Origin of the sequence: Arthrobacter sp. cf158 (assembly GCF_900106835.1) — a bacterium.
Lineage (GTDB): Bacteria > Actinomycetota > Actinomycetes > Actinomycetales > Micrococcaceae > Arthrobacter.
The window spans coordinates 152,525-264,955 of record NZ_FNNR01000001.1 but is presented as its reverse complement, the minus strand read 5'-3'; the positions used below and the strand labels follow the sequence as shown (position 1 = coordinate 264,955).

Annotated in this window: 114 protein-coding genes (2 of these 114 only partly in view); 61 read left to right on the top strand and 53 right to left on the bottom strand. The window is 62.6% G+C overall.

Annotation, left to right across the window (positions count from 1 at the left end):
• Both murQ and BLW08_RS01265 read left to right on the top strand, forming a co-directional pair.
• Positions 1–293: the 3' end of an N-acetylmuramic acid 6-phosphate etherase gene (gene murQ / locus BLW08_RS01270; protein WP_091322937.1), read on the top strand. Its footprint begins 658 nt before the window's first position; the window shows 293 of its 951 coding nt (coding positions 659–951); its start codon lies beyond the left edge, outside the window; the stop codon is at positions 291–293.
• Between the two features lie 51 nt (positions 294–344).
• Complete coding sequence (locus tag BLW08_RS01265; RefSeq protein WP_090820090.1) at positions 345–1,697, top strand: MFS transporter; 1,353 nt, start codon at positions 345–347, stop codon at positions 1,695–1,697.
• Positions 1,698–1,701: 4 nt separating this feature from the next.
• On the opposite strand, the gene purN is transcribed toward BLW08_RS01265, so the two are convergent.
• Positions 1,702–2,271 carry a phosphoribosylglycinamide formyltransferase gene (purN, locus tag BLW08_RS01260; RefSeq protein WP_090820092.1) on the bottom strand — a complete coding sequence of 190 codons (570 nt, stop codon included), beginning with the start codon at positions 2,269–2,271 and terminating at the stop codon, positions 1,702–1,704.
• Between the two features lie 11 nt (positions 2,272–2,282).
• On the opposite strand from purN, the gene BLW08_RS01255 reads away from it, so the two are divergent.
• Positions 2,283–2,732: a hypothetical protein gene (locus BLW08_RS01255; protein WP_091322934.1), complete on the top strand. Its 450-nt coding sequence runs from the start codon at positions 2,283–2,285 to the stop codon at positions 2,730–2,732.
• 25 nt (positions 2,733–2,757) lie between these two features.
• Here BLW08_RS01255 and BLW08_RS01250 read toward each other — a convergent pair whose 3' ends face one another.
• From BLW08_RS01250 to BLW08_RS01230, 5 genes are all read right to left on the bottom strand, one after another.
• Positions 2,758–4,089 carry a cell division protein PerM gene (locus BLW08_RS01250; RefSeq protein WP_090820098.1) on the bottom strand — a complete coding sequence of 444 codons (1,332 nt, stop codon included), beginning with the start codon at positions 4,087–4,089 and terminating at the stop codon, positions 2,758–2,760.
• A 324-nt stretch (positions 4,090–4,413) separates the two neighbouring features.
• Positions 4,414–5,244, bottom strand: a complete 831-nt coding sequence (locus BLW08_RS01245; RefSeq protein ID WP_091322932.1) for a VOC family protein — start codon at positions 5,242–5,244, stop codon at positions 4,414–4,416.
• Between the two features lie 156 nt (positions 5,245–5,400).
• On the bottom strand, positions 5,401–5,778 hold the full coding sequence (locus tag BLW08_RS01240; protein ID WP_090820108.1) for a hypothetical protein: 378 nt from the start codon (positions 5,776–5,778) through the stop codon (positions 5,401–5,403).
• The gene (locus BLW08_RS01235) at positions 5,775–6,164 is read right to left on the bottom strand and encodes a J domain-containing protein (RefSeq protein ID WP_091322930.1); all 390 of its coding nucleotides are present in this window, start codon (positions 6,162–6,164) and stop codon (positions 5,775–5,777) included. Before BLW08_RS01235 ends, BLW08_RS01240 begins: the two co-directional genes overlap by 4 nt.
• 228 nt (positions 6,165–6,392) lie before the next feature.
• Positions 6,393–6,815 carry an Hsp20/alpha crystallin family protein gene (locus tag BLW08_RS01230; RefSeq protein WP_026005349.1) on the bottom strand — a complete coding sequence of 141 codons (423 nt, stop codon included), beginning with the start codon at positions 6,813–6,815 and terminating at the stop codon, positions 6,393–6,395.
• Between the two features lie 135 nt (positions 6,816–6,950).
• Between BLW08_RS01230 and BLW08_RS01225 the strand changes: the two genes are divergently transcribed.
• The gene (locus BLW08_RS01225; RefSeq protein ID WP_091322928.1) at positions 6,951–7,439 is read left to right on the top strand and encodes a MerR family transcriptional regulator; all 489 of its coding nucleotides are present in this window, start codon (positions 6,951–6,953) and stop codon (positions 7,437–7,439) included.
• A gap of 37 nt (positions 7,440–7,476) precedes the next feature.
• Here BLW08_RS01225 and BLW08_RS01220 read toward each other — a convergent pair whose 3' ends face one another.
• Together BLW08_RS01220 and BLW08_RS23600 are read right to left on the bottom strand one after the other, a co-directional pair.
• Positions 7,477–8,685, bottom strand: coding sequence for a reverse transcriptase domain-containing protein (locus BLW08_RS01220; protein WP_254779641.1), 1,209 nt, complete (start codon positions 8,683–8,685; stop codon positions 7,477–7,479).
• A gap of 169 nt (positions 8,686–8,854) precedes the next feature.
• Positions 8,855–9,418, bottom strand: coding sequence for an SLATT domain-containing protein (locus BLW08_RS23600; protein WP_139244848.1), 564 nt, complete (start codon positions 9,416–9,418; stop codon positions 8,855–8,857).
• A 507-nt stretch (positions 9,419–9,925) separates the two neighbouring features.
• Here BLW08_RS23600 and BLW08_RS01215 point away from each other — a divergent pair.
• On the top strand, positions 9,926–11,095 hold the full coding sequence (locus BLW08_RS01215) for a glycosyltransferase family 4 protein (RefSeq protein WP_091322925.1): 1,170 nt from the start codon (positions 9,926–9,928) through the stop codon (positions 11,093–11,095).
• Entirely contained in the window at positions 11,092–12,495 is a 1,404-nt protein-coding gene (locus BLW08_RS01210; protein WP_254779611.1) for a UDP-glucose dehydrogenase family protein, read from the top strand. The genes BLW08_RS01215 and BLW08_RS01210 overlap by 4 nt, the downstream gene beginning before the upstream one ends.
• Before the next feature lie 12 nt (positions 12,496–12,507).
• Here BLW08_RS01210 and BLW08_RS01205 read toward each other — a convergent pair whose 3' ends face one another.
• Positions 12,508–13,191 carry a nucleoside/nucleotide kinase family protein gene (locus BLW08_RS01205; RefSeq protein WP_091322923.1) on the bottom strand — a complete coding sequence of 228 codons (684 nt, stop codon included), beginning with the start codon at positions 13,189–13,191 and terminating at the stop codon, positions 12,508–12,510.
• Between the two features lie 350 nt (positions 13,192–13,541).
• Between BLW08_RS01205 and BLW08_RS01200 the strand changes: the two genes are divergently transcribed.
• Positions 13,542–14,828 carry an MFS transporter gene (locus BLW08_RS01200; protein WP_091322921.1) on the top strand — a complete coding sequence of 429 codons (1,287 nt, stop codon included), beginning with the start codon at positions 13,542–13,544 and terminating at the stop codon, positions 14,826–14,828.
• A 38-nt stretch (positions 14,829–14,866) separates the two neighbouring features.
• On the opposite strand, the gene BLW08_RS01195 is transcribed toward BLW08_RS01200, so the two are convergent.
• The 4 genes from BLW08_RS01195 to BLW08_RS01180 all read right to left on the bottom strand — a co-directional run bounded on the left by BLW08_RS01195 (position 14,867) and on the right by BLW08_RS01180 (position 19,961).
• Positions 14,867–16,120 (bottom strand): APC family permease, encoded by a 1,254-nt coding sequence (locus BLW08_RS01195; protein WP_091322919.1) that lies wholly within the window; start codon positions 16,118–16,120, stop codon positions 14,867–14,869.
• An 81-nt stretch (positions 16,121–16,201) separates the two neighbouring features.
• Positions 16,202–18,754: a helix-turn-helix transcriptional regulator gene (locus tag BLW08_RS01190; RefSeq protein ID WP_254779610.1), complete on the bottom strand. Its 2,553-nt coding sequence runs from the start codon at positions 18,752–18,754 to the stop codon at positions 16,202–16,204.
• 403 nt (positions 18,755–19,157) lie between these two features.
• Positions 19,158–19,361, bottom strand: a complete 204-nt coding sequence (locus BLW08_RS01185) for a transcription antiterminator/RNA stability regulator CspE (protein ID WP_011773907.1) — start codon at positions 19,359–19,361, stop codon at positions 19,158–19,160.
• Between the two features lie 399 nt (positions 19,362–19,760).
• Positions 19,761–19,961: a hypothetical protein gene (locus BLW08_RS01180; RefSeq protein ID WP_091322916.1), complete on the bottom strand. Its 201-nt coding sequence runs from the start codon at positions 19,959–19,961 to the stop codon at positions 19,761–19,763.
• 138 nt (positions 19,962–20,099) lie between these two features.
• On the opposite strand from BLW08_RS01180, the gene BLW08_RS23780 reads away from it, so the two are divergent.
• Genes BLW08_RS23780 through BLW08_RS01170 form a run of 3 tightly spaced genes read left to right on the top strand, consistent with a single transcriptional unit; the run spans position 20,100 to position 21,965 of the window.
• On the top strand, positions 20,100–20,255 hold the full coding sequence (locus BLW08_RS23780) for a hypothetical protein (protein WP_175538537.1): 156 nt from the start codon (positions 20,100–20,102) through the stop codon (positions 20,253–20,255).
• Positions 20,256–20,309: 54 nt separating this feature from the next.
• Positions 20,310–21,554: a flavin-containing monooxygenase gene (locus BLW08_RS01175; protein WP_091322914.1), complete on the top strand. Its 1,245-nt coding sequence runs from the start codon at positions 20,310–20,312 to the stop codon at positions 21,552–21,554.
• A 45-nt stretch (positions 21,555–21,599) separates the two neighbouring features.
• Complete coding sequence (locus BLW08_RS01170; protein ID WP_091322912.1) at positions 21,600–21,965, top strand: TfoX/Sxy family protein; 366 nt, start codon at positions 21,600–21,602, stop codon at positions 21,963–21,965.
• 222 nt (positions 21,966–22,187) lie between these two features.
• On the opposite strand, the gene BLW08_RS23775 is transcribed toward BLW08_RS01170, so the two are convergent.
• A complete protein-coding gene (locus BLW08_RS23775) occupies positions 22,188–22,742 on the bottom strand; it encodes a dihydrofolate reductase family protein (protein WP_175538536.1) in 555 nt (184 codons plus the stop codon).
• A 338-nt stretch (positions 22,743–23,080) separates the two neighbouring features.
• Here BLW08_RS23775 and BLW08_RS01160 point away from each other — a divergent pair, with 338 nt between their 5' ends.
• A complete protein-coding gene (locus BLW08_RS01160; RefSeq protein ID WP_175538535.1) occupies positions 23,081–24,115 on the top strand; it encodes a YDG/SRA domain-containing protein in 1,035 nt (344 codons plus the stop codon).
• A 142-nt stretch (positions 24,116–24,257) separates the two neighbouring features.
• Here BLW08_RS01160 and BLW08_RS01155 read toward each other — a convergent pair whose 3' ends face one another.
• Complete coding sequence (locus BLW08_RS01155) at positions 24,258–25,181, bottom strand: EamA family transporter (protein ID WP_254779609.1); 924 nt, start codon at positions 25,179–25,181, stop codon at positions 24,258–24,260.
• Between the two features lie 87 nt (positions 25,182–25,268).
• Between BLW08_RS01155 and BLW08_RS01150 the strand changes: the two genes are divergently transcribed.
• On the top strand, positions 25,269–25,772 hold the full coding sequence (locus BLW08_RS01150) for a MarR family winged helix-turn-helix transcriptional regulator (RefSeq protein ID WP_091322909.1): 504 nt from the start codon (positions 25,269–25,271) through the stop codon (positions 25,770–25,772).
• Between the two features lie 181 nt (positions 25,773–25,953).
• On the opposite strand, the gene BLW08_RS01145 is transcribed toward BLW08_RS01150, so the two are convergent.
• Positions 25,954–27,084, bottom strand: coding sequence for a serine hydrolase domain-containing protein (locus BLW08_RS01145; RefSeq protein ID WP_254779639.1), 1,131 nt, complete (start codon positions 27,082–27,084; stop codon positions 25,954–25,956).
• A gap of 352 nt (positions 27,085–27,436) precedes the next feature.
• On the opposite strand from BLW08_RS01145, the gene BLW08_RS01140 reads away from it, so the two are divergent.
• Positions 27,437–28,027, top strand: coding sequence for a hypothetical protein (locus tag BLW08_RS01140; protein WP_091322905.1), 591 nt, complete (start codon positions 27,437–27,439; stop codon positions 28,025–28,027).
• Positions 28,028–28,066: 39 nt separating this feature from the next.
• Here BLW08_RS01140 and BLW08_RS01135 read toward each other — a convergent pair whose 3' ends face one another.
• Together BLW08_RS01135 and BLW08_RS01125 are read right to left on the bottom strand one after the other, a co-directional pair.
• Complete coding sequence (locus tag BLW08_RS01135; protein ID WP_090820160.1) at positions 28,067–28,273, bottom strand: hypothetical protein; 207 nt, start codon at positions 28,271–28,273, stop codon at positions 28,067–28,069.
• A gap of 426 nt (positions 28,274–28,699) precedes the next feature.
• On the bottom strand, positions 28,700–29,215 hold the full coding sequence (locus tag BLW08_RS01125) for a hypothetical protein (protein WP_139244847.1): 516 nt from the start codon (positions 29,213–29,215) through the stop codon (positions 28,700–28,702).
• Between the two features lie 558 nt (positions 29,216–29,773).
• Between BLW08_RS01125 and BLW08_RS01120 the strand changes: the two genes are divergently transcribed.
• The 6 genes from BLW08_RS01120 (at position 29,774) to BLW08_RS01100 (ending at position 34,002) form a co-directional block, all read left to right on the top strand.
• Positions 29,774–30,013: a PLDc N-terminal domain-containing protein gene (locus BLW08_RS01120; RefSeq protein ID WP_091322903.1), complete on the top strand. Its 240-nt coding sequence runs from the start codon at positions 29,774–29,776 to the stop codon at positions 30,011–30,013.
• Positions 30,014–30,527: 514 nt separating this feature from the next.
• A complete protein-coding gene (locus tag BLW08_RS01115; protein WP_091322902.1) occupies positions 30,528–30,875 on the top strand; it encodes a hypothetical protein in 348 nt (115 codons plus the stop codon).
• Positions 30,876–31,310: 435 nt separating this feature from the next.
• Positions 31,311–32,162: an FG-GAP repeat domain-containing protein gene (locus BLW08_RS01110; RefSeq protein ID WP_091322900.1), complete on the top strand. Its 852-nt coding sequence runs from the start codon at positions 31,311–31,313 to the stop codon at positions 32,160–32,162.
• Between the two features lie 86 nt (positions 32,163–32,248).
• Entirely contained in the window at positions 32,249–32,398 is a 150-nt protein-coding gene (locus BLW08_RS23770) for a hypothetical protein (RefSeq protein ID WP_175538533.1), read from the top strand.
• A 54-nt stretch (positions 32,399–32,452) separates the two neighbouring features.
• Positions 32,453–32,632, top strand: coding sequence for a hypothetical protein (locus BLW08_RS01105; protein ID WP_139244846.1), 180 nt, complete (start codon positions 32,453–32,455; stop codon positions 32,630–32,632).
• 182 nt (positions 32,633–32,814) lie between these two features.
• Positions 32,815–34,002, top strand: coding sequence for a TerC family protein (locus BLW08_RS01100; RefSeq protein ID WP_091322896.1), 1,188 nt, complete (start codon positions 32,815–32,817; stop codon positions 34,000–34,002).
• Between the two features lie 123 nt (positions 34,003–34,125).
• Here BLW08_RS01100 and BLW08_RS01095 read toward each other — a convergent pair whose 3' ends face one another.
• Positions 34,126–35,490, bottom strand: coding sequence for an MFS transporter (locus BLW08_RS01095; protein WP_091322894.1), 1,365 nt, complete (start codon positions 35,488–35,490; stop codon positions 34,126–34,128).
• 183 nt (positions 35,491–35,673) lie between these two features.
• On the opposite strand from BLW08_RS01095, the gene phnD reads away from it, so the two are divergent.
• From phnD to BLW08_RS01070, 5 genes are read left to right on the top strand one after another with little or no spacing between them, the layout of a single operon-like run.
• Positions 35,674–36,588, top strand: coding sequence for a phosphate/phosphite/phosphonate ABC transporter substrate-binding protein (gene phnD / locus BLW08_RS01090; protein WP_175538532.1), 915 nt, complete (start codon positions 35,674–35,676; stop codon positions 36,586–36,588).
• On the top strand, positions 36,585–37,394 hold the full coding sequence (gene phnC, locus BLW08_RS01085; protein ID WP_091322890.1) for a phosphonate ABC transporter ATP-binding protein: 810 nt from the start codon (positions 36,585–36,587) through the stop codon (positions 37,392–37,394). The genes phnD and phnC overlap by 4 nt, the downstream gene beginning before the upstream one ends.
• Positions 37,363–38,232: a phosphonate ABC transporter, permease protein PhnE gene (gene phnE, locus BLW08_RS01080; protein ID WP_091322889.1), complete on the top strand. Its 870-nt coding sequence runs from the start codon at positions 37,363–37,365 to the stop codon at positions 38,230–38,232. The genes phnC and phnE overlap by 32 nt, the downstream gene beginning before the upstream one ends.
• A 10-nt stretch (positions 38,233–38,242) precedes the next feature.
• Positions 38,243–39,010: a tyrosine-protein phosphatase gene (locus BLW08_RS01075; protein ID WP_175538531.1), complete on the top strand. Its 768-nt coding sequence runs from the start codon at positions 38,243–38,245 to the stop codon at positions 39,008–39,010.
• Positions 39,003–39,620: a TetR/AcrR family transcriptional regulator gene (locus BLW08_RS01070; protein WP_091322886.1), complete on the top strand. Its 618-nt coding sequence runs from the start codon at positions 39,003–39,005 to the stop codon at positions 39,618–39,620. The genes BLW08_RS01075 and BLW08_RS01070 overlap by 8 nt, the downstream gene beginning before the upstream one ends.
• Positions 39,621–39,628: 8 nt before the next feature.
• Here BLW08_RS01070 and BLW08_RS01065 read toward each other — a convergent pair whose 3' ends face one another.
• Complete coding sequence (locus BLW08_RS01065; protein ID WP_090820194.1) at positions 39,629–40,366, bottom strand: GAF and ANTAR domain-containing protein; 738 nt, start codon at positions 40,364–40,366, stop codon at positions 39,629–39,631.
• 220 nt (positions 40,367–40,586) lie between these two features.
• Positions 40,587–41,564: a nitrilase family protein gene (locus BLW08_RS01060; RefSeq protein WP_217639208.1), complete on the bottom strand. Its 978-nt coding sequence runs from the start codon at positions 41,562–41,564 to the stop codon at positions 40,587–40,589.
• Between the two features lie 112 nt (positions 41,565–41,676).
• Here BLW08_RS01060 and BLW08_RS01055 point away from each other — a divergent pair, with 112 nt between their 5' ends.
• Positions 41,677–42,576, top strand: a complete 900-nt coding sequence (locus BLW08_RS01055) for a LysR family transcriptional regulator (protein ID WP_091322884.1) — start codon at positions 41,677–41,679, stop codon at positions 42,574–42,576.
• 76 nt (positions 42,577–42,652) lie between these two features.
• Positions 42,653–43,165 (top strand): GNAT family N-acetyltransferase, encoded by a 513-nt coding sequence (locus BLW08_RS01050; protein ID WP_091322882.1) that lies wholly within the window; start codon positions 42,653–42,655, stop codon positions 43,163–43,165.
• A gap of 112 nt (positions 43,166–43,277) precedes the next feature.
• Here the strand turns inward: BLW08_RS01050 and BLW08_RS01045 are convergent, their stop codons facing one another.
• Positions 43,278–43,979 carry a hypothetical protein gene (locus BLW08_RS01045; RefSeq protein ID WP_090820200.1) on the bottom strand — a complete coding sequence of 234 codons (702 nt, stop codon included), beginning with the start codon at positions 43,977–43,979 and terminating at the stop codon, positions 43,278–43,280.
• A 124-nt stretch (positions 43,980–44,103) separates the two neighbouring features.
• Here BLW08_RS01045 and BLW08_RS01040 point away from each other — a divergent pair, with 124 nt between their 5' ends.
• The 4 genes from BLW08_RS01040 to BLW08_RS01025 all read left to right on the top strand — a co-directional run bounded on the left by BLW08_RS01040 (position 44,104) and on the right by BLW08_RS01025 (position 47,445).
• Entirely contained in the window at positions 44,104–44,535 is a 432-nt protein-coding gene (locus tag BLW08_RS01040) for a VOC family protein (RefSeq protein ID WP_090820202.1), read from the top strand.
• On the top strand, positions 44,532–45,035 hold the full coding sequence (locus tag BLW08_RS01035) for a DinB family protein (RefSeq protein WP_091322880.1): 504 nt from the start codon (positions 44,532–44,534) through the stop codon (positions 45,033–45,035). Before BLW08_RS01040 ends, BLW08_RS01035 begins: the two co-directional genes overlap by 4 nt.
• A gap of 145 nt (positions 45,036–45,180) precedes the next feature.
• On the top strand, positions 45,181–46,518 hold the full coding sequence (locus tag BLW08_RS01030; RefSeq protein ID WP_091322878.1) for an amidohydrolase family protein: 1,338 nt from the start codon (positions 45,181–45,183) through the stop codon (positions 46,516–46,518).
• A 174-nt stretch (positions 46,519–46,692) separates the two neighbouring features.
• Positions 46,693–47,445 carry an ArsR/SmtB family transcription factor gene (locus BLW08_RS01025; RefSeq protein ID WP_091322876.1) on the top strand — a complete coding sequence of 251 codons (753 nt, stop codon included), beginning with the start codon at positions 46,693–46,695 and terminating at the stop codon, positions 47,443–47,445.
• Between the two features lie 70 nt (positions 47,446–47,515).
• On the opposite strand, the gene BLW08_RS01020 is transcribed toward BLW08_RS01025, so the two are convergent.
• Together BLW08_RS01020 and BLW08_RS01015 are read right to left on the bottom strand one after the other, a co-directional pair.
• Complete coding sequence (locus BLW08_RS01020; RefSeq protein ID WP_090820210.1) at positions 47,516–48,508, bottom strand: nucleoside hydrolase; 993 nt, start codon at positions 48,506–48,508, stop codon at positions 47,516–47,518.
• A gap of 93 nt (positions 48,509–48,601) precedes the next feature.
• Complete coding sequence (locus BLW08_RS01015) at positions 48,602–50,053, bottom strand: MFS transporter (RefSeq protein ID WP_091322874.1); 1,452 nt, start codon at positions 50,051–50,053, stop codon at positions 48,602–48,604.
• 135 nt (positions 50,054–50,188) lie between these two features.
• Between BLW08_RS01015 and BLW08_RS01010 the strand changes: the two genes are divergently transcribed.
• From BLW08_RS01010 to BLW08_RS00995, 4 genes are read left to right on the top strand one after another with little or no spacing between them, the layout of a single operon-like run.
• Positions 50,189–50,962 carry a GntR family transcriptional regulator gene (locus BLW08_RS01010; RefSeq protein WP_091322873.1) on the top strand — a complete coding sequence of 258 codons (774 nt, stop codon included), beginning with the start codon at positions 50,189–50,191 and terminating at the stop codon, positions 50,960–50,962.
• A gap of 37 nt (positions 50,963–50,999) precedes the next feature.
• A complete protein-coding gene (locus tag BLW08_RS01005) occupies positions 51,000–51,893 on the top strand; it encodes a ribokinase (protein ID WP_091322871.1) in 894 nt (297 codons plus the stop codon).
• A 57-nt stretch (positions 51,894–51,950) separates the two neighbouring features.
• Entirely contained in the window at positions 51,951–52,217 is a 267-nt protein-coding gene (locus tag BLW08_RS01000) for a type II toxin-antitoxin system Phd/YefM family antitoxin (protein WP_091322870.1), read from the top strand.
• Complete coding sequence (locus BLW08_RS00995; protein ID WP_091322868.1) at positions 52,214–52,606, top strand: type II toxin-antitoxin system VapC family toxin; 393 nt, start codon at positions 52,214–52,216, stop codon at positions 52,604–52,606. Before BLW08_RS01000 ends, BLW08_RS00995 begins: the two co-directional genes overlap by 4 nt.
• A gap of 14 nt (positions 52,607–52,620) precedes the next feature.
• On the opposite strand, the gene BLW08_RS00990 is transcribed toward BLW08_RS00995, so the two are convergent.
• The 3 genes from BLW08_RS00990 to BLW08_RS00980 all read right to left on the bottom strand — a co-directional run bounded on the left by BLW08_RS00990 (position 52,621) and on the right by BLW08_RS00980 (position 55,080).
• Positions 52,621–52,905 carry an acylphosphatase gene (locus BLW08_RS00990; RefSeq protein WP_091322866.1) on the bottom strand — a complete coding sequence of 95 codons (285 nt, stop codon included), beginning with the start codon at positions 52,903–52,905 and terminating at the stop codon, positions 52,621–52,623.
• Positions 52,906–52,997: 92 nt separating this feature from the next.
• Positions 52,998–53,903, bottom strand: a complete 906-nt coding sequence (locus tag BLW08_RS00985) for a pullulanase X25 domain-containing protein (RefSeq protein ID WP_091322865.1) — start codon at positions 53,901–53,903, stop codon at positions 52,998–53,000.
• A gap of 145 nt (positions 53,904–54,048) precedes the next feature.
• Positions 54,049–55,080: an adenosine deaminase gene (locus BLW08_RS00980; protein ID WP_091322863.1), complete on the bottom strand. Its 1,032-nt coding sequence runs from the start codon at positions 55,078–55,080 to the stop codon at positions 54,049–54,051.
• 83 nt (positions 55,081–55,163) lie between these two features.
• On the opposite strand from BLW08_RS00980, the gene BLW08_RS00975 reads away from it, so the two are divergent.
• Complete coding sequence (locus BLW08_RS00975; RefSeq protein ID WP_091322861.1) at positions 55,164–56,075, top strand: MSMEG_6728 family protein; 912 nt, start codon at positions 55,164–55,166, stop codon at positions 56,073–56,075.
• A gap of 106 nt (positions 56,076–56,181) precedes the next feature.
• Here BLW08_RS00975 and BLW08_RS00970 read toward each other — a convergent pair whose 3' ends face one another.
• On the bottom strand, positions 56,182–57,513 hold the full coding sequence (locus BLW08_RS00970) for a purine-cytosine permease family protein (protein WP_254779608.1): 1,332 nt from the start codon (positions 57,511–57,513) through the stop codon (positions 56,182–56,184).
• A gap of 191 nt (positions 57,514–57,704) precedes the next feature.
• A complete protein-coding gene (locus BLW08_RS00965) occupies positions 57,705–59,150 on the bottom strand; it encodes a PucR family transcriptional regulator (protein WP_091322858.1) in 1,446 nt (481 codons plus the stop codon).
• Between the two features lie 121 nt (positions 59,151–59,271).
• Here BLW08_RS00965 and pxpA point away from each other — a divergent pair, with 121 nt between their 5' ends.
• From pxpA to BLW08_RS00930, 7 genes are all read left to right on the top strand, one after another.
• Positions 59,272–60,066: a 5-oxoprolinase subunit PxpA gene (pxpA, locus tag BLW08_RS00960; RefSeq protein ID WP_091322857.1), complete on the top strand. Its 795-nt coding sequence runs from the start codon at positions 59,272–59,274 to the stop codon at positions 60,064–60,066.
• 48 nt (positions 60,067–60,114) lie between these two features.
• Positions 60,115–60,354, top strand: coding sequence for an acetyl-CoA carboxylase (locus BLW08_RS00955; RefSeq protein ID WP_090820234.1), 240 nt, complete (start codon positions 60,115–60,117; stop codon positions 60,352–60,354).
• A 9-nt stretch (positions 60,355–60,363) separates the two neighbouring features.
• Positions 60,364–61,716: an acetyl-CoA carboxylase biotin carboxylase subunit gene (locus BLW08_RS00950; protein WP_091322854.1), complete on the top strand. Its 1,353-nt coding sequence runs from the start codon at positions 60,364–60,366 to the stop codon at positions 61,714–61,716.
• The gene (locus tag BLW08_RS00945) at positions 61,713–62,618 is read left to right on the top strand and encodes a 5-oxoprolinase subunit B family protein (RefSeq protein ID WP_091322852.1); all 906 of its coding nucleotides are present in this window, start codon (positions 61,713–61,715) and stop codon (positions 62,616–62,618) included. Before BLW08_RS00950 ends, BLW08_RS00945 begins: the two co-directional genes overlap by 4 nt.
• On the top strand, positions 62,608–63,588 hold the full coding sequence (locus BLW08_RS00940; RefSeq protein WP_091322850.1) for a 5-oxoprolinase subunit C family protein: 981 nt from the start codon (positions 62,608–62,610) through the stop codon (positions 63,586–63,588). The genes BLW08_RS00945 and BLW08_RS00940 overlap by 11 nt, the downstream gene beginning before the upstream one ends.
• Positions 63,589–63,701: 113 nt before the next feature.
• Positions 63,702–64,094 carry a DUF1622 domain-containing protein gene (locus tag BLW08_RS00935; protein WP_090820241.1) on the top strand — a complete coding sequence of 131 codons (393 nt, stop codon included), beginning with the start codon at positions 63,702–63,704 and terminating at the stop codon, positions 64,092–64,094.
• Entirely contained in the window at positions 64,091–65,107 is a 1,017-nt protein-coding gene (locus BLW08_RS00930) for an alpha/beta hydrolase (RefSeq protein ID WP_091322847.1), read from the top strand. Before BLW08_RS00935 ends, BLW08_RS00930 begins: the two co-directional genes overlap by 4 nt.
• Before the next feature lie 3 nt (positions 65,108–65,110).
• Here BLW08_RS00930 and BLW08_RS00925 read toward each other — a convergent pair whose 3' ends face one another.
• The gene (locus BLW08_RS00925) at positions 65,111–67,549 is read right to left on the bottom strand and encodes a Tex family protein (RefSeq protein WP_091322845.1); all 2,439 of its coding nucleotides are present in this window, start codon (positions 67,547–67,549) and stop codon (positions 65,111–65,113) included.
• Positions 67,550–67,636: 87 nt separating this feature from the next.
• Here BLW08_RS00925 and BLW08_RS00920 point away from each other — a divergent pair, with 87 nt between their 5' ends.
• The gene (locus BLW08_RS00920) at positions 67,637–67,933 is read left to right on the top strand and encodes a hypothetical protein (RefSeq protein ID WP_090820247.1); all 297 of its coding nucleotides are present in this window, start codon (positions 67,637–67,639) and stop codon (positions 67,931–67,933) included.
• A gap of 43 nt (positions 67,934–67,976) precedes the next feature.
• On the opposite strand, the gene BLW08_RS00915 is transcribed toward BLW08_RS00920, so the two are convergent.
• Positions 67,977–68,411: a CBS domain-containing protein gene (locus tag BLW08_RS00915; protein ID WP_090820248.1), complete on the bottom strand. Its 435-nt coding sequence runs from the start codon at positions 68,409–68,411 to the stop codon at positions 67,977–67,979.
• Between the two features lie 347 nt (positions 68,412–68,758).
• Here BLW08_RS00915 and BLW08_RS00910 point away from each other — a divergent pair, with 347 nt between their 5' ends.
• Entirely contained in the window at positions 68,759–70,984 is a 2,226-nt protein-coding gene (locus BLW08_RS00910) for a hypothetical protein (RefSeq protein ID WP_091322842.1), read from the top strand.
• Positions 70,985–71,080: 96 nt separating this feature from the next.
• Here the strand turns inward: BLW08_RS00910 and BLW08_RS00905 are convergent, their stop codons facing one another.
• Entirely contained in the window at positions 71,081–71,533 is a 453-nt protein-coding gene (locus BLW08_RS00905; protein WP_091322839.1) for a nucleoside deaminase, read from the bottom strand.
• A 97-nt stretch (positions 71,534–71,630) separates the two neighbouring features.
• Between BLW08_RS00905 and BLW08_RS00900 the strand changes: the two genes are divergently transcribed.
• Positions 71,631–75,263 carry a TM0106 family RecB-like putative nuclease gene (locus tag BLW08_RS00900; protein ID WP_091322838.1) on the top strand — a complete coding sequence of 1,211 codons (3,633 nt, stop codon included), beginning with the start codon at positions 71,631–71,633 and terminating at the stop codon, positions 75,261–75,263.
• Here the strand turns inward: BLW08_RS00900 and BLW08_RS00895 are convergent.
• The 12 genes from BLW08_RS00895 to BLW08_RS00840 all read right to left on the bottom strand — a co-directional run bounded on the left by BLW08_RS00895 (position 75,238) and on the right by BLW08_RS00840 (position 86,593).
• Complete coding sequence (locus BLW08_RS00895; protein WP_091322836.1) at positions 75,238–76,035, bottom strand: triose-phosphate isomerase family protein; 798 nt, start codon at positions 76,033–76,035, stop codon at positions 75,238–75,240. The genes BLW08_RS00900 and BLW08_RS00895 overlap by 26 nt on opposite strands.
• 6 nt (positions 76,036–76,041) lie before the next feature.
• Complete coding sequence (locus BLW08_RS00890) at positions 76,042–77,391, bottom strand: MFS transporter (protein ID WP_091322834.1); 1,350 nt, start codon at positions 77,389–77,391, stop codon at positions 76,042–76,044.
• Between the two features lie 172 nt (positions 77,392–77,563).
• Entirely contained in the window at positions 77,564–78,328 is a 765-nt protein-coding gene (locus BLW08_RS00885) for an SDR family NAD(P)-dependent oxidoreductase (protein ID WP_091322832.1), read from the bottom strand.
• 21 nt (positions 78,329–78,349) lie between these two features.
• The gene (locus BLW08_RS00880) at positions 78,350–79,330 is read right to left on the bottom strand and encodes a 3-hydroxyacyl-CoA dehydrogenase family protein (RefSeq protein WP_090820262.1); all 981 of its coding nucleotides are present in this window, start codon (positions 79,328–79,330) and stop codon (positions 78,350–78,352) included.
• 2 nt (positions 79,331–79,332) lie between these two features.
• Positions 79,333–79,815, bottom strand: a complete 483-nt coding sequence (locus BLW08_RS00875) for a ribose-5-phosphate isomerase (RefSeq protein WP_090820264.1) — start codon at positions 79,813–79,815, stop codon at positions 79,333–79,335.
• A complete protein-coding gene (gene dhaL / locus BLW08_RS00870; RefSeq protein ID WP_091322829.1) occupies positions 79,812–81,584 on the bottom strand; it encodes a dihydroxyacetone kinase subunit DhaL in 1,773 nt (590 codons plus the stop codon). Before dhaL ends, BLW08_RS00875 begins: the two co-directional genes overlap by 4 nt.
• Positions 81,585–81,587: 3 nt before the next feature.
• Positions 81,588–82,589, bottom strand: a complete 1,002-nt coding sequence (locus BLW08_RS00865; RefSeq protein ID WP_091323287.1) for a sugar phosphate isomerase/epimerase family protein — start codon at positions 82,587–82,589, stop codon at positions 81,588–81,590.
• 211 nt (positions 82,590–82,800) lie between these two features.
• On the bottom strand, positions 82,801–83,499 hold the full coding sequence (locus BLW08_RS00860; protein WP_091322828.1) for a GntR family transcriptional regulator: 699 nt from the start codon (positions 83,497–83,499) through the stop codon (positions 82,801–82,803).
• A 197-nt stretch (positions 83,500–83,696) separates the two neighbouring features.
• Positions 83,697–84,767, bottom strand: a complete 1,071-nt coding sequence (locus tag BLW08_RS00855) for an alkene reductase (RefSeq protein ID WP_091322826.1) — start codon at positions 84,765–84,767, stop codon at positions 83,697–83,699.
• A 103-nt stretch (positions 84,768–84,870) separates the two neighbouring features.
• On the bottom strand, positions 84,871–85,494 hold the full coding sequence (locus BLW08_RS00850) for an SIS domain-containing protein (RefSeq protein WP_254779607.1): 624 nt from the start codon (positions 85,492–85,494) through the stop codon (positions 84,871–84,873).
• Between the two features lie 26 nt (positions 85,495–85,520).
• Entirely contained in the window at positions 85,521–86,060 is a 540-nt protein-coding gene (locus BLW08_RS00845) for a hypothetical protein (RefSeq protein WP_091323284.1), read from the bottom strand.
• Between the two features lie 110 nt (positions 86,061–86,170).
• On the bottom strand, positions 86,171–86,593 hold the full coding sequence (locus tag BLW08_RS00840; RefSeq protein WP_090820272.1) for a hypothetical protein: 423 nt from the start codon (positions 86,591–86,593) through the stop codon (positions 86,171–86,173).
• A 209-nt stretch (positions 86,594–86,802) separates the two neighbouring features.
• Between BLW08_RS00840 and BLW08_RS00835 the strand changes: the two genes are divergently transcribed.
• Complete coding sequence (locus tag BLW08_RS00835; protein ID WP_091322823.1) at positions 86,803–87,978, top strand: zinc-dependent alcohol dehydrogenase; 1,176 nt, start codon at positions 86,803–86,805, stop codon at positions 87,976–87,978.
• 17 nt (positions 87,979–87,995) lie between these two features.
• Here BLW08_RS00835 and BLW08_RS00830 read toward each other — a convergent pair whose 3' ends face one another.
• Positions 87,996–88,985, bottom strand: a complete 990-nt coding sequence (locus BLW08_RS00830) for an SDR family oxidoreductase (RefSeq protein ID WP_091322821.1) — start codon at positions 88,983–88,985, stop codon at positions 87,996–87,998.
• A gap of 122 nt (positions 88,986–89,107) precedes the next feature.
• Between BLW08_RS00830 and BLW08_RS00825 the strand changes: the two genes are divergently transcribed.
• On the top strand, positions 89,108–89,293 hold the full coding sequence (locus BLW08_RS00825) for a CsbD family protein (protein WP_091322819.1): 186 nt from the start codon (positions 89,108–89,110) through the stop codon (positions 89,291–89,293).
• Positions 89,294–89,437: 144 nt separating this feature from the next.
• Here the strand turns inward: BLW08_RS00825 and BLW08_RS00820 are convergent, their stop codons facing one another.
• Complete coding sequence (locus BLW08_RS00820; protein WP_091322817.1) at positions 89,438–91,162, bottom strand: purine-cytosine permease family protein; 1,725 nt, start codon at positions 91,160–91,162, stop codon at positions 89,438–89,440.
• A 195-nt stretch (positions 91,163–91,357) separates the two neighbouring features.
• On the opposite strand from BLW08_RS00820, the gene bioB reads away from it, so the two are divergent.
• Positions 91,358–92,392, top strand: a complete 1,035-nt coding sequence (bioB, locus tag BLW08_RS00815; RefSeq protein WP_091322815.1) for a biotin synthase BioB — start codon at positions 91,358–91,360, stop codon at positions 92,390–92,392.
• Between the two features lie 286 nt (positions 92,393–92,678).
• Positions 92,679–93,158, top strand: coding sequence for a very short patch repair endonuclease (locus BLW08_RS00805; RefSeq protein WP_091322811.1), 480 nt, complete (start codon positions 92,679–92,681; stop codon positions 93,156–93,158).
• Here the strand turns inward: BLW08_RS00805 and BLW08_RS24020 are convergent.
• The gene (locus tag BLW08_RS24020; protein ID WP_177179863.1) at positions 93,116–93,289 is read right to left on the bottom strand and encodes a hypothetical protein; all 174 of its coding nucleotides are present in this window, start codon (positions 93,287–93,289) and stop codon (positions 93,116–93,118) included. The genes BLW08_RS00805 and BLW08_RS24020 overlap by 43 nt on opposite strands.
• A 205-nt stretch (positions 93,290–93,494) precedes the next feature.
• On the opposite strand from BLW08_RS24020, the gene BLW08_RS00800 reads away from it, so the two are divergent.
• The 10 genes from BLW08_RS00800 (at position 93,495) to fdxA (ending at position 103,192) form a co-directional block, all read left to right on the top strand.
• Entirely contained in the window at positions 93,495–93,875 is a 381-nt protein-coding gene (locus BLW08_RS00800; RefSeq protein WP_090820284.1) for an Hpt domain-containing protein, read from the top strand.
• Positions 93,876–93,965: 90 nt separating this feature from the next.
• On the top strand, positions 93,966–94,565 hold the full coding sequence (locus tag BLW08_RS00795; protein WP_090820286.1) for a helix-turn-helix domain-containing protein: 600 nt from the start codon (positions 93,966–93,968) through the stop codon (positions 94,563–94,565).
• A 163-nt stretch (positions 94,566–94,728) separates the two neighbouring features.
• The gene (locus BLW08_RS00790) at positions 94,729–96,069 is read left to right on the top strand and encodes an MFS transporter (RefSeq protein WP_091322809.1); all 1,341 of its coding nucleotides are present in this window, start codon (positions 94,729–94,731) and stop codon (positions 96,067–96,069) included.
• Between the two features lie 10 nt (positions 96,070–96,079).
• On the top strand, positions 96,080–97,462 hold the full coding sequence (locus BLW08_RS00785; protein ID WP_090820291.1) for an FAD-dependent oxidoreductase: 1,383 nt from the start codon (positions 96,080–96,082) through the stop codon (positions 97,460–97,462).
• A complete protein-coding gene (locus tag BLW08_RS00780; RefSeq protein WP_091322807.1) occupies positions 97,459–98,739 on the top strand; it encodes a CaiB/BaiF CoA transferase family protein in 1,281 nt (426 codons plus the stop codon). The genes BLW08_RS00785 and BLW08_RS00780 overlap by 4 nt, the downstream gene beginning before the upstream one ends.
• Positions 98,736–99,542, top strand: a complete 807-nt coding sequence (locus BLW08_RS00775; RefSeq protein WP_091322806.1) for an enoyl-CoA hydratase-related protein — start codon at positions 98,736–98,738, stop codon at positions 99,540–99,542. Before BLW08_RS00780 ends, BLW08_RS00775 begins: the two co-directional genes overlap by 4 nt.
• A 63-nt stretch (positions 99,543–99,605) precedes the next feature.
• Positions 99,606–100,550: a dihydrodipicolinate synthase family protein gene (locus BLW08_RS00770; RefSeq protein WP_091322805.1), complete on the top strand. Its 945-nt coding sequence runs from the start codon at positions 99,606–99,608 to the stop codon at positions 100,548–100,550.
• Positions 100,550–101,362: an SDR family oxidoreductase gene (locus BLW08_RS00765; protein ID WP_091322804.1), complete on the top strand. Its 813-nt coding sequence runs from the start codon at positions 100,550–100,552 to the stop codon at positions 101,360–101,362. Before BLW08_RS00770 ends, BLW08_RS00765 begins: the two co-directional genes overlap by 1 nt.
• Before the next feature lie 27 nt (positions 101,363–101,389).
• Positions 101,390–102,865 (top strand): aldehyde dehydrogenase family protein, encoded by a 1,476-nt coding sequence (locus BLW08_RS00760; RefSeq protein ID WP_091322802.1) that lies wholly within the window; start codon positions 101,390–101,392, stop codon positions 102,863–102,865.
• A 6-nt stretch (positions 102,866–102,871) separates the two neighbouring features.
• Entirely contained in the window at positions 102,872–103,192 is a 321-nt protein-coding gene (fdxA, locus tag BLW08_RS00755) for a ferredoxin (RefSeq protein WP_091322800.1), read from the top strand.
• On the opposite strand, the gene BLW08_RS00750 is transcribed toward fdxA, so the two are convergent.
• Complete coding sequence (locus BLW08_RS00750) at positions 103,189–103,932, bottom strand: response regulator transcription factor (protein WP_091322798.1); 744 nt, start codon at positions 103,930–103,932, stop codon at positions 103,189–103,191. The two genes, fdxA and BLW08_RS00750, sit on opposite strands and share 4 nt — an antisense overlap.
• Positions 103,933–104,031: 99 nt before the next feature.
• Between BLW08_RS00750 and BLW08_RS00745 the strand changes: the two genes are divergently transcribed.
• Positions 104,032–105,702 (top strand): sensor histidine kinase, encoded by a 1,671-nt coding sequence (locus tag BLW08_RS00745; RefSeq protein ID WP_091322797.1) that lies wholly within the window; start codon positions 104,032–104,034, stop codon positions 105,700–105,702.
• Positions 105,703–105,734: 32 nt separating this feature from the next.
• On the opposite strand, the gene BLW08_RS00740 is transcribed toward BLW08_RS00745, so the two are convergent.
• From BLW08_RS00740 to BLW08_RS00730, 3 genes are all read right to left on the bottom strand, one after another.
• Entirely contained in the window at positions 105,735–105,980 is a 246-nt protein-coding gene (locus BLW08_RS00740) for a PLDc N-terminal domain-containing protein (protein ID WP_090820309.1), read from the bottom strand.
• A gap of 35 nt (positions 105,981–106,015) precedes the next feature.
• Positions 106,016–107,224: a 5-methylcytosine restriction system specificity protein McrC gene (locus tag BLW08_RS00735; protein ID WP_091322795.1), complete on the bottom strand. Its 1,209-nt coding sequence runs from the start codon at positions 107,222–107,224 to the stop codon at positions 106,016–106,018.
• Between the two features lie 73 nt (positions 107,225–107,297).
• The gene (locus BLW08_RS00730; RefSeq protein WP_091322793.1) at positions 107,298–109,532 is read right to left on the bottom strand and encodes an McrB family protein; all 2,235 of its coding nucleotides are present in this window, start codon (positions 109,530–109,532) and stop codon (positions 107,298–107,300) included.
• A 67-nt stretch (positions 109,533–109,599) separates the two neighbouring features.
• Between BLW08_RS00730 and BLW08_RS00725 the strand changes: the two genes are divergently transcribed.
• A complete protein-coding gene (locus BLW08_RS00725) occupies positions 109,600–109,887 on the top strand; it encodes a chorismate mutase (protein WP_090820315.1) in 288 nt (95 codons plus the stop codon).
• Positions 109,888–109,926: 39 nt separating this feature from the next.
• Here BLW08_RS00725 and BLW08_RS00720 read toward each other — a convergent pair whose 3' ends face one another.
• Positions 109,927–110,529, bottom strand: coding sequence for a DUF1349 domain-containing protein (locus BLW08_RS00720; RefSeq protein WP_091322792.1), 603 nt, complete (start codon positions 110,527–110,529; stop codon positions 109,927–109,929).
• An 88-nt stretch (positions 110,530–110,617) separates the two neighbouring features.
• Positions 110,618–112,431, bottom strand: partial view of a DUF5107 domain-containing protein gene (locus BLW08_RS00715; RefSeq protein ID WP_254779606.1) — the 3' portion only. The gene runs 124 nt beyond the window's last position; 1,814 of the gene's 1,938 nt are visible here — the last part of the coding sequence; the start codon falls outside the window, past its right edge; it ends in the stop codon at positions 110,618–110,620.

The following is a 112,431-nucleotide window of genomic DNA, read 5'->3' as shown; positions in this document are numbered from 1 at the left end:
TTGTCCTCAACATGATCAGCACCTTGGTGATGGTGAAGCTCGGCAAGACCTACGGGAACCTCATGGTGGATCTACGGGCCACGAATGAGAAGCTGCTGGCCCGCTCGCAGCGGACGGTTCAGCACGCAACCGGTGTGTCGGCCCAGGAAGCCGCGACTGCCCTGGACTCAGTGGGTGGGTCCGTCAAGGCTGCCATTCTGGTGCTCCTGACGGGCATCGACGCTGGTCAGGCCAAGGGTGCCCTGGAAGAAGCCGGCGGATTCCTGCGCAGGGCCATCGAGAACCAGAAGTAACGCGTCCGGAAGCCTGAGCCCCAGCGCATAAAGTTGCATGCAGGAGGGCAAATGAATACATACACAGCCGTGCCCAGCGGCGAACAAGTTGTGCAGGAACTGCCATGGCGGTGGAAGGTCCAAGGCAGGATTTTCCTGATCGGTGGGCTCGGGTTCATGTTCGACGCCTGGGATGTGACGCTCAACGGCATCCTGATTCCGTTGCTGTCCAAGCACTGGTCCCTCCAGCCCGCTGACGCTGCGTGGATCGGGACGGCCAACCTGATCGGCATGGCTGTGGGTGCGTTCGCATGGGGCACCATCGCCGACACCATCGGGCGAAAGAAAGCCTTCACCGCCACCCTCCTGATCTTCAGCATCTTCACCGTCTTCGGCGCGTTTGCCCCGGACATCGTGTGGTTCTGCATCTTCCGATTCATGGCCGGTTTCGGTCTGGGCGGCTGCATCCCTGTGGACTACGCACTGGTGGGAGAGTTCACGCCCCGCAAGCAACGGGGCAAGGTGCTCACGGCCATGGACGGGTGGTGGCCGATCGGGGCCGCTCTCTGTGGTTTCATCTCCGCCGGGCTGGTGGCTGCCTTCGGTGACTGGCGACTCACCATGCTGATCATGGTGCTGCCCGCGCTGCTCGTGTTTTGGGTGCGCCGTTCGGTTCCTGAGTCCCCTCTGTTCCTGATCCGCAAGGGCCGCCGAGCTGAAGCAGCGGCGGTGATTGACCGTCTGGTGGAAGCAACCGGAGCTGAACCGCGGGCCTATAGCTTGCCCGAACCGCAGGCTGCTCCCCGTCTCTCCGCCGGCAGTGCATGGACGCAGCTGCAGCGGATTTGGCAGTTCAACTGGAAGATCACCACCGCGGCTTGGGCCCTGTTCTTCAGCATCCTCTTGGTCTATTACTTGTCGCTCACGTGGATGCCCCGCATTCTCATCGGTGCCGGTTTCGAGGAGTACAAGGCGTTCGTGACGACGGCGAGCATGGCCGCCGTCGGACTTTTGGGTGTGGTGGTTGCAGCGCTCCTGGTGGAACGGGTTGGCCGCAAGTGGATCCTGGCCATCACCGGCCCGCTGTCCGCACTGACGCTGGTGATCGTGGCATTCGTGGTGGATGTGCCCTCGGCTGCCGTATTTTGGTTGCTGGTGTTCGGGTTCGTGGTCCAGGTGGCCATCCCCGTCTTGTACGCCTACGTCTCCGAGCTGTACCCCACGGAACTTCGTGGCTCAGGCTTCGGCTGGGCGTCGACGTTCTCCCGCATCGGCGCAGGCTTCGGGCCGTTGGTGTTTGCCTCGTTCTTCTGGCCGGAGTTCGGGCTGGCGCAGTCGTTCGCGATGGCAGGTGGCCTGGTGCTGCTCTCCGTGCTGTGGATGGCGTTCTTCGCCCCGGAAACGAAGCAGCGCGTCCTCGAGTAGGCGGCTAGTGTGGAGCGGCGGCGAGGTCCGCGAGGGTCTGGACCAGCAGTCGGCGTTCCACTACCTTGATGCGTTCGTGCAGGGACTCCTCGGAGTCCTCGGGAAGAACAGCAACGGCTTCCTGCGCAATGATGGGCCCCGTGTCTACGCCGGCGTCGGCCCAGTGGACGGTGCAGCCGGTGACCTTCACGCCGTAGGCCATGGCGTCGCGGACTCCGTGAGCGCCCGGGAACGACGGGAGCAGGGCCGGGTGCGTGTTGACGTACTTGCCGCCGAAAGCTTCGATGAAGTCAGCGCTCACGATCCTCATGAACCCGGAGGACACCACAACATCCGGGTTGTAGGAAAGGACCTTGTCCCGCAACGCGGAATCCCACTCCGCCCGGGTTTCAAACGAGTTGAAGTTGACCACGAAAGTCTCGATGCCGGCTTCGTCGGACCGCTCCACGCCGTAGGTGTCGGGCCGGTCAGCCCCCACAGCGGCGATCTCGACATCCAGCTCACCCGACTTCACGGCGTCGATAACAGCCTGAAGATTGGAACCGGTACCGGAGACAAGGACAACAATGCGCATTGCACTAGCTTATGGGCGGCTCGCGTAGGCTGGAAAACATGAATCCCGACGCCGGTCCCAAGCCGAGCCAGCAACCCCGCTCCGAGGCCGAAAAGTCCGCCCTCGGCGTGACCCAAATCTTGTTCCGAGCATTCCTTTTGTCGGCCTTGGGCGCGTTCTTCGTCTTCTCCCTGAACGTGAACTATGTGTGGTTGAGCGCGATTCTGACACTCGCAGGCTTGGTGTTGGGCGTTGTGGTGCTGGTGCGGACGTTGAAGTACAAGCACCCGCGGCTGATTCTTTTCGGGACCATCTCCGGGCTGATCGTCACGGCCGTGATGTGCCTGCTGATCCTGACATCCGCGCTCTTCTTCAACCAGGTCACCACGTACCAGGACTGCTCACGCGGGGCACTCACGGAGTCCGCCAAGACGCAGTGCCTCACGCAGCTCGAGAACTCGATGCCGGGACCGCTCAGGTAGCCCAGCGCTGAGTCAACAGACCCGCTTAGGCGTGTTCGTCGTCGTACGCTGCTTCGTCCAGGTTCGCCTCGCGCAGCTTCTGGCGACGTTCCAGCCACGGCCCCACTGCGTAGCCAATCACGACGCCGATGCCCACCTCCGCGGCCAGCCAGACCGCCGTCCACAGGGGGTGGGGTCCGATTTCCGTGAGTCGGCCAATGCCCGCCGAACCGCGCGCGATCCACGCCAGGGCACCGCCAAGCAGACCCGCCACAGCACCGATGAAGGCGCCCAGGAACAGGGTTGAGACGGTGGCCGTGAACCAGCGGGCTTTGATCTTGATGGAGAGCCACTCGTCAAAATGGTTCTCGCCTTCGCGTAGGAACCACCAGCCTGCCAGGATGCCGGCAACCACTGGCAACGCGAGCGCCATGGCCCCGGCGTCCAGCTGACCCGCGGGGAGGCTGCCGAGAATGGGGACGGCGGGAAGCGGTCCAACAGCGGTGCCAAGTGGGCCTGCCGTGGAGCCAACACCGAGGGAGAAACCAGCGCCGGAGGACCACGCCAAGGCGAAAATCACCAGGTTCGGCAAGAATCCGAGCTGGGCGATGGTGAGCACGGCACCGCCCAACGCGCCGGCTTGCAGTCCTTCGTAGACGGCGATGATGTCCGTCCAATGCCAGACGATGGTCACTGCCAGCAGCAGCGCCGCCAAACACACTGCGGCCATGGCAGCCACGAAACCGGCCTTCAGGGCCGATCCCACATAGGACCCCGCCCAGCGCGAATGCTGGCTGGTCTTGGCGAGCCAGGCAACGGCGTCGACGCCGATCAGGCGGCTCCACGAGCCTGCCTCACGTCGGGCACCTACGATCATGCCCAGGCCGAAGGAGATCAGCGGGAGCGTCATGGCGAGCCAGAGATTGATGACAACTTCGGAGGTACGGCACACGAAGCCGGTGGCGGCACCGAACGCGGCGTAGACGACGAAGGCGCCAAAGAACGCCTGCCAGAGCTGGTCCGTGTAGGAGGCACGCGCCAGCCGGCGTCCCGCCCGCCAGGCAAGCAGGAACGGAATGAGCGTCAAGCCCAGTGGAATCAAGGACAGCAGGCCGGAGCCCGGCTGGGCGGCTGTCCCAAGATTGACCTGCGCCAACTCCAACGGAACCCCGTGAATCAGCAACCAGGCCTGACCCGCCAAGCGCGCGAGCGAGTCGACGTTACGGTCCTGGAAACCGTCGGTGGCCCACACCCCCACCAGTGGAAGGACCACCACGATGGCCGAAATGAAGGCTGCCTGCGCCGCTTCCAAACCACCCTGTAGCCAAAGGGGCATCGGGAGGCCACGGTTTCCGGTCTGATCAGCGCGCAGTTTCATCGTGATCTATCGTGCCACGGTGGGCACCACTCCCCCGGCAGGCGCCCCTGAAATACCGCTGATTCCTGCGCTTTTTCCCGATTGCCGCCGTAAGATTGGAGGTGTTCTCACTGGGCGGCTGGAGCACGCGATGACCGCCCACAGCTGACGTTGAAAGGCCCGGAAACAATCGAAGCCGGGAACTAGGAGCGGCCAATGGATAGGTGTCACAACTCATAACAGAAAGTCGTACTAGCAGCTGGTGCAGCCGCCTTGGGATTCTCTCCTTAGGCTGCACCAGCCTTCTTTTTGTTGGCACCCCGCACGCTGGCTTGCTGCCGGGAACTAACCCCTCGCGAAGAAGTCGACGCCGGACACGTACTCCATGGCTTGCACGAACGCCGGCGTCGGGGGCCAATCAGGGCGGGAGTCGAAGGCGAGGATTGTCGAGTCGCCGATCTTGGCCTCCGCATGACCTATGGAACCGTCTTCCATGGGGACGCGGAACTCCTCCTGGGCGCCGAACGCGGTGGTGATGAAGTCGAGGAGTTGGGGTGTGCTGCGGGAGATGATCCAGGGTTCCACAGAATGATAGCCAGCGGGGATGTGGCTGACGCCGTCGGCGCGGACCAGTGGGGCCATGGCCTTCACCTCGTCCGGGACGGGCGCTTTCGGCTGGCCGGTCATGTGGCGATGGAGCGAGTCAATGGCGTACCTCATGCCGGCCGCGTATTGGGGGGCTTGCCAGCGGTCAGCGGCTTCGTCGTCGCGGACGTCCTCCATGTGCGACATGATCCACAAGACGTTCCCCAGCGGGTCCTGGACGCGGGCACCGCGGTCACCCCAGGCGCTGTTGTCCAGGACGGAAACCGTGGTGGCACCCGCGGCGAGGGCGGCGTGGAAGGCGGCATCGGCGTCGTGCGTATAGAGGCGGAGGTACGACGGCGTGGCGGGCCAGTGCGGTCGGCTATCAAAAGCGAGGACTACTGAGTCACCGATCCTCGCTTCCGCATGCCCTTTGGAGCCGTCCGCACCCACAACGCGGTCGATCTCCTCAGCGCCGAACGCTGCTGTGATGAACTCGAAAAGGGCATTGGTATCGCGGGTGATGAGCCACGGGCTGACGCTGGAGTAGCCGGTGGGGACGGTGCTGATGCTCGGGTCTGCAACGGTCATGGCTGTCTCCTGTTCCTGAGGGTTCAGTGGTTTCAGACTACGGCTGAATAAGGTCAGGAATGGTCCGCGTTACAGGCTGGCCGAGGGGAGGCTTTTTCGCACTTTGGCGCCCACTGAGAGCCGAGAGCTCATCCCTCGATGAGAAACGCGCGCTCTTCAAAGCTGCGGCCCGTAAATGAACTCCTTCGCGTGGTTGACGGCCTTCTTGAATGCGTCGTTGCGGAGCGTCACTTGTTCCCTGCTGACGCCCTCGCCCGGCTCCAGAAAAGTGGTGGGGCCCGGGCGCAGCATCCAGATATCGCCGGCGGGTGGAAGGTAGAAGACCCCAAAGGATCTCTGCTCCGGGTCGTCTGTCCATATGGGCACTACGGCCACCGCGGCACCAGTGTCCGGGTTGATCCACTGCGCCCGCGGCATGGGCTGTTCGTGGACTTCAGGGTCCAGGAACGGGGCCGTTCCTCTCCCCCAGCGTTTCTCAAACCGTTCGTAGAACGCGGGAATGATGTGGCCGTCGTAGGGACGCCAAGCGCTCATGGATTACTCCTCGGTGATCTCAGATTGCGGGGTGAGGGATCCCAACGGGACGGTCCAAACGACAATGGGGACTGCTCGCGTTGGGGAGCCGTGGACCCGGAGCGGTGGAAGCGCACTTTCACCGGCGTCCCGCCAGTACTACCGGGTGTTCTGCGCGCACGATCGTATGCCGCCCGCTTTCCTGGGTCCGACAAAACGACGTACGCCTGCATGATGGCGTGCAGTTCCTGGAGGTCGGCCGAGGAGGTGGTGCCGCCGTCGTCGACCCTCTGGCGTGTGTCCGGGTGGTGCGTCCGCAGCAGCGAGCGGTAGGCGCGGGTGATTTCACGGGCCGTCGCGTCCGGCGACACGTGAAGAGTGGCGTAGTGGTCAGGTTGGGTGCTCACCTGCTGCTCCGGTTCCTGCTGCGGACTGGGAGATGGCCCCCGGCGTGGACCGGGGGCCATCAACTCGGGAGACGACGGGCGGGGGTCGCTTTCATGTGCGCTAAAAAACGCTGTGACGTGGCGCGAAGCCTGCGCCCAACTATTCCGATGCGGCCGCCTCCGTTGTTCCCGCTCGGCGCCCCGCCGGTCCGCCACCCCCGGGTGAGCCTTCCGGCAGGGCGGACTGGTTTAGGCGTTAATTTCCTGCCTCTGCCCGCTGGACTGGATTTCGATGCGCCGCGGCTTGGCCTTCTCGGCAACGGGGATGCGGAGTGTGAGCACCCCGGCGTCGTAGCTTGCCTGGACGCCATCGGTATCCAAGGTGTCACCGAGGATGAGTTGGCGGCTGAAGACGCCTTGGGGGCGTTCGGCGGCGATCATCTCGGTGTTCTCGCCAGCGGGCGACTTACGTTCTGCCTTTACGGTGAGGACATTGCGCTCGACGTCGAGGTCAACCGTTTGCGGATCCACCCCTGGCAGATCGAAGGCTACAACGAATTGTCCGTCCTCCTGCCATGCATCCATCGGCATTCCGGCCGGGCGTGCTGTTGTGCCAAAAACCTGTTGTGCGAGCCTGTCGAATTCTCGGAACGGGTCAGTGCGCATCAGCATGTGGTTCTCACTCCTTTGGTCTTGATGCTGACTCTGTTGTGCCAGCCTTATCTCTGGTGGCTGGTATAGATTTTTTATAGCACTGGTGAGAGAGTTGATGCAAGTAGTTTTCCGGAAGATTTTTGGAGGTTCTTGATGGCGGCATCGGACGGCGGAACTCCTGCTGAGGAGTACGACGGCGGACTGTCGGCTTCCGGCGCGCACGGCACCTCAGGTGCGGGGCCGGGCACGCGCGGCGTCTACGCGATTTCGGTGGCTGCCGAGCTCGTTGGCACCGGGCAGCAGAACATCCGCCAATACGAACGCAAGGGCCTGCTCACCCCTGGCAGGACCGACGGCGGCACTCGCCGATACAGCGAAAACGACCTCGCGACGCTGCGCAGGATCGGGGCGCTCCTTGATGAGGGGCTGAACCTGGCCGGCGTGAAGCTGGTGCTGGAACTCGAGGCGGAGAACCGGGGGTTGACGGAGGACAACAAAGGGCTGGCTGACGACAACCGCGGGCTACGGGAAGATAACCGTGGGTTGCGGAAGGATCTGAAGGAGGCTCGGGGTGCAGAGCCCAGAACCGATAGCGCCACCGGACACCGTGGGGGTACGGCTCCGACCCAGGAGCAGCCATAGGGTGGCTGGCACACGTGACGCCAGCTCCCAAGTAACGTCAAGAGACCCCGGAGATGTCGTGTTCAAGTTTATCGGCCAAGCGCTTGACCTCTCTATGGAAATTCCTGCGCGCAGTATCATCGCTAAAATGATCAGCACCAACCATTTGAAAAACTTCGATTAGAACCTTTCGCATCTGCGCTGGTGTGTACAAATCAAAGTTTGGAATGTACTGACCGTCTCCCGGATCACCGTGGTTAATTCTCCAGAATGCTTGAGTGAATGTCTTCGGTAGAAAGTCGTCAGCCAGCCCGAATCGATGGGCGAAGTTCCTGACCGTGGCATCAAGACCCTTCAGGGTGGGAAGGTCGTCTATCTGCGAGAAATAGTGAAGCCAACCTCGCCGCTTGCCTTCAAAAAGACACCCGGTTATCACCAGCTTAAGCTTCCACAGACATTCCGTGCGGGCCCTCAACTCGGCCACATCATCGCCCTCATGCTTACGAACTTCGTACTTATACCGAGTGAAGACCCTGGCAATGGAGGCCTTCAATTTACTGACACTATCCGACCTGACTGCTACTTTTCCGGATGAGAATACATATCCCAAGTAGTCAATCGATTCGGACATCAGACCAATTTGCGATTTTGATCCAATGAGTCGTGGATCATGGACCGTAAGCGCGATATCGGAGCACGCCTTTGTTACCTCTTCACAAATAGACACCGAGTCCGTCGAATTGCAAAGAATGACAATATCATCCACATAACGAAGATAGAACATTCGAGTATCGGTGCCAAACCGCCGATCAATTTCTTCCATTGCAATCTCAGCAAGTAGGTTGGATATCGGTAGGCCTTGGGGAACGCCACGGTCACTTTGTACGTCTGAGCGAGGAGCATGGTCAGCAAGGGTCGGCGTCTTGATGGCACACTCGATCTGCGCAAGAATTTCCTTCTTTCGAATCTTCTGGCGCAGAGTCCGCATGATCGCCGCATGTGAGATGGACGGATAGAAATTCTCAATGTCCAACCGGACAAACCCATCAAACTCATTCTTCTGAAGGGCAAGGTTAAGCTGAGTCACCTTAGCCTGCGGCACTCGGCCTCGAGATTCGGGAAAGACAGCTTGAATCAGGAACGCCAAGGACTTGAGAGCAATCCGGTCCCTAGCAGTAGAGATCGACACGACACGGGGCGGGCGACTGGCACCTTTTGAGATCAGTAGTTGACGATAAGAAGTGAATCGATACGTTCCAGCCCGCATCTTTCGGGAGATCAACTGGGATATGTTCCCGATGTCGCGCTCTAGAGCATGAGGTTCAACGCCATCTCGACCTCGGGCGCCACCACTCTGAACATGGCTTGCGTAAGTCTCTTTAAGATTTGTGGGCGCCGTTAGACTAAGAAAGTATCGACTTGGTGAACGCTTGTGGCTAGACAGCACGCATAAGCCATTGAACGAAGGGAACAAGCACACCAATTGGTACAAGAAGCGTGACAAAGGGAAGTGCCGAGATAGATCTGTCCCGCAACACAAGCCATGACCATCTACCAGACTTGCCGACTCGAGCAAAGTCAGAGGCATTGTGGTTCTCTGAATCATCAAGAAGATCGTTGTACCGGTCTAGCAAAACCTTGACTTCGGCATAATCAGGCGCATGGTCTCGAGTGCGCAGGTGCTCAACTTCCGTTGATAGTCTCTGAATGCGCCGATAGTTGTTGAATAGATCCCTACTACGTGCTCCGTAATTGAGACCTGCAACAACCAACGAAATAACCAATGATAGGACGGCGAGGCAGACGAAGATAGTCGGGCCACCCGAGCCATACATTCGGCTGTCGGCCAGCAAGCCTACGGACGCTATTGTCGTTGCCACTGTAAGCGAAAGAAGGGATGCATTCCATGCTTTGTCTCGAAGTGCAAGTCTTTGAGATGCGTGCATGCGTCCTTTGTAGGACTTGAAGGAGCGATCCTCCAGCTTTTCCAGTGACCCCATTGCGTCTCCTAGTCATAAGTCCGGCCGCTCAACGGTTTCCCGAAGGGCTTTGCAATCTATCAATACCCGCAAGCGAGCACACCCAGAGGGTGAGCGGCTCTAAGCCACCAATTTTCAGTTCTGCCCACAACACGTGAGCAAGCGGCCGGACCAACGTAAATTCTAGCAAATTGCAACCACTCTAAAGTGCAACTCATGGACGTAGGCCAGAAACGCCTGTGTAATTCCTCAGGATCCTTTGCTGACAGCCGGATCACCGGCTGGGACCAGCTGGGAACAACGACGGTCGAGTCCTAGAGCTTGCGGACCACCGCCCTACAGCGCGCTCCGGCAGGACTGGCTTCAAGCGTGTTCCACAACTTTCGAAGGTAACCTCACCCACTTGACCGTCTTTTGAGTCCTACTCGATGAGCCGGAAGCCATCCAACCCACCTGTTAACCAACTCTTCCCCCACAAGCCACCCGTTCGAACCCGCTGAGCCAACCGCCGCCACCACCGTTGTAGGCGTGAGGATCGCAATCGTCGCCGAATCATTCCTGCCACTGATGAATGGGGTAACCCATTCCATACTGCGGGTGCTGGAGCATCTGCAGGAGCGCGGGGATGAGGTGATGGTGATCGCGCCGTCGACCTCGGACACTGATGTTTCGAGCGTCGAGAAGGGTGCGTATGTGCACCGGCTTCCTTCGGTGCCGCTGGCCGGCTACACGAATGTGCGGGTTGCGTTGGGTGGTGTGAATCGGGTCAAGCGAATCCTTGCCGATTTCTCCCCCGACGTCGTTCACCTCGCTTCCCCGTTCGTCCTCGGCTGGCGCGCCGTGCAGGCCGCCCATCAGCTGGGCATCCCCACTGTGGCCATTTACCAAACCGAAGTTCCCAGCTATGCCGCCCGCTACGGTGTGCCGTTCCTGGAGAACTGGGCCTGGAATCGTGTGGACAACATCCACCTCCTCGCCACCCGTACCTTGGTGCCGTCAACGTTCGCGCTGAACCAGTTGCGCGGACGCGGCATTCTGCGCGTGGACATGTGGCGCCGCGGTGTGGATACCGCGCGTTTCAACCCTGCGAAACGTTCGACGGCGTGGCGCAGCTCGGTAGCACCCGATGGTCACCGCATCATCGGCTACGCCGGCCGGCTCGCCGTCGAGAAGCAGGTTGAAGATCTCGCGGTGCTGGCCGATTTGCCGAACACCAAGCTGGTCATCGTTGGCGATGGTCCGCAGCGTGAGGCCCTCCAGACGGCACTGCCGAACGCCCATTTTGCCGGTTTCCTTGGCGGAGATGCTTTGGCGGAGGCCGTCGCAGGTTTTGATCTTTTCGTCCATCCGGGCGAGTTCGAGACTTTCTGCCAAACCATCCAGGAAGCCATGGCATCCAGTGTTCCCGTGGTGGCGACAGGCCGTGGCGGGCCCTTGGACCTGGTGGAAAACTCACGCACGGGGTGGCTGTATGAGCCCGGAAATCTGGCTCAGTTGCGCGGTTACGTACAGGACTTGATCGGCGACGACGCCAAGCGCCGCGCGTTCGCCACGGCAGCAACCGCGTCGGTGCAGGGCCGCACGTGGCCTGTCCTCAGCGCGGACCTGGTGCGCCATTACAACGAAGTCATCGCCGGTGTGCCCATCGGAACATCCGGGCCCAGCGAGTTCACCTCAAGCAAAGGAACCTCCTCATGAAGATTTCCGTGATCGGTTGCGGCTACCTCGGCGCGGTCCACGCCGCAACGCTCGCTTCGATGGGCCACACCGTGGTGGGCATCGACGTCGATTCCTCCAAAGTTGAGCAGCTCAACAAGGCGCTGGCACCGTTCCATGAACCTGGCCTGGATGAGCTCCTCAGGGACGGTCGCACCACCGGCCGGCTCGTTTTCACCACAGACTTCGCCTCTGCCGCAGACGCCCAGGTCCATTTCCTGTGCGTGGGCACCCCGCAGTCCAAAACCTCTGACACCGCCGACCTCTCCTACCTGATGGGCGCCACAAGGAGCCTCTTGCCGCACCTGGCCAAGGGGGCCGCCGTCGTCGGTAAATCAACAGTGCCGGTAGGCACGGTGGAGACGCTCCGCGCTGTGCTGGCCCGACGCTCGGACGTGCTGCTTGGCTGGAACCCCGAGTTCCTGCGTCAGGGCACGGCCGTGAAGGATTCGCTGGTCCCAGACCGTCTTGTTTACGGCGTTCCCGGCGGCAAGGGCGCTGCAGCGGTCGCGCCCATCACTGCCGTTCTGGATGCCGTGTATGAGCCGCTGATCTGCGCCGGCATCCCTCGGCTGGTCTGCAATTTCGCGACGGCGGAGCTCATCAAGTCCGCATCCAACGCGTTCCTTGCCACGAAGGTCAGCTTCATCAACGCGATGGCCGAGCTGTGCGACGCGTCGGGCGCCGATGTGAGCGAGCTCAGCGACGCGATGGGCCTGGACCCGCGCATCGGCAACCGGTACCTGCACGCCGGGCTCGGCTTCGGCGGCGGCTGCCTGCCCAAGGACATCAGGTCCTTCCGCGCCCAGGCCCGCGAGCTGGACGTGCCATCGGTGGATGAGTGGATGGCCTTGGTGGATTCTGTGAACCTGGACCAGCGATCCCGCGCCGTGGAGGTGGCCCGCGAAATGTGCCGCGGCTTCCTGTCCGGACGCACGGTGACCATTCTCGGCGCCGCGTTCAAACCCGATACCGACGACATCCGCGACTCCCCCGCCCTGGACGTCGCCCAGCAACTCGCCGCCGCCGGCGCGCACGTCACAGTCACCGACCCCAAAGCCATCAACAACGCCTGGATCCGTTACCCACAAATCCGCTTCGAGGCCTCGACCAAGCGCGCCCTCGAAGGCGCCGAGCTGGTGCTGCTGCTCACCGAATGGGATGAGTACGTTTCGCTGTCGCCTTCAGTCGTTGGGTCACTGGTACGACGCCGGATGGTGCTGGACGCCCGGAACGTCCTGGACGCTGAGGCCTGGCGGAGCGCCGGGTGGACGGTCCGCGGGTTGGGCACCGGGGCCTCGGTGGTGGCCGAGGACCGTGGCAACACTGCGACACGGGTTGCCGGGGCTCCCGTCGCGGGAAAGCGGCACGCCCGGGCTTAGTTCGCTGCGCCGCTAGCGGTGGCGGCCCTTGGCTTCTTGCGGAGACATCACCCTCGGCTCGGCCGGATGTGTATTGTCAATGACCCGTGTGGCCCGCAGCCACGGCTGCGCACTTTCGAAATAGAGCCGCTGACCACCCACATATCGCTGCATGGAGGGATGTTCCGGGTCCGGGTTGCTTCCGTCTCTCAGCGCCATCCGCCGTGCAGTCTCGGCAAAGGGGACATCCAGAAAGATGGAATAGTCCCACCAGCCGAGCAGTTCGGCGCGATGAAGGAACATGCCCTCAACCAGGACGAGTGCATTGTCCGGGGCCTCCCGTGGGGCGAGCTCGATAGTGACGTCCGCTTGGAGGTCCGTGACTGCCGCGCGATATTCTCCGGTCCCGCCCTTTCCCAAGGGTTCCAGCACGTTCTCAGTCAAAGCTGCGTAGTTGTAGGTATCGAGCCAGAAACCCAGCGGCGAAGTGCGCCCGCGTCGGTGCCGTTCTTCTTGGAGGTTGAGGAAGTCATCCACGTGGATGGTCACAACGGGTCGGTCCGGTATGGCGTGGGCAAGCTCCCTTGCAAAGGTTGATTTTCCGCTCCCGTCCACGCCATCGATGGCAACCAACTGACGTCCCGGACCACAGGCCAGCATTTCCTGGGCCAAGAGCCTCAAGAGCTCACGCCTCACAACAGTGTTTTCCCCAATCATCCGACCATCGTGGCACAGGAAACGCTCGACGGCGGGCCACCACCTAGACGCCCCGCGGCAGCACCTAAATTCTCGGATTCTCACCCTCATTCCGGAGCCAGCGAGCACCTAGTTTGCTGGATTTGACCACCTAGAGCCCAAAATCAGGCCTTAGTCTCCTTATGTGCCTCCGGAACGGGAGTCCCGGTGTCCGGCCGGAGCCCCACCTGTTCCAGGCGTAGGAGGCACCTGCGGCACGGCTCCACCCACCTACCCCCAGGTGGAGTCGTGCCCAGCCTCACATCTTCACGCGGGTTAACGAGAACGATTATTGATAGTCTCAACGAGCAAGCCCTCGAGGAAAGCCGTTGATGAACCCCGCCAAGAGCACCACAGACTCACCAGGCACCACCGCCCCGGCGCCTGCAGCCCCTGCCAGGCCAAACCCTCGGCTCCTTCTCTCCAGCCAACTGATTTTCAACATCGGTTTCTATTCAGTGGTGCCGTTCATCGCCATCACGATGTCCAACGACTTCGCCATGAGCGCTGTAGCCATCGGTGTTGTTCTTGGGGCACGGACGTTCGCACAACAAGGAATGTTCCTGGCAGGCGGTGCCATCGCAGACCGCTGGGGTGCCCGGTACACGATGGTCACGGGATGCCTCGTCCGAGTGACCGGTTACCTGCTGCTGGCCGCCGCCGACAATTTCGCACTCTTCCTGGCCGGGGCAATCGTTACCGGCATCGGAGGCGCGCTGTTCTCTCCCGCGCTGGAGAGCCTTGTGGCGGCAGCCGAGGAACGTCGCGAGCCGACGGCCAAACACCGCCCAACGCTCTTCGCATCGTTAGTCATTGTTGGCGAGTTCGGCGCGGTGGTCGGTCCACTACTGGGCAGCCTGTTACTGGGATTCGGCTTCGAAGTATCCCTCTACGTAGCTTCAGCGATCTTCACCACCATGGCATTCATCTTTTGGCGCTTCCTGCCACGTGACCGGGTTCATGGCCGACGAGCCCCGGGGATGGAAGCCCAAAACCACCAGCTTCTCGCCTGCCTCCGGGACAAACGATTTGTAGCCTTCGCATGCTTCTTCAGCGTGAGCTTGCTGGCGCATAATCAGTTGTACTTCGGATTGCCGGTCGAGCTCCGCCGCAGCGGCCTCGACGCCGGCGCCCTTGGATCCATCTTCGCTTACGCCTCGATCCTCACAGTGAGCCTCCAGTGGCCCATAGCCAAGCTCATGCGCCGGTTCGGCGAGCGCAATGCCCTGACTCTGGGACTCGGGCTGAAGGCCGCCGGTTTCGTCTCCGTCGCGGTACTGGCCGCCCAGCCTCCTGCCGCTGCGCTGGAAGCCCTTCCCGCCGTCGTGCTTGTGACCGGACTGTGCTTGGGCAATATGTGCGCCACCCCGACGGCGATGCGACTCGTCATGGACTTCGCGGACGGTCGCCCCACTGGCGCGTATTACGGTTTGTTGGCCAGTTGCGGTGGCGCGATGGTGTTGGTGGGGAACACGGCCATGGGGCCTCTGTACCAACTAGCCGAGCAACCGTCGACGGCGGCATCCTCACCGTGGCTGTTCACCGCTGTGCTCGCTTTGGTTTCGGCTGTGGCGATTCGGCGGTTCCTGCCGAATCGCCACGCGCAGGACCTGGCCTGACTGGAGCGGCACGCATGACGTCAGCACCGCCCACGGCTTCACCGCGCAGCCCGAAGCCTCAGCAATCGGTACACAATACCCACCGCGAACATCAGCACACCCAGCCCCACTGAAAGCGGCGGCAGCGTTGCAACCAAGGCCACGCATGCCAGGGCACCTGTGATCTGAAGGGCCTTCGGATACCGTCGGTCGTGAGCCGGCTGAGTGTACGCCGCGATATTGGCAACCAGGTAATAGAGCAGCACCCCAAATGATGAGAAGCCGATTGCCCCGCGCAGGTCAGCCAGGGCAACGATCACGCAAATCACCACGGCGAGAGTGATCTCGGCCCGGTGCGGCACTTTGTAGCGTGGGTGGACAGCGGCGAGCCAGCTCGGCAGGTCATGCTCCCGCGCCATGGCCAGGCTGGTTCTTCCCAGCCCGGCAATGAGTGCCAAGAGTGCTCCCAGCGACGCGATGGCGGCACCAACCCGAACCACGGGCGTTGACCATGACATCGAACCGGCGCTCACGGCATCGGCCATTGGGGTTGGCGTTTCGGCCACTCCCTCGGGTCCAAGGGCAGCCAGCAGGGTGACGGCGATGACGGCGTAGATGACGATGGTGATCCCCAAGGCGATGCTGATGGCCCGGGGAATGGTGCGCCTCGGCGCCCGTACTTCCTCGCCCATGGTCGCGATCCTCGCGTATCCGGCGAACGCGAAGAACAGCAGCCCGGCCGATTGCAGGATGCCGTACCAGCCGCTCGCCACCAGCCCTTCCCCCGCCATGGTGCCGACGTCGGGGCCGGAACCACCCCACACGGCGGCAACGGCAATGGCCAGCGCCGCCAGGACTCCGACCACGAGGATCCGGGTAAGGCCCGCTGTTCGGGTGACACCGTGGTAGTTCACAGCGGTCAATACCACGACGGCGGCAATCGCCACTGGGCGCTCCCAACCTTGCGGTGCGGCATAGGCAGCGAACGTCATGGCCATGGCTGCTGCGCTGGCAGTCTTGCCAATGACGAAGCCCCAGCCGGCCAGGAACCCGGGCCACGGACCGAGCCGTTCGCGACCGTATACATACGTACCGCCGGACGTTGGATAGGCGGCAGCGAGCTGTGCGGATGACGTGGCGTTGCAAAAGGCTACGAAGGCGGCCACCACGAGTCCCACCAGCAGCCCCGATCCCGCAGCGGCAGCGGCTGGGGTAAATGCTGCGAATACGCCTGCGCCGATCATTGAGCCAAGCCCAATCAGGGAGGCATCGAAGGTGCCGAGCCGACGGGCCAAGGCCGGGGAATTACTCACGGAAACCCTTCATGCTGGGAGCCGGGATCGGAACTGAAACCTTGGGACCGGCGTCGGGAATTGCTGTCAGCCTATCCCGGCTCAGCTCAGCGGTAGTGAAGTAGCCACCAGCATGAAGAGGCCGTTACGGGACGTCGCACCGGTCTTACGCAGCGCGTTGGAGATGTGGTTCTCCACGGTCCTGGCACTGATGCCCAGATGTTCCCCGATTTCAACATTGGACCGGTGGCCTGCCAGCATGGCAACTTCAATCTCCCTCTCGGTCAGTGGAGTGGTACTGAACGTGTTGAAGGAGAGCTGTTCGTTGGCGGAGGGGAACCTCACGGCGAACATGGACGATGCTTGGGCAATCGCATCAGCCGCCGCGGCATCGCCGTCGATCACGTGCCGTTTGAGTGCTCCCCGGAGCAGCATGCCAACTTGGTAGGTGTCGGGATCAGGCTCGTAGTGCTTGAGGAGCAGGCCCAGCAACTTGTGGTCGCCCTCAACCACCGCGTTGGCAATTCCAATGAGCTGATCGTGGACAGTGCTGCCGCTTTCCCGGAGGATTCTCTGGAGTATGTCCAGAACAGGACGGCCCGGGCACAGGCAGGTGCAGACGAGCGCAGTCATCACTGCTTCGAGGATGTAGCCGCTCTTGAGCTGACGCCGAATGAATTTTGTGGCCTTGCGATCGAATGTTGAAGGCTTGGCGCTGTCGTTCGTGATGACTTGGTAGGCTCCCTTGCCGATACCAGGCAAGGGACCGACGTCGGGTGCTTCAGCCCGCGCCTGTGCAGCTATGGACAGCGCCGGCGAAATGGCCGTGGCGGTATGGCGAAGTCCGGCCAGCCGTAGCATGGCATCGTAGAGGGAATCGACCACGAAACCCGGCCGGCCCATCGCAAAGACGCTGCTCATGAGATATTCGGCTTCTTCGAACTGGCCACGGTAGAGCAAGCCGTGAGCGGCGATGTAGCTGCTGGTCACCACACCGAACTGGTCCAGGTTCTTCCGGGCTTCGGTCCGCCAGTCGAGCGCAAAGACCAGTGACTCCTCAATCCGCCCTTCGGCAAACAGTGCGAACCCACGAATGAAGGGACGGAGGTGTGGGAAGGTGTCCTCTTCGTCCCCACCATCAGTTGATTCCAGGGCTGCCGCGGGCCGGAAGCGGTACAGCTCAATGAGGCCTCTCACCAACTTCCCCACTCCCGAGGACTGTTGTTCAGGTTCCACAAGCCACGAGCCCGAAGGCACCCTGCCATGGGAGGCACTGAGGAAAAGGATGGCGTCCCCGGCCTCAGCCGCGTGCTGAGGATGGTCGGCAGCGAACTTCTGGAGGATCTCGACGGCGGCTCCCGGCCCTTGTCCGGTGTGGACCGCGAGCATGGCCTTGGTGATGGTGACGAACAGCAGGTCTCCTGAGCCGGCGTCGGAAGTCATTGTTTCTGCACAGACGCGGGAGGCGCGTTGAACGTCCACCGGAGCACCCCAGTAGATCCGAAGCAGCGCCGCCGCGTTTGCCGCCGTCTTATTCGATTCCCATCGTTCGAAACGAACCCGTTCACGCGCGGCGTTGTGATCGTGGAAATGGCGAGCCGTGACAGCGTCGTCGTCCCCTTTTTCGAGGCGCAGTTCAGCGAGCACCAGGGTCAGGCAGTCAGCCGTCGTGGATGTATCGCGGTCCGTTTGCGGTACGGCATCCAGGACTCCGGCGATTTTGCTTCTGAGGAGGTGCCTGTCGCGGAGCATCTTCTGGCCTCGGAAGTAGTCTGCGATCACCGGTGGGGTGATGGCGCCGATCGCACCATTGTGGTGATCGTTCAGGACGGACAGGAAACCCCGGCGTTCCAGGCTCTCCAGGACGTCGGGATGGACCACCTTCTGCAGGACATCGATCCGGGCCGTTCCCAGGATCGCCATGATGTGGAGCGCGTTGAACTCCTCCGGGCCCAGTTCAGCCAGCAGGGCCTCCAAGGTTCCGCGTAAATGCTCATTCCACAGGGTGTTGGTGGTCATGCTCCACTGCTCGCCCTGCATGGCAACGAGGTTGCTGAGCGATGCGGTCTCCGCGATCCGCACTATGAGCCGCGGATTTCCGCCGGACTTTGTGAGGACCCGGGCCGTTGTTTCTGCATCGGCAGGCGCACCCAGTACTTGGGCGATCAGCGTGTGAACCTGCTCGTAGTGAAGGGGATCCAGCTGGAGATGAGCCTCGCGACCATTGTTGAGCACCGCCAACTGGCCTCTTGAGAACGCCCAGGTTTCGGGGGCCGTAGCCACCATGGGCCAGTCCGACCGCCGCCTCACAGCCTCCAGGACTGCCAGTGACTCGTTGTCTACCAAGTGAAGATCGTCAACCACCAACAGATGCTTCCCGGCACTGGCCAACTGGCTCGAAAACACATCAGCGATGTCCAGGACGCCGCTGCGCCCGGGCCTCATCTCCAGTCCGAGTCCCTTGATGGCGGCGTAAGGGATGTTGCGGTGAGTGCGCATCCCGCTGATGAAGTGGACAGTGACGCCCGTCTTCCGCAGGTTAGCGACGACGCTACGGACCACAGTGGTCTTACCGCTTCCAGGTGCACCCGCAACCCGCACGCCTATGCCGCGCGCAACAAAGTCGAGGATTCGCTGAACCTCTGAATCGAACACTCGATCTGACCTTCTGTTTCTCTGGATGCCCGACATGCGGCTCACCTCGCAGGCTAGATCGAGAAAACAGGACTAGGTGGCAAAACAGCCTTGCACAGGCCACTTTGGGCCTGTTTAGGTGCTGATTTGGGTGAAACTAGGTGCTCGGCGGGGTGATCTAGGTGCTGGAGCAGTAGGTGCTGTGCCGTTGGTGGAGTGATCGGGTTGTTCATCAGGACCCCTTGCCGTGGTGATTGCTTGATCTCCACGCTACGGACGGCTGGGGTGAATTACAGCGGTGTAATTCACTATGTGGATATATGTTCTAAAGCACTTTTTAGGACTAGTAGATATCTTCTATTAGACGGCAGACAAAAAAGCAGGGCCGGTCAATGACCGGCCCCGCTTTTTAGTTATCCGAAGACTAGATAGCCTGGATGTTTACTGCCTGGGGACCCTTGGGGCCCTGCTCGACGTCGAAGGAAACCTTCTGGTTCTCTTCGAGGGAGCGGTAGCCCGAGGAGTTGATCGCAGAGTAGTGAGCGAAAACGTCCTGGCTGCCATCTTCAGGAGAGATGAAGCCGAAGCCCTTTTCGGAGTTGAACCATTTCACGGTACCTGTAGCCATTTTTTCAGTCCTTACTGAAGGTGGAGATTCTCCCGACTTTCGGGTCTCCGGTGTGGGGTGTTCTCCACCGTTACTTCAGAAGGTCACGATCCAGAGGGACCGTGGGGACTGCCTGAACTACCAAATGCCAAACACAACAACACCGTCAAGTCTACAGAGTTCTGAGCAGATAGCTAGTGCTGGGCAATATTTATCCATCGGATGTGTTCCGGAGGGGCAAACTCAGGCATTTGGGCCGCCTTCTGCGCTGCCCTCGCAGGGCAGAACGCGAAGCTGAAATGGTGGCGGCTGCCCTGCCACATCCATCGTTCGAACCGAATATCCTGGCCCTCTCCAAGTGATCCCGAGCAAACCCGCCAGGTGACCACCACGGGAAGCCCGTCGCCTCCAACGCCGGCGTTACTGCGAATCGTCACCTTTGGTTGCGCCTTGGAGCCTGTCCTTGATCACCCAACTGGTAATTGATGGAGCGGCAGTCCCTATGAGGCACACCGTTGCCCAGAAGTTGTTGAGAAGGCCGCTGAACAGCAGAAACAGACTGAGAACGATCATCACCCACATTGTGATGTCCAGTACCCGAATCACGATTGCGGTCGACATAAGCAAATCATCCCCCCAGATTCATTTCCCGAAAGCCTACGTCCTTTGAACACACGCGGCATCCTGCGGCCGCGTATCCGCGCAAGTGCGGCGGAGCCCAATAGGGTGGTCTGAGCGGATCTGAACGAGGAGCACAAGATGGCAGACAACACCGCGTTTGAACCAATTCCCCAGCTGGAAGGTCAAACGTCCATCAACGATTTCCTGCCGCCCACCCCCGCTACGACGCCCGTCGAGATCCGTGAGCCAACGGACGACGAACTTGCCGCATTCTTCGAGGCGCAGGGCCAATAGTTAACCCACATCCGGCCGTCCCCAAACACCGTCCCCAGGCGTAAACTCCACCCCATGGGACCGACCCCGGATACGGTCATCATCGGCGCAGGCCAAGCCGGCCTCACGACGAGTTACTGGCTCACGCAACTCGGCGTCGAGCATCAGATCCTGGATCGGCGCGACTCACTTGGCGGGGCATTCCAGGACCGCTGGGACAGCTTCTACATGAACACCCCAAACCTTGCGCTGGACCTCCCTGGGATGCCGTACGACGGCGACGACCGGAACGCGTTCATCTCCCGGGACGCGGTGGTGAACCTGTTCAGGCGGTACGCCGAACTGATCTCCGCTCAAGTACACACGGGTGTCGACGTGACCCGGCTATCCGCAGCACCCGGCGGCGGGTTCCACCTTGAGACGTCACTGGGAAACTTGCAGGCGCGGAACGTTGTTCTGGCAACGGGCGCCTACCAAGTTCCCAAGATCCCCGCGTTGGCCGCCAAGCTTCCCGCCGGCGTCACCCAACTCCACACCCACGACTACCGCAATCCGTCGCAGCTCCCGGCGGGGGCAGTGCTCATCGTCGGCACCGGCCAATCTGGCGGACAGATTGCCGAGGAGCTGCACGCTGCAGGCCGCGAGGTCCACCTCTCCGTCTCCATCGTTCCCGAAGCGCCCCGCCGATACCGCGGCCAAGACCTCATCTACTGGATGCTCGAAACCGGCAAACACGGCCCCGACTACGGGGTCAACGCCCTCACCACCGAGGCGCTCCCCTCCCCCGCCCTCCGCTTCGCCCCCAACCCACTGCTCTCCGGTACCGACGGCGGCCACAGCATCCACCTCCGCGAACTCGGCCGCCGTGGCATGCACCTGCACGGTCACCTGGAAACCATCGACGACGGCGACATCACCTTCAGCGACGACCTCCCTGAGCGTCTTGGGACAGTTGAGTCGATCTTCGCGCAAAGGTCGGGAAGAGCAATTGATGCGTACATTGCGGCGGCAGAGATTGACGCACCGGAGCAGCCTCCCCCGCCGCCAGATGACTGGCTCCCCTCAGAACAAACTGAGCTAAACCTCGCCGGTGCGAACATCACGTCCGTTTTGTGGGCAACCGGGTTCAAGCTCGACTTCGGTTTCGTCGACCTACCGCTGGTCGATGAGTGGGGCTACCCCAAACACACGCGCGGTGTCACTGTCATTCCGGGCTTGTACGTCGTGGGGCTGCCGTGGCTAACCCGGCACTACTCAGCGATAGTCGGCGGGGTTGGGCTAGACGCGGAGTATATCGCTGAGCGAATATCCGGCCTGTGAACACCTGTTACCGCTCAGTTGAAACACTTCCAGAAGGACGATTCCATGCAAATGCCCAGGCCATCACAGGCGGACAAGGACCGCTTCCGCTCGGCCATCCCGGAAAGCCCAGACGTGGAGATCAAGCCTATGTTCGGCAACCTCGGCGCTTTCGTCAACGGCAACATGTTCGCAGGCTTGTTTGGCCCCACCATCGGCGTCAAGCTCTCCGAAGCTGACCGGCAGGAGTTGGAGGCCAATCAGCAGACTCAACCCTTTGGCCCGGAAGAGACGCCCATGGCTGGTTATGTTGGCCTTCCCGAGTCCTGGCAGGACGACGCCGAGCAAACTGCGGAATGGCTGGCCAGGGCCTTAGAGAACGTGGCGACGTGGCCACCCAAAGCACCGAAGGAACCGAAGACCGCGCCATGACGGCATGCTTCTATCCGAGGCGCCAACGACGCAGGCAGGATTCGGCGGCGCCTACAAGTAAGAGCATCGCTCTGCACCAAGCAGGGGGACTAACTTGCGCCGACCACGAAAACACGGCCAGAAGCAGGCCCGCAACGGCCATATAAAGCGACGAGTGGATCCCTGCGATCCGAGTAACTGTCGCGATCAACAGGAGGACTGTCCCGAGAAGGGATATCGACGTTAGCCCCAATATGCCTCGATCGGCAGCCTGCCAATCCGGTCGGAGTAGTCTCCGCACTCCAGAGCGGCCGCTCCTCCAAGAGTTGAGGCCTCCAAGGCATAGGACGCGGCAGCCCGCTTACTGCCAAGGTGGCTCGCCGTCGGGCTTCGTTTGAAAGGGCTGCGTCCACGTCCGCAGGAGTGCCCCAATATTTGTTCAGGCTCGCTCGGGCGGCAGGCGAGGTCCGGTCCGAGCTGAGAGGTGCCGGCCCATTCGGGATTCAGCGACTGACGCGAAGCCACATAGTTGGGAATGCGGTTGAACAACTGCGCGATTCTGCCAGCCTGCTGCGGCCAATACGAAGCAAAGATGTCGTGCGTCCGACGCCCAAGAAGCAGCGCGCCCAACCCCTCCATACCGGCGTAGATCTGCTGCCCCACGATCTCGTCAATCAGTAGCGCCTGCCAACCGCCGAACCCGAAGTCGTCAGCGGGCTTCTCTTCGGCCCACCGGTCGTCTGGGACGTCGTCGAGCCTTGGAGAGCGTCGGTGAGGGCGTGGGGTGAACCTAACCATCTGTCGGTGAATCTGGCCTTCCTCCGCCGACCAGAGAGATAGATCCCCACTATAGGTGGGGGACACATGCGGAACGTGACGCGAATTTTCGTATATTTTGACTACAGATTGTTGGCACCATGCCAAGACTCAGACGATCTAGGGACGTGAACTCAGACCACGTACCTAAAAGGGATAGGACCGGGGCTACTTCTGTGCGCTTATTATCAGAGCTGACTGATGCATCAGCAATCGCGAGGACCGTCGCCGAGTTTAAGACTTTAGGACGAAGTGCTTTCCTTGAAAAATATGAGCAGCAGGCTTCACATAGGTACTTCGCTGACGTTGATGGCACGCTGGTGGATTCGAAGCCGCTCTTGGCCGTTGCATATGGAAAACAACATCCCGCCAGCGGTCCTCTTTCGATTCACCTTTTCTCCGGAGGTGAGGAGACGCGGCGGACACTCAAACGCTTTGGTATCGACCTTGTCATACGGGGCGATGCCCAACCGGCACCCCAATATGGAGAAATCCCGGAATGCCCTCCCGGCACCATTTTCGCTAATCGACGGGAGGCGTACGACGCCGGCGTGCACAGGACGCTGCAGGCAGGCATAGCTGGTCAGGCACACGGAACACAGTCCATTTGTCTATCAGCGGGGTACTCCGATGATGAGATCCAAGGTGACCTCATCACCTACACCGGATTCGGGGGACGCAATGCCAATTCGGGCAGACACGTAGCTGACCAAAAGCTCGAGAAGGGAAATCTCGGCCTAGTCGAAAACCACAATCTGGGCCGGCCTGTGCGGGTGCTGGTCAAGGAGTCGGTGCTCACGGGGGATCGGTCACACGAACAGTACATTTATCTCGGTTTGTTTACAGTCACCAGTTGGAGCTGGGGCATGCGCGATGGCTGGAAAGTACTGATCTATCAGCTGCGGGCAGTTGCAGGCGACAGCCTAATTCCGGACGAGACTGCCATCGCCCTAACGCGTGGGGAAGACCTGGCACCACTACGCCGCCCGTCACAAATCAGTCGCATCGTTAGAAACTATGAAGTCGCAGCTTCGGTCAAGCGGCTTTATGACCACACATGCCAGATTTGCAGCGCCCGGCTTGTCACTTCCGCAGGGCCATATTCGGAGGGTGCACACATTCGACCGCTAGGCATACCCCACAATGGGCCCGATACGTTGGACAACATCCTGTGCCTATGCCCAAACTGCCACAAGCTACTTGACGGGCATGCCCTGACTATTCGTCCAGACGGTACCGTGCTGAACCTGGGTGAGCCAGTGGGGCAGCTTACTGTCTCCACGGCCCACATGCTGAATTTTGAGCACATCGCTTATCAAGAGCAGATCTCCATTGGCGTGTCAGGTCACAGATAGGTAGTACTCGCGGCACGGGCTAGTGATCTCCCACGGAAGGGTGGACCGGTTCCTGTGCTTACAAGGTCAGCAAGCTTTACGGATCGGACAACAATGCCGAGCTTCTAGGGTGGCAAGGGCTCCTGGGCAGCCACGCGATGACCTACCTAAGTGCTGCTTCCTGGACTCCCCGCCGCCGGAGATGGCTTCTTCTGCCCTGGGCGCTGGGAGCGAACCGCCCCCCCTGCACCAAAAACACCGCCCCCAGCACCAGCACCGCCCCCACAATCTGCCACCCGGACAACGACTCCCCCAGAAACACGAACCCCAGCACCGTCGCCACCAGCGGGCTCAGGAATCCCAGGAACGACACCACCATGGTCGGCAGGCGCTGGATCCCCCGGAACCACACCGCGTAGGCGACCAAAGCACCGATCACGCTCAAGTAAGCGAAGCCCGCCAGGTTAGGAACAGAAACCGAGCCCGGCAGCCCCTCAACCATCAAGGTGACCGGCAGGAGCATGACTCCGCCCATCGCTAACTGCAGGCCGGTAAACCCAAGCAGCCCCACGCCGTCGGGCTTTCCCCATCGTTTGGTGAGGACGATGCCCGCCGCCATGCTGAGCGCCCCCGCCATCCCGGCCAGCACACCCACAAAAGTAAGCGTCGCGTCGGACCGCAGGACGAGCAAGCCAACACCGGCTGCTCCCACCGCGCAGGCAACCACGTGCATCAGGCGGATCCTCTCCCCCAGAAGAAGCACGCCCAGGAAGAGTACGAACAGCGGCTGCACGGACATCACCAGTGCGGCGAGACCACCGGGTAGCTGGTACGCGGTGAAGAACAGCAGGAAGAAGAACAGCCCAATATTGAGCGCGCCCAGCGCCGCTGCTTTGAACCACCAAGTCCCCCGCGGCCACGTCCGGGTGGCCAGCATCAGCACGATCCCAGCTGGCAGGGCCCGCACAGTTGCGGCGAGGAGAGGCCGGTCGGCGGGGAGAAACTCGGTAGTCACCAGGTACGTGGAGCCCCACACCATCGGCGCGAGGGCGGTGATGAAGAGGTCGCGAGGGGAGGCTTTAGTCATTGTTCATTTCCATTTATTTCGATGTCGAACTATTTGATGTAAGACAATGTAGGTGCTGTATTGTTTGAGGTCAAGCATGGGAGGGCAATGGACCGCGACGTAGTAGACCTGATTCTTGAACAGTGGAACAAGGAGCGGCCCGATGTGGACGTCAGCTCCATGGGCGTTCTGGGCAGGCTGAACAGGGCCAGCCGTCTGGCCTCACTGGACGTGCAGAAGTTCATGAACCGGTTCGGGTTGGAACCTTGGGAGTTCGATGTCCTGGCAACGCTCCGCAGATCGGCCGCCGAAGCTCCGCTCACACCCGGGCGGTTGGCCAGCCTCACCATGATCGGTTCCGCGGCCATGACCAACCGCGTGGACAGGCTCGTCACCCGCGGGCTCGTTCACAGGGAGACCAACCCCGAAAACCGCCGGCAACTGCTGATCAGCCTCACCCCCGAGGGTCGTACCTTGGTGGACGATATGGTGGTGCATCACGTGGAAAATCAGCAACGGATGCTCGACGGACTGTCCAAGACCGAGAGCACACAGCTCGCCAACCTCTTGCGCAAGTTCTTGCTGACAAACGACGACGGCGAACCCTCCTAAGCGCGTAGGCGCAACCGGAGTCCGGGCTGACCTGCAGTTCGGCACCCAAAGGAAGCACCCTAGGAGGCACCCAGAGGAAGCGCCCAACAAAAGCGCCCCTCGAGGTGAGATCGCCAGGGAAGTCCCTATCGCCGTCGTCGGCAACTTCAACGCCGGTTCCCAAAGCAGAGGTGACCGACCGCTACCGACACAGCCGGTCCTGAGCCTCCATGAGCGCGGACAGTATTTGGCTGCTCATCAGATCGCGTTCGTCCTGCATGTCCGGGTTCTCCTGCGGGGACGGGAGCGGGGCGGGGGCCAAAGTCATGGTTGCTTGGTAACGTCCATCGGCGGAACTGAGCGCGATGGTCCGGAAATCGAGGAAACCGCCCCTGGCGAAGAAACGCGGGGCACCGCTGCAATCCGGAGACCACTTGAACATCCCCGACGCAAAGGGGCCGATCACGGCCTTCTGCATCTGGGCCAGCGCAGTGGCGGAGACGAGCCGGCCGCCGAAGAGAGCAGCCATGAAGTCATTGATGTCGGACATGGTGGACACGACGCCGTGGGACGGGGAACCGAGCTGTTCCAGGGTGGGGCTGCCGGTGACGCGTTTGCCGCGGATGGTGATATAGCCCGTGATGAGGTCGGGTGCGTCCGAGAGCTCCTGGTCGATGGTTGTATGAGTCAGCCCCAGGGGGTTGATGATGTCGTCGCGAAGTATCTGCGGGTACCCCTTGCCGCGGAATCTCTCCAGGATCAGGCCCAGCGCCAGGTAATTGGAGTCCGAGTAGTGGAACAACCCGACAGTTCTTTCATCCCACGGCAGGGTGCTGGCGATCTTGAGACCTTGCAGCGGGGTCAGCCTCTGATTGGATGCGGACACCAGGTCATCCATGCTCCGGAACAGCGCATCTCCGTAGGAGGGCATCCCGGAGGTGTGGTCGAGCAGCTGCCGCACAGTGATTGGGCCCGGAGGCTTCAGCCCAACCCCGAAGCTTTCCAAAAGGCCGTTAACAGGATCATCAAGCGCGATCAGACCGTCATCCACAAGTTTCAGCACGGAGACCGCCGTCATGGTCTTGGTGACGCTTGCAACCGGTACGCGATCCCCTGGTTGGGCCGGCTGCTTGGTTTCAAGGTCGCGGACCCCATAGGCCTTGGACCATTCACCGCCCGGCCACCGCACCTGCGCAAGGACTGCCAGAGCATCCTGATCCATGAACTCCTGCATCGCATAGTCGAGGGAGGCCATGGCATCAGCCTCGATGGAGGGCGGCAAGGGGGCCGGGTCCAGGGCTGTGCACCCCGCCAAAGCCGCAACGGCCAGCATTGCGGTCAATCGCACTAGGCGGGCCCGGCGGTTCATCGACTCACCAACTTTGACGGAAGTCAGACCTTGGAGCCAGCACCCGTTCCACCCGGCGGCCGCCGGAGGAACGCCGGTACGTGGATGCGGCTCGTGGCCGCCACGAAGCAACACCACAGGCCCATTTCAGCCATGCAGATAAGTCGATATTCCTCCCAGCAATCGTGCGTGGCAAGCGGCGAAACAGCCCATAAGTGGGGCGGGTACATGGCCCGTCCACGACGGAGTGGCGCAACTGGGGAACCGCCTGCGCAAGTCACTGCTACCAAAACGACGACGGCGAACCCTCCTTCGCGGGCTCGTGCAAGGATGAGGCGTGGACACTTCCTCTGAGAACCTGGCGATCGCGATCGGAAAAGCGCTGGGCGGCGGGCAAGCAAGCGCCTATAACGCCACAGTGTTCTGTCAAGGCCTCAACCATCAGATGAGTTATGCCGTTTCTGTGCACCCGAGGGCCTTCATGTGGTCTGCGAAGGAGTTGCCGGACGGACCTACCCGAACCTTCGACCCCCAAAGACTGATCATCCAGACCGACGGCGTGGATGATCCCTACGGCCTCTCTATTGAGCGCATCCCCTTTTCCTTTCCTGAAGCCGTCCAACTCTCATTCCCGCTGTCCCTGCCCATCTGGGGCCGACACCTGGACGACTATCACCCGGTCGGTTCCGAAGTTCGTGGCTCGGACACCACACTCCTGCTACGGCACCGCGTCGACCCCACGATCTTCGGGTCCTTCACCTTTGACACGGAAAGCGGGATGGCAAAGACCTTAGTCACACCCACGACGGCGCTGAAGCTGGAGCGGGAGGCGCGGCCGGACAACGGAAAGTACGACTTCGGGTTTGTCGCCGGCTCAGGTGACCCGGATCTTCAGAACCGCCTTCGCACGGATAAAAACACCCAGTAATAGGGAGATGCCCCGCAGGCGTCAGTCCACAGGCCATCATCATCTTCCCCGTGACTCAAGTTCGTCAGGCTCCGGGCTGGACTCTTGTCGTTTGCTGCGCCGCAACACATAAAAGCCATAGCAGCCGAACCCCAGCATGAGAACTGCAGCGGCAGCACGCCACCAGACCAACGGCTGCCACGTGGCGAACACAATCGCCAAAGCGAAGAACACCGCGATCTGCAGAGGGTCTGGAACCCTTCTCATATCTCTCCTGTTGAACTGCGACTGAGATTCTTGATAAGGCACTGCCTCGGCTTATGGATCGCTCGACGACCTGGAATCCTGAATGTCGACGTGCCGGTCAAGCCAGTAGAACGCACTGGTTGTCACTGCGATGCTGACCACTGGAACAAGCACGAAACTCCAATCCGTACTCCTGAGAAGTGACGCCAAGGTCATGGCAACAACGCAACCAACAGCAAAGACAGAATGGCTTGACTCAAGTTCTCGGTCCTGGACCCATCGCCACCCTCTAAAGCGCAGAGTCACAACTCCGAGGAGGCCGAGAAGCAGAGCACCGGCCAGAAAGACCATGGGCTGAGGGACTAAACCGACAGCCAGCGTTCCTGCACCCAGAACCAGGGACAAGGAGAGCGAGAAGTTTCTGGCCTTGGTCATACTGCCCGCCCGTCAGCATCCTTTATTGAAGTCGATGATCATTCCGCCCAACCCAAGCCCAAGCGCGCAAGCAACCGCAGCGGGAGGGTACGCGGCAAAGGGGGCGCAAAATGCCGTATTGAAGGCAAACCAGGCCCAAAAGGCAGCCCACGCGGATGGACATTGGGGCAACGACCCCAGCCCCAACGTCGTGACGGCACCTGAGTTATCGGAGTATGAGGCCATTCTGTCTTGCTTGACGCTCATCGTCACCCAATTACTTGAGGCCGACGCCGGACGGACCTTGTACTCGATCACCTTCTTGTCCATCATGTCTGCCATTCCGGTCAACGCATCTGTAGGCATAGACGCCGCCAGGCCCTCGATCTGCATGCTTCGGTCAAGGCCTTTGTAGCTTGCCAAATACTCCACCAAAGCCTTGGACGACGTGATCAGCTTAATCCGCTGGTCGAACCCAGACGGGTCCTGAGCCTTAGCCTTTTGGACAGCTTGGCCGAGCATCTCCAAGGCTTGCTTGTCCGGATTCATGACCAGTGTGGACGAGCTAATGGTTTTACCATCGTGAGACCCCACCCCGAGGTGCAGCATTTGCCGCTAGGGCTACAGCTGACAGCAAGGTTGCAGTGGTCAGTAGAACAGCGGCAGCCTTTATCATCCTCTGCTTGAGTGGCAAGGTCCGCGCGTAATAATCAGGGCGAGTTTTTCCGTTTTCGGTGAATTGTTCCGTGAACATAATTACTCCTGTGGAAGCGACATTGCTTTGACTCGCACAGCCTGCGCCCACAAACCCGCATCTAGGTGGCGAAACCCTCAAACTAGGTGCTGTTAGAGCACAATTAGGTGCCAAAACCCCCATATATGAGTGCTCACAAGCCCGGCCTAGGTACTGGGGCACCAGAGACGTTCCTATTTCACGACCGGACAATGGAAAGTACGACTTCGGGTTCGTCGCCGGCTCCGGCGGGAATGGCCCCGGAAGAAGGCGGCGCGACGCGGGACAAAACGCTCAAGCCAAGACCAGCAAGGATGCCACCAACTAATTACTAGTGCTAGTTTGAACCGAACGGACGGGACGAAAGGGACGGCATGGAGCCTTGGCAGTGGGCACTGGCCGCATTGGCAGGACTATCTGCGGTCTTCGTCATGGGATCTATCATCTGGGCTGTCTTCGACGTTCTTCGGGACCCAAGTCTCAGCCAAACAGCGAGGATCATCTGGGTTCTGGTGTTGTTCGCTGTGCCGCTGCTCGGACTGATGGCATGGCTGTATGCCAAGCCCGGACTAAGACAGACCGCGGGTGGCGTCCGGCTACGGAAAACTCTCTAGGGCGGTGCAGGGGCCACGCATTTGAAGTTCGCGAATGGGAGTGATCACGGAATCCTTGCGAACGAAGATTATGAGGCTTGGACTCCGCCCCGCGACGGCAGGTCCAAGCAGTTGGCATTAGGACAGCCAGCACTGGAAACAAATGCTAATACTCGAGGATTGAACTACCTTTGCCCACAGGACTCGTTGGACTCACCGCGGGCTGCACCTGGTTCGTGCCGACAAGCTGCATTGACGACCGCAGGCCGCAATTCACTTGTGCTATGCGCCCTTGATCGAAAATCCCTCCAAAAACTAGCCTAAAAATCGTATGCCCATGGATTTTCTAGTTACGGAGTACTTCATTTGCTTACAGTGGCGGTGCAGGGGACCTGGAAAGTGGCGCTTGATACGAGACATGGTGGACCGTAAACTTCCCTGACGGCTCAGGTTCCTTCGACGCCCTGCCGCGCCAGACTCTGCAAGCCTGTGGTACAGGAACACAAGAGCAAATGTTTTTTAGGTGAGGGTACGCATGGATAGCAACGAATACAGGGCCGATGAGACCATAACGGGGCCACTCCAGTTGAAGAGCATCTGGCAAAACCACGACCAACGGAATTTTGATCTCATGGTCATTCTACAAATCTCCGGCTGCGAGCACGCTGCACAGAGCTTTATCCGAAATGAACAAATCTCCGCCCTCGAGAGGCAGTCGTTGAATATCGCAAACGAGATCGCTGCCCAAAAGGGCTATCTTCCATTGTTTGACCTAACAGAACAAAATGCAGGAATTACTGACAATGGAGCAGCAACCCTGCAGGACTTTTTCCACTCGGCCGAATGGGAAACCAGGGACCCCAGGGGCACCCGCAAACTATAGGTCACCTGAGGCATTAATCCATGATCATCGATCTTGGAGAAATCCCAGGCTGGGCCAGCCAGGCTGGGTTGTCTTTCTCTAGCGATACCATGCCGTTTAGCACGGCACCTTAAGAGCTCCGAATCTCCGAGCGCAAATCCGAGAGGATACCGCCGACAAGCGCAGCATGCCGTCCCAAGGATCCCCCCAAGTCTTAGTCAGCGTTAGCCAACCGTCGGCACCCAAGGCGCTCACCGCCGTCGCACTTCACTCAAGGTCGCGCCTGAGCAGCGGATACAGCCGGAACCCCTAACAAAACCACCCCAAGAGGACTAGGCTCCCCTGCATCGTGTGATGGCTATGTTGCTAATGGGGGTAACAGTGATGTTCCGATCTAAATCGACCACGGATTCATGCCCTGATACGTCTGGAAGACGGAGACGCCGTTTTGGAGTCATGGCGCTGGCGACGGCCACTGCCTTGCTCTTCGGTCCCACTGCAGTTCCTGCCCACGCAGACCTGGGCGGCGGCCGGGCCTTCAACAACTGGGACTACATCGACATCAACACCGGCTACTTCGAAGACGTCATGGCCCGCGACGGGGCTGGTGACCTTTGGGTGTACCCAGGCGACGGCAAGGGTGGTTGGAAGAAGCCACCTTTCAAGATGGGCGAAGGCTGGAATGCCATGACGGCCATCATCGGTGCAGGAAAATTTCAGAGCGAGTTCTGGGACGACGTCCTCGCCCGCGATAAGAACGGCGACCTCTGGCTCTACCCTGCCGCTGGCGGGCGATTCAAACCCCGCACGCAGGTTGGCACAGGCTGGAATGCCATGACCGCCATCATGGGTCCGGGCGACTTCGATGGCGACTATTGCGCAGACGTCATCGCCCGCGACGCGGAGGGCCGGCTCTGGTTGTATCCCGGCGACCATCAAGGTGGTTGGCATCCCCGCGTCCAAATCGGCCAAGGCTGGAACGTGATGACAGCCCTGATCGGCCGGGGTGATTTCAACGAGGATGGCAAACGGGACGTGATGGCGCGGGATACCAGCGGACGGCTCTGGCTCTACCCCGGTGACGGGAAGGGTGGGTGGTTGCCGCGGTCGCAGGTCGGCGAGGGCTGGAACGTCATGACGGCGATCATTTCCACCGGCAGATTCGACGGCAATTACCCGGGGTATTCACAGATCATCGCGCGGGACGCCAATGGAGACCTCTGGCTCTATCCCGGCGTCGGCAGTCGGCACCTTGAGCCCCGCAAGAAAATCGGCGAGGGCTGGAACGTCATGACCGCTTTGGTCTGACGCAACCCCAAGGGTCGGCCGCCGAACGAGGATGGGTGGCACTTGGCCCATAAGTACTAGCCCAATCAATGGCCCAGGATTGGGCAATGTCCCGGCAGAACTCCATCAGGTGCACAATCATCGGTATGGGTGGATCGATGAACAACGTGGCAAGGGCGGACGCTGCTCGTGACAGCATCCGCGAGCGGAATATGGTGCATGCCAAGGAGTTCGGCGAGTTCGCAGCGGGTATGTGACACATTGGTCCGGCAATGCTCTCGGTGTCCGGTCCGACGCCGAGTGATTACGGGGTGACTGTGGTCGTGCACGATGTCGCCGCCTGGAGCATGGAAGGTTCAGGCATGCGCGGCGTGGTGGCCACTTACCGGGATCGCATCATCATGTGGCTTGGCGATAGCGGGCATGAGAGTTCTCAGTCCGTGCTTACCAAGGACTTCGGCGCTCACGTCCGGGAAGTGCCCCGGCAATAGAAACCCCGTTGTGCTTGGCGTGGCTTTGCGTCAAACCGCGGTGGCCACCTTCGGCCACAGACCAAGCCGCCGGGTTGGTCAACCGAGTTACCAACAACCCCGCCAGTCCCGGTAAATTTAGACCCACGAGTTTGACCCTCGGTGAGCAACACCAATCGCGCGCCTCACGAAAGCAGGATCATATGACCGTCTCTCCCCTCATCTGGGGCATCACCATCGTCGTCATTCTGGCGCTCTTGGCCTTTGACTACTTCTTCCACATCCGCAAGGCCCACGTCCCCTCACTCAAAGAAGCGGCCATCTGGTCTTCCATTTATGTTGGCCTGGCTGTGCTCTTCGGCGTCCTGGTCCTGATCTTCGGCGGCGGTCAAATGGGGTCCGAGTACTTCGCCGGTTACATCACGGAGAAGGCCCTCTCGGTGGATAACCTCTTCGTGTTCCTGATCATCATGGCGAGCTTCAGGGTGCCACGTGAGGATCAGCAGAAGGTCCTGCTGTTCGGCATCGTGTTCTCGCTGATCGCCCGCACCGGCTTCATCTTCCTGGGTGCTGCGCTGATCAACTCGTTCGCCTGGGTGTTCTACATCTTCGGCCTCATTCTGCTCCTGACAGCCGGCAACCTGCTCAAGCCTGGCGACCACGGGGACGGTCAGGCCAACAACTTCATCATCCGGCTCGCCAAAAAGCTCTTCCACACCACGGACAAGTACGACGGCGACAAGCTCTTCACCGTGGTCAACGGCAAGAGGGCCCTCACTCCTATGCTCTTGGTGATGGTGGCTATCGGCGGCACGGACATCCTCTTCGCTCTGGACTCCATCCCGGCAATTTTCGGCCTCACGCAGAACGTCTTCATCGTCTTCACAGCCACCGCGTTCTCACTGATGGGCCTTCGCCAGCTCTACTTCCTGATCGACGGCCTGCTGGACCGCCTCATCTATCTTTCCTACGGCTTGGCAGCCATCCTTGCGTTCATCGGCGTCAAGCTGATCCTGCACGCCCTCCACGAGAACAACCTGCCGTTCATCAACGACGGCGAGCACGTCAACGTCCTCGAAATCACCACCGGCCTCTCGCTGAGCGTCATCATCGGCGTCCTGATCATCACCGTGGTGCTCTCGCTCATTAGCCCCGCGGGCAAGGCCCAGACGGCCATCAACAACGCCCGCCGCCACGCCGTCGACTACCTGGACCTGGACTACACCGCTGACGCCAACGAGCGCGAGCGCATCTACCGTGCCCTGACCGCTGAGGAAGCGCAGATCGTGCAGATGCCGCTCAAGTACCGGAACAAGGCCAAGGACGTGGAGAAGATCCGCGAGCAGGTGACCGAAGCACACCGGCAGCACGAGGAGTTCCTGAAGCGCTAGAAATCCGAGACGAACGGGACCTTGGGAACATGCTCAGGTCCCGTTTCGATGTTCAGCTGCGCATTCGATGGTTGGAAACGTCGAATACGCAGCGAGCCATCGAAATGGGCGGGAGCGGCACTTCTAAACGGCGGGCTTCCGCCACATCACGGCCAGCACCAGCACCACAGCGCTAAGACCCAGCATCACCAAGACCATGAGCCCCCAGTTCGCCTGGTTCACGCCCGGACCGTAGAGCACTCCGATCAGTACCGTGGCGGTGATGGCCCCCAGGTAGCGGCACGTCTGGAAGATCCCGGCAGCCACTCCCCTTTCTTCAGGGCGCGCAGAAACGTACAGGCCCTGGTTGGAGGCCGTGCTCACCACGCCATACGGAACACCCATCAAGGCAGTAAGCACAAACACGAGCGGCGCCCACAGGCTCATGGTCAGGAATCCGAGCGTTCCCGCCGCAATCGTCAGAATCAGGACGCCGGTGATCTGCACAGGACGCACACCGAACCGCTCAATGAACCGAACGGTCAGTGGCGTCACCACAACGGACAACGCCGCAAGGGGCAGCATCAGCAGGCCCACCACACCGGCGTCGTTATGGCCGGCTTCCTGCAGCAACTGCGGGAGGCCGAAGAACGCGAAGTAATACACGCCACTGAAGACCACGAACAGCAGGTAGACCAGGAGCAGGGGCCGGTTCCGTCCCAACAGGCGAAGGTCCAGGAACGGGGGCTGGAACCGGAGCTCCCGCCAGGCGAAGAGCGCTCCGATCACGGTGGCGCCGCCCAGCAGGTACCAACGGTAGCCGGGCATGACGTTGAGCAGCGCCATCATCGCGAGCGTGAGGGACGTGACGAAGGCCAGTATCCCGGGAATGTCGGAATCGCGGATCAGTTGGCCGAGCTTCCCGGTTTCGCGCCCGGCATCCGCGGGAGCGGTCTGGCGGACAATAAACAGAGCCAGCAAGGCAATGGGCACGTTAATCGCGAACAGCGCCTGCCAACCGACCAAGCTCACCAGCAGGCCGCCCACCACCGGTCCGACGGCAGCGGCAGAGGTCGTCGCCATCTGGATCCGGCCCAGAGGCCGCGTGGACGGCAAGTCTGCCAGCCGGCTCAGTTCGGTAACCATCACGACGGCGGACGGGTACGCCGTCGCTGTCCCCAGGGCCATGAGCGCACGCGCCACGCAGACCAGTGCGAAATTGGGCAGAAAGGGTGCGATGGCACAAGTGACGGCCACCAAGGCCATGCCGACCATGAACAGACGCCGGGGGCCGAACCGGTCGGCGAGCCTGCCCATGAGCGGCTGACCGGCTGCGGACGCGAGGTAGAACGAGGTAATCACCCAGGTGACGGTGGCGACGTCGAGCTCGAAATGCTCTCTCAAAACCACCAGCGCGACGGCGATCATGGACGAGTTCAGCGGGTTCAGCGCCGTCCCGAGGCTCAAGGCAGCAATAGCAAGGCCGGGGCGGGGTCTGTTGGCGGTCACCCAACCAAGTCTGGTGCATTGTTGCTTCGGGTCACGAAACAGGGTCACAGGGCGGACTGTTTGGGCCCCTCCAAACAGTTAACCTCCGCGCCATTTCAAGTACGGCAGTCTCGTAATTCCGATTCAGATACTGCTGGTTTCGTAATTCCCGTCACCCCAACACATATGACGGAAGGCACCACCATGCACGCTCGTGCAGGCATCATCGCAACTTCGCTCCTGGGCCTCATGGCCATCGGCGCACTCGCTGGCTGTTCCGGCGACGCCAACGCGGCCGGCGCTAACGCCACAGGCGGCAACAAAAGCAACACCGAGCTCGTCTTTGCCACCCCTCCGGGCACCGACGATCCAGAAGAGCAAGCCATCATGGCTGACCTCGCCGGTATGGTGGGCGAAGCCTCCGGCCGAACCGTGACCAACCTCCAGCCGGCCGACTACCTGGGCGTGGTGGAAGCCGTTCGCAACGGCTCCGTTGACGTCGCCGTCCTCAGCCAGTTCTCGGCGGCCCTCGCCTACAAGACGGACAGCGTGGACCCGCTCCTGGTGTGGCCCGCCAGCACCGAGCCTGCCAGCTTCTGCCTGGCCAAGAAGGACAGTGGCATCCAATCCCCCGCCGATGTGAAGGGCAAACAGGTGGCGTTCATTGATCCCGGCTCCACCACCGGCTACTTCATGCCCAAGTCCCTGCTGGCCAAGGCCGGGCTCACCGACGGCACCGATTACAAGAGCACGTTCGCCGGCTCCCACGACTCCGCCGTCCTCGCGATGGCCAACGGCAACGTGGACGTCGCCTGCACCGCACGCCAGCTCTACCCGACGTTCGTCCAGAAGGGGGTTATCAAGGAGGACGAAGTAAGCATCATCGCTAAGTCGGATCCCATCCCGGTGGGCATCTCCATCGTGGTCCGTAAGGGCCTGGACGACGACGCCCGCGAAGCCCTCAAGGCCAAGCTCCCCGCCCTCATGGCCGGCAACCAGAAGCTCGCCAAGACCTTCGGCCTCACGGGGGAACCCGCCAAGGATCCCGAGTTCAGCACCTACGCCCCGCTGGTGGACGTTGCCGAGTCCATCGGCGTGGACCTTCAGGACCTCCGATGAGCCTTTTGTCACCGGCAGAAAGCACGACGGCGGCGCTCACCCCGGCCGGTACGCCCACCGTCCGTGCACGCCGGCTGAGGGTCCAGTACGGCGAGCAGCTTGCCCTGGCCGGAATCGATCTGGACGTGTATCCGGGAGAGGTGGTGGCCCTTCTGGGTCACTCCGGTTCCGGCAAGTCGACGCTCATGAAAACACTGACAGGCATCGCCCCCTTTACAGCGGACATGCTGGACGTTGCCGGGCGCTCAGTAGCCCGGCAGAACCCGGCCGGACTGCGCGAGCTGCGATCCGACGTCGGGTATGTCTTCCAGCACTTCAACCTGGTGCCCCGGCTGACCGCTTTGACCAACGTGCTCACCGGCGGCCTGCACTCGGCAGGTCCTTTGAACGTGCTTGGCACGTTCAGCAGGGCGCAGCGGACCATGGCCCTGGAGCTGTTGGACCGCGTAGGCCTGGCGCACAAAGCCAAGCAGCCATGCCGGAGCCTGAGTGGCGGTGAGCAGCAGCGCGTCGCGATTGCCCGTGCGCTCATGCAGCAGCCGCGGCTGATTCTGGCCGACGAACCCGTAGCTTCCTTGGACCCGCGGCTCGCCGGGAACATCCTTGGCCTGCTCCGTGACATCGCCCGCGAAGAACAGATCCCCGTGATCGTCAGCCTCCACGTTGTAGGCCTCGCCCGCCGCTATGCCGATCGTGTTCTTGGCCTGCACTCAGGCGAGCTGGTGTTCGCCGGCCCCGCCAACACCATCACCGAAAAGGAGGTGCACCAGATTTATGGAACAGACACTGAGCTCCTCGAAAACTGAGACTGCCCCGGAAAAACCCGCCGAAAAGACCATTCATACCAGCCTCCCTGAATCCGACAGACTCCGCCTGTCCCGTCCTTTCGGCCTCCCTACGCCGCGTGGTGCCACGCTGTGGGTAATCGTCGCCGTCGTTCTCGTGTGGGCCGGTATGGGAGCCGGATTCAACCCGGAGAAATTGCTCAGCGGCATCCCCAACATGGGCAACTTCCTGGGCCGGCTCTTCCCGCCCACCTTCGACAAGTTCGGCGTCATCATCAAATTGCTGGTGGAGACTCTGCAAATGGCCTTGGTGGGCACAGTGTTCGGGGCACTTGGGTCCTTGCTGCTGAGTTTCGGCGCGGCCAGCAACATCGCCCCACGCTGGGTGTACACGTCCTGCCGCGCGGTGCTGAATGTACTACGCTCCGTTCCCGAGCTGATTTTCGCACTCATGTTCGTCTCAGCAGTGGGCCTGGGGCCGTTCGCCGGCATCCTGGCTATCGTCCTGGGCTCGGTGGGATCGATCGGGAAGGTTTACGCCGAGGCCATGGAATCCGTGCAGCCCGGACCAGTGGAAGCGCTCACGGCAGTGGGCGCCAACAAACGGCAGATCATCAGCTACGCGGTGCTCCCCCAGGCCGCGCCGCTGCTGGTCAGCTACACACTGTTGTTGTTCGAGGGCAACGTCCGCGGCGCCACCATCCTAGGCTTGGTGGGTGCGGGCGGCATCGGCTTGGAGCTCACTACCGCCATGCGCATGTACGATTACGGACACCTTTGCGCCATCATCATCAGCATCGTCGTGCTGGTCACCATCATCGACCGGGTCAGCGCTTTCATCCGCGCCAAGCTCAGCTAGGAACCTTCTTTTGGAAACTCTTGACCTCACCCCCGTCAACCTGCGAGACCTTGGCGGCCTGCCCGTTTCCGGTGGGACCGTCCGCCCCGGTGTGCTGCTCCGCAGCGACGACGTCTCAGTGATGCCTGCGGCATTCGCCCAGCAAATGATCGACGACGGCGTCACGTCAGTTATCGATCTCCGCTCACCTGAGGAAGCACTTTTCACCGGCCGGGGTCCCCTGACGGTGCCCGGCGTGAGCTACCACCACCTTGCGTTGACGGCATCCGTTGCCTCGCCGGAGACCATTAGCCACGACATGATGACAGCAGCCACTACTCCTGCACATGTGGGCGACTGGTACGCGAACCTCCTGGAGACCCAGGCCCGGCAGCTTGCCCTGGGCGTCACTTTGGTGGCCATGGCGGACGGTGCCACAGTCTTCCATTGCGCGGCCGGCAAGGACCGTACGGGAGTGTTCGCCGCCGTCGTGCTTTCCGCTTTGGGTGCCACCCCGGAAACCATCTCCGCCGACTATGCCGTAACAGCCACGCGGTTGCCGCAGCTGTTCCCGCGGCTCCGGGCCATCATGGGCGGGCTCATGCCGGACCGCGTGCTGGACGAGGAAGCCATCAAAGGCATGGGCGCCATGATGGGGGCGCACGCAGAGTCGATGGAAGCCATGCAAAACGTGCTGATCGAACGTCACGGAAGTGTGCTGGAACCGATCCGCAGGGCGGGACTGTCGGACGCCACCATTGCGCAGCTGCGCGAAAGACTGGTGGTTGCCGATGCCTGAATCCGTAGCGGTTACCGAGCGGCGACCGGGCCGGCCACGTGACACGGCGCTGGAGTCCACAGTCCTGTCAGCCACCGTGGAACTGCTGCTGGAGCGGGACACTCGCGAGGTGACGGTCTCGGCGATCACCGAACGATCAGGGGTCAGCCGCGCAGCCCTGTACCGGCGCTGGAGCAGCCGCGAGGAACTGCTCGCGGCTGCTCTGGACAGCGTCAGGTCCGGCATCGGCCTGAAGCGCGCAGCAACCACCCTGGAGACAATCCTCAACTCCTACAATGACGCTGCGCTGGACGTTGAGGGCCACGTGGGGGCGCTGGTAAAGAAGCGCGTTGCCATGGGCTTGGAGAACGACGAACTCCGCGCCCTGTCCTGGGACCGGCATGTTTCGCGGCGGCGGGAGCCCATTGCCGCGGAGATCCGGCGCGGCATCGGGATGGGTGAGCTCGCGGCGGACGTGGACGTCGAGGCCATGATCGACCTCATCAACGGACTGTATTACTACCAGTTCGTTGTGCGGCCGCCCACGCAGGACCCAGCCTCCCTCGAAGCGAAGCAGGAACGTGTCCGCAACGCCGTGAAGCTGGTGTGGGAGGGAGCTCTGCGGCGTTGAGGTCCCGCCTATTCCTCGAAGTGCGTCGTGACCTTCCCGGAGGAAACGGCCGAGATGATCGATTCAGCCAAGTGCCGCAGCTTGATGTTCCTGTTGCTTGAAGCGGTGCGCAGGATGGTGAAAGCTTCGTCCTGGCTGCAGCTGTTCTGTGCCATGATGGCGCCCACTGCCAGATCGATGACCGTTCGGGACTGCATGGCTGCGGCGAGGTCGTTCCGGGCGTCGCTGAGCTGGGCAATCTTCAGCGCGAGCCGCAGCGACTTGGCTGCGTGGGAAGCGAACACTTCAGCCCGCTCCACATCGTCGTCGCTGAACGCCTTGGTCCGCTCCGAGTACAGGTTCAGCGCTGCCCGGGTATCCCCCTCAACCAGGAGAGGGACGCTGAGGATGGAGCGCAAACCTTGGTGGGACGCCGCCTCGACGTACTCCGGCCAGCGGTGCTCGCGGAGGAGATCCGGCACCATGACGGACGTGAGCTTATCCATGGCGGTGAGACAGGGTCCGTCGTAGGCACTTTGCAACTCATCCATCACCCGGGCGCGCTCGTCGCTGCTGGCCGCCGTGGCCGATTTCTTCAGGCGCAGCACAGTGATGCCACAGAAAACGGGGGCGTCCGGGTAGGAGAGGCTTTGGGCCGAGAATATAGCAAGATCGCTGAGAAAAGCCTCGACATCTTCGCTGCCGAGGACGAGATCCAGGAAGTATCCGTTCTGGAGAGCTTCCTGCTCGGGGCGGGGGTTGACCATGGTTCCTACTGACTGAAAAGCGTCCCCAGCAGACAGCAAAGGAGCGAATATCGCCGCCCTCTGCAAAACGGTCTGGAAATACCTTAGCGCCCAACGAACGACGGTACAAAGTTGGGTCCGGGAGGCAGCTGACCTGCAGCTATGTGGACATACCGTGGGGTGGTTTGTCACATCCGGCCGGTTCAAGCCCGCCAGCGCTCCAGCACTCTGGAGCGTCAGGTCAGACCCGCACCGGCTTTGTGGAGAAGCGCGCGGCCCGCGCCCCAACTTCGTTGCCCTGCGGACGGCTCAGGATGTCGTAGAGTTCAGGCCGGCGCCCACGGATCCATCGGCGCCCGGTGGACAGCGGCACCAGGCCCAGGTCCAAATCTGCCGTGACCACAGCCTCATCGGCCACCCACGTCTCGGCCACGATCGCCCCGTACGGATCAAGGATCATTGCATTTCCAGTACGGATTTCATCGTCGTCCCGGCCCACACCATTGCTGAAAAGAACGAAGATCCCATTGTCGTGTGCCCGCGCAGGCAGCCACCGCATGAGCCATTCGCGGCCGTTGGGTCCACGGAACGCGGCCCCGATCGCTGCAGGATCCTCTGCACGGTTGTCCCATAGCCTCTGCGGGATGGGCTGCATGCCACGAGGGCTCATGGAGTTGGTGCCGCCCGTCTGGTGCGGAGCAATGAGCACCGTGGCACCCAGAAGCGCGGTGGCGCGAACGTTTTCCACCAGGTTGTTATCCCAGCAGATCAGGATTCCCACTTTGATTCCCCAAGGCGTATCGAACACGGTGTAGTCCGAGCCGCTGCTGATGGCGTCGTGCTCGAACGCATGTAATTTCCGATGCGTGTGAACGGTCCCGTCCGGGAGACACAGGGAATATGAATTGTAGAGTTGCCCGTCAACGTCCACTTCCAGGAACCCGACGCCGATTCCCACGCCGAGCTCTTCGGCAAGCTTTGTGACGGTGTGGAGGTGTTCGCCGCCAGCAGGCTGCGCCAAGTGAAGCAAGCGGTCGCGGGTCTGTCTGCGCAGGTGCCAGTAACCAATGAGGCACATTTCCGGGAACACCACAATCTGGGCTCCGTCCTTAGCCGCCTTGTCCGCCAGGCGTCGGATGGTCTTCAGATTGAGGTCCGGGCGATCGGGGACCGCTTCGAATTGAACAACGGAGGCACGAAGGGTGGGGGTCACGGGCATTGGATTCTCCTTGGGTTTGGACACCTCCCATGCTGGTGTCCTTTGAGGCATTCCGTCCAATGAAATTATGCGAGCATTTGATTCCATTCCGGAATGGAAATAGGGTCCATGAATGGAACTACGGCTCTTGCGGTCCTTCGTCGCTGTTGCAGAAACCGGGAATTTCGGCCTGGCAGCGACGTCGCTCTCCACCACACAATCCAATCTGACCAAGCAGATCCAGCTCCTGGAGCGCCAAGCCGGGAGCCAGTTGTTCACCCGTGGACGGCACGGAGCAGCGCTCACCACCGCCGGAGAGACGTTGCTCGCCGACGCGATTGACCTTGTTCGGCGGGCGGATGCGCTCGCCCAACGCATGGATCGGGTGGCAGCCGGCGCCGAGGGCGTGCTGAACGTGGGCTTCGGCATGTCCGCGATCGACGCTGCCCCGCGCGCCGTGGCCCATTTCCGGACCAAACACCCGGCGATCGATATCGGGTTGGAAGACATGTCATCCTCGGCGCAGTTTCAGGCACTCCGCAGTGGCGCCCTCAGCCTCGGATTCGTTCGCCTGCCAGCCCCACCAGACATTGCCACCCGGATGATTCGCCGTGATCGCCTGGCCCTTGCCATTCCCAGCGCTGAGTCCGCTCCTGCCGCCACGCGCGAAGCACTCCAGCAGTACTTCGACGGCCGCCCCGTCATCCGGCTTGAGCCGGCCCGCGGCCCGGGCCTTACGGCTCAAACCAGCACACTGTTCACGGACCTGGGAGCCCACCCCAACGTCCTGTACCAAACGTCAGACCTGCTCACGGTGCTGGCGCTGGTCGCCGCCGGAGCCGGGTCCGCCGTCGTCCCCGCCAGCACGGCCGCTATCATTCCTGAAGGCGTCCACCTGGTGCCCATCAATCGTGAGTCCTCTATGTGGAGCATCGGAACCGCATGGCTGGCCGGAAACACGGACCCGCTGATCCCCCTGTTCCTGGAATCAGTCGAAGCTACGGGACCTCTAGCCGAAGCTACGGGGCCCTGAGCCGAAACACCCTAAGGGGCCGCAGCCCTTCACAAACCACCCCTTCGCGCCGCTCGGCTGCAGGTAGGCTTCGGAGATGCTTCCCCACCCGACGGACCGGCTGCGGTTCCGCGAGATGACCATGGAAGATCTTGACTCCATGAGCGCCATGCTCGGCGACCCCTCGGTGATGACCTACTACCCGGCCCCGAAAACCCGGGAAGAAGCAGTTGCCTGGATCGACTGGAACCAGGCCAATTATGCGCGCCACGGGTATGGGTTGTGGATTGTGGAAACGCACGACGGCGGGTTCGTCGGCGATTGCGGGTTGACGTGGCAACAAGTCAACGGGCGGTCCGAACTGGAGGTGGGTTACCACGTTCGCTCCGATCTTCAGGGGCGTGGGTATGCCACGGAGGCTGCGTCGGCGTGCCTGGAATTCGCGCGCGATGCCGTCGGGGCTGCCTTGCTGGTAGCCATCATCCACCCGGACAACGTGGCCTCGCGCCGGGTGGCTGAGCGTCTGGGCATGCGGCACCTCGAAGACGAGTTGTCTGGATCGCTGGTCCGGACTGTGATGGGTGTCGACTTGGCCCAGTCGCCGCCATAACCCGTACCGCCGCCACCCACTTTGGACTCACAACAGCCCAAATACACCCTATTTCGGTTGCAAAGTGGTCACGCGAGGTTCAAACAGGGTCAGGAAGGCACTCCCCCGGGAATCACGCGAACCGAACGTCCGTGTCGGGGTCCTTGTCTGCGTCCTTGCGGGTGTCCAGAATTCCGGCAATTTTGCCTTCCAATGCGGCAACAGTGGCTTCGGGCAGGACGATCAAGCCGTCCAGTTCCTTGCGGGCGCGCTTGTATGCGGTTTGACGCTCGGCGGGCGTGGCGGCGGTGTCTTCCGCGATGCGCAGCAGTTTCCGTGCGGTTGCCAGCCGTTGCCGTTCGGGCCCACTGAAGTTGCCGTCCTTAATGCGGCGGGCTTCCCGCTCGGCAACATCAAAAGCGAGTTCGTAACTATGAACAGCGGCCCGATACTCAGCCAGCCTGGCCGGCGTCGAAATCTCTTCCGGCGTTGCCGGCCGCAGTCCGTCAGCTTCCTTCTTGGCGCGCAGGAAGGCGACCGTGAGTGGTTCCCGGACGTCGGTCATGAGGGGGAAATCGATGAGGTTGCCCACGTCGAGCTCGTAATCCAGCCATCTGTGGTTCACGGAGTCGTGGGCGGCGATCAGCGACACCACCTCGGCTTGGTTGGCTTCCTCGTGAACCGCCAGTTGGTTCCGCAGCTTGAGCAGTTCCACCTTGCGGCGGTGCCGTTCCTCGCTGGCCTTGGACCACGACCTTGCCCACCCGCCAGCCATCCCGCCGATCGGGAAAATGAGCCACCAGTAACTGCCAAGGAAGTCGAAGAGGGGTTCCACTGCTCCATCCTCCCACCGGCCTGAACCGAGGCTCAACAGGGCTGGCCAAGTTGGCTACTTCGTAATGGTGAGCCATGCCCTCATTGTGGCACTGTGCGTCGCACCCTCCCGTTAGGCTTCCCCTATGGACCAGCAACTGCACTTCATCACGTTTGCCACGCCGGACCTCGACGCCGCGCGAGCTTTCTACAAGGACGGCCTCGGTTGGGATCCCCGCATGGATGTTCCCGGTGAGATCCTGTTCTTCCAGGTTGCGCCGGGGCTGATGCTCGGCCTGTTCGACGCCGAAAAGTTTGATCAGGACCTCAACAGCTCAACACCCACGGATGGCGTCTGCGGGGTGACGCTTTCCCACAACGTCAGCAGCGCTGAGGACGTATCCAGCACCATCGACGCCTTGGTGGCCGCGGGCGCCACGGTCATCAAACCCGCCCAAGCCGGCGCCTTTGGCGGCATCTTCCACGGACACGTTAAGGATCCGAACGGCATTGTCTGGGAGATTGCGCACAACCCCGGCTGGAGGATCGACGACGACGGCACCGTGGTTTTCGGATGAGTTCACTGCCCCCGACATTCGCCGACGACGTCATCAACCAGAGTGCCCGCATTCAGTTCGACACTTTTCTGGACGAGCACCGCAGGGCCCTCAACGCCAGCTTGGACGGACTCACTGAAGAACAAGCACGACGGCGGTTGGTCCCGTCGCGTACGACGCTCCTGGGCTTGGTGAAGCACGCGATCTTCGTGGAGAAGGTGTGGTTCGACGAAGCCATCACGCGAAGGTCCCGGGCAGAGATTGGAATCCCGGCGTTACCTGACGAGTCGTTCATCCTGGACGAGCATGACACCATCGCCAGCATTCAAGCAGCCCACCAGGAAGCATGCGATGCGTCCCGGCGCGCGGTTGCTGAGCTGGGCCTCGAGGATCTGCTGCTGGGGAACCGCCGCGGGCCGCTCCCCCTCCGATGGGTCTACCTCCATATGCTGCGGGAACTCGCGCAGCACTGTGGGCACGCGGATATCCTGCGGGAACAAATCATCGACGCCGACTCCTGATTTTTGGCATACCAAATAGTCGCAATGATGGACGCGATGCGGGTAAACACTTGCGAAGGGCACTCAACCGGGTGCATTCTGGAATACCAAATGCAGATCGTTGTCCCCAGACGATCACCGCAGTCAGTTCCCCAGGAGTACAACGATGTGCCTTCACGACCACACCTCAGCACCCACACCCAAGGGTGAGCTGCCTCGCCGCGGCATCCTCGCCGGAGCCGCCGCCCTGGCTGGAATCTCCGTAGCGGGCATTGCCGCGCAGTTGGCCTCGGCCCCGGCAGCCCTTGCAGACAACGCCCCGTCCGGGCCGACCTACCCCGGCAAGCCGCTGCCTGCCCAGGCCGTGATCATTGAGGGTGGAACGGTGGTTGACCCCAAGACCGGCGATGCTGTGGCCGATGGTGTGGTGGTGCTCGACGGCGGCAAGGTCACCGCCGTCGGAAGCCGCGACGAAACGCGGAAGGCCGTGGCCGCCGTCGCAAAGCGCGCCCGCGTGCTGAACGCCTCGGGCAAATGGGTGCTCCCGGGCTTGGTCGATGCGCACGTCCACGCCAACGCGCTGGCCGACGCCCGCGCCTTGCTGCAGGGTGGTGCCACGAGTGTCCGCAGCGGTTCCAGCACCTTCTATCAGGACATTGCCCTGGCCGCCCTTCCTTCGTGGGCGCCCGGCCTCTCTCCCAGGATGACTCCGGCGGGCCTGTTCATTTCGCCGGATCAGGGAGATTCCCTCCTGGCCGATCCGGACCTGGCCCCTTTGGCGACACTGAGCGGTGGAGTCAAAGAGCCCCAGGACCTGGCCTACCTCACCCGTATCAACCTCAAGCGCGGGGCCCAGGTCATCAAGACCCGCGCCAACCCACGGGCCGGCCTCCCCGAGCAGGACCCCCGCGAGCTCGTGTACAACGTGGACCAGATCGGAGCGATCGTCAAGGCAGCCAAGGGTGCCGGCGTCCTCTGCCACGCGTACAGCGCAGAGGGTATTGACGGCGCAGTCCGCGCCGGCGTGCGCAGCATCGAACACGGCGTCTTCATGACGGAGAAGACCATCCAGGACATGGCCCGGCGCGGGACTTTCTTCACTCCCACCATGGATGCGATCACCAGCATGGCCCGCTCCGCCAACCCCATCCTGGCCGCCCGCGGAACGGAGTACACGCCGATCCTGCAGGCTGCGGTCCGGGCAGCCAAGGATGCCGGGGTCACGATCGTGGCCGGAACGGACTCCTTTGGAACGGATGTCACACCGATCGGCACGGAAGCGCGGCTGCTCGCCGAAGCGGGATTGACCCCGCTGGAAGCACTGCAGGCTGCCACCACCAACGCTGCCCGCCTGCTGGGACGCGGCGAAACCGTGGGACGACTGGTCCGGGGTTCCATGGCCGACGTCGTGGTGGTTGACTCCGATCCGCTGACAGATGGTTCTGCTTTGGAAAAGGTCAGCACGGTGATCGCCCAAGGAGCCATTGTGCGCACCAACCTCTAGCCCACCCCGGGAAACCCGCCCATAAATCGCCCAGATCGCCGGAAGCATGCCGGGATCGCCGGATAGGACCAGCGACCCCGCACGTTTCCGGCGATTTCGCTGCTCGCCCCGGCCGCCACCCGTAGCCCGAAAAATCCGTTGACACGTGACCAAACAGTCACCTATTCTGGGTCCATGGACGCCGTGTTCAAGGCCTTGGCAGACCCCACCCGCAGGGAACTCCTCGATGAGTTGTTCCGCGAGGATGGCCAGTCTGCTTCAGCCCTCGGAGCCCGGTTCGAGATGACCCGTTTCGGCATCGCCAAGCACCTCAAGCTGCTGGAAGATGCAGGACTGGTGGTCACCCGCCGTCGGGGGCGTGAAAAGCTGCACTTCCTGAACGCTGTCCCTATCCGGCTCATCCACGATCGTTGGGTGAGTAAATACGCAGAACCATGGGCCGCTGCCCTCAGCGACCTCAAATCCAGATTGGAAAGTCCCATGGAAAAGATCTTCGAGATTTACATCAAGACCACTCCGGAACGGCTCTGGGAAGCCATCACGGACAGCGAGATCCGCAGCAAGTACCAGTTCGGGAACACCTTCACCTCGGACTGGACTCCGGGCAGCCGCTTCGAGATGCACAACGTCAAAGCCGGCGCTCCACTGGGCGAGGGCGAGAACATCGAAGTCGATCCCCCACGCCGCCTCGTCCAAACCATGCGCGCCCTCTGGGGCGAGGATGTGAAGGCAGAAGGAACATCGCGGATCACCTGGGAGATCGAGCCCGTTGGCGATTCATGCCACCTCACCGTCACTCACGATCAGCTCCGCGAAGGCGCCAACGATCAACTCTACGGCGGCTGGCCCATGATCCTCTCCGGCCTCAAGACCTGGTTGGAGACCGGCGAGAAGCTCACCACGCCCGGCTCACTCATGTACACGTGAACACATTAAAGAAGGACGACGACGGCGGGCCGCTGCCGCCGTCGTCGTCGGTACTTCAGTCTCCCGCCCGTCAGGCGACGGGTGCCGCGGCCTGAGCTTCAGTCAGCCACGCTGCCTGCAGGGTGCCCAGCAGGTGCGGCGCGAAGTCCTCACCGATTTCGAGGACCACACGGCACCGTGCGCCGCGCTGCTCCGGGAACCCGGCATACTGTCCGCGGAGATCGCAGACCGTCTGGCCACGGCCGGGTCCGTCAGTGGTGTCCACCTGGACGCGGACGGTCGGGGCGAGGGTGAGTTCCACTCCCCTGACAGCGATGGCCGCCGCCAGGGGATCGTGCATGGCCGAGCAAGCACGCCCAAAGATGTCCACGTAGAAGCCAAAGTAGTAGCCCAACATTTCACCGAGCGCCTGCGAGACCGGGTGCTCGTTGGCCAAAAGTTCCTGGCGGTGGTTTTCCTCCAGGACGTTGGTCATGGTCACATCCAACGGCACCAGCGTCACGTTCCAGCTTGCGGCCAGGACCTCGGCAGCGGCTTCGGGATCGTTGGCGATGTTGGCCTCAGCCACGGGAGAGATGTTCCCCGGCGCCAGCGCTGCTCCACCCATGATGGTGACTTCGGCGATGAGCTCCGGGAGCTTGGGTTCCAGGCGCAGGGCTTCAGCGATGTTGGTCAGCGGGCCGATGGCCACCAAGCGCAGCTCCCCCGCATACTGGTGGGCCAACTGGACCAACAATTCGGCCGCCGAAACCCCTACCGGCTCACGGTCGGACGGGACCAGGTCCACCCCGCCAATCCCGTTGTCGCCGTGGACGTGCGGAGCGCCGCCATGGAAAGTACCAACCTGGGGATCGTGCGCACCAACAGCCACGGGGATGTCCGGGTGGCCGGCCAGGTTCAGCAGATCCAGGGTGTTCCGGGCTCCGCCTGCAGCACTGACGTTGCCGCTCACGGTGCCGATGCCCACGAGGTCGGCCCGCGGGGACGCCAGCAGGTAGGCGAGGGCAAGGGCGTCGTCAATGCCGGTATCGCAGTCAAGGAAGAACGGGGCGGGCTGGGTCATGATGGTCTCTCGTTTCAGGTGTAGCGGGTGTGAAGGTGGGGCTGGCGAAGCAGCGGTGAGGTTGGCAGGCAGCCAGGGTTCCGGCGTCGTGCGTTAGATCTTTTCGCCCTTGGGAGCCGCGATGAACAGGCTCACAATGAAGGCCAAGGCGGTAATGGACACCGAAATCCAGAGGGCCGTCGAATAGCCCGCTGCGGTGCCCAGGCCGGCGAACGGCGCAACAACCACGACGCCGAGGCTCGCTCCGATGCCGAAGGAGGCACCGTTGATGCCCGGCAAAGCGGCAGGCGCTTCCTTGGGCGAGAGCAGGACGGACAGGCCGTTGATGGCGGTGAGGAAGAAGCCGTTGTAGAAGATACCCAGGGCGGCGATGGCGATGAGGACTGCGATCTGGTTGTGGACAAACAGTGCGGCCACGATCGCGCAGGCCAGGCTGGTGGCGGTGCCTACGCGAACGGTTTTGATCCAGCCGCGACGATCGGCGATCCAGCCGGCAAGAGGCGCTGCGAACACGCCAATCAAGGCAGCAGGAGTGAGGAACAGCAGCGCTGCAACCGACGCGGTCAGGCCGAAGCCGTTGTCCTTGTCCTGGCTCAGCAGAACCACGGTGAAGTTAATGATGGCGAAGATGCCTGCGAGCGTCAGCACTGTTGTTGCGATGACCGGCCACACCTGGCGTGAACGGAGGTGGTGCACTGCAACCAGCGGCGTTTCACGCTTTTTCTCGATGAGCCAGAAGGCCGCGAAGGATGCGATGCTGCCGGCCAGCAGGCCAAGGGCGGCAGGCGAGGTCCAGCCGGCCGAGGAACCCGTGGAGACAAAGTACGTGATGAACACCAGGAACACCGACAGCGAGCCAGCACCCCACCAGTCCATCCGGCCGGGAGCCACAGAGGACTTACCACCCGGAACAACTTTGATGACGCAGATTGCCGCGATGACAGCCAGCACCAGCACAGCGACGAAAATCGACTGGAAGCCCAGGGTCTCGGCCATGAGTCCGCCGAAGTAGCCGTCCACGCCGCCAACGCCGCCGTTGATGGCCGCGATGATGCCGATGGACGTACCGAAGAGCCGGGCCGGCAGGTACTCGTTGAGAACGATGTAGGAGAGCGCAAAGATGGCGCTCGAAACACCCTGCATGAAGCGGCCGGCCACCAGCAAAGGCAGGCTGGGCGCGAAGATGCAGAGCACAGTACCGGCACCCATGATCGCCAGAACCAGGAGAAGTGCGTTGCGGCGGCCGATGAAGTCGCTCCAGCGCCCGATGACGGGACCGGAAATTGCGCCGGCCAGGAAGAACATCGACTGCACCTGGGCAACTGCTTCCGGTGTCTCACCGAAGAAGGAGCCGATGTGTGGGAGTGCCGGCGTGATCATGCTGGCGTTGAGCTGGAAGGCAAGTACGGCGAGCACCAGCGTGGTGATCAGCAGGGCCGCGGCTTTGCCTTGGAAACGGCCCTGGTCCGTGGCTGTGTTGGGGTCCGCTGAGGCTGCGGCCTGCGGGTCTGCCGTCTGCGTGCCTGTGGTGGCGGGGATGTTCACATCAAACTCCTTTGTCCGAGGGCGCGGGGCGGCGCCACGAGATGTGAGTTGTTATACAAGCATGTATTACGAGCTTGTGCAACCTGTCACAGTCTTCCGGTACAGTGTCCGTAACCCATCTCAAGTGAGGCACCCTTGACCGACAACGCCGTCCAGTTCCTGTCCCGACCCATTGCCACCCAGCCAGGGCAGCCCCTGCGCGTCGCGGCCTATTCCCGCATCGCCGAAGCGATCCGGACCAAGATCCTGCCGCCGGGCTCTTTGCTCCCCACGGAGACCGAGCTGGGCACCATGATGGACGTCAGCCGCACCGTGATCCGGGAAGCGCTGATGTTGCTGGAAGAAGACGGCCTCACCCGGGCACGCCGCGGAGTTGGGCGCTTTGTGGCCGATTCGTTGCCCCGCATCGGCATTGAACACATCCGGCCGTTCGATCAGCTTCTGGGTGGCCAGGAGCAGGACATCCAGGTCAAACGGGTAGCTGCCATCAAGCAGCCGGCCTCCGAATTTGTGGCGCCGGGCATCGGCGTACAGCCCGAAGAGGACGTCTGGTTCTGGGAGAGTGTGCTCATCAGGAACGGCGAGCCTGTGGCGCATCTCCAGGAAAACGTCTCCCAGGCAATCCCTGAAGCTGAAGCTCTTGCCGAGGCTGCAGAGGCTCCCACGCTTTCCGCGTCAACACTCCTGGAAGTCCTCAGCGGCCTTCCCGGCTCATCACTTGGACCCGGCGAATGCCAGATCAGCCTGAGTACCGCCGGGCCCAGCCGCGCAAAGTTGCTGGGGCTCCGCCCTTCCGATCCCGTGCTGGTCCTCACCCAGTACGTCCGCCGGAACGGCTCGCCGTTCTATCTGGCCAAGTGCCTGGTGGCTGCCAAGGCCGGGCACCTCTCCGTCATCCAGTCCTCCTGAAATCCCGCCTCAGCCAATCTCCCGAAAAGGACCTCCCATGAGCACCACCCCTCAGTCTTCTGCGCCCAATTCCTCCCCCACCCTCACCGTGGTTGGCAGCATCAACCTGGACATCACCGCCACAGCCAACCGCCTCCCCTCCCCCGGTGAAACCGTGGGCGGCGGCGTTCTCCGCCAGCAGCCCGGCGGCAAGGGCGCCAACCAGGCCGTCGCTGCCGCCCGACTGGCAGGAAGGTCCCGCATGGTGGGGGCCGTGGGCCACGATGAAGCGGGACTCAGTCTCATCACCGCGATGGCGGGGGCCGGCGTCGACGTCCAGGACATCGCCCGGGTGGACTCCGCCACGGGAACCGCCTTGGTGCTGGTGGACGGCGAAGGCGAGAACCAGATTGTGGTGTGCCCGGGAGCCAACGGCTCCGTGACCCTGGACGGCGTGGACTTCGACGACGACGAGGCCGTCCTCTGCCAGCTCGAAGTGGACCAGAACGTAGTGCTGGAAGCCGCTCGCCGTGCCAAGGGATTCTTCGCACTGAACGCCGCCCCCGCGATGCCCCTTATTCCGGAGCTGCTGGAACGCTGCAACCTGGTGATCGTGAACGAGACCGAGTATGAACTGATCCCCGCCCTCCGCGATGCGCCGTTGGTGGCCGTGACCTACGGCGGCGAGGGTTCGGCGATCTTCGTCGACGGCGAACGCGTCGCCGAAGCGCCCGCCGTACGGGTTACCGATATTGCCAACACCATCGGAGCCGGGGATGCTTTCTGCGCAGCTCTGGTCCTGGCGCTCCAGTCCGGCCTGGAGCACTCGCACGCTTTGGCTGTTGCCAATGCTGTGGGTGCCGACGCCGTCCGTGATGCTTCCTCGCAGCCCGCGTTGAAGCAGTTGGAGCACTACATCGAAGCGACGCGGACAGCCGCTTTGCCCGCCTGAACGACTCCGGAAAAAGCCCCTCCACCCAGGGTGCTACGATTGCTACGGAGGTAGATCATGACAACTATTCCGCACCGCGAACTGCGCAACCAGAGCAGCAAGATTCTTGAACGCGTCAAGAATGGCGAAGTCATTGACGTCACCAACAACGGCGAGGTGACGGCCACCCTCATTCCACCGTCAGCTTCGCCTTTTGAGCGTTTGCTCCAAGCAGGGAGCGTCCGGCCAGCCAGTGAGTCCCCGGTGGACTTCACAATTGTTCCTCGCACCCACAGCGAAATGACCACAGCGGATATCTTGGCCGATTTACGGGGCGATCGGTGATCATCTACGTTGACACGTCGGCTTTCTTGAAGCTGGTCATCGACGAGCGGGAATCTGCAGCCGCTGCCGCATATCTTTCCGAGTTAGCAAGATCAGGCGGGCAACTCGTGGCCTCAATGCTCCTGTACACGGAGATGCACTGCGCGGCTCGTCGCAGGAGTATGCCGTTCGACGTTGTCAACGCCGTTTTAGCCGGCATCAATCTGGTTGACGTGACTCGTTCAGATCTCATGTATGCCGCGGCGTTGCCGAGACAGCTTCGGAGCGCGGACGCTATTCACCTGGCCACAGCTATACGGCTGCAGTCCGACACCTTGGTGGCGTACGACCAAGAGTTACTACTTGCCGCCATGGAATCCGGGCTCACCACGGCGTCGCCGGGGGCGTAGCAGCGGCTTAGGCGCTAATCGATAATCCGGAAGTCGTGGAACTCCTCTGTTGCCTCGGAGAGCTCAAAGTCAACGTTCTCCACCCGGCCTGGCGCCCGCGACGAGTGAAGCCAGTCCTTGAAACGGCTGACGTTCCCGACTTCCCCTTCGGCCACTAATTGCACGGAACCGTCGTGATCGTTTCGGACTGTGCCGGTCAACAGGAGCTCGTCAGCTTTCCGGGCAGTCCAATAGCGAAAACCCACGCCTTGGACCACACCGGTGATACGGGCTGTGAGGCGAAGGGTTCCGTCAGTCATGAGTCCACTTTAACCAGACCTGCCCTTGCCGGTCCCGCTCCCCGTTGAACGGAGAGAAGAGCGAACAAGGGCGGGTTCAGAGCTACGGAGACTTAGCCGATCACGATGTCCCGCGTCGCGTGGCTGTACGTGATGGTCACCGGGCCGCCGTCGTGGTTCAACTCGTGGTTGGCACCATCACGGGCGCCGAACGCACCATAGTTCTCGTCCCACGAGCGGTTCAGCGCGATTTTGTAGGTGTAGAACCCGGCGGGGAGTTCCGCCGTGAGTGTCCACACCTGGACCAGAGGGTTGTACGTCATTTGGGCTTCGTCGTACTGGGGCGCCCAGTCCTCGGGAGCGCCCAGGATCTTGTTGAAATCACCGGCGATTGCCACGGCATCCGGCTGCGGCAACGTCTCGACGTCGGATGCCGCCTTGACCGTGGCCGGCGCCTTGCGGGTGGTGGCCTTCTTCGCGGTGGCCTTCGGAGCAGCGACCTTGGCAGCGGCGGCCTTCGGCGCAGAGACCTTGGCCGCGGCAACCTTCGGCTCCGCCACGTCAGTGGCAGCGACCTTTGGGGCCGCAGCAGCCTTCTTGGTGGCGGCCCGCTTGGTCGCCGCTGCCTTCTTGGCCTGGGGCTTGACTGGCGGGGCAGTCGGAACGGGAACATCGGCTGGGACCGGAGTTCCGGCGTCGAGCGCTGATCCGAACGTTGCTGCGTCCGGGAAGGCGACCGTCGCGCGCAGCCCGTCCTCCGGAATGGTCCAGCCCGAACGGCCCTTGACCAGCCAGCCGGCCTTGACCAATTTGGCCGATGCCGACGTCAGGGTCTTGTGGCCGCGCGGGATGCCGCCACTGAGAAGTTCAGCCTCATGGTCATTGAAAGGTACGCGGACAATCGCTTCGGCCAGTACCTCGCCGGCGTTCAGCGTTGCCTCGGACCACACGCCTTCAGCGAGGATGTCCAGTACGGCCTTCAGACGAAGGTTGGTGTTCTCGGCGGTGTTCGCGCCCATGCTTCTCCTTCAACGGTGGATACTCCCTTGCAGTTTGCCAATGAATTGTTAATTCCCGCGACTGCAATTGGTAAACACCGTGTGTCGTGACCGAGTGTGACATCCCAAGCGCCGCAAGTGATCTACGGGTCTCGGCTGCCGTGCTCTAGGCGTGTGGCACCGAGGCTTTAACCCACTCCGTGACTTCATCCAGCAACACCGATTTCCGGGCGTCGCTGGCGAACGATGACCGAATGGAATTGGCGGCCAAGGTGGCCTGCTCCGGCACCGAGAATTCCAGGACCTTGACCAACTGCTCAAAGTTGTCGTCCACATAGCCACCGAAATACGCGGGGTCGTCAGAGTTCACGCAGACGTTCAGGCCAATGGCGAGCATCTCGGGCAGCGGATGCTCGGCCAGCGTATCCACGGCACGGAGCCGGACATTCGACAAGGGACAGACAGTGAGCGGCACCTGTTCAGCCACCAAACGCTGCACGACGTCCGTGTTTTCCATGCAGCGGATGCCGTGATCGATCCGCTCCACGTGCAGGATGTCCAGTGCCTCGATGATGTAAGACGCCGGTCCTTCTTCGCCGGCGTGCGCGATCCGACGCAGCCCGGCCTCGCCCGCGCGCTGGTACAGGCGCTCAAATTTCGACGGCGGATTACCCACCTCTGCCGAATCCAGCCCGATGCCCGCAATCGGTGCCTTCATGGCAAGGAGCTGGTCCAGTACCTCAAGCGCGGATTCCTCAGACATGTCCCTCAGGAACGCAGCAATGAGGAGGGTGGACACACCGAAGTCTTCCTCGGACGTGGCAAGGGCTGCGGCAACTCCATTCACGCAGGTTTCCAGTGCCACGCCGCGGGAGACGTGGGCTTGGGGGTCCATCATGATTTCCGCGTGGCGTACTCCCCCGGCGGCGGCCCGCTTCAGGTAGGCACGCGTCATGTCCGTAAAGTCCTGCTCGGTCTGCAGGACGGCCATGTTGGCGTAGTAGAGATCAAGGAAGGATTGCAGGTCAGAGAACTCGTACTTTTCCCGGAGTTCTTCAATGTCTTCATACGGCAACTCGATGCCGTTCCGTTCGGCCAGGGCAAAGATCAGCTCTGGCTGGAGAGTCCCTTCGATGTGCAGGTGCAGTTCGGCAACCGGGGGCGCCGGGGCAATAGTTTTCTCGCCAAAAGTTTCCACCCGACAACTCTAGGCCCGAACGGTGGCACGTGTCCCGGAGCACTCAACTTGGTTCTCAAGCCCGGCACCCTCAAACTGAAAGGATGCAGACTTTCCTCCCTTTCGCCGATTTCCGTGAGAGCGCCGCGGCGCTCGACACTTCAAGGCTCGGCAAACAGCGCGTCGAAGCACTCCAGGTCCTCCGCGCGCTGGTGATCCCGGAGTACGGTTGGCAGCAGCACCCGGCCGTTCGCATGTGGATGGGCCACGTACCGGCGCTCACCATGTACGGCCTTGCCATGGCTGATGAGTGGATGAAACGCGGCCACCCGGACAACACCCGGGACAACATCGCGGAGTTCGCCCCGCAGGCCGCACACCCGGACTACGCGTCCCGGATCATCATGCCGCCGTGGCTCGGACACGAGGACCTGCACCTCAGCCACCGTTCCAAGTTGATCGGCAAGGACCCCAAGTTCTACACGCAGCTTTTCCCGGGCACCGAAGAGAAGCTTGAGTACATCTGGCCGGAGCCCAAGCACGAGTTCCACTCGGAAGATCCTGAGGACGACGCCCTGTTGATCCTGCGCGCCAACGTTGAGGACCAGCGCCCGGAGCAGCTCACCGTTGTCAGCATGCCGCCGCACGGCAAGGCCAAAGCCGCGGTTGCAGATCCGGACGAGTACCAGTTTGTGTACGCCGAGGAAAAGTCGCGCCGCCAGGTGGGCGGGCCAAAGAAGCGCCCAGTGGTGCAGCGGGAGAAGAAGCCCACCCGCAAACGCCAAGCCCAGGAGCAGGCGTTCAGCACCCTGCCCGGCAAGACTGAGCTCGCCATTCCGTTCGACGACGGCAAGACGTTCGCAGTCGGCCTCATCCAGGGCCGTCCCATCACTGTGGATGGCCGCTTCGCCCGCAACTTCGAGGTCACCAACGTGATCAAGCGCTCCGACTTCGACTACCCCGCGCTCCTGCAGGATCCCCGCGTGTTCTTCCCGGTCCCGGCGCCTGCGCAATAGCGGCACCTTTTACCAACGCACGACGGCGGCAGCCGGGTTACGTAATTACGGAACCCAGCTGCCGCCGTCGTTGTCTGTTGTGTCTGTTGTCTAAGGGAAGAGCCGCCTAGACGAGTTGTTCCTCATCCACGTGGACGTCCTCCGAGATGTCCATGGCAGGCGGTTTCTGCAGCCTGTAGGCCACAAAATAGCCGCCGGCTGCCAAGGCCACTGTGATCAGGGGAGCAAGTTGGGCCAGTACCGGGACAGCCGTCTGCTCGGTGAGCAGGATGCCCGTCCCTGACGCCAGCAGCCAGGCCACCGTCCCCGGACTGAAGGCCCTCAGGCGGTCGCGCCGGATCTCCGGTACCTCGTTGACGTTCTTGCGGTTCAACGCGATGTAGACCAAGGCGATGGCAACCCAGGCTGTGACAAAGACACCTTGCCAGGCCAGCGCCTTGAGCAGATAAGAAAGCACGTTGGTCAGCATCAGCAGGTAGGCAATGGCTCCAGCTACGATGACCCAGACCCAACGGGGCAACGCCAAACGGAACACCCTGGTGGCGAAGGCGTCCAGGTTGGATGAAGCCAAGTAGTAGTTTGCAGTGTTGATACGGGTTTGCGAGATAAAGATCACCAGCACGCCGAAGATTCCCAGCGAGGAGATGAACGCGTCCACCACCCCTGTCTCTGTGCCCGCCAGCCCCCAGGCACTCATGATGTAGATGCCCACCAAGCCGTTGATGCCGAAGGTGAAGGCATAGAAAACCCAACCAAAGGTGATCCGGCCATGGAATTTCTCGTCCTTCTTACGGGCCATCCGTGCGTAGTCAAACGTGTACATCATCATGATCCACACGCCCATATAAATGAGGTAGGAGGTCAGCCAGCCCGGGATGGGACCGTCGGCGACGCCCTCGGGGAAGCTGACCGGGAAACCGCGGATGGCGGTGGCGGCGACCACCACTGCCACCAGCCCTGCGAAGTACAGAGGCAGCAACCAGCCATTGAGGCGATCGAGCCAGTTCTGCACTCCACCGGCCACCAGCGGCAGGGCGTAGATCACCACGATCGCGTACCACATGGTGATTTCGCCGCCGAAGAATTTCTGGAACGCCACCGCGATGATGGAACCTTCGAACACGGCATAGTAGATGGCCGTGGCCGCGAAAATCAACGATGCGAGCGCGGATCCGACGATTCCGAAAAGGGTCCGGGAGAGGAGTTCGACGGTGAGCCCCGTCCGGGCGGCGTAGCGGGAGAGGACCAGGTTGATGATGCCGTAGCTGGCGATGGTCAGGATCATGCCGATGATGGTGTTGACGGTGCCAACTGCATTGGCGGAAGCCACAGCCACGTAGATCCAGAACATGGCCGAGAACAAGGCCCACCATGCCATGGTCAGGGACCAGCGCGGAGCACGGCGCGCTTCGGGCATGACGTAATTTGCGTAGGACAAAGTAACCCCTAGGGTTCAGGCGAACGGAGTGGGCCCGGATTCCTGCCGCCGCGATGAAACCTGTTGGGGAGCGGTTCCTTAGCTGGCGGGCAACATGGCCCGTGAACTGACGTTAGTGACGCAGCGCACAAGTCGGTATCGGGCCGTCGCCTAAAAGAACACCCTCGGTTTATGCAGATTGCACATTTACCTCAGGCGTGCGCCGCAACGATACTCAGGGCGAGCAGGCACGTGGCGCGGACTTCGCCGTCGGACAGGTCCAGACCCAAGGCATCCTCGATCTTCCGCATCCGATACGTCAGCGTGTTCCTGTGGATGAAGAGTTCATCGCAGATCTCCCTGGAACTGCCGCTGTGCCTCAAGTACGAGTCGAGTGTCTCCCGCAGTGCGGTGCCGCCTTCGGACTCCAAGGGTGCCAACAGGCGTTGCGACATGGCCACCAACCCCGCGCTCGGGAGCCCTTGCACAATTCCGGTCAGGTCGGCGAGCGGAGCCGTCCTGACGCCGGGTGTGCCCACATGACGCCTGGCGAGGCTCAACGCCAGAGGCAGTTCGTTCAGGGTGCTGGACTCGGTGACCACCACAGCCAGTTCCGGAGCATCCTTAAAGAAGTCCCGGACCATGTCCAACAAGCCGGACGTTCCCCGCTTTTGCTGCACCAACAAGGTGGTGAGGCCCTTCTCCTCCATGAATCTGACGATGCCGAAGTTCGCCTCCAACCCCACCCTGGCCCGCCACGCAATGGCACGGAGTTTCAACCGCGGAATGTCCTTGGAAGCGCCGATCAGCACCGAACCCCAGTTCTCCTCGGGGGCAAATCCAGTGTCCACGGCCAAGCGTTTCAGCTGCGCGGGCGTGATGCCGCGATCCTCGTAGAGCGCTTCCATGAACCGTGCGGCCTCACGGGAGTGCAGCGGCGAACGGGAACCCAGGGTGTAGCTGAGTTGCATGGCAATGACAGCGGCTACGGGACCCAGGATGGGCTGCAGCACCACCGTGCTTTTGATGCCCTCGATCATGAGCCGGAAACGCTGCGATTCGCCGCTGGGGATGCGCAGGGTTGTTCGCGCAGTACCTCCGGCGGCGTCTCCTGCCCCGATAAGTTCGAAGCCGACGTCGTCCACCAACGTCACCCGTGCATGAACGAACGTGGCAACGCGCTCCAGGACTGTGGCCAGCGAGCGCCCCTCGGCGGCGAGCCGGGTGCACTCGTCCGCCAGTTCCCAGCCGGACCGCAGCTCCTCATACCGGTCGGTGGCGATGACGTGCTCCACGTGGCGCATGACCAACACAAACGGCACCTCGGGTGGCAGCTCCAACAGGGGAAGGCCGTGCGCTTCGCAGGCTTCCACCAGGCCGGCAGGAAGTTCGCTGTGCGCAGCGCCCAACCCGAACACAAGCCCCGAGACCGGCACGGCCAGGAGCCGCTCCACGTACGCTTCCCAAATCCGGTAGTCCTTCACATTGAGGCCCATGCCGTTGGTCAGCACCAGGGCATTGACGCTGAGGAACGGCGTGGGGTCCATGTGTTCTGTGGGGGCGCACCAGGTGATGGGCCTGGCCAAGCGGCCAGGACTTCCGGGCACCCGCAGGGAAATCTTCAGGTCAGGGTCATCCACCAAGTCCGAAATACGCATTTGGGCCTCCACGAGCTGCAGGCAGATGGTCGCCTGATAGTGCAGACATCATAATCCGCATCACCATATTCAGCAGCCTGCACAATTACTATGCGTGTCGCGCTTGGATAGCGTTGCCCCCATGCAAACGAATGTGACCCCCAACACCTCTGCGTCCAGCACCTCTGCTTCAAGCACTCCTGCGTCCAGCTCCGCGAAGTCCGTGCTGTTGAACTCGGACATGGGCGAAGGCGTGGGCCTTCACGAATTCGGCAATGACGAGCAGCTAATGCGCATCATTGATGTGGCCAACGTTGCCTGCGGCTACCACGCCGGCGATCCCGATGTCATGAACCGGACCGTGGAGCTTGCGGCCGAGCACGGAGTGGCCGTCGGCGCCCACCCCGGCCTGCCTGATCCCGTGGGCTTCGGCCGCCGCCGCATGGTGCTGCGTCCGGAAGAAGTCGAGTCCATCATCCTGTACCAAACCGGCGCACTGACTGCCTTTCTGGCCAAGCATGGCCTGGCCCTGAACCACATCAAACCGCATGGCGCCCTGTACGGGATGCTGTCCGGCGACGAGGAACTCATGGCCGCGGCTGCAGGCACTGCCAAGCTGTTCGGCGTCCCATTCTTCGGCCTCGCAGGGACGGCGCATGAGTCCGTGTGCAGGGCCATGGGCGTGGAGTTCATCCCCGAGTTGTACGTGGACCTTAACTACGGTCCGGCCGGTGAGCTGTTGATCCAGCGCCGCCCCGAGCCCACCAACCCGGAGGCAGCAGCCAACCGCGTACAAAAAGCGCTCGACGGCGGTCCCGTCCTGGCCGTTGATGGCACCGAATTGGACATCACCTTCGGCAGCATCTGCGTCCACTCGGACGCACCCAATTCCGTTGCGGTGGCATCGGCTGTCCGAGCCGTCCTCGACGCCCGTTGATTTCCTGTTTTTCACGATCCCCCACTCCCTGAAAGCGAGAACACCCCTATGGGAACCATCGTCTCCCCACTCCCCGGCATCTTTTACCGCAAGCCCGGCCCGGGCAAGCCGCCGTTCGCCAATGAAGGCGACACGATCGAGGTCGGACAGACCCTGGGCATCGTGGAAATCATGAAGCAATTCACCGAAATCCAGTCCGACGTCGCGGGCGTCCTCGAATCGTTCGAGGTAGCCGAGGGCGACATGGTCAACCCGGGCGACCCCATCGTCGTCGTACGCGAAGGATAGGCGACCATCATGAAGAAGCTGCTCATCGCCAACCGCGGCGAGATCGCTGTACGGATCATCAGGACGGCACGGGACATGGGGATCAGCACCGTGGTTATTGTCAGCGAACCCGATTCCACCTCCCTGGCCGCACGGACCGCCGACGAATTCGTTGTGGTTGGCCCCGCCCCAGCCCCTGCCAGCTACCTCAATCAAGACGCGATCATTGCCGCGGCGCTGGACACCGGCTGCGACGCTGTCCACCCCGGATACGGCTTTCTCTCCGAGAACTCTTCCTTTGCCCGCAAAGTAGCGGACGCAGGACTGATCTGGGTGGGACCCGATGCTGACGCCATCGACATGATGGGCAACAAATCACTGGCACGCGAGTCCGCCCACAAAGCCGGAGTTCCCGTACTGCGCGGTTCCGACGGTCCCCTGGATCCGGAAGCGGACGCCGTAGCCATCGCTGCCGGTATCGGTTACCCCCTGGTGGTCAAAGCATCCGCAGGCGGCGGGGGCCGTGGCATCCGGTTCGTCAACAGTGAAGAAGAGCTGCTGGAAACCATCGACATGGCCCGCGGCGAGGCAGCGTCCGTGTTTGGCGACCCCACCGTGTACTTGGAACGTTTTGTTGAGCACGCACGCCACGTGGAAGTCCAGGTTCTGGGCGACGGCACCAACTTCATCCACCTGGGAGACCGCGACTGCTCCATGCAGCGGCGCTCCCAGAAAGTCATTGAAGAAGCTCCCGCACCAGACCTCCCCGATTCCGTGCGGGAGACCATCCGGCAGTCCTCCGTGGAACTTGCCAGACAGTGTGGCTACCAAGGAGCGGGCACGGTGGAGTTCCTCTACGACCCCCGGAACCACGAGGCCGCCTTCATCGAGATGAACACCCGCATCCAGGTGGAGCACCCCATCACCGAACAGATCACCGGAGTGGACCTTGTCCGGGAGCAGCTGCTCATCGCGGGCACCGGTTCCATGTCCCTGACGCAGGAGGACATCACGTTCACGGGGCACGCCATTGAGTGCCGGATCAACGCCGAAGACCCGGGCAACAATTTCTTCCCGAGTCCCGGACGCCTGAATTCCATCGAATGGCCCACCGGCGACGGAATCCGGGTGGATACCGGTGTGGACACCGGATCCGTGGTGAGCCCCTATTACGACTCCATGCTCGCCAAATTGATCGTCCACGCTGCCGATCGTGACGCCGCCATCGCGGCCACCCTGGACGCTTTGGATCACGTGCACATTGAAGGCGTCAAAACCACAGTCCCGGTGCACAAAATGCTGCTGGCCCGTCCCGAGTTCGCTGCAGTCACCCATCATTCCAAGTTCATCGAGTCCGCTCCCGAGCTGTTGGAGGCGAAATGACCACCCCAAGCCCTGTCCTGAAGGAAGCCCGCTACACGTGGGGCGGCGACGAGTTCCTGTTCGTCGAAGTGGACGAATCCATGAGCCTGGCGGCCAACTTCAAAGTCATGTCCATCGCCCGGAAATTGTCGGACGCGGCCTTGGCCGGCGTCGTCGATATTTGCCCTGCCAACGCCTCATTGCTGGTGCGGTTCAATCCTGACGTTCTGCCGCCGTCGAGCCTTGAATCTTCCGTTCGGAACATCGAACTCGAGCTGCAGAACCACGACGAACAGTCGCTGGAAACCCGGATCATCGAAGTCCCCGTCTGGTACGACGACCCCTTCACGGCGGAGGTAGCCCAGCGATTCCGTGAAGGCTTCCACCAAGAACCGGACGGCACGGACCTCGACTACGCCGCAAAGGTCAACGGCCTGCAGGACGCCGCCGAGTTCATCCGCCGCCACCACGAACAGCCGTGGCTTGTGTCCATGGTGGGCTTCGTGGCCGGGCTGCCGTTCCTCTTCCAATTGGTGGAGCGGGAGAAACAACTGCAGGTGCCCAAGTACCTTAGCCCGCGTACGGACACGCCAAAGCTGACAGTGGGTCACGGCGGATGCTTCGCAGCCATTTACTCCGTCCGGGGCGCCGGCGGGTACCAGATGTTCGGCGTCGCGGCAGCCCCGATCTACGATCCCGCGCAGTCACTGGCGGACTTCGAGGACTTCATGGTGTTCTTCCGCCCCGGCGACATCGTCAAGTTCAAGCCGGTCACCGAAGACGAGTACAACGCCATTCAGGCTCAGGTTGAGGACGGAACCTACCGCTACCGCCAAGTCCCCGTGACCTTCGACGCATCCAAGGCCCTGTCCGATCCGCGGGGCTACAACCAGGAACTCATGGAGGCACTCAATGGCATTTGAGATCAAGAATCCCGGCCTGGCCACCACCGTCCAGGACCAGGGCCGCGTGGGCTATTACAACGTGGGCATCCCGCAAAGCGGCTCCATGGACCAGTACTCGGCCGAACTCGGGAACGCCTTGGTGGGTAACCCGGCCACGGATGCCGTCCTGGAATGCACCTACCTTGGTCCTGTCCTGGTGTCGGACGCGGATGCCATCGTGGCGATCACAGGTGCCCCTGTGGAGGTCAAGGTCAATGGTGAAACCCAGCCCCAGTGGACACGCCTGCAGCTCAGCGCCGGTGACGAGCTGAGCTTCGGAGTTATCCAGGGCGGCACGCGCTACTACATAGCGGTCCGGGGCGGGATCGACGTCCCCGAAGTTCTGGGGAGCCGGTCCACCTACACCCTTGGCGGCATCGGCGGGCTCAACGGCAGGAAGCTGGAAGCCGGGGACGTGGTGCCGGTGGGAGCGCCAGACGGTGATCTTCCGGCCCTCGAAGTGATGCCGGAGCCCTTCCGGCCGACGTTCGCCAAGGAACAAACGGTTCGGATTGTGCTGGGCCTCTACGACCACAGACTCACGGACACCGGAAAGGCCAACCTCCTGAACGGCGAATGGAAAGTCACTCCCGTGGCCGACCGGATGGGCCTCCGGTACTCGGGGCCGGGCGTGGAATGGAAGGAGCGCGAGCAGCCATTCGGTGCCGGCTCCGATCCTTCCAACATCGTCGATGCCGGCTACGCTGTGGGCTCCATCCAGATTCCCGGCGGAACGCAGCCCATCATCCTGCACCGCGATGCCGTTTCCGGCGGCGGCTACGCCATGGTGGCAACGGTCATCAGCGCCGACATGGACCTTGTTGCCCGCGCGGCCCCCGGCACGGTCACCAGGTTTGCTGCCGTCAGTCAGGAGGAAGCGATCGTGGCACGCAAGGAGCGCGCCGAACTCAAAACCAAGGCCTGGGAGGCCGTGGGCGCCAAGCCCTGATCTCCCGCGCTGACTTCAAGCAGGTGTGGCCGGCCTCTGGGTCGGCCACACCTTGCTGCGTGGTGCCCTCGCTCTGTGAGACGGTAAGGGCACGCAGCTACGCAGGGAGGGCCATGGATTTCCAACACATCATCGAAGAAGTGGGCCGGTACATGGACGCCGCCGGTGTGGCTGTCATGGTGATCGGTGCCTTGGTTTCCCTACCGTTGGCCCTGCGGGGATACCAACCCAAACGTGCCAGCGGCCTGGCGCCGTTCTCCCCTTACCGCTCCTACCGCCAACTGTTGGGACGGTCCATCCTTCTAGGCCTGGAGCTCCTGGTGGCCGCCGACATCATCCGGACCGTCGCGGTCACCCCCACCTTTGAAAGCGTTGGCGTCCTGGCCATCATCGTGCTGATCCGGACGTTCCTCAGCTTCTCCCTGGAGCTGGAAATCACCGGCCGCTGGCCCTGGCAGAAGGAAAAAGAGCCGGACGCCGGCCAGCCGCTACGATCGACTTCATGACGCAGCCATGGACTCCGGACATTCTTGGCGAGGGCTTTGAACAGCAAACGCTAAACCTCGACGACGGTGCTGCCGCCACCTTGGTGCGTTACCTAGGCACCGGCCCGCAATGGCTGGAGGCTCCGGAAGGTGAACGCCTCAACGCGGACATCCTCTACGTACATGGCTGGTCCGACTATTTCTTCCAACGCCATCTGGCTGAGTTCTGGCACCGTACCGGTGCCCGCTTTTTCGCACTGGACCTGCACAACTACGGCCGCAGCCTGCGTCCCGGGTTGGTCCCGGGCCTGGTCACCAACCTCTCCGACTACGACGCCGACATCGCAGCAGCCCTGGAAGCCATGGGCCGCACAGGAGATTCCGCCGGGCGGCCGCTCATTCTGCTGGGCCACTCAACCGGCGGACTCACCCTGAGCCTGTGGGCACATCGCCATCCAGGCATTGCCTCGGCCCTGATCCTCAACAGCCCCTGGCTGGAGTTCCAAGCAACTGAACTTGGCAGGCGGGCCATTGCGCCCCTGGTTGGACTCCACGCAAGGCTCCATCCGCTGGCGCCCCTGCCACCAGTGGACCCGGGCATCTACACCCGTGCCGTCTCCGCGGCGCTGGATGGCGAATGGGAATACAACCTCGAGTGGCGGCCCGACAGGGGTTTCCCGATCACTCCGGCGTTCCTTGACGCGGTGTTCCGGGGCCAAGCCACCGTGGCCGCCGGGCTGGGAATCGAGGTTCCAGTGCTGGTGCTGCTTTCGGACAAAAGCTACCTGCAGCCGAAGTGGTCGGCGGACGCACTCACTGCCGACGTCGCACTGAACGTTGATGCCGTGGCCCACCGCTCGCTGTCCTTGGCGGACACCGTCACAGTGAGCCGGCTGCCGAATGCGTTCCATGACATTTTCCTGTCACCAGAACCCATCCGGCGTGAAGCCTTCCAACGCATCGGCCGCTGGCTTCCCACAGCACTGCAACCATCGGATGCAGTGGCGTGGGAAGCCAGGACCGCGGGCTTATAGGAGCTACTTGCCGAGTCCGGCCCTGCGCAATGCCTCGGCCATGGCCGTGTTGGCGGGGGCCACCGGAGCTTGCTGGGGCTTGCCTTGCCGCGCGCCACCCTGGCGGCGATCCCCTTGACCTTGCCGTGGAGCGCCCTGCCCCGGCTGCCCGGAACGCTCTCCACCACCGCGCTGACCTTGCCGGCCACCCGAGTCCCGGCCAGCTGAAGTACGCCCGCCCGGGCCGCGGCCACCCGCGGTGCCGGGTTCGTCGTCGAGCCTTAGCGTCAGCGAAATGCGCTTGCGGTCAGGGTCCGCTTCAAGCACTTTGACCCGGACCACCTGACCGGACTTCACGATTTCCCGCGGGTCCGAAACGAACTTGTTGGACAGGGCAGAGACGTGGACCAGACCGTCCTGGTGTACTCCGACGTCAACGAACGCTCCGAATGCGGCCACGTTGGTGACCGTGCCTTCCAGGATCATGCCGGGCTTGAGGTCGGAGATCTTCTCGATGCCTTCGGAGAAGGATGCCGCCTTGAACGCCGGGCGGGGGTCGCGGCCGGGTTTCTCCAGCTCCGACATGATGTCCTTGACGGTGGGCAACCCGAAAGTGCCGTCCACGAAGGCCTGCGGATCCAAGGCGGTGGCAGGCCCACCGCTGGCGGCGACCAGGATCTTGCGTGCCACCGAGTATGCCTCGGGGTGCACGCTGGAAGCGTCCAGGGGTTCGGCTCCCCCGGTGATCCGGAGGAAGCCTGCGCACTGTTCAAACGCCTTGGCTCCCAGCCGCGGCACTTTCTTGAGGTCGCTGCGTTTGGCGAACGGCCCATTCTCGTTCCTGTAAGCCACGATGTTCTCGCTGAGAAGGGGCCCGACGCCGGCCACCCTGCTGAGCAGCGCGGGCGAAGCGGTGTTCACGTCCACGCCCACGGCATTCACGCAGTCCTCCACCACGGCATCCAGCGAGCGGTCCAGCTTCGCGGCGGTGACATCGTGCTGGTACTGCCCCACCCCAATCGACTTCGGTTCAATCTTCACGAGCTCGGCCAGCGGATCCTGCAGGCGGCGGGCAATGGACACTGCACCCCGGAGAGACACATCCATGCCCGGGAGTTCGGACGCCGCCAAGGCGGATGCCGAGTACACGGATGCTCCAGCCTCGGATACCACCAGCTTCTGGATGCCCTTGGAACCGGCGGCCTCCAGGGACTTGATGAGCTCCGTGGCCAGCTTGTCCGTCTCGCGGGAGGCCGTTCCGTTGCCTATCGCCACGAGTTCCACGTTGTACTGCTTGGCCAGACGAGCCAACGTGGCCAAAGCCTCGTCCCACTTCTTCGCAGGTGCGTGCGGGTAGATGGTGTCCGTGGTGACCACCTTGCCGGTGCCATCCACAACGGCCACCTTCACGCCCGTGCGGAGTCCCGGGTCCAGGCCGAGCGTGGCCCGGTTACCCGCAGGAGCGGCAAGCAGCACATCACGGAGATTGGCCGCGAAAACGCGCACAGCTTCGTCTTCCGCGTCAGCGAACATACGCCCACGAAGGTCCGTGGTGAGACGATCCAGAATGCGGCCGCGCCACGCGAGCTGGGCAGTCTGAGTCAGCCACGCATCCGCCGGACGCCCCTGGTTGGCAACCCCGAGGCACGTGGCCACAGCGTTCTCGTACTTGCCACGCGCGGCGGCCAGGGCGTCGTCGTCGGCGGGGTCAGCCTCGGCAAGATCCAACTCAAGGACGCCGTCCTTTTCACCACGCAGCAAGGCGAGCACCCGGTGCGACGGCATTCCTGACGGCACCTGGGCGAAATCGAAGTAGTCCTTGAACTTCTGGCCCTCGGCTTCCATGCCCTTCTTGACCCGCGACACCATGCGCCCCTGCTTCCAGAGCCGCTCGCGCAAGTCCTCCGCGAGATCCGGATCCTGCCCGACCCGTTCCACCAGGATGGCACGCGCCCCTGCGAGCGCCATGGTGGCGTCCTCGATGGAGTGCTCGGCGTTGAGGTACTTGGCGGCTTCGGTGGCGGGGTCCAGTTGCGGGTTGGCGAGCAGGACATCGGCCAGGGGCTCAAGCCCGGCTTCGCGGGCGATCTGGGCCTTGGTGCGGCGCTTGGATTTGAAGGGCAGGTAAATGTCTTCCAGCCGGGCTTTGGTGTCAGCCCCGACGACGGCGGCTTCGAGTTCCGGGGTCAGCTTGCCCTGGGCGGCTATCGCCTCAAGGACGGACTTTCTCCGCTCTTCCAACTCACGCAGGTACCTGAGGCGTTCCTCAAGGTCGCGGAGCTGGGTGTCATCAAGCGTCCCGGTGACTTCCTTACGGTACCGGGCGATGAAGGGGACGGTGGATCCGGCGTCGAGCAGTTCCACTGCGGCCTTGACCTGCCATGCCTTGACGCCGAGTTCTTCGGCGATCTGGGCGTGGATGGCAGAGTCAGCTGACTGGTGTTGGAGATTTGAAGTCACCATGACAGTTTGCCTCACATGGCCGACAGTTTCAGCGGAACGTAGGGCGAAGGCCTATCCCGGGGGCGCTGTTAGTGCTGTAGTTGGACCATGCAGGAACTGCTCATCATCCTTCAGGACGGGTTCGTTTCCGATGACGTGACCGTGACCGTCAACGGCAAGGAAGCCGTCACTGAGCGTGGCATCTCCACCAAGATGCTGTTGGGAATGGCCGACGAAATCACGGTGGAACTGCCGGCCAAGGGCGCCACGGTGGGTGTGGAGGTCAGCAGCAGAAAACTCAGCGCCACGAAGAAGCTCGCGGGTAAACCGAAGAGCCTGATCGTCTCGATCGAAGACGGCGAACTCGTGTTGCGCGAAGGAACGGGCCGCGAGGCTTTCCTCTAAGGGAGGGCCTCGCGGCGGCTGGATTGGTTGCCGGTTTTGGGCCTCAGTGGGCCATGTGCTCCTTGGCCGAGATGTGCTCCACCATCTCGCCGAGGCGCTCTTCTGCATAGTGGTTGCGGGCAATATCGCCCTGGCTGATGATCCCTACCAGTTTGTGGTCGCTGATCACCGGCAAGCGGCGCACCTGATGCTCCTCCATCATGGTCACGGCCTCGTCAACGTTGGCGTCGGCGTCCACCCAGTAAGGCTTGCCGGTGGCCAGCTCACTGGCACGGACCTCGCGGGCATCCCTGCCTTCGGCCAAACACTTGACCACGATGTCGCGGTCTGTGATGAAGCCGGTGAGCTTGCCGTCGTGGCCACAAATGGGGAGTGAACCGCAGTCCAGGTCCCTCATGAGCATGGCGGCTTCCTGAAGAGTCTTGTCCTCTTCGATGCACTGGGCATTGGTTGTCATGAATTCACGTACGACACTCATGGATCCTCCTTCATCGATTTGGGGCATCGACGCGGGGCCTTCGGCAGGAGTCGTTCGGCTCAGGCGCCGATGATGCCAGCCTACGCCCGGCGGCAAGGGCTGACCAGACGCTGCGGGCCCTCCACGACCTCTGGAGGAAAAGAAACCGCTTGATTTCTCTGGATATAATCCATTCGCTGGAGTATCCTCAACGTGGGTTACACACGGCTTCTGGGCATTGGCCATTCCGACTCGTTTCGAGCATCCCCACGCGCACCCGCCCCGCCCTGAACCGTCATGCCGTCCATGCGCCACAGCGCGTGGACGAACGCATATTGACTGCTTGCAGAGCGAGAAAGAACACCCTCATGGACACCCCCAACGTCCCCAGTACCCACTACATCCCTGCCCCCGGGAACCCGGCTTCCCTTCCTCTTCCACCCCAGACCACGTCCTTTTCCTGGCCCTCTGAGGACTGGTGGCGCTGCTGGCGATCCGCAGCCCTGAGCGGCCGCTATGAAGGGAATCAAGCCACCAGCGGCCCGATCGGAAGCGCGCTGGACCTCCGCCTGGATGTCGATCCACGTCAGGGTGTGGAATCACCGGTCCTGAACAAGGTCAGCGGTGACCTCTACAGCACGCGCATGGTCAAGGTGGCGGGCGTGAACCAGCTCGTGAAAACGTACGTGGAATCGTGGATCGTGGATGCGCCCGTTATCACCACTACCCACTCCGACGCCCACATATCGGGTGCTGTCCGGTTCTGGAAGGGCGTGCATCCTGCCACCACCGTGGAGATCGTGGTGTCCTGGTCGCACGGAGCCATCACGGGCGCCGTGGCCACGTTCGCGGTGGGCGGTGTGGCTGGACCGCCGTACGCTTGCACCTACCGCTCGGACTGTTTCCGCGACGTCAACTTCGAATTCGACTACTGCGCCTCTGTGGACATCGAACCCAAAGTTCCCGTCTACAACAGCCACGCACACAACAACCGCCCGGCCGACCTTTCGGACCGGAACATCTCCATCGAGTCTGCGTACAAGGACGCCGGGATCGCCGTCACTGTTGATCCGGTGCACACGGTGATTGACGACAGCGCCGCCGGCTTTGCTTCCTGGAACGTGGGCGAACTCCACGACGCCATGGAAACCTCGTTTGGCAAGTTCACTTCAGGGTGGCCGGCGTGGAACCTCTGGGGCATTCAGGCAGGCATTTTCGACAGCGCCGGAGTCGGCGGCATCATGTTTGACGCCGCTGCAGGCTTTGGCGGTGCAGGTCGCGGACCCGACCGCCAGGGTTTTGCTGTCTTCCGCAGCCACTCCTGGTTCACCAACCTGGTCTCCGACCCCACCACCCAGGACCAGGCGTGGGCCATGCGCCATTTCCTCTATACCTGGGTGCACGAGGCCGGGCACGCCTTCAACTTCCTGCACGCGTGGGACAAAGCCCGGCCGGACTCCTTGTCCTGGATGAACTACGACTGGAAATACGATCAGCGCAACGGCGCCGATACGTTCTGGGGCAACTTCCGCTTCAGGTTCGACGACGACGAACTCCTCCACATGCGCCACGGCGACCGCGCCGCAGTGATCATGGGCGGAGACCCGTGGGCCTCCGGCGGCCATCTCGAGTCCCCTCCTGGCGCAATGACCGTGTCCGGGCCGGGCAGTGACCTGGAGTTGACGCTCTCTGGCAAGGGCTACTTCGACTACATGGAACCGGTGGCCCTTGAGTTCCGGCTGCGCAACACCAGCGACGCGCCGCTTCAGGTGGATGGCCGGCTGGATCCCCGGTACGGAAACACGTCCGTGTACGTTCAGAAGCCGGACGGGACCGTGATCCTGCACCAATCAGTGGTGTGCTTCTATGGCATCCCCGAACTTGTGACGTTGTCGCCGGCAGCTGACGGCACTGATGGCAGCGACAGGTACAGCCAGTTGGTCCAGTTGGCCTATGGCACCGGCGGCTTTGCCTTCGATGAGCCCGGCCAGTATTTGATCCGGGCCGTGTATTCCACGGACGGGATCGTCCAGGCTTCCAACACCCTGCCAGTGCGCATCGGCTTCCCGGTGACCAAGGAAGAGGACAGGTTCGCTCCGGACTTCTTCACCCGGGAAGTCGGCCTGACCCTTGCGTTCGAAGGGTCCATGTCGCCGTATCTCAGCAAGGGACTGGACACTCTCACGGAGGCAGCCGAGCGGTTCAGTGGTGAGCCTTTGGGCGTGAAGGCGGCTACCGCCGTCGCGCAGTCCGTGGGAGATGACTTTTACCGCCGCAAGGACGACAAAATGGTCAAGCACCACAGCGCTGACCCCCAGCGGGCACTTGCGCTGACGGATACCGGTTTGGCGGGTTACCAGCAGGGAGCGGGAGCCAGCAGCAACCTCGCGTATCGCGGCCTGGTGGAATTGCGCAGCGAACTGCACGCCAAGGCGAACAACACCGCGGCGGCAAAGTCCGAGGTTGAAACCCTCGCCAAGGATCTGGGCACCCGGGGCGCCAACGCCACAGTGCTTGCCCAGGTCAAGGAACTCATCCCAACAACTCCGGCGGCCCGTTCCCGCCGGTCGGCTCCGAGGAAGCCTGCCAAATAGCCGTCGGATGGCTCTTTGGTCTGCGGCTCCTCCGCAGCCGGCGACGGCGGCACCCCGCCCTTGGTGCCGCCGTCGCTCCCTAAGCTCCTGCCGCCTTTACTCGGCGATGTCCTCGGCCCACAGTTCCGGGTGTTCGTCCTGGAAGGTCCGCATCATGTCCACGCAACGGGGGTCGTCCAGGACCACTACGTCAACGCCTCGTGACCGCAGGAGGTCAAACTCGCCCGGGAACGTCTCCGCCTCGCCCACCACCACCCGCGGGATCTTGAACTGAATGATGGTTCCGGTACACATGGCGCACGGCGCCAGGGTTGTGTAGAGCGTGGTGTCGCGGTAGCTTTTTTGCCGCCCGGCAGCCCTCAGCGCCGACATCTCGCCGTGGGCAATGGGGTCACCGTGCTGGACCCGCTCGTTGTGGCCGCTCGCGATGACCTCACCGCCGCGGGCCAAGGCGGCCCCAATGGGGATGCCGCCTTCGCTGAGGCTCTTTTGCGCGGCCTGGTATGCGGCTTCGAAAGCTGGATCTGCAATGCGGGCTGTTTCCGTCATGGGTGCAGTCTAAAGTGCCGGCGCCTTATATTGTCGGGGACCGCTGATAGCTTGGCTACAACGGTTTAGCCACGGCACGGAAGGCAGGTGGGTCGCGGTGTTCTTTCTCGATCCGGAGACAGCAGGAGCCCCGCAGGACCTTGTCTTCTCCGCCAGCGACCTCGTTATTGCTGCCACCTGCGAGTATCAACTGCTCCGGAAACTCGACGAAAAACTCGGCCGTACGCCAAAACCGGACTTCGCACCGGACGCCATGCTGGATCGCACAGCCGCCTTGGGCGATGTTCACGAGCATAAGGTTCTGGATGAATTTGTGGCCGACTTCGGGCCGTGGGATCCGGCGACGGGAAAAGGCGTTTACGACGTCGTCCCCGCCGCAGCGATGGACCGCGCCACCCTGTCGGGCAAGCATGCGGAATCCATCAACGCTTTGGGATCCGGTGCGGATGTCGTCTTCCAGGCAGCGTTCTTCGATGGACAGTTCCACGGCCGCTCCGACTTTCTGGTGAAACGCCCCGGCGGTCAGTACGCCGTCTTCGATACCAAGCTCGCCCGGCATGCCAAGGTCACGGCCCTGTTGCAGTTGGCGGCCTACGGAGATCAACTCATCCAGGCAGGGATCACACCGGACCCTACCGTCACCCTGGTCCTGGGCAACAGGGTCCTCAGCAACCATCCCCTCTCCCAGATCCTCCCTGTGTTCAGGGAACGCCGGGGGCGCTTCCTGGAGATGACGGCAGCGCATATTTCCGAAGCTTCGCCGATCGTTTGGGGCGATCCCCGCTACTCCGCGTGCGGCCGCTGCGATTACTGTGCTGAACAGGTCACGCTGCACCGGGACCTCCTCATGGTGGCCGGGATGCGCATCAGCCGCCGAAAGAAGCTGATGGAGGCCGGGATCACCACCATTGACCAACTGGCAGCTTCCCCAGCAGCAGGTGATCCAACGTCCCTGCGGCTTCGCGAGCAAGCCCGGCTGCAGACCGGAACGGGAACGCCTGACGGCACGGTGAAGTACACGGACAAATCCGGAGAAGCCAAGACCATCAGCTACAACGTTCTGCCGGACAACACCCTCGGCAGGCTGCCCGTGCCGGATCCGGGCGACATCTTTTTTGACTTTGAGGGCGACCCCCTGTGGCAGGACCCTGCCACCGGCACATGGGGGCTCGAGTACCTGTTCGGCGTCATCGAGAACCCCGTGGAACCGGGCGCCCACCCCGTATTCCGGCCCTTCTGGGCCCACTCCCGGGCTGAGGAAGGCCGGGCGTTCGTTGACTTCCTGGACTACGTGGACAAGCGCCGGGCACAGTATCCGGGCATGCACATTTACCACTACGCCGCCTATGAAAAGACGGCCTTGAGGAACTTGTCCCTGACGCATGTGGTGGGCGAAACCGCCGTCGACGACCTCCTGCGGCAAGGCGTTCTGGTGGACCTCTACGACACCGTCCGGCACAGTATCCGGGTCTCTGAGAACTCGTACAGCATCAAGAAGCTGGAACCCCTTTATATGGGACAGCACCTGCGTTCGGGCGAGGTCACCGACGCCGGCGCTTCCGTGGTTGCCTACGCGGACTTCTGCACTGCCCGGGATAACGGGGACGCCGGTGAAGCCGCTGTAATCCTGGAAGGCATCCGGGATTACAACGAGTACGACTGCCTGTCGACGCTGGAACTGCGTAACTGGCTCCTGGCCCGGGCAACAGAGCGCTCCATCGTTCCGGGCAGTGTGGCAGAGGACGTTGCCGCGTCGGAGGAACCGCAGCCCAAGTACGAGGCCGCGCCGGAAGAAACAGCGCTCCATGACTACCTGGCAGGGTTACCAGAGCAGGACCAGGCCTCGGCCGACGCCCGGGCTGTGGGAATTGTCGCGGCCGGTGTCGGGTACCACCGGCGCGAGGACAAGCAGCACTGGTGGGGTCACTTCGATCGTTTGGAAAAGCCGGTCTCACAGTGGGAGGACGGTCGCGACATCTTCACGGTGGAGCGTGCCGAGGTGCTCCAGGACTGGGCGAAACCCGGTCCGCGCAAGAATCCGGTTCGAATCTCCACGCTCATCGGCCGTTCCGGGGACGGCTCAGGATTGGAACCGGGCAAGAAGTATTTCCGTATGTTCGATTCCCCTCTGCCCCAGGCCTTGGCGGCCAAAGAGTCGTCCGTCCTGGGCCGCGCCGGTTGGAGCGGAACGGAGGTGGTGGAGGTTGGAGAGACGGACGACGCCGAGACGGTCACCATCTCCGAACGGCTCCCCCGCGGCGCCGCGGAATACAGCCAACTGCCGATGGCATTGACCCCTGACAGCCCCATTTCCACCGACGGCCAGCGGTCTGCTTTGGCTGCTTTGGCTACGAAGCTCAGCGCTGCACTACCTTCCTGGCCCCGGGATTGTGCCTTGGACTTGGTACGCCGGCAACCTCCGCAACTCCGCACGCTCCCGACCCTTCCAGCCGTCGGCGCCGGACCGGATGGCTACATTGATGCCATCACTGACGCTGTCATGGACTTGGACAGCTCCTACCTTGCCGTCCAGGGGCCTCCCGGCAGCGGCAAAACCTATGTCGGCTCACACGTCATCGCACGTCTGGTCACAGCTGGGTGGAAAGTGGGCGTCGTGGCGCAGTCCCATGCTGTGGTGGAGAACATGCTGTGCGCTGCGATTCAGAAGGCCGGCGTCGATCCTCAACGGGTAGCCAAAGAGGTCAAACACGACGACCCTGTGCCATGGACGCAGTGCGGCAAAGGCAACGTCGAAGAGCTCTTGTCCCAGCCCGGTGGAGCCCTGATCGGCGGCACCGCGTGGACCATGGTGGGCAGCTCGGTTCCCGCAGGATCCTTGGATCTCCTGGTCATCGATGAGGCCGGGCAGTTCTCATTGGCCAACACCATGGCAGTGAGCCGCGGTGCCCAGCGGCTGCTCCTCTTGGGTGATCCTCAGCAGCTACCCCAAGTCACGCAGGGAAAACACCCCGAACCCGTCGATGAGTCGGCACTCGGCTGGTTGTCCGCGGGATACAACACCCTGCCAGCTACGCTGGGATACTTCCTGGCGTCATCGTGGAGAATGCATCCGGATCTGTGCAGCGCGGTGTCAGCACTGTCCTATGACAACAGGCTCGAGGCAGCCCCGGCAGCGAAGGAACGCCATCTGGAAGGGGCCGCCCCGGGGATCTCCTGTGTCTATGTCCTGCACACCGGTAACTCCACCAACTCACCCGAGGAAGCCGCGGAGGTGGTTCACCAGGTCCAGGCCCACCTGGGTCTAGGGTGGCTGGATCCCTCCCAGCCCACTGATGCCCAGTCCCCTGATGCCCAGCGCACTGAAGGCCGGCCCACTGAAAGCCGGCCCCTTGAGGAAACCGACATCCTGGTTGTCGCCGCGTATAACGCGCAGGTCCAACTGATCAAGCACCACCTTCGTGCCGCTGGGCTTGGCCGGGTGCGTGTGGGTACCGTGGACAAGTTCCAAGGCCAGGAAGCGCCTGTGGTCATCGTGTCCATGGCAGCTTCCGCCGCAGGAGAAGTCCCACGCGGCATGGAGTTCCTGCTGTCCCGTAACCGCATCAACGTGGCGGTCTCGCGCGGGCAGTGGCGTGCCGTCGTCGTGCGTTCGCCCGAGCTGACCAACTATCTGCCGACGCATCCGGAAGGCCTGGAAAACCTGGGCGGCTTCGTGGCCCTCTGCCAGCGGAGTTTGTGTACAGCTAATGCCCTTGAGAAGCAGCTGTAGGGGCATCTGCTGTACAAAAACCCAGGGCTTCGTCCAGGACCCGTCCGAAGTTCGCGGCGTCATGGGCAAAGCGGCCCAGGAAAAGCCCGGACACCCCCTCCAGCTGCGGCAGCAGCCCAGGTTTGGCGGACCCCCCGTAGATGACGGGAATCCCGGCCACTCCGTGCGGTGCCAGCAATTCCCTCAACGCGGCCGCGACACCCGCAACATACCCCGCCGACGCCGGCTCCGGAGCACCGATCGCCCACACAGGTTCGTAGGCGATGACCAACCGATGGGCAACCGACCAGTCGCCCGATACAGCAGCCTTGATCTGCCGGAACACCGTATGGGCCGCAGCCTGGGGTTCGCTGTCTTCCCGCTCCCCCACGCACAGCAGCGGGGTCAGTCCGGCGTCGACGGCGGCACGGACCTTCAGCGCAATCATCGCCTCGTCTTCGCCGAAGTATCGACGCCGCTCGGCATGGCCGATCTCCACCAGCCCAACCCCGAGCTCCGCAAGCAAGGACGGTGAAACCTCGCCGGTCCACGGACCGTCTGCCCAGCTACAGTTCTGGGCGCCCACCATAAGCGGCGTGCCGTCCACCAACCGCGCGGCTTCGGGCAACACCGGGAACGACGGGATCACAAACGGGACCACCCGCCCGGCCGCGAGGGCCGGACGGGCGTCCACTTCCACCAGCAACTGCTCCAACCACGCCAACGACTCCGCGTAGCCCATGTACATCTTGGTACTGACCCCAACGAGCAGGGTGCCTGGAGCAGAAAGCATCACGGTTTACTTCCCCAGCAGTTCATCGGCCTTGTTGCTGAAGCGCTTGGTACCGAACATGAGCAGCGCCGCCACGAACGGCAGCACACCCAGCGCATAGACACCCATGGTTCCCGTGTCCGACGCCGTGACCTGATTGACCGTGGTGCGCAGGATCGGGGCAACGAATCCACCCAGGTTGCCCAGCGAGTTGATCAACCCGATTCCCGCAGCTGCGGCAGTTCCGGTGAGGAACGCCGTCGGGTATGACCAGCAAATGGGACCTGTGGACAGGAAGCTGCACACCGCCAGGGTGATGAAGATGATGCCGAGCGCCGGCAACTGGTTGGCGCCCGCCCAAGCGGAGCCGAAGATGCAGAGGCCTGTGGAGATGAACAGAGCCGTTCCCCAACGGCGGCGGCGAGCCACGGTGTTCGCGGCCTTGCCAATGAAGTAACAGGCGAAGATGCCGAAGAACCACGGGATGGCTGCCAGGAGTCCGACGGCGATGCCCACCTTTTGGCCGGTCAGCTGCGCCACCTGCTGCGGCAAGTAGAACGTCACTCCGTAGACCGCTACCTGCAGGCAGAAGTAGATGACCGTGAAATACCAGACCCGGCCGTTGCGCATGGACGCCAGGACACCGCGGGGACCGGTCTCTTCCTTCACAGTGTCTTCCAACGCCATGACGTCGGACAGCGCAGTCTTTTCTTCCTTGGTCAGGAACTTGGCGTCCTGGGGGCTGTTGATGAGGAAGAAGTAGGCTGCCACACCGGCCAGGACGGCGAGCATGCCTTCGACGAAGAACATCACCTGCCAGCCTGCGACGCCGGGAACCTGGTCCCCGATATTGATGAGCCAACCGGACAGCGGCGCACCCATCATCTGGGAGAACGGCTGGGCCAGGTAGAAGATGGCGAACATCTTCACGCGGACCTTGTTGGGGAACCAGGCCGCAAGGAACATGATGACGCCGGGGAAGAGACCGGCTTCGGTCACACCCAGCAGGAACCGCAGGATGATGAACGACGTCTCACCCTGAACGAAAGCGAAGCACGCCGACACGATGCCCCAGGTAATGGCGATGCGGGCGAGCCACACCTTGGCGCCGAATTTGGTGAGCAGCAAGTTGCTGGGGATCTCGAACAGTGCGTAGCCGATGAAGAAGATACCGGCGCCCAAGGCGTAGGCTCCGGCGGTGATGCCTTTGTCCACTTCCAGCGCTGCTTCAGCGAAGCCAACGTTGGTGCGGTCCAGGAAGGCCACCACGTACAGGATGACGAGCATCGGCATAAGCCGCCGTGATGCTTTGGAAATTGCCGATTTGAGGACCGGCGTATCCAGCAACTCCTTAGTGGAATTGGTGGCAACAGACATTGAAACTCCTCTTTGAGTGACAGGAAATGACTAATGCAGTGCGATCAGCCGCGGTCTCCGCGGAAAGAATCAGCGCGGGAAGAAGATGAGCACCATGCCCACTGCGCAGGCGAGGATGCCCACGGCAAGGTAAATCTTGCGTTCTCGTGTCCAGGTCTTCATGAACAAGCGCCTAGTGCATGTACAGTCCGCCATCCACATTCAGCGTCTGGCCGGAGATGTATCCGGAGTCCTCGCTGATGAGGAAGGCGATGGCGGCTGCGATGTCACGGGTGGAACCCACCCGGTTCACCACAAGGTCCTTGGTGAGCTCATCCTTGCGTTCCTGGCTCAGCGTTCCGCCCATGATGTCGGTGTCGATGGGGCCGGGAGAGATGGCGTTGACGGTGATGTCGTACTCACCCAGCTCGCGGGCAGTTGCGCGGGTCAGTCCGATGACGCCGGCCTTGGCTACGGAGTAGGGAGTTTTGGAGAACGTACCTCCGCCGCGCTGCGCGGAAACGGAGGAGATGTTCACGATGCGGCCGATCCGGTTCTTGACCATGGATTCGGCCACACGCCGGGTGGCGTAGTGGACGCCGTTGAGGTTGATGTTCAGGACCCGGTCCCACTCTGCCGGTTCCAGTTTCAGGTAGCCGACGGGCGAGCTCACTCCGGCAACGTTGGCCAGTGCGACGATCTGCGGGAGTTCATTCTCGAGTTCGTCGATTGCGGCACGGACCTCGGCTTCGCTGGCGACGTTGGCGCCTACGCCGTGGGCCTGCACGCCGTATTCAGCGCTGATTTCCTTGGCTGCGATCTTGCAGGCGGCGTCATCAAGATCGATGATGCCGATGTTCCAGCCTTGGGCGGCCAGGTAGTTGACGGTGGCTCGGCCGATGCCTCGTTCGGATACGGCGCCGGTGACGATTGCGGTGCGTTCTGCGGGGAAAGTCATGTGGTTGTCTCCTGTGAAGAGTTAGTTGATGGGTGCCGGGCCGAGCTCTTCAATGAGCTTCTGCATGGCGACGTAGGCCTTGTTGCGGTAGGCGATGAGTTCCGGGGTGCGCTCGGCGGGGACGTTGAGGAAACCGGCGCCGGTCTTGGTGCCGAGCTTGCCTGCTTCCACCAGGTCCGAGAGGATCTTCGGCGTCGCGAATCGTTCCGGGAAGCCCGTTTGCAGCGACTTGTAGCAGAAGTTGTACACGTCCAAACCGGCCATATCCGCGATGGCGAACGGACCAAAGAAGGGCAAGCGGAAGCCGAACGTGGTACGCACCAGGGTGTCGACGTCGTCCGCTGTTGCGATGCCCTGCTCCACCAGCTGCGCTGCCTCGTGGAACAGCGCGTACTGCAGGCGGTTCAGCACGAAGCCGGTGACATCCTTGACCACGGCGGTCTGCTTGCCGGCCGCGTGCACCAACTCGCGCGACGCTGCCACAGTTGCGGCAGAGGTTTCAGCGTGAGGGATGATCTCGACGCCGGGAATGAACGGCGACGGGTTGGAAAAATGCACACCCAGGAAGCGTTCCGGATGGGTGACAGCTTCAGCGAGGGACGCGATGGAAATGGTGGACGTGTTGGAACCGATCACGGCATCCGGGCGGGCCGCCGCGCTGATCCGGGCAAGGCTCTGGTGCTTGATCTCCAAAACCTCCGGAACACATTCCTCGATGAAGTCCGCGTCCGCTACGGCTTCTTCGATGTCCTTTGCAGCCCACAGGTTCTGCTTGAGGATCTCGGTGGACCCCTCGGGGAAAAGCCCATCCGCGATGAACTGATCCGACTCCACCAGAAGGCGATCGTAGTTCTTCTGTGCCACTTCAGCGGACACATCCGCCAGCGCAACACGCGCTCCGCCAAGCGCCAGCACTTGCGCGATGCCGCCGCCCATGTAGCCGGAGCCGACGACGGCGATCTTCCGGGCTTGCGTGCTTTCGGTTGCTTCAGAAATGGTCATGATCAGACTGCCTTCGTATAGTCGGGCTCGTACGAGCAGATTGCGTCCACCTTGGCGGCGGAGGATGAGGTGTGGTCGAAGGTGTGGCCCAGCCACTCCCCTACGAGCTTCTTGGCCAGTTCCAAGCCAATCACCCGCTGGCCCAGTGTGAGGACCTGCGCGTTGTTGCTGAGCACAGACCGCTCCACGGAGTAGCTGTCGTGGGCGGTGACCGCGCGGATTCCAGGAACCTTGTTGGCTGCAATGGCCACTCCGAGTCCGGTTCCACAGATCAGGAGTGCCCTGTCCGCATCGCCTTCGGCCACCTTGCGGGCAGCATCGACGGCGACGTGCGGGTACGCGGTGGAGTCGTCCAAGCCAACGCCGACGTCGGTCACTGATGCCACGCGTGGGTCTGCCTCCAGCAACTCTTTCAAGGCGTTCTTGTACTCAACGCCGGCCTCGTCATTGCCGACGACGATGCGCCAACCTGGGGTGTTACTCATGCTTGGGCTCCGTTTCCGGCCGATGCCGCTGACATAGCGGAGGCCAGTTGTGAATCGATGACCAGTTGTGAATTGATGAACTGCGAAATCCTGGCGGTGATCAGACCAAAGGAGACTGCACCGGGATCGGGATGGCCGAGGCTCTTTTCCGCGAGGGGACGTGCCCGGCCTTTGAGGGGACGCAGATCCGCGGTCCTCGCGGCAGCGGACTCAGCTGCCGCAGCGGCAACTGCCAGCGCCCGGTCAACGGGAGCACCGGCGTCGAGCTCTGTCAGGAAGGTGTCCCGGAACGGCAGGAGCGCGTCCACCATGGTTTTGTCCCCGGGATCGGCTTTGCCCAGTTCGGTGATGGCGCGGACGAAGGCCTTCACCGCTGCGGCCGCGTCCTTCGAGGTGTAGGTATGGCGGTTGCCCAGCGACTGGCCGGCTGCGATGACAGCCGAACCCCACAGCGCTCCCGAGGTGCCACCGGCCTTCTCGCTCCAGGCCTCTCCCGCTGCCGCAAGGACACGGGACACCGATGAACCGGCTGCAGCCAGGCCGGCCGCCGCAGCAGCGTCGACGCCGCGCCGCATGCCGATGCCGTGATCGCCGTCGCCTGCGATCGCATCCAGCTTGCCGAGCTCCTCTTCGTGGTCAACGACGACGTCCCGGACCTGGGCGAGGATGGCCACGGCGTGCCGCCCGAGTTCAACGGCGGCCGGGGTGGGCTGTTCGACGTCGGCGATTTCGGCGTCGTCGATTGCTGCCTCAGCCCGAGGTGCGCGGGGCGACATACTGCCCTTGCGGAACGCCGGAGTGTCAGCAGGCGCAGCCCAAAACTGCTCCAGTTCCTCGTCCAACCACAGCAGGGTCAGGGACAGCCCGGACATGTCCAGGCTGGTCACCAGCTCGCCGCACTCGGGTTCAACCACGGTGAGCCCGGCTGCAGTGAGGAGCTTCTCCACCTTGCCGAACAGCAGGAAGAGTTCGTCGTACTTCACGGTGCCCAAGCCATTGATTATTGCGACCACACGGTCCCCTGCGTCTTCTGGCTTGTCGGCCAGAAGCTTGGAGACCAAGAGCTCCGCCAGTTCGGAAGCAGTGGGCATGGGGTGCTCGGAGATGCCGGGTTCGCCGTGGATTCCCAGGCCCAGCGACATCTGACCCGCCGGCACGTGGAAGAGCGGATCCTTGGCGCCGGGGAGCGTGCAACCGTCGAAGGCCACGCCCAGCGACCGCGTACGGTAGTTGGTCTTGATGGCCAAACGCTCGACGTCGTCAAGGTCCAGTCCCGCCTCGGCGGCGGCGCCCGCAACCTTGAAAACGGTGAGGTCCCCCGCAATGCCGCGGCGTTTCCCCAGCTGGTCGATCGGAGCACTGGCGATGTCATCCGTGACGGTGACGGTGCGGGTTTCTATGCCCTCAGCGTTCAGCCGGAGCTGGGCCTGGCCGAAGTGAAGGACGTCACCGGCGTAGTTGCCGTAACTGAGCAGGACACCGCCACCGGCGTTTGCTGCCTTGGCTACGCGGTACACCTGCCCGGCAGCCGGGGAGGCGAACATGTTGCCGCATGCCGAACCCGTGGCCAGGCCTGGACCCACCAGCCCGGCAAAGGCCGGGTAGTGTCCCGAACCACCGCCAACCACCAGGGCCACTTGTCCGGAAGGGACTTCAGTGGAGCGAACCACGCCACCATCCACGCGGGCAACGTAGCCGCGGTTGGCAGCAACGAAGCCATCCAGCGCGTCATCGGCAAAATCTGCCGGATTGTCGAAAATCTGGGTCATTTCCTAGACTCCTGCAAATTCAGCTGCGGGCTGCTGCCGTCCCTGCGCAACCTCGCTCTTGCCCAGCACGTAGCCGTCCGTCTTCGGGAGGACGTGCCGGCGAAGGTAGTCCTGGTTGCTGGCGGTGACGCTCAGGCCGTCGCCTCCGTAGTGCTCAGTGCAGAGGATGCCCTGGAAGCCCACGGACAGCGCGAGCTTGAAGGCTTCGCGGTAATTGATGAGTCCGCTTTCCATCGGTGCCGGCATGGTGATGTAGCTGTCGCGGGCCACGTCTTCGTCGCGGATGTAGTTCTTCATGTGCCAGTAGTTGGAGTACGGCAGCGTCTTCGCCACCATCTCGCGCCAGTCCTCAATGGGCCGGTGCAGGCGGATCAGGTTCCCCAGGTCCGGGTTGAGGCCCACGTTGTCCAAACCGATGTCCTGCACCAGTTGAACTGAGGAATCAGCAGTGCCGAGGTACGTGTCCTCATACATTTCCAGGGAAACGAGAATGCCGGCATCTGCCGCATGTTGGCCGAGTTCACGGAAGCGGGAGACGGCGTTGCCCCACGATTCCTTGTCCCCCACCGGGTCCTTATAACCTTCAACGGTCCAGAACCACAGCTGCTTCTGCTGCTCCGGGGTGATGGCCTGGTGCAGACCGAAGGACACCACTTCGCAGCCGAGCTCAGCTGCCGCGTCAAGGGTGCGGTGGCTGTAGGCGAGGTTGTCCGCCCAATCAGTGGCGTGAATGACGCTGCGGCGGATGGCCGAGATCACGGGCACGCCAATGCCTACTTCATCAGCGGTCTGCTTGAACTCGGTCAGACGGTCCTTGCTGAGGTCACCCGGGCGGACCCAGCTGTCGGTGAGATCCGCGTTGGCGAAACCTGCGTCCTTCACTTCCTGCAGAACAGACGCCCAAACGGAAGCATCGGCGTCGTTGATGTGCTGCCCCGCAGCATCGGTGCCGGGGAACTGCAGGAGGGCCGCGGTGATGGGCCAATTCTCGGCGGTGTACGCCATGATGATCACTCCTTCGTGGAATCCTGTTTCCTATAGGATTTACGAACCAAGCAAAGCTGTCAACCCTTTTCGCGAAACTTCCTAGATCCTATATGTCTTACATATGCATGTGAAGGGGGTCACTGGAAGTACAAAAACCCACCGGCATCGCCAGTGGGCCTTGATTTAGGTGGGTCCTGGGTTCAGGTGCGGCTCTGGTCCGAGGGGGGCCTTAGTCTCCGGGGGCGTCGGCCATCGCCCGGCCGCGCACCTTCTCCACGTGCTCGGTCATCATGTCCGCGGCCTTCTCCGGATCGCCGCCGGCCATGGCGTCGAGAACGGCCTGGTGCTCGGCAATCGCCTGCTCCGCGTCGGTGATACCCACTCCCCCGAACAACCGGAAACGCTGGATCTGGCCGCCGAGGGTGTTGTAGGCCGCCAGCAGGAACTGGTTGTTGGCCTGCGCGGCAATGAGTTGATGGAAACGTTCGTCGGCCTCGAGGTAGCTGCGATATTCGGCAAAGGTACCGCCCCTGGGCGCCGTCTTGAGATCTTCGACAGCCTGCTTCAGCGCGTCCAAGCCGTCAGGCGTCATGCGCGAACAAGCCAACCTGGCGTTGACGGGCTCAATGGAAAGGCGGGCTTCCATCAGCTCGGCGAAGTCTTCCCGGGTGAAGACGGGAGCTACCCGGTAGCCTTTCAACGCGACGCGCCGCACCATGCCAGTGTGCTCAAGCCGCGCCAACGCTTCCCGCACCGGAGTTGGCGAGACATCCAACTCCCGTGCCATTCCGTCAATGCTCACTGCGGCTCCAGGCTCCAACCGGCCGTCCATGAGCCACTCCAGCAGAGCCTCATAGACGTGGTCGGCCAGCACCTGGCGGCTGACAGGGAAGCCAGCGCGGGCAGCGGACGGGGAAGGAGCAGGCATGGCACAAATCCTATAGGAACGCAGGCGCGTGGTGGGGTAAGCGCCCTTGTCACATTCCCCAACTAGCTCGCATTAGTGGTTGTTATCAGGGCTCAGAACAACCACTACTGCCAGCCAGTTGGGTGGCCACACGTTAAACCACGACGTCGGCACTCTGGTGAGTGCCGACGTCGTGAAATTACTGAGGTGCTGTGCGCCTAGTTGGCGTAGAACGGGTAATCCGTGTAGCCCTCGGCGCCGTCAGCGTAGAACGTGGCAGCGTTCGGCTCGTTGAGCGGCAGGCTGTCGCGCCAGCGACGGGCGAGGTCCGGGTTGGCGATGGCCGGGCGGCCAACCACCACAGCGTCGGCGAGGCCATCTTCAACAATGGCGAAGGCTTCCTCGCGCGTCGTGATCTCGCTGAAGCCCGTGTTCACCAGGAACGTTCCATTGAAACGCTCACGGAGGCCCTGGACCAGGGCGCTCTTGGGGTCGTGGTGCAGGATGCTCAGGTACGCCAGGTTGAGCGGTGCAATGGTGTCCACCAGGACCTCGTAGGTCGCACGGACGTCGGCGGCATCGGTTTCTGCGATTCCCTGGACGTTGTGTTCCGGCGAAATCCTGATGCCGACGCGGTTGGCACCGAGGGCTTCAACCACCGCGTTGACGGTCTCGATCACAAAGCGGGCGCGGTTCCCCGGGGAGCCACCGTAGCTGTCCGTGCGGACGTTGGAGTTGGGGGCCAGGAATTCGTGCAGAAGGTAACCGTTGGCGGAGTGGAGTTCCACGCCGTCGAATCCTGCCTCAATGGCGTTCTTGGACGCGGTGACAATCTCCTGAATGACTCCCGGCAGTTCGTCGGTTCGGAGTTCGCGCGGCACGGGGTACGCCTGCTTGCCGCTGGGGGTGCGGACCTCACCGTCGATGGCGACGGCGCTGGGGCCAACGATCTCGTGGCCATCCGTGATGTCTGAGTGCGAGACCCTGCCCCCGTGCATCACCTGGGCAAACATGCGGCCGCCCTCGGCGTGAACGGCGTCGGTGACCGTCTTCCAGCCGGCGATCTGGTCCTCGGTCACAAGCCCGGGCTGGCCCGGGTAGGACTGTCCCGCCGGCGTGGGATACGTTCCCTCGCTGACGATCAGTCCGAGGGAAGCCCGTTGGCGGTAATGCTCGGCAATCAAGGAACCCGGTACCCCTTTGTCACCAGCGCGGAGACGCGTCAGAGGTGCCATCACCAGTCGGTTGGAAAGTTCAAGCTCGCCGAGGGCCAAGGGGGAAAACAGCATGCGCAGTTCCTTTCAGAGTGAAACAGGTTCACCCTGCCCAACTGCATGGCGTCTGCAACTATTCCGGAAGAGGTGCACATCACACGGCGTGTGAGTGCGCTGACTACTCCGGCTTACGCTCCTTCAGGGCGTCGTCGAAGCACTCGCACAGCGCCAGGACGGCAACGAGATGGGCTTCTTCGGCATGGGCCGGATCAGTGTTGACGCAAATGGCTTCATTGACCGATTGCGCCAGATCCTTGGATTCCTTCCCGGTGAGTGCCCACACACGGGCACCACCGGATTTCGCCGCGGCAGCAGCATTCCTGAGATCGTCGGTAATACCCTTCGCTGCCAGCAACACCACAATGTCTCCCCCGCGTACTTGTTCTGCGATCTGACCGGTGATGCCTCCAGCAGTGCCATCAGTTCCACTGGCACTTTTGGGGACATAGATGGCTTTGAAGCCGGAGCCGTCCCCGGGATCGTGGGCGGCGAGCTCCGAGGTGAACCGCTGGGCCTCGTGCGAGGACCCGTCACTCCCCGCAGCAAAGACAGTTCCACCGCGCAACCTCACAAGCGCCAGCTCCTCCCCCCACTGGGCAAGCCTGGAAGATTCACGGCGCAGGGCCGCCACGGCCGGACCGATCTCGCCCAGGTGGCCCAACACCACGTCAACCGCATGGCGGTTCGCCTTCGACTCAGCCGAGCGCACCACTTGCCCTGTCCGCCTCACCACGATGCTCACTTCCTGCCTCCGTTTCCTGCTCGAAGCTAGAGCTTCCTTTCACCGTCTTGCGCCGAACCATCATGAGATGAACCCTCACGCGGCGATCCGTTGCGCGCGGAACGGTCCCGCGTCAGGCGTTCCCCTTCAGCAGCATCCGGAGTGCCCGCATCTCCGGCACGATTCGTATCCCCGGCACGATCCCTGTCGCGGGCAGGGTTCGCATCCGCGGCACGGCCCCTGTCGCCGGCACGGGTATCAACGTGTGGATCAAGTTTGTCCGCGTGACGGAGATGCTCCTCGACGCGGTCGTGGGCTTCGCTGGCTTTCCCGGCGTGGCGTTCGGCTTCCTGCCGGAGGCGGTTGGCTTCCACTTCGGCCCGCAGCGCATCGGCTTCCGCCTGCGCAGATTCTGCTTTCGCCTGTTGGGCGCCGATGGCCTCTTCGGCCGCTTTCTCCCGCAGTTCTTCTGCCCGGTGGTGGTTGGCCTCGGCCTTCTTGCGGCGTCCTATGACCACCGCAACGATCACAGCAGCAATGACAACAACCGCCAACACGATGATCAATACCAGTTGTCCTGTATCCACGTGGATTTCCTCCCTGGTGAGCGGCTTGTCCGGGCGCCGCTCGTAGCCCATGCTGTGGCTTGCACTCGGGGCGTACCCCGATCAGGGCACCCCCAAACGATGGTGGTCTCTCATGCCGGCAGCTCCATACGGAAACCACACCGGCACTGAATCACGCGCGTCTTCAGGTAAACGTCCAGCAGGCCATCGTCCACCTCCTCGGTGGACATGGGGGCATAAACGCTCCGCGCCGAGGATTGTGCATACTGCATGGGTTCGCCGCAGTGGAAGTACTGTCCGCCAAATTGCAGCAAACCGGATCCGCTGCCCTTACGGTTCAGTGCCGCGGCGACATCCTGGAATGCGACAGTGCGCGTTGAGGACGCCCCGCATCCCCTGCAGGTGTAGGACACGGACACCAGCAGGTCTCCGGGATGGGGGTCAATGGATTCGATTGCTTCCAGATCCAGCTGATCGGAAGATCTGCATCCAGGGCACTGAAGGGGCTCGGCCTGGGGACGGGTTGCATCCCCTGGAAACAGAGGGTTTTTCATCAACGACAACGCGGACGCTCCTCGGTCAACTCTGCCCGAAACTCTCCCTTGCCCACCATGTTAACACCGTTGGTCAGATTGCTTACTAGTTTTTGCGGGCAGACTTTTACGTGGGCTGCGCCGCCTTGTGCCGTGGCACAGACTCTGGTTCGCTGGGATGGTCTCCTGCAGCGCGGGACAAACCCCAGCCGTAATGCAGGGAGAACACCATGAAAGCCGTGACATGGCAAGGCCGCCGCTCGCTCAGTGTCAATGACGTCCCTGACCCCACCATCCAGGAACCTACGGACGTGATAGTCCGGATTACCTCTACCGCAATCTGTGGTTCAGACCTTCACCTCTACGAGGTGCTGGGCCCATATATGCACAAGGGCGACATCATCGGCCATGAACCCATGGGGATCGTGGAGGAAGTGGGCTCGGAAGTCCATCGCCTGAAAAAGGGCGACCGTGTGGTGATCCCGTTCAACATCTCCTGCGGCCACTGCTTCATGTGCAACCAGGGCCTGCAGTCGCAATGCGAAACCACCCAGGTCACGGCCAAGGGCTCCGGGGCGGCACTGTTTGGCTACTCGGAGCTTTATGGATCCGTTCCCGGCGGGCAGGCCCAGTACTTGCGCGTTCCGTTCGCCGATTACGGCCCGATCAAAATCGATTCTGATTCCCCGGACGAAAGGTACCTGTTCCTCTCCGATATCCTGCCAACGGCTTGGCAGGCGGTGGAGTACGCCAACGTTCCTGAAGGCGGCACTTTGGCGGTACTCGGGCTCGGCCCCGTGGGCCAGTTCGCCGCAAGGATCGGCATCCACAAGGGATTCCGGGTGATCGGAGTGGACCCAGTCCCGGAGCGCAGGGCCATGGCTGAAACGCGCGGAGTGGAGACCATGGACTACAGCTCCAAGGTGGCCGAGCAGATCCGTGAGGACACCCTGGGCAGGGGTCCGGACTCCGTAGTGGATGCAGTGGGCATGGAAGCTCACGGTTCCCCGGTGGCGTCCTTCCTCCACAAAGCGGTATCGCTGCTTCCCGACAAGCCAGCCCAAGCAGCCATGGAAACCATGAGCGTCGATCGGCTTGCCGCGCTGCACACGGCCGTGGCTCTGGTGCGGCGCGGCGGGACCATCTCCCTGAGCGGCGTGTACGGCGGCCAGGCCGATCCCATGCCCCTCATGACCATGTTCGACAAGCAAATCCAGCTACGAATGGGGCAATGCAATGTGCGCAGCTGGACTGACCAGCTGCTCCCCTTGGTAGAGGACGACGCCGATCCGCTGGGAGTCATGCATCTGGTCACCCATACCGGATCCCTTGATGAGGCTCCCGCCCTCTATGAGAAGTTCCAGAAGAAGCAGGATGGCTGCATCAAGGTTGTGCTCAAGCCCTGACCCCACTCCACAGCGCGTCAGGCCAGATGCTTGCCGCCGGTTACGCCAATGACCGAGCCGGAGATGTAACTGGAATCTTCACTGGCCAACAGTACGTAGGTGGCAGCGAGTTCGGCAGGTTGACCGGCTCGGCCCAACGGAGTGTCCTGCCCGTACGTCCGGATTTCTTCTGCGGGCTGGGTGGGTGGCTGCAACGGCGTCCACACTGGGCCGGGCGCCACTGCATTGACCCTTATTCCTTGCGGGCCCAGTGATTCTGCCAGCGAAAATGTCATGCTGTTGATGGCCGCGTTGCTTGCTGCGTAGTCGATCAGCGTCGGGCTGGGGTGGTAGCCCTGGATGGACGACGAGTTGATGATCGCAGCACCGGCCCGCAGGTGCGGAAGCGCAGCTTTGGTGAGCCAGAAAAGGGCATAAACGTTGGTCTTGAAAGTCCGGTCGAACTGTTCCGGATCGAGGTCTTCGATACCCCTGGTGGTGGTCATGTGGAAACCGGCGTTATTGACCAGAACGTTGAGCCCCCCGAACTCGGCGACGGTCTGGGCGATGATTTCCTGGCAGAATTCCTCATCTTGCAGGTCGCCGGGAAAGGCCAGAGCTCTGCTGCCGGCATCCTGGATCAACGCGACCGTATTCTCGGCATCCTGTTCCTCTTCAGGCAGATAGGTGAAGGCGACGTCAGCACCCTCACGGGCGAAGGCAATGGCCACAGCTTTTCCTATCCCGCTGTCCCCGCCGGTAATCAGGGCCCGCCTGCCCAGCATGCGGTTGTGCCCCACGTAGCTTTGCTCGCCGTGATCCGGGCGGGGATTCATGGCGTCCGTCCATCCCGGGTAGTCCCGGGACTGCTGCTTGGACTCACCGGACGGGTATGTGGTGCGTGGATCCGGGTTCTCGTCGTCAGCTTCCTCGGCGCCCGCGAGGACTTTGTTCACCAAGGACATGGCGACGTCTTCATCGAGCTCGGTGGATTGTTCGGCATCTTCGCGCCCAGCGTCCTGAACCATGCGCACAGTCTAAGCGTGCTCACTTTTGCCGGGAACGAGTGCACGGCCGACGTTCAGGAAGTACCCAGAATTGCTCGATAGCCTAGCAATTGTCAGTGTTGGATTACATCGAAGGAGATCACATGGGACTCGGCGACAAGATCAGCAACAAGGCCCAGGAAGTCACCGGCAAGGCGAAGGAAGCCTTGGGAGACGCCACCAATAACGAGAAACTGCAGGCAGAAGGCGTCGCTGATCAGGCGGCTGCCAAGACCAAGCAGGCGGGCGAGAACGTCAAGGACGCCGCGAACGATGCGTTCGACAAGTAAGCCCCACAGCACTAACCACACAGCATTAACCACACAGCACAACGCCCCGGCTCCCCTGATGGGAGGCCGGGGCGTTTGCGTCAACCCAAGCAGGTGTCAGATGAAGCCGTCGCGAACTCTCTGCGACGCAATTGGGTCGGGGGGCTACTTTTGGGCCGGGAGCACCAGGTCGCCGGACTTATCCGTGGACAAGGCGAGGGACGAGATGTACTGGGGTTCGCCGTCGGGCCCGTCCTGACCTGAACGGAGCATGTCCGGGCGTTCGAACTCAAGTCCGGTGACGTGGCAGAGGAGCTTGGCGTCGCTGGGGTTGCCGTCGGCGTCGAACATCGGAAGGTCGATGCCGTCGTCGGTACGCCGGAGGTAGTAACGGCCCTTGGTGGCCAAAGCCAACACCGGCGGCAGCACCAAGGCCAGACCCACAGCGAAGATCGGCGAAAACGGCTGGACACCGGAACCAAACGCGCCGAAGAATACCGCGATGGAAACTCCTGCAGAGACCAGCATGGACACAAAGCCCACCGGGTTCACGGCGTAGAGCATCCCGCGCCGGAACTCCGGAACTTTGGGCGAGATCTTCAGCAGGTACTTGTTGATGGCGATGTCCGAGGCCACCGTCACAACCCAGGCCATGGCGCAGTTGGCGTAGAAGCCCAGAATGGTGTTCAGGAACTCGAACATGTTGGACTCCATGAGGACCAGCGCGATCACCAGGTTCACCACCACGAACACCATGCGGCCCGGGTAGCTCTTGGTGATGCGGGTGAAGGAGTTGGTCCAGGCCAGCGAGCCGGAGTAGGCGTTGGTGACGTTGATCTTGATCTGCGAAATGACCACCAGCACCACAGCCAAGGTCATCGCAAGCCACGCGGGCATCATTTCTTCGTAAACACCCAGAAACTGGTGGACCGGCTCATTCGCTGATGCAGCAGCTGCGGGGTCGAGCTTGGCAATGAGGTAGATCGCAATGAACAGGCCGATGATCTGCTTGATGGCACCGAAGATGACCCAGCCGGGGCCGGCGAAGATTACTGCACGCCACCAGGCACCCTTGTTCTCGGCCGTCTTGGGCGGCATGAAGCGAAGGTAGTCGATCTGCTCGGCAATCTGCGCCATGAGGGACAGGCAGACGCCGGCGGCCAGCATCACGGAGGCCAGGTTGGGGCCGCCCTCGCCGGATGCACCCGTGAAGGCGAAGAAGGCATCAATGCTTTCGGGGTGGGACAGGAGCAGGTATCCCACGGGAACCACCATGAGCAGCAACCACAGGGGCGTGGTCCACACCTGCAAAGTAGCGAGCGTCTTCATTCCATAGATCACCAGCGGAATGATGATGATGGTGGATACCGCGTAGCCGATCCACTGCGGAATGCCCAGGCCCAGCTGCAGCCCCTGGGCCATGATGGAACCTTCGAGGGCAAAGAAGATGAACGTGAACGTGGCGAAGATGATGTTGGTGACCACTGAGCCGTAGTAGCCAAAGCCCGAGCCACGCGTGATCAGGTCCAAATCAATGTTGTAGCGGGCTGCGTAATAGGCCAAGGGGAAGCCGGTGGCGAAGATGATCACTGCGGCCACGATGATGCCAAAGATCGCGTTCACCGTTCCGTACGCGATGCCGATGTTGGCGCCAATGGAGAAGTCGGCCAGGTAGGCAATGCCACCCAGGGCGCTGGTGGCCACCACGCCGGCGCTCCACTTGCGGTAGGAGCGCGGTGCGAACCGGAGCGTGTAGTCCTCCAGGCTCTCCTTCGCCGCACTCATTGCATCGGCGTTGCCTTGCGCCGCTGAAACGGAGCCGGTCCCGACGGCGGTTCCAGCCGCCGTCGTCGGCTCCAGTGTTGCGGTACTCGTCTTGTTCTCACTCATTCGTGGTCGCTTTCGTCCGGGGAGGGTGCCTCGCCCACGACGCTAGTAACGCGACGCGTCAATTCAGTCACGTCCATGTTTCACAGCTGTAACTTCTGAATCAGCCGCCCCGCGCAGCCAGCACCAAAATCCAGCACGGCAGTTTGTGCGCACCCCACAAAATCGCCCTCCACCTGCGCCTATACCGTCAAGGACATGAGCACCCAAGCACACCGGGGAACCCGGGAAACATCTGCCTACGCCATCCTGGACACTGCCAGAGAGCAAGTCCTCGGACGCGGAGAGGGACTGAACGAGGCACAACTCGTCCAGGTCCTTGAGCTCCCCGACGACGCCATCCCCGCAGCACTGCAGCTGGCCCATGAAGTCCGCCTGGAGCACTGCGGTGAGGACGTTGAGGTGGAAGGCATCATCTCCATCAAGACCGGCGGTTGCCCCGAAGACTGCCATTTCTGCAGCCAGTCCGGCCTGTTCGACTCCCCCGTTCGTGGCGTCTGGCTGGACATCCCCGAACTCGTTAAGGCGGCCAAGGAAACCGCTGCCACCGGAGCCACGGAGTTCTGCATCGTCGCAGCCGTGCGTGGTCCCGACATCAAACTCATGAACCAGATCAAATTCGCGATCGACCGCATCAATGAAGAAGTGGACATCAACATCGCCTGTTCGCTCGGCATGCTCACGCAACGCCAAGTGGACCAGCTGGCCGAATGGGGCGTGCACCGGTACAACCACAACCTGGAAACGGCGCGCAGCTACTTCCCCGAGGTAGTGACCACCCACAGCTACGAAGAGCGCCTGGATACCTGCGCCATGGTCAAGGCCGCCGGCATGGAACTATGCTGCGGTGCCCTGATCGGAATGGGCGAATCACTGGCGCAACGAGCAGAGCTGGCCGCACAACTCGCTGCCCTGGAACCGCACGAGGTCCCGCTGAACTTCCTCAACCCCCGCCCCGGCACGCCCTTGGAAAACCAAGGAATCATGGACGGCAAGGACGCCCTCCGCGCCATCGCCGCGTTCCGGCTCGCCATGCCGCGCACCGTCCTCCGGTACGCCGGCGGCCGTGAACTGACCCTCGGCGACCTCGGTACCCGCGAGGGTCTCCTCGGTGGCATCAACGCCGTCATTGTGGGCAACTACCTCACCACGTTGGGCCGACCCGCCAACGCTGACCTCAACCTCCTGGTGGAACTGAACATGCCCATCAAGGAATTCCAGAAGTCGCTATGAGCGCTGCGGTGTCACAGCAGTTCTGCGGTCACTGCGGCGGCGCTTTCGCCACCAGCGGTGAGGGCCCGACGTCGGACGCTCACCACAGCTGCCAACAGCACCTGGCGATGGAGCCCCCGCGCTTCTGCCCGCAGTGCCGCCGACGCATGAAGGTGCAGGTCACACCCTTGGCATGGACTGCGGAGTGTTCCCGCCACGGCCTGACAAGTTTCTGTACAGATTCCGCCCCTAAAAACGCATCGTAAGGGCGGTATCTGTACAAAAACTCCCTGGGTAGGCTGGATTCATGGGCGAAAGCCGGGACCTTCTGACGCAGGAGCAACGCAGCCGCAACATGTCAAAAATCCGCGGAAAGGACACCAAACCTGAGCTGCTGGTCCGCAAACTCCTGCACGCGAAAGGCTACCGGTACCGCCTGCACGGACAATCCAGTGGCACAAAGCTCCCTGGCCGCCCGGACCTGGTGTTCGCGGGCAGGCACAAGGTCATTTTCGTCAACGGCTGTTTCTGGCACTTCCATGACTGCAAAGTTGGCCGGCACGCTCCGGCGGCCAACGCGGAGTTCTGGGAGGCCAAGCGGAGCCGCACCCGCGGACGCGATGCGGTGCAGCGGTACCAGCTGGAGGCTGCCGGTTGGGGCGTCCTGACGGTGTGGGAGTGCGAACTGAAGGACCGGCCGGTTCTTGAGGCGAGGCTTACGGCGTTCCTCGAATCCGGCTCGGCCTACGGCGCGGAGGTGGCGGACGGGGCGGACTCGACCGTCTGACCGGCACCTGCGCCGTGGGAGCTCTGTTCCCACAAAGCGAATGCCGCCGTCCCACCGATTCCCAGCAGAACGGTCATGCAAAAGACGATGATGACCATGAGGCCCGGAGAGGGGCGCACACTACTGTTCATGCTGTTTACCGTTCCTTGATTCAAGCCTGGAATCCCCCAGATCCGTGATCTTTCATCTGCTCCTCCCCACTTTCGGGGCCACCAATCAAGACTCCCTCTGAGTCCGCTCAAGATTGGATCAAGCTTTGGATTTCTGGCGCTTGGGCCGTTCCACGGGTCCTACTGTTGAATCGTGAATCTATTGTTTGGAGGCGGGAGGAGTCTGGTGTCCGAGTATGACGAGTGCACAGACTCCCTGGTGGACCGCACCGTCCTCACTGACCTCCAGGCCGAACTTGGCGGAGACCGCGCCATCATCTGCGCCTTCGTCCGGAACTATGTAGCACTGCTCCCGTGGCGGGTCTCCCGGCTCCACCGCGCGGTGGAGAACCTTGACATGGAGGACGCCATGGACGCGGTTCTCAGCCTCAAGACGTCAAGCCACATGGTGGGGGCCATCTGCATGAACCGTTTGGCAACGGAGCTGGAGATCAGCATCCGCCTCTTGCCCAACGCGGATCACCTCGATGAGCTGAGGCCCCAGATCGTGGAGATCGAACAGTTCGTTTTTGGGACCATTTCCGAGCTTGAATCACCGATTCTGTAAAATTCTTCACCTTAGTGAAGAAAAATCATTGACTCGCTAAAGAACTTCACTATAGTTGTGTGAGTTAGCTCACCAACGAAGGACGCGGCAATGACCACCGAGACTCCTGCTCCACCAGCCACCAGCGAACTGCTGGCAACTGTTGGAAACAAGGTGCGCACCATGCGCAAGGCAAAAGGCATGACCTTGGCCCAACTCTCGGACATCACCGGGCTCAGCCAGGCGATCGTCAGCCAGATCGAACGCGGCATGGCCAACCCATCCTTCACCACGCTGGCTCAGCTGGCCCACGGCCTGGATATCCCGGTGGGGAGATTCTTCATCGGCCAGGACGAATCCAAATCGCCCGTGGTCCGCAGGTCCGAACGACGCAACCTTAAGAACGTCACCCGCGAATCCGTGGGCGAAGCAGTGCACGAGCTGCTCACCCCGAACCGCGACGGAAGCATCGAAGCGCAGTGGATCAGTACGCCCCCAGGGCACGACACCAGCGACACCCCTTTTACCCACAGCGGTGAAGAGTTCTGCTACATCATCTCCGGCCGTAAGGACGTCTTTTTGAACGGCGTCTGCTACAGCCTCGAAGAGGGCGACTCCATCACCTACTCCTCAGAGATCCCCCACTGGTACAAGAACAGCTACGAAGAGGTATGCGTAGCCATCTGGGTCAACGCACCACACGCGTGGTAACCCTGCCGCCCCCACACGGCGCCAGCGTTTTCCCTTAACTGTCCGGACACGAACCGTGGCCGCAGACACTCCTTGCCACTTTCGCATCAAACGCCTCCTCCAACAGGCGTTCCTGCGTCATACCCTCCCACGCCCTCCGGGGCGTCAGCGTAAGGACAAATCCATGCTCGACACCCAAGCGACGGACAACGTTGTCCCGTCCCCCAGCACCACCCACTCATCCCCCAGCAACGCCGGCAAAAACGCCAAGTTCACGCCCGAAGTCCGCAAAGGCCTCCTGGGCCTGGGGCTCGGCAACGCCTTGGAATGGTACGACTGGATGGTCTTTGGCCTCCTGTCAGCCTTCATCGGGCCGAACTTCTTTCCCAACACCGATCCCCTGTCCGCAACATTGAATGCGCTGGCCGTGTTCGCCGTCGGATTCGCCTTCCGCCCCTTGGGCGGCATCCTCCTCGGAACCCTGGCGGACCGCATCGGACGCCGCCGGGTCATGCTGCTCTCCATCATGTTGATGGCCGGCACCACCCTGATCATCGCCATCACCCCCAGCTATGAAACGATCGGCCCGGCGGCAGGCATCATCCTGCTCATCTGCCGCGTCCTGCAGGGTATTTCCACGGGCATCGAGGCTCCACTTTCCACCTCGCACGCCGTGGAACTCGCTCCGGAAGGCCGCGAGGGCTACGTCGCCGGCATCATGTCTTTCTACGTGAACATCGGCATCCTGTTGGCGTCGCTCATCAGCTTCCTGTGCAGCCTGGTCCTGGGCGGTGCAGCGATGGCCGAGTGGGGCTGGCGCGTACCGTTCATCATCGGCGCCCTGTTCGGCTTCGTGGTCCTCTACCTCCGCCGTTCACTGCCGGAAACCCTCAAGGCCGAGGAAATGGCCACCAACACTCCCCGGGCTGTGTGGTCCGGAGTCCGGAAGCATTGGCTCTCCGTCCTGGCCATCATCTTCGTGGTGGGCGCAGCACAGGCCTACAACTACGCCTGGAACGTCGGCCTCCCCAGCGCAGCACGCAGCGGGTTCAAGGAAGATCCCACCGCAGTCTTCGCCCTCACCACCATCCTGGGCGTCATCCTGGTGGTGGGCAGCTGGATCATCGGCAAACTGGCCGACGGCAAGGCGATGTCTAAGTGGTTCCTGGTGACCCGCATCCTGGCCATCCCGTCCGTGTTCCTCATGCTGATGTACGTCCAGCCAGGCATCGGCGGATTCGCAGCAGTCCTGTTGGGCGGCTCCATCGTGCTGGTCCTGAACATGACGCTCTACAACGTGGTCAGCTCGTCCCTGATGCCCAAGAACATCCGCGGCACCGGGGTAGCCCTGGGCTATGGCATCGGAGTCGCACTTTTCGGCGGCACCGCCTCCTACCTGCTGGTCTGGTTCCAATCCCTGAACATCAGCTGGGTCTTCCCGGTCTACGTGGCCGCACTCTCCATCCTCAGCATCGTCTTCTACCTCGCAGCCCGCCGCTCCAACGGCATCTTCGTCGGAAAGTAAGGACTCCCCCATGAACTCCCTGGAACTCAGCACGTCCCTTGAACTCAGCACCACGACGGCGGACCTCACCGCCCCTGTCATCTCCCGTTCCAATGTCCTGGTGGTTGGTGGTGGCCCCGCAGGCGTGGCCGCTGCCGTCACCGCAGCCCGTTCCGGCGCCAAGGTGACGCTCCTGGAGCGCTACTCATCCTTGGGCGGTTTGGCCTCCGGCGGCATGGTCCTGGTGCTCGATGACATGATCAACGGCCAGGAAATCACTGTCACCGGCATCGTCTCCGAGTATGTGGAACGCCTGCAGAAGCTGGGCCTGGCAATCGTCCCGCCTGCCGATGACCGCAAGACCTCCGAGGAACTCTGGAACAAGTGGGGACGCTACGGCACCTTCGATTTCCACTCCCACACCAACCCCAAGCCCATCTGCTACGCCGCGGCGTTCGATCCCGATGGCTGGAAGCGTGTCTCCAACGACCTCGTCCGTGAGGCCGGCGTAGACCTCCGACTGCACTCATGGTTCTCCCGGCCCATCGTGGACAACGGCGTGATCAAAGGCGTCATCTGCGAAACCAAGCTTGGCCCGCAGGCGTTCATGGCCGACGTCGTCATCGACACCACCGGTGACATCGACGTCGCATCCCGAGCCGGCGCCAGCTACGCCAAGGACAACTACCTCACCACGCTGGTCTTCCGCCTGGGCAACGTGGACACCAATGCCGCAGAAGCCTTCGAACAGGCCAATCCCAAGGAAGCCCGCGCCATCAACCGCAAGATCAAGCGGCTCCTCGGTGGAGCCTGGGAGCTGTGGTGGCTCAAGACCCCCATCGACGGCGTGGTCTGGTGCAACGCCCCGCACATGTCCGGCTTCGATGGTGTTGATCCCGCAGACATGACTGCCGCCGAGTTCGCCGCCCGGGATCGCATTTCCGAGGCCGTGGACTACGTCCGCGCCAACCTTCCCGGCTTCGAAAACTGCTACATGCTGGACGTCGCCTCACAGATGGGCGTCCGCCAGACCCGCCTCCTGCAGGGCGAGTACGTCATGACCAAGGACGACGTCACGCAGCGCAGGCACTTCGAGGACACCGTCGCCCGTGGCCGCGACTACTACTACCCGTACCGCTCGCTCCTGCCCAAGGAAGTGGACCAGCTCCTGGTGGCGGGCCGCCACTACTCGGCAACACCGGAGGCGCAAAAGATGTCCCGCGAGATCCCGCCGTGCATGGCCATGGGCCAGGCCGTCGGCGTCGCTGCCGCCCTCGCTGTGGAGAACAACCTCCTGGTCCGTGACGTCTCCGCGCTGGATATCCAGCAGGGCATGCGTCGCCACGGTGCAGACCCGGGCGACGTCCCGTCGTCGAACGCCACCGTGGACGCAACCGCAGCGGTGCCGGCATGAGCAGCGTGACCCTGGATACCGCGACCTTGGACCAGCCGGCAGGCGAAACGACGGAAAGCACGACGGCGGCACTCACCACAGAAGCGCCCGCGCCAGTGCCGCTCCCGCTGGACGGCATCAAGATCGTGGACTTCACGCAGGTGTTCATGGGCCCGTCCTGCACACAACTGCTGGGTGATTACGGCGCGGACATCATCAAGGTTGAACGCCCTGGAGCCGGTGACATTTCGCGCAACTCCTTCCCGGATCAGGACGGCCAGGACAACCCGATCTTCCTGTCCATCAACCGGAACAAACGCAGCGTCTCCGTGGATACCCGCACCGAAGAAGGCCGCGAGGTCCTGCACCGTCTCATGGCCGACGCCGATGTAGTGGTCAGCAACTTCCGGTCCGGCGTGATGGAACGCATGGGCTTTGGTTACGAGGACCTGAAAGCCACCAACCCAGGCATCATCTGGGCCTCAGGCACCGGATTCGGGCCTGTTGGTCCGTACTCGCACAAGGGCGGCCAGGATGCGATCGCGCAGGCCTACTCCGGTGTGATGTGGCGCAGGGAGTCCGAGGACACCAAACCAGCCATCTACCCCACCACGTTGTGCGACTACATCACCGGAATGCACCTCATGCAGGGCATCCTGTTGGCGCTGCGCACCCGGGAATCCTCGGGCGCAGGCCAGAAGGTGGAAGTGACCATGTACGACTCCATGTTGCACCTGCAAATGCAGGAGGCATGCATGCAGCTCAACCGCGGCTACGAGGTCAACTGGGGTGCCATGCCGCTGAGTGGTGTGTTCGAAACCACCGACGGCGCCGTGTGTATGGTGGGTGGCTTCACGCCGGACCCCCTGGCCCGGATCTCTGATGCGCTGGACCTGGACGAGGACCTGACGCAGCGTCCGGAGTTCTCCAACCTGGAGCAGCAGTTCAAGAACAAGCCGGCGTTGCAGGCAATCTTCCGCGAGCACATCGCCACCAACTCCACCGAATATTGGACCCACCAGCTCGAGGAACAGGGACTGCTCAACGCCCCGGTGCACACCTTGGAACAGGCTCTGGCGGATGCGCAGACCGAAGCCAACGGCATGATCGTGGAAGCTGAGCATCCCACAGTGGGTACGGTCCGCATGCTGAACGCGCCCATCCGGCTCTCCGCAACGCCTCCTACCATCCGTCGTGCTGCTCCCCGTTTGGGCGAGCACAACGTGGAAGTCCTGCTGGAGAACGGCTTCGACCAGGAAACCATTGAACGCCTGCAGCAGCTGGGGGTGCTCCGATGACCGCCTCGGTTGAAGAGCTCGTTGACACCGTTACCCTCACCATCGAAAACCATGTGGCAACAGTGGTCATAGACCGCCAGCACGTGCTCAACGCCGTGGATGCCACCGCCCAGGCCCGGCTCAACTCGATCTGGGACCAGCTGGAGGGCGATCCGTCCGTGCGGGCGGTGGTCATCACGGGTGCCGGATCCCGGGCCTTCTCCGTTGGTGCGGACATGTCCGCGTCCGCCGTGGACAAGACCGGCCTGGAATACTGGGCCAGCCTTGATCCCAACGGTTTCGGAGGCCTGAGCCTTCGGACCACCTTTGACATTCCGGTGATCGCCCGGGTCAATGGCTACGCCTTGGGCGGCGGCATGGAAATGGTGCTGGGAGCGGACATTGTGGTGGCGGCCGATACCGCGAAGTTCGGCCTGACGGAGCCTCGCGTTGGGCGCTTGGCTCTCGACGGCGGCATCCACCAGTTGGTGCGGCGGATCCCGCACACTCAGGCAATGGGCATGCTCTTGACCGGTCGGAAAGCGGACGCTGCTGAGATGCAGTCCATGGGCCTGGTCAACGAGGTGGTGCCCGCAGAAGAACTCGATGCCGCCGTGCAGCGCTGGGTGGACCAGATCCTTGCCTGCGCCCCCACCTCGGTACGGGCAGTGAAGCAGATGGTCACGCAGACCGGCCATCTCACGGCCAAGGAGGCCCGCGGCCTTCGCCTGCCGGCACTCATGGCTGCGCTGGACAGTGAGGATTCAGCCGAAGGCGTCCTTGCTTTCCAGGAGAAGCGTCCCCCCGTCTGGCCTGGTCACTAGGAAATCCGGGCACTAAGTAATCAGTTTCCGCGTACCTGCGGTTTGCACTGAAAGGAACCAACCATGACTCAATCTTCTGCGCCCAAAAACCGAGAATCTCTGCTGGCTGGCGTGTGGGGCGTTGTTGCCACACCGTTCCAAGGCAGCACCCTGGATGTGGACCTGGACAGTTTGGCCGAGCTGGTGGAGCACTATGAATCCATTGGCGCCACCGGGCTCACGGTACTGGGCGTCTTTGGGGAAGCTGTCGCCCTGACCGCAGAGGAGCGCGGCCAGGTGCTGGAAACTGTGGTGGAGTCCACGTCGCTCCCCTTGGTAGTGGGAGTGACCGCTTTGGCCACCCGCCCGGCCATCGAAGAAGTCCGCGCCGCCCAGGAAATTGCCGGGACACGGCTTGCAGCAGTGATGGTGCAAGCCAACTCGGGCAATCCCCAGACGGTGATTGCCCACTTGGACGCCATCCACCGCGCGACCGGCGCCAACGTTGTCCTGCAGGATTATCCGCTGGCAAGTGGCGTCAGCATCCCCACCAAGGCCCTGATCTCTGTGGTCAACGCCTGCGAGTACGTCGTAGCCGTCAAGGCAGAAGCGCCGCCCACCAGCGTCGCGATCGCGGAGTTGAGTGCCGCCGTCGAGGTTTCAGTTTTTGGCGGGCTGGGCGGACAAGGACTGCTGGATGAATTGGTGGCCGGCGCGGCGGGAGCCATGACCGGTTTCTCCTACCCGGAAGCCCTCATCGCCTGCGTCCGGGCCTGGCAGGAGGACGGCTACGAGGCCGCACAGCGTGAATTGCTGCCGTTCCTGCCCTTGATCAACTTTGAGCAGCAGGCAAAGGTGGCGCTTGCCATCCGCAAGGAGTGCCTGCGTGAACGTGGCCTCATCAAGGACTCCGGGGTCCGTGCACCAGCGGCGGGTTTCCCGGAGGACCTGCGCACGAGCATGGCCACGCACCTTAGCGAGGCCGCTGCTGCCCTGGAAAACGCCAAGATCCCGGTACGGAGCTTCTGATGGATCTGGGAATCGCAGGAAAGACTGCCCTGGTTGCCGCCTCCACCGGCGGGCTGGGCTTGGCCGTTGCCCGCGCCCTGGCAGCAGAGGGCGTGCGGGTGGCGATTGTGGGCCGTCGTCGGGACCGTGCCAAGGAGATCGTCGCCGAACTGCAGGCCGCGTACGGAAGCGGCGCACTGGGGACCACCGGGTTTGACGCGGTGGCCATTGAAGCAGACCTCACCACCCCCGAAGGCATTGAGTCCGCCGTCGAACAGACAGTGGCGGACCTGGGGGCTATCGACATCCTGGTCCTCAATGGCCCCGGCCCCAAACCGGGTGCCGCGGCGACACTGAGCTCCGATGACATGGCCGCGGCCTTCGATCTCCTGGTCAAGCCCCACCATGCGTTGGTATCCCACGTCCTCCCGGGGATGCGGGAACGGCGGTGGGGCCGCATCCTGGCCATCGGATCCAGCGGCGTCACGGCGCCGCTGCCCAACCTGGCGGTCTCCAACACCGGTAGGGCCGCCTTGGCCGGATACCTCAAGACCCTCGCCGCCGAAGTGGCCTTGGACGAGGTCACCGTCAACTTGCTCCTCCCGGGCCGGATTGCCACGGATCGCGTAGCCCAGCTGGACCATGCAGCAGCTAAACGTCGCGGCACCACCATGGAAGACATTCAGCTCGAATCCCGCAAGACCATCCCTGCCCGCCGCTACGGAGAACCCGCCGAGTTCGGTGCAGCTGCTGCGTTCCTGTGCAGCGCGCCGGCGTCGTACATCACGGGAGTCGCACTCAGGTGCGACGGCGGCCTGATCCGCAGCCTCTAAGCCCAACCACCTTTCGAAGGAAAAACAATGACGTCAGCAACCTTGGAAACCACGCTCGGACAACACGCCACCATCACCGCCCAGCACCTCATCAACGGTCAGTGGCTCGGCGAGGCGGACACGCAACGGATGAACCCGGCACGTCCGGATGAGCTTGCTGCCCTCTCCCCCAGCGGCACTGCCCAGGAGGTGGACGCTGCCATCACCGCCGCAGCGGCCGCGCAACCCGGGTGGGCGGCACTGCCCGCTCCGTCCCGCGGGGCCATCCTCATCGCGGCCGGCAACCTGCTGATCGAACGGCAAACGGCCATCGCCGAGGACCTGGTCCGGGAAGAAGGCAAAACCCTGGCCGAGGCCAAGGGAGAGGTCAAGCGGGCCTCTGACGTTCTGCGCTTCTTTGGCTCCCTTGGCTGGGCCGCTACCGGCGAAGTATTGCCCAGTGGCCTGCCGGACACCACCATCACCACCCGCCGCGAAGCATTGGGCGTCGTCGGACTCATTACGCCCTGGAACTTCCCCATCGCCATTCCGGCGTGGAAGACAGCCCCGGCGCTGATCAGCGGCAACACCGTGGTCATCAAGCCCGCCGAGCTCACCCCCTTGTCCGCCAGCCATCTGGCCCGCGCCCTTCAGGACGCCGGACTTCCTGCGGGCGTGTTCAACGTGGTCCACGGCAAGGGCCGCGTGGTGGGCGACGCCTTGGCCCGGGACCCCCGTATCGCCGGCCTGTCCTTCACCGGTTCCACCAACGTAGGCCTGGGGCTTCAGGAAATCCTGAATGCCCGCCGGGCCCGCGTCCAGTTGGAGATGGGGGGCAAGAACGGCGTCCTGGTCCTGGACGACGCCGACGCCCGTAAAGCTGCCCAAGTAGTCGCCGCAGGCGCCTTCGGATTGACCGGGCAAGCCTGCACGGCGACGTCCCGCGTCTACGTGACGCCGGGCATCCGCCCGGCATTCCTCCAGGCCCTCACGGAAGAGGCCGCTGCCTACAGCACTGGAGACGGTCTTGACGCAGATGCCCGGATGGGCGCTGTGGTGAGCAGGCAGCAATTCGAGCAGGACCAGGCCGCGGTGCGCACCGCCGTCGAACGCGGCGCGACGCTCCTGCACGGAAGCCACGACGGCGACCCCACCGGGCCGCTGTTCTTCCCCGCCGCCGTGCTCACCGGGCTCCCGTTCGACGATGCAGCGGTCACCGAGGAGATCTTCGGGCCCGTTGTGGCTGTGCTTGAGGTGCCCGACTACGAAGCCGGCCTCGCTGCCATCAACGATTCCCGCTACGGACTCACCGCCGGGATCTGCACGGACTCGCTGGCCATCGCTACGGATTTTGCCGCCCGCGCACAGGCCGGCGTGGTGAAGGTCAATCGCCCGACGGCGGGACTGGACCTCAACGTGCCTTTCGGCGGGGTGAAGGACTCCTCCACCAACACCTTCCGTGAACAGGGCCGGTCCGCCCTGGACTTCTTCACGTGGGGCAAGACCGTCTACACAGGTGTGTAGCACGCCATGAGCTACGTGATCGCCCAGCCCTGCGTGGATGTGAAGGATAAGGCGTGCATCGAGGAATGTCCGGTGGACTGCATCTACGAGGGCGAGCGCTCGCTCTACATCCACCCGTCGGAATGCGTGGACTGCGGAGCCTGCGATCCTGTGTGCCCTGTGGAGGCGATCTACTACGCGGACGATGTACCTGACGAGTGGGCAGACTACGTCAGGGCAAACGTGGAGTTCTTCGAGGACCTGGGTTCACCGCAGGGTGCGGGCGGGCTGGGCAACCTCGGCCGCGATCACCCCGTGATCGCGGCCGAGCCGTTGCCGGTTGCCTAGTTGTTGCTTGAGGCGGGTGCCAGGCGGTATCCGACGCCGCGGACCGTCTCAAGCCAACGGGGTGCCTGGATGCTGTCGCCCAGCTTCTTCCGCAGGTTCCCCATGTGGACCTCCACTGCGCGTTCGTCCGCGTCGCTGACATAACTGCCGACGTCGTACGGTTCATTGCGCAGGCGCCGGGCGAGATCGGACTTGGTCCGCACGATCCGTCCGGTCTCAAGGAGCGCGAGCAAAAGGTCGAATTCGGTACGGGTCAGCTTCAGCTCCGTGCCATTCAGGACCGCCGTGCGGGACCCTGCAGAGACGGCCAGACCGTTGTGGCTCACCTCGGGGTCTACAGCTTCCGGAACGCTCTTGGAGTCCGACGACGCGCGCGGCCTTCGCATCATGGCCTCAACCCGGGCGCGCAGTTCGCGGGGCCGGAACGGCTTGGTGAGGTAATCGTCGCCACCCGCCTCAAGGCCCATGAGGGTGTCGAGCTCTTCGGCGCGTGCCGTCAGCATGATGATGTAGGCGTCCGAGGATTTCCGGATTTGGCGTGCCACCTCAAAACCGTCAATATCGGGCAGGCCGAGGTCCAAAGTAATGACATCCGGATTCAGCTCACGGGCTGACGTCACACCTGCAGATCCCGTGGACGCAACGTGCACATCAAATCCCGCTTGGGATAGAACCACACGCACCAATTCGCGAATATCCTGGTCATCTTCAATGACCAACCCCACACGTACTTCACTCATCGCAGCCCCTCAGCCCCTTCGATAACCTCAGAAGTATATCCATTATGGTTAGGCTGATCTTATGAACCGACTTTCTTCCGCATCCTTGGTTGATGTGTCATGACCGACCCCTCTTTCTGGGATATTGGCGAAAAGAAGAAACTGTTGGTGTTTCAGCGCTCCTTCCACGAACATACCCTGCGAATGCGCGTTGTCCTGAGTCAATTGCCGTTGTCTGTCTGCGTCTGTCTTTCGGCCATTCTGGTGTGGCTGTTTTTCCCGGCCACCCTCGAAAATCCGTTGTTCCTGATTTTCCTGCTCAGCCAGGCATTCCTGCTGGCTCTGTGCATCATCGTTCCGTGGCACCGGCTGCCCTTTGCCAGCTTCCTCATCATCCCCGTACTGGACATGGTCTCGATTGCCTTCGGACGTGAAGGGGGCCAAGAGGCACTGACGGGCCTCAGCGTCCTGGTGGTCCTGCCCGTGATCTGGCTATGCGCATCAGGTCTCTACCCCAGGCTCGCGATCGTCCTGTCCTTCCTGGGTCCACTGGGAATTGTCTGGGTTCCGCTGTTCATCCGGGGCACCGTCAACGAACAAGCTCTCACCAAGCCGCTGCTTTTCCCCATCCTCATCCTGGGGATCGGCGTTTCCGTCAGTGTGCTGACGTTGAGCATGGTGCGGCAGCAGCGTGCCCTGGAGCAAAAGGACGAGGCCCTCAAGGAAATGCTGGATGCCAGCACCAAGCAGGAGCGTCTGCTTAATACCGTCATGGAAGCCCTGCCGCTGGGCGTGGTGGCCGTGGACGGCAACGGGCACGACATCCTTATGAATCGTCGCCAGCGCCAAACGCACATACTGGCGACGCCTCCGGACAATGACGATCCCAACGAGTCCGAGCTGCTGGTCTTCGACACGGACAGGACAACACCGCTGGTGGCGGACCGACGCCCTGTGCGTCGCGCCGTCCTGGGCGAACGGTTCACCGACCAATTGGTGTGGCTCGGAACCGGACAAGAACAACGTGCCTTCACCGCAAGCGCCCGCCCCATGATGGACGATGCCGGAAAGTTCGCCGGCTCTGTGGTGGTGTTCAGCGACGTCACGGACCTGGTGAACGCGCTGGCTGCCAAGGACGACTTTGTTGCCAACGTTTCCCACGAGTTCCGCACTCCGCTGACCTCCATCCTGGGCTACGTGGAACTGATCCTGGATGATCCTGAGGCACTGGAGGCATCGTCCCGCAAACAGCTGGACATCGTCAGGCGCAACGCTGAAAGGCTCCTCACCCTGGTCTCCGATCTCTTGGCCGTCAGATCCGGCCAGATCGTGATCCAACCCCACGCCGTGGACGTAGCGGAATTGGTGCGCGGCAGCGTCACGTCCGCCGAACCCCGCGCGGCCAAGGCCGGGATCCGGCTTTCCATGGACCTTCCCGACGCTTTGGAAGCCCACGTGGACTCCTCACGCATCGCCCAGGTGCTGGACAACCTGGTGTCCAACGCGATCAAGTACTCCCCCGACGGTGGCGACGTGGAAGTAGCGGCCTGGGAAGACGAGGATTTTGTTTTTTGCCGGGTTACGGACACCGGCATGGGCATGAATGAAGAGGAACAGGCCGAGGCCTTCACCAAGTTCTTCCGCGCGGGCGGCGTCCGCAACAGCACCATCCCGGGCGTCGGGCTTGGGCTGCCCATCAGCAAGGCAATCGTTGAAGCCCACGGCGGCACCATTACCTTGGAGAGCCAACCCGGCCGGGGCACCACGTTCACAGTGAAGGTGCCCGCTTAGCGTTCTCCGGCGCGGTTCTCCAGCCCGGATATCTAGCGCACAGTCGTGGGCGCCGCTGCGTCCCGCTTGCGCCCGAACAGGAAGTAGCTCACCGGGCCAAAGAAGTTAATGAATGCGACAGCCCGCCAGACTGCCTTTTTGCCCCTGATATCTGAGTCCGGGGTCTTGGCGAGGCTGCGCTGGGCGGCAACCAGCAGCGCCAGATTCATCACTCCGCTGACCAGGACGGAGATCCGCTGGCCTTTGCTCATATCGCGCCACGTCTTCTTGCGGGCCATGATGCCTCCAATTGGCGAACGGTGTATGTATCAGGCTAGTCCGACGCCGGACGACCCGCCACAGCCTGGCGTACTACTTCCCCCCACGATTGCTCAGCGAGGTCCGCCACCGCTGCAAGGATTTCCGACGGCGGCAGCGACAGGTCCAGCGGATACTCAACGATGTCGATGTCCGTATTGAGGATGCGCCGCAACTTCACTTCCCCGGAACCGGCGTACACCAGCCACGCGGTGGGGACCCGGAGCGCCGTACAGTACGCCAGCAGCTGGTAGTGGTCGGCACTCAGCGAGGCGCCGGCGTCGGAAGCTGCTTTGTACTTGGAGTCGTACACCACCACGGGCCGGCCGCCCAGGAAGTGGACGGCGTCGGGACGGACGGTGAGACGGTCCGAGTCGTTGACGGCCTCATTGAGCAACGCACCGTACTGGAGCCGCATCTCCCCAGGGTGGGCAGCCATGGCACCGCGCAAGGCTGTCCCTACGAACTCCTCGAAGACCTGGCCCATATCCACCACGAAGGACGCCGATTGTTGCTTGCCCACGCCTGCCTCGGCCGAGGCATTGCGCAGGATCACCTCGGAGAGGCGCAGCACGGCGTGGTACCTGACGTTCATCCGGCTGGCCCGCCACGGCGGCAGGGGTGCTCCGGACTGCAGGCGGGTGACGGCGTCGAGCTTTCCCTTCAGCTGCCGCAGGCGGCTCAGGACGTCCGGCCGGACTCCGGGGACCTGCCCCATCCGTTCCAGGGCTGCCCGCAGGATGCGGTTCTCGGCAATGTCCTCCGTGAATTCGTCGTAGGACACCTCCAGCGGCACCATCATGCCTGGACGGCGGGAGATCTGGTCCGAGATCCTGATGCGGCCCTTGACGGTACGCAAGGATTCGTCCACGGTCAGGTACCCCTGCAGGATGCCTCGGCTGAGCGCTCTATCCGCCAACTGGGCCAGCGACTCAGCCAGCGCGCTCCACAGATCAGGGTGCTCCACAGCCTCCACGGATTGGTCCCGGAAGCCCTGTTCGCCCGCGTAGCTGAGCAGGAAAAGCAGGCGATTGAGGCCAAGACGGTCCTTGGGCCGTACCTCCAGCTGAACCGTAGCGGTGCGCACCGAGCCCACGTTGCCCACTGGTTCAATCCGGTAGAGGCCCATGCCCATGGGTGAGGCCTTGGCCAGGCCACTGGCGTTGATGAAGGCTGCCGATTGGGGGTCGAGCTTGTCCACCACGCCGCCGGACAGCTCATCCATGACGATGTGCCGGGGGCCCGCGGGGACCCGCCGGGCACTGGCAGGCGCCCTGCCGGGCCGTGGCGGGATGCCGCTAGCGGGCCGCAAGACGTCCCAACAGCTGTTCCAGGCCGAAGCGTTCCTCCAACTGCGCCCGGTTCAGCTGCCCGTGATAGTGCTCTTCCAGCAACGGCATGAGCTCGTACTTCCAAATGCGGCGCAGGCCAACGGGATTCTGGGCGGCGTTCTTCATGAAGTAGGACGGCCCGATCATCAGGTCCCTGTCCCAGTCATCAATGGCGTTATTGAGTGCGTCCAGGAGATCTGCGTTCAGCGTGTCCAAACCGCGGGCCTCCAGGAAGCGTCGCAGCGAACCACGGACAGGCTCCACTTTGGGGTGCAGTTCGATGAACGCGAAACGGCGGCGGATGGCTGCGTCCATCATGGCGATGGAACGGTCTGCCGTGTTCATGGTGCCGATGATGTAGAGGTTGTCCGGCAGGCTGAACGGCTCGTTGGGGCTGTACTGGAGGTAGATGCGATCGTCCCGGTACTCCAGCAGGAAGTACAGCTCGCCGAACACCTTGGCCAGGTTGGCGCGGTTCATTTCGTCAATGATCAGGAAGTATGGTTTGTGCGCGTTCTCCGGCTTGGCCGCTTCCTCCGCGAGGCGACGCAATGGTCCGGCGACGAGTTTGAAGGAGACTTGGCCGTCGTCTGTCTTGTCCGGCCTGTAGCCCTCAAAGAAGTCCTCGTAGGCATACGACGGGTGGAACTGCACCAGCTTCACGCGTTCGTCCGTGTGGTCCCCGGCGAGCTCGGCAGCGAGGTGCTTGGCCAGATAGGTCTTGCCCGTACCTGGCGGACCGTAGAGGACCAACTGGCGGTTCTCTTCGAGCAGCTCCGCGATCTCCTTGAGCGGCTCCAGGTCCATGTGCAGGGACGCGGCAAACTCTTCCGTCAGAGGACGGAAACCCTGCTGGACAACCTCGACGACGGCGGTGGGCGGCGCTTCGTCCTCACCATCGGTTTCGGCTTCTACCGGGAGCAATTCCTGGAGGGCCTGGATGACCCTGGTGACATCCACGAGGATGCCGGGGGTGGACAACTGCCGCTGGGCGTGGCGTGGAAGCTCAGGGATGGCGTAGCTGTCATCAAACCAGCGGACCTTACGGCGGATGCGCCGGTTGTCCTCATGGTGCTCAGGTTCACCGAGCACCACGCCTACGCGCACGCGGCCGGCGTGCTGGTAGAGAGTGAGGTCGCCGGGTTTCATCACGGTCAGGAAGGCGAAAACGGCCGTTTTGGTGTCTTCGCGTTCCACATAGCCAAGGTGCTTGTAATCCTCGTCCACAGCATGCTGGACCACGCCGGCCGTAACACCTGCGGTCAGTGTTCGCAGGTGCTGCACATCAAGAGTGGCCTTTTCTTCGGCTACCCAGGCGGCCAGGAGGTCCGCATTGTCGTGGTGGGTGCGCAGGAGCCAGGAGCGACGACCCGGGTCTCCCACCTTGCGCCACTGGCTTACCAGCTGACGGGCGTACCAATCGATGCGCTGACCGGCCTGCTCATCCAAATGCAGGCGGATGCGGTGGATGTCCGCGGTGATGTCCTCGTCCGAGTCACCCTTGGCACCACCCACCAGTGATGCAAAAGCGTCCCGGATCTCCTGCCGTTCAACGTCTGCCACCACTGGCTCAAAGTAGCTGGGCCACACCAGGTATTCGATGCTGCGACGGAGGGCGGGCTGGTCCTCGGGGGTGCCCGCCGCGAGTTCGTGAAACAGCAGAGGATCTGCCAGGGCCTGGTTGATGGTGGCCGTGCTCTGGCTGTCCACGTGCGCCACAAAGCGGCACAACCACTTCAGGTGGTCCCAGATGGTCCAGTTGAATTCCGCAGTGCGGTCGCGGATCACGCCGTGGTCCGTCATGCCCTCATAGAGCTCTTCGGGCAGCTCGATCTGCGGCTCAACCCAGGAGGCCGCCTCGGCAACGCGGGCGCGCTTGACCCTCAGCGACTTGACCTCGTGCGCAAGAGGCAGGGACTGCAGAAACAGCAATTCCACGGCAAGCAGCTTGGCTTCCCGTGAGGCGCCGTCAAGGTTCTGCCGCAGGTTGGTCATCATGGGGGCCTTGGAGTCTTCCACCCCGCGCTCGAGCCGCTCAAGCAGCTCACCGGCAGCATCCGACGTCCATGTCAGCGTGCTGCCGTCCAGCGCCGAGGGTCTGCCCTGCAGCGCCGGACCGAGCACATACCAGGCCGCGTCCTCGATCTCCTTGGAGATTCCGGGGGCACGGTCAATGGCAGGCTTCACGGAGGGGGTCACCATGCCAACTTACCTTGTTTGGTTTAACCAAGCATCTGGATATCCACAGGCCCTCAGTAGAGTTGACCGAATGACGAGTACGGGAATTGAGAGCATTCGAGCTGAGATTGACGAGTTGGACCGGCAGATCGTTGGGTTGGTGGCCCGGCGGCAGCACTGGGTGGTGGAGGCCGGCAAGCTCAAGGCGGATCGGGCCGCAGTCCAGGCACCAGGTCGGGTGGAGAAAGTCATCGCAAAGGTACGGGACCTCGCCGAGGAGTCCGGCGCGGCACCTGAGGTGGTGGAACGAACGTATCGGGCCATGATCGCAGCCTTCATCGACCTGGAATTGTCAGTTCACGAGGAGCACAAGCCTTAACCGCAGCATGGGGATGGCGGCAGCACTTTCTGCGGCAAACTAACTGCCGTCGCGCAGGTTCTCCGGTGATGTCTCCGAGAATTCGATGCTGTCGAATCGTGCTTCGCAACTGTCCCCCATGGGCGCCTGCGACATGAAACCAACGTGCACCGGTTTCTCCGTATCCAGCCGGAACAACCGGACGAAGGACCACACCCGGCCGTCAGCGGACGAGTGGAAGGCCCACGCCGGACCTACCCTGCTCACACGGAGGTAGACCCACGGCGCGGTCCACACAGGCCCATTCGAATCGTCGGAGTATTGGTTGGTCACCACGCTGACCACCATGGCCTCCCCTTGAGGAGAATACTCAAAACAGAGCTTGGCCCAGTGCTCGCTGTCCGCCCACAAAGCCAGCACTCCGGCGTCGAACGTTGTCCTGGGCGAGGAGACCAGCACCCGTGCCGAGAGCGAGAAGGCCGACGGGGCCCTGAAGCCCAGCGCCGTGGCGCCGTGCTGGGCTTCCCCACCGAGGGAGTCGTTGGTCCAGTCGACGCCGGGAGCGGCAGTGAGCGTCAGGGTTCCCTCCGCTTGGTCATAGCTCGCGTGGCCAGGCGAAGACGTCCACTCCAAAGGTGGAAGTCCGTCTATTTCGGGAATCAAGGCGTGCTCCGTTCATCGTTTCTGTTTCGTCCAGAACACGCTTTCAGAGGTTGCCCCGGATGTGCGGGAGGCCACACCGGGGCACCCGTCAATGCATTCCGAACTGGTACGCGGCTGGCACGTCTTCGCCGGGGCACACGTCTTCCCAGAGGTCAGCGAGCGCGTCCTCCCCTTCCCGGAGGTCCGGAATCTCCACGCCTTCGCGCAGGATGCCCGCAGCTGCCGCGGCGTTCCCGGTCCGTGCCAGCGCCAACGCCCGGAGGAACGTCAAACGCCCGACGCCGGGACCCGCCTTGGGTGCCGTGTCGTTCAGTTCCAGCGCCATTGCCGGGTCCCCGTGCCGGATGCTGAGGGTGATGGCCTCCGTGAGCAGCGCCGTGTTGGCCGGGTCAGCCTCCACTCCCTTGCGGAGTTCCGAGAGTCCTTCGGCGTCCTGCCCCGCAGCCAGAAGGGCCAGGCCCAGCCCCCGGTGCGCGAGCGCTTTGTTGGCGGGAGAGCCGCTGCCGACGGAAATCACCTTGCCATACAACTCCTTGGCTCCTGCCAGGTCCTGCCGGGCGTGCTTGGCCGTAGCCAGTTGGAAGTGTGCCTCCGGACCATCCTGTCCTGCCAGCAACGTCTCCCAATCAGCCCCGGAGACGAAACTGGGCGCGCCGTCGAACGTTTGCCCATGCAGCAGTCCCAGCCATGGTTCCTGTTCTTCTGTGAGGCTCTCGTCCACGAACGGAGTTCCGCTTTCATCCACCCAGCTTTGGCCCGAGGCGAGCCTGCGGGCACGTTCAACCACACCCCAGCCGCTGCCTTTCAGCAGCATTTTGGACGGCGGCGCATCGGCGTCGGTGACCGCGGCGGACAGCATGGACTCGAGTTCTTCGTGGGGCAGGAGCTGTTCCAATCGGTCACCGGCGTGGGTCACGGCGGCGTCCCAATCGGTGCCGTGCGAGGTATCCGGGTCCAGGTGCCCGTTGCCGTACGCCTCCACCCAGGACCATTCCGCACCGGCGGGCATCACCAGGTGTTCAAACTGTGTCTGCGCGAGGCCGGCCTGGATCTCTGCGTACGGGCCAGCTCCGGGACTCAGCCATTCCTGCCAGCGTTTACCGCCCTGACCTTGGCCCCACACGAACAGCTTCTTTCCCCGCAGGAGTCCCGTGGACAGCATCGCCAGCCCGTCGCCGTCGTGGTCCGCGGCCACAACCCAGCGCCGCTCTGAAGGGTCGATGTCGAAAAAGAAGTCCGCCGCGTGGGGGCTGTTGACCGGCCAGGTGCCGTCATAGCCTTCGTGGTTGGTGGGCCGGACGCGGGTGATGTCCGTGGTGTAGTCGCTGCCGAAGGCCTCGTCAGCCGGTGCAATCACCCGGGTGCGGTCAGTCTCGGGGATGGCTGCGTTGCTCCACCAGTACATGGGGACGTCGTGGCGGTTGGGGTTCCGGATCCGCACCGCGGCAAAAACCACAGGCGAGTCCTCGGGCAGCCAGATGTCCACCTGGAACACCACCTCGCGCAGCCGTTCGAACTCCCACATGCGCAGGATGTGCTTGCCGTCCGGCGTGTGGACGATCGCTGTGTGCAAGGGATCGCAGCTGGTGGGTGAGTGGCCGCGGGTGCCGATGTTCCATTCCAGCCCGCCCGCGAACCACGCTTTTCGCAGCGCGATGTTGGCCAGCTGTGGGGCGTCGTGGGTGTGGAGGAGCTGCTTGCCGGTGGCTTTGTCCAACAGCTCCCAGATGCGGCCGCCCAGCGACGGAAGGACCGTCACTTTGAGTTTGCTGTTTTCCAGCACGACGGCGGGCAGCTCCCTGGGTGCCGCCTCGCGGCTGTAACCGTCCTGCATCAGGTACGGGTACACGTTGGGCACCACACCGTAGCGGGCGGACGCCTGGAGTTCCTCGGGCACGCCTT

Bases quoted from the DNA above. Each gene is read 5' to 3' on its own strand.
- BLW08_RS01035 (WP_091322880.1), top strand. From the start codon at position 44,532: ATGAGTTCACTGCCCCCGACATTCGCCGACGACGTCATCAACCAGAGT.
- BLW08_RS00905 (WP_091322839.1), bottom strand. From the start codon at position 71,533: ATGACGGAAACAGCCCGCATTGCAGATCCAGCTTTCGAAGCCGCATAC.
- pxpA (WP_091322857.1), top strand. From the start codon at position 59,272: ATGCAAACGAATGTGACCCCCAACACCTCTGCGTCCAGCACCTCTGCT.
- BLW08_RS00785 (WP_090820291.1), top strand. From the start codon at position 96,080: ATGAACTCCCTGGAACTCAGCACGTCCCTTGAACTCAGCACCACGACG.
- BLW08_RS01110 (WP_091322900.1), top strand. From the start codon at position 31,311: ATGGCGCTGGCGACGGCCACTGCCTTGCTCTTCGGTCCCACTGCAGTT.
- BLW08_RS00950 (WP_091322854.1), top strand. From the start codon at position 60,364: ATGAAGAAGCTGCTCATCGCCAACCGCGGCGAGATCGCTGTACGGATC.
- BLW08_RS01245 (WP_091322932.1), bottom strand. From the start codon at position 5,244: ATGACCGTTGCAGACCCGAGCATCAGCACCGTCCCCACCGGCTACTCC.
- BLW08_RS01005 (WP_091322871.1), top strand. From the start codon at position 51,000: ATGAGCACCACCCCTCAGTCTTCTGCGCCCAATTCCTCCCCCACCCTC.
- BLW08_RS01230 (WP_026005349.1), bottom strand. From the start codon at position 6,815: ATGCTGATGCGCACTGACCCGTTCCGAGAATTCGACAGGCTCGCACAA.
- BLW08_RS00745 (WP_091322797.1), top strand. From the start codon at position 104,032: ATGACCGACCCCTCTTTCTGGGATATTGGCGAAAAGAAGAAACTGTTG.
- BLW08_RS00830 (WP_091322821.1), bottom strand. From the start codon at position 88,985: ATGGTTCAGGACGCTGGGCGCGAAGATGCCGAACAATCCACCGAGCTC.
- BLW08_RS01070 (WP_091322886.1), top strand. From the start codon at position 39,003: ATGCCTGAATCCGTAGCGGTTACCGAGCGGCGACCGGGCCGGCCACGT.
- phnC (WP_091322890.1), top strand. From the start codon at position 36,585: ATGAGCCTTTTGTCACCGGCAGAAAGCACGACGGCGGCGCTCACCCCG.
- BLW08_RS00975 (WP_091322861.1), top strand. From the start codon at position 55,164: ATGCAGACTTTCCTCCCTTTCGCCGATTTCCGTGAGAGCGCCGCGGCG.
- BLW08_RS00885 (WP_091322832.1), bottom strand. From the start codon at position 78,328: ATGACTTTCCCCGCAGAACGCACCGCAATCGTCACCGGCGCCGTATCC.
- BLW08_RS00855 (WP_091322826.1), bottom strand. From the start codon at position 84,767: ATGCTGTTTTCCCCCTTGGCCCTCGGCGAGCTTGAACTTTCCAACCGA.
- BLW08_RS01155 (WP_254779609.1), bottom strand. From the start codon at position 25,181: ATGACTAAAGCCTCCCCTCGCGACCTCTTCATCACCGCCCTCGCGCCG.
- BLW08_RS00725 (WP_090820315.1), top strand. From the start codon at position 109,600: ATGACGAGTACGGGAATTGAGAGCATTCGAGCTGAGATTGACGAGTTG.
- BLW08_RS01220 (WP_254779641.1), bottom strand. From the start codon at position 8,685: ATGCGGGCTGGAACGTATCGATTCACTTCTTATCGTCAACTACTGATC.
- BLW08_RS01100 (WP_091322896.1), top strand. From the start codon at position 32,815: ATGACCGTCTCTCCCCTCATCTGGGGCATCACCATCGTCGTCATTCTG.
- BLW08_RS01135 (WP_090820160.1), bottom strand. From the start codon at position 28,273: ATGAGAAGGGTTCCAGACCCTCTGCAGATCGCGGTGTTCTTCGCTTTG.
- BLW08_RS01210 (WP_254779611.1), top strand. From the start codon at position 11,092: ATGAAGATTTCCGTGATCGGTTGCGGCTACCTCGGCGCGGTCCACGCC.
- BLW08_RS01175 (WP_091322914.1), top strand. From the start codon at position 20,310: ATGGGACCGACCCCGGATACGGTCATCATCGGCGCAGGCCAAGCCGGC.
- BLW08_RS23780 (WP_175538537.1), top strand. From the start codon at position 20,100: ATGGCAGACAACACCGCGTTTGAACCAATTCCCCAGCTGGAAGGTCAA.
- BLW08_RS00940 (WP_091322850.1), top strand. From the start codon at position 62,608: ATGGCATTTGAGATCAAGAATCCCGGCCTGGCCACCACCGTCCAGGAC.
- BLW08_RS00945 (WP_091322852.1), top strand. From the start codon at position 61,713: ATGACCACCCCAAGCCCTGTCCTGAAGGAAGCCCGCTACACGTGGGGC.
- BLW08_RS00915 (WP_090820248.1), bottom strand. From the start codon at position 68,411: ATGAGTGTCGTACGTGAATTCATGACAACCAATGCCCAGTGCATCGAA.
- BLW08_RS01180 (WP_091322916.1), bottom strand. From the start codon at position 19,961: ATGTCGACCGCAATCGTGATTCGGGTACTGGACATCACAATGTGGGTG.
- bioB (WP_091322815.1), top strand. From the start codon at position 91,358: ATGAGCACCCAAGCACACCGGGGAACCCGGGAAACATCTGCCTACGCC.
- BLW08_RS23775 (WP_175538536.1), bottom strand. From the start codon at position 22,742: ATGGTTAGGTTCACCCCACGCCCTCACCGACGCTCTCCAAGGCTCGAC.
- fdxA (WP_091322800.1), top strand. From the start codon at position 102,872: ATGAGCTACGTGATCGCCCAGCCCTGCGTGGATGTGAAGGATAAGGCG.
- BLW08_RS01040 (WP_090820202.1), top strand. From the start codon at position 44,104: ATGGACCAGCAACTGCACTTCATCACGTTTGCCACGCCGGACCTCGAC.
- BLW08_RS01055 (WP_091322884.1), top strand. From the start codon at position 41,677: ATGGAACTACGGCTCTTGCGGTCCTTCGTCGCTGTTGCAGAAACCGGG.
- BLW08_RS23600 (WP_139244848.1), bottom strand. From the start codon at position 9,418: ATGGGGTCACTGGAAAAGCTGGAGGATCGCTCCTTCAAGTCCTACAAA.
- BLW08_RS24020 (WP_177179863.1), bottom strand. From the start codon at position 93,289: ATGAACAGTAGTGTGCGCCCCTCTCCGGGCCTCATGGTCATCATCGTC.
- BLW08_RS00875 (WP_090820264.1), bottom strand. From the start codon at position 79,815: ATGAGTAACACCCCAGGTTGGCGCATCGTCGTCGGCAATGACGAGGCC.
- BLW08_RS00935 (WP_090820241.1), top strand. From the start codon at position 63,702: ATGGATTTCCAACACATCATCGAAGAAGTGGGCCGGTACATGGACGCC.
- BLW08_RS00775 (WP_091322806.1), top strand. From the start codon at position 98,736: ATGACCGCCTCGGTTGAAGAGCTCGTTGACACCGTTACCCTCACCATC.
- BLW08_RS00880 (WP_090820262.1), bottom strand. From the start codon at position 79,330: ATGACCATTTCTGAAGCAACCGAAAGCACGCAAGCCCGGAAGATCGCC.
- purN (WP_090820092.1), bottom strand. From the start codon at position 2,271: ATGCGCATTGTTGTCCTTGTCTCCGGTACCGGTTCCAATCTTCAGGCT.
- BLW08_RS00955 (WP_090820234.1), top strand. From the start codon at position 60,115: ATGGGAACCATCGTCTCCCCACTCCCCGGCATCTTTTACCGCAAGCCC.
- BLW08_RS01225 (WP_091322928.1), top strand. From the start codon at position 6,951: ATGGCGGCATCGGACGGCGGAACTCCTGCTGAGGAGTACGACGGCGGA.
- BLW08_RS23770 (WP_175538533.1), top strand. From the start codon at position 32,249: ATGTCCCGGCAGAACTCCATCAGGTGCACAATCATCGGTATGGGTGGA.
- BLW08_RS00930 (WP_091322847.1), top strand. From the start codon at position 64,091: ATGACGCAGCCATGGACTCCGGACATTCTTGGCGAGGGCTTTGAACAG.
- BLW08_RS01205 (WP_091322923.1), bottom strand. From the start codon at position 13,191: ATGATTGGGGAAAACACTGTTGTGAGGCGTGAGCTCTTGAGGCTCTTG.
- BLW08_RS00750 (WP_091322798.1), bottom strand. From the start codon at position 103,932: ATGAGTGAAGTACGTGTGGGGTTGGTCATTGAAGATGACCAGGATATT.
- BLW08_RS01150 (WP_091322909.1), top strand. From the start codon at position 25,269: ATGGACCGCGACGTAGTAGACCTGATTCTTGAACAGTGGAACAAGGAG.
- BLW08_RS00910 (WP_091322842.1), top strand. From the start codon at position 68,759: ATGGACACCCCCAACGTCCCCAGTACCCACTACATCCCTGCCCCCGGG.
- BLW08_RS01030 (WP_091322878.1), top strand. From the start codon at position 45,181: ATGTGCCTTCACGACCACACCTCAGCACCCACACCCAAGGGTGAGCTG.
- BLW08_RS01125 (WP_139244847.1), bottom strand. From the start codon at position 29,215: ATGAATCCGGACAAGCAAGCCTTGGAGATGCTCGGCCAAGCTGTCCAA.
- BLW08_RS01050 (WP_091322882.1), top strand. From the start codon at position 42,653: ATGCTTCCCCACCCGACGGACCGGCTGCGGTTCCGCGAGATGACCATG.
- BLW08_RS00770 (WP_091322805.1), top strand. From the start codon at position 99,606: ATGACTCAATCTTCTGCGCCCAAAAACCGAGAATCTCTGCTGGCTGGC.
- BLW08_RS00760 (WP_091322802.1), top strand. From the start codon at position 101,390: ATGACGTCAGCAACCTTGGAAACCACGCTCGGACAACACGCCACCATC.
- BLW08_RS00895 (WP_091322836.1), bottom strand. From the start codon at position 76,035: ATGCTTTCTGCTCCAGGCACCCTGCTCGTTGGGGTCAGTACCAAGATG.
- BLW08_RS01000 (WP_091322870.1), top strand. From the start codon at position 51,951: ATGACAACTATTCCGCACCGCGAACTGCGCAACCAGAGCAGCAAGATT.
- BLW08_RS01115 (WP_091322902.1), top strand. From the start codon at position 30,528: ATGGATAGCAACGAATACAGGGCCGATGAGACCATAACGGGGCCACTC.
- BLW08_RS01065 (WP_090820194.1), bottom strand. From the start codon at position 40,366: ATGGTCAACCCCCGCCCCGAGCAGGAAGCTCTCCAGAACGGATACTTC.
- BLW08_RS01120 (WP_091322903.1), top strand. From the start codon at position 29,774: ATGGAGCCTTGGCAGTGGGCACTGGCCGCATTGGCAGGACTATCTGCG.
- phnE (WP_091322889.1), top strand. From the start codon at position 37,363: ATGGAACAGACACTGAGCTCCTCGAAAACTGAGACTGCCCCGGAAAAA.
- BLW08_RS00840 (WP_090820272.1), bottom strand. From the start codon at position 86,593: ATGAAAAACCCTCTGTTTCCAGGGGATGCAACCCGTCCCCAGGCCGAG.
- BLW08_RS00965 (WP_091322858.1), bottom strand. From the start codon at position 59,150: ATGCGTATTTCGGACTTGGTGGATGACCCTGACCTGAAGATTTCCCTG.
- BLW08_RS01255 (WP_091322934.1), top strand. From the start codon at position 2,283: ATGGGCGGCTCGCGTAGGCTGGAAAACATGAATCCCGACGCCGGTCCC.
- BLW08_RS01025 (WP_091322876.1), top strand. From the start codon at position 46,693: ATGGACGCCGTGTTCAAGGCCTTGGCAGACCCCACCCGCAGGGAACTC.
- BLW08_RS00865 (WP_091323287.1), bottom strand. From the start codon at position 82,589: ATGGCGTACACCGCCGAGAATTGGCCCATCACCGCGGCCCTCCTGCAG.
- BLW08_RS01185 (WP_011773907.1), bottom strand. From the start codon at position 19,361: ATGGCTACAGGTACCGTGAAATGGTTCAACTCCGAAAAGGGCTTCGGC.
- BLW08_RS00920 (WP_090820247.1), top strand. From the start codon at position 67,637: ATGCAGGAACTGCTCATCATCCTTCAGGACGGGTTCGTTTCCGATGAC.
- BLW08_RS00990 (WP_091322866.1), bottom strand. From the start codon at position 52,905: ATGACTGACGGAACCCTTCGCCTCACAGCCCGTATCACCGGTGTGGTC.
- BLW08_RS00780 (WP_091322807.1), top strand. From the start codon at position 97,459: ATGAGCAGCGTGACCCTGGATACCGCGACCTTGGACCAGCCGGCAGGC.
- BLW08_RS01020 (WP_090820210.1), bottom strand. From the start codon at position 48,508: ATGACCCAGCCCGCCCCGTTCTTCCTTGACTGCGATACCGGCATTGAC.
- dhaL (WP_091322829.1), bottom strand. From the start codon at position 81,584: ATGACCCAGATTTTCGACAATCCGGCAGATTTTGCCGATGACGCGCTG.
- BLW08_RS00835 (WP_091322823.1), top strand. From the start codon at position 86,803: ATGAAAGCCGTGACATGGCAAGGCCGCCGCTCGCTCAGTGTCAATGAC.
- BLW08_RS00820 (WP_091322817.1), bottom strand. From the start codon at position 91,162: ATGAGTGAGAACAAGACGAGTACCGCAACACTGGAGCCGACGACGGCG.
- BLW08_RS01265 (WP_090820090.1), top strand. From the start codon at position 345: ATGAATACATACACAGCCGTGCCCAGCGGCGAACAAGTTGTGCAGGAA.
- BLW08_RS00790 (WP_091322809.1), top strand. From the start codon at position 94,729: ATGCTCGACACCCAAGCGACGGACAACGTTGTCCCGTCCCCCAGCACC.
- BLW08_RS00890 (WP_091322834.1), bottom strand. From the start codon at position 77,391: ATGTCTGTTGCCACCAATTCCACTAAGGAGTTGCTGGATACGCCGGTC.
- phnD (WP_175538532.1), top strand. From the start codon at position 35,674: ATGCACGCTCGTGCAGGCATCATCGCAACTTCGCTCCTGGGCCTCATG.
- BLW08_RS00740 (WP_090820309.1), bottom strand. From the start codon at position 105,980: ATGGCCCGCAAGAAGACGTGGCGCGATATGAGCAAAGGCCAGCGGATC.
- BLW08_RS00805 (WP_091322811.1), top strand. From the start codon at position 92,679: ATGGGCGAAAGCCGGGACCTTCTGACGCAGGAGCAACGCAGCCGCAAC.
- BLW08_RS00925 (WP_091322845.1), bottom strand. From the start codon at position 67,549: ATGGTGACTTCAAATCTCCAACACCAGTCAGCTGACTCTGCCATCCAC.
- BLW08_RS01170 (WP_091322912.1), top strand. From the start codon at position 21,600: ATGCAAATGCCCAGGCCATCACAGGCGGACAAGGACCGCTTCCGCTCG.
- BLW08_RS01250 (WP_090820098.1), bottom strand. From the start codon at position 4,089: ATGAAACTGCGCGCTGATCAGACCGGAAACCGTGGCCTCCCGATGCCC.
- BLW08_RS01145 (WP_254779639.1), bottom strand. From the start codon at position 27,084: ATGCTGGCCGTTGCGGCTTTGGCGGGGTGCACAGCCCTGGACCCGGCC.
- BLW08_RS00795 (WP_090820286.1), top strand. From the start codon at position 93,966: ATGACCACCGAGACTCCTGCTCCACCAGCCACCAGCGAACTGCTGGCA.
- BLW08_RS00825 (WP_091322819.1), top strand. From the start codon at position 89,108: ATGGGACTCGGCGACAAGATCAGCAACAAGGCCCAGGAAGTCACCGGC.
- BLW08_RS00730 (WP_091322793.1), bottom strand. From the start codon at position 109,532: ATGGTGACCCCCTCCGTGAAGCCTGCCATTGACCGTGCCCCCGGAATC.
- BLW08_RS01240 (WP_090820108.1), bottom strand. From the start codon at position 5,778: ATGAGCGCTTGGCGTCCCTACGACGGCCACATCATTCCCGCGTTCTAC.
- BLW08_RS00735 (WP_091322795.1), bottom strand. From the start codon at position 107,224: ATGGATGAGCTGTCCGGCGGCGTGGTGGACAAGCTCGACCCCCAATCG.
- BLW08_RS01060 (WP_217639208.1), bottom strand. From the start codon at position 41,564: ATGCCCGTGACCCCCACCCTTCGTGCCTCCGTTGTTCAATTCGAAGCG.
- BLW08_RS00985 (WP_091322865.1), bottom strand. From the start codon at position 53,903: ATGGGCGCGAACACCGCCGAGAACACCAACCTTCGTCTGAAGGCCGTA.
- BLW08_RS00860 (WP_091322828.1), bottom strand. From the start codon at position 83,499: ATGCCTGCTCCTTCCCCGTCCGCTGCCCGCGCTGGCTTCCCTGTCAGC.
- BLW08_RS00765 (WP_091322804.1), top strand. From the start codon at position 100,550: ATGGATCTGGGAATCGCAGGAAAGACTGCCCTGGTTGCCGCCTCCACC.
- BLW08_RS01200 (WP_091322921.1), top strand. From the start codon at position 13,542: ATGAACCCCGCCAAGAGCACCACAGACTCACCAGGCACCACCGCCCCG.